Genomic DNA, 114,373 nt, shown 5'->3' with positions numbered 1-114,373 from the left:
AGTGTATCTGCGGGGTTACACGCGCATTTCGGGAGTCCGGAGTGATCCGAACCGCACCACGCTGCGTGCCCGGACGGTTGCGGCGCCCGAGGTGCCGGGTGTGGTCCCCAACGGGAGCGGGCGGCCCGTCGCTCCCGGGCCGCCCGCTGCTCTCGTGTTCCTCGCGCTGTCAGAAGGGCTTGTCGAACTCGCCGTCCTTGGCGCCCGCCACGAACGCGTCCCACTCGCCGGGGGTGAAGACGAGTACGGGTCCGTGCGGATCGTCGCCGTGGCGCAGACAGGTGTAGGTGACCCCGTCGGTGTGGTGGATCTGGGTCATCTCGACACGGCCGCCGACCGAGCTGTCGTCGCCGCTCCAGTGCGCCCCGGAGAAGTCGAGCTGGTCCCGGATGTCGGCCTTGTCGTCGACGGGCCGGGTCCTGACCCCGGACGTGCTCTCGCTCACGATGAGACCGTCCTCACAGTCAACGGTCACTGGCCGTGCCAGCGACCGTCACGAACTCCGGTGAGGAAGCCGTGCCACTGGTTCTCGGTGAAAACCAGTGTCCCGGCCGCGGGGTTCTTCGAGTCCCGCACCCCGACCGCGGTGGCGGTGTAGGCCACCTCCACGCAGTCGTTGCCCCCACCGCTGTAGCTGCTCTTGCGCCATTCCGAACCAGAAAGGCTCGTGAACATCCCCCGACTCCGCTCGACGCTCACGACAACTCCTTTGCCCTAGAGGCGATCAGCGCGACGGATTCCTCCGTGCCGAGCGCCGCCGCCCGTACGTGATCGAATACCGTGCTGTACCAGCGGATTTCCTCTGGCTTCTCCAGGTACAGACCGCTGGTGAGGGTGTCCAGGTAGACCACGGTCGGGTCGATCGGATCCGGGAAGCCCAGGATCACGAACGGCCCGTCCGCTGCCGCGTGGGCACCCACCCCGAAGGGCAGGACCTGAAGCTCGATGTTCGGCTGCGCGGTCATCTCGACCAGGTAGTCGAGCTGCTCGCGCATCACCTCGTCCCCGCCGACCTTGCGGTGCAGCACCGCCTCGTCGATGACCATCCACAGCTTCGGCGGCTGGTCGCGTTCGAGGATGGACTGCCGCGCTCTGCGCGCGGCCACCCGGCGTTCCACGTCGTCGGTGTCGGCCTTGGGCCGCACCGCGCGGAAGACGGATCTGGCGTAGTCCTCGGTCTGCAGCAGGCCGGGCACGAGCTGCGCCTGGTAGCACCGGATCGAGGCGGCTTCGGCCTCCATTCCGGCGAACGCACCGGTCAGCACGTCGCTGTAGTTGTGCCACCAGCCCTTTTGCCTGGCCATTCTGGACAGCTCGACCAATGCGTCCTGGCGATCGCCCTCGACGCCGTAGAGCTGCAGCATGTCGCGGACGTCGCGCGGGTTGACACCCGTGCGCCCGGTCTCGATGCGGCTCACCTTGGCGGCGGAGCACTCCAGGTGCCCCGCGACGTCCTCGCAGGTCAGCCCGGCGGCTTCGCGTAAACGACGCAGTTCGGATGCCAACCGGCGACGCCGCACGGTAGGGCTGTGGCCGGCAGTCACGGTCTCCCTCTCCAGTAATGACGATGCGTGGTCCCGATCGACCTTCATACGGTCAGGATCGTCCAAAACACGCCTCGGCGGGAACTCGCCGAAGTGTGCCCGCGGCGGGGAACGGGTGGCAATCGCTTGTCCTACTGCCGAGCACAGTCTCACCCAATCGTGTCATTCGCAGGATGTACGTTGCATTTCTCCGAGAACGTCTTGCACGCTAAGTGTGCACGGGGTCGCTCTCCGGAGTTGGAGAGATCATCCCCAGCATGGACGAGCGGGAGCAGGTGGGGGTCGTGTGGTTGCCCGGGAAGTCGCTGCTGGACGTGCGTGAGGCACCGAGCGACTGCTCCGTGGAGGGCCGCGACTGCTACCGCGAGGTGGCCACGAAGCTGGCGGAGATGGAGTCGCTGGCGCTGCGGCAGCCCGACGAGCTCGCCGAGAACGCGCTTCTGCGCACGGTCCGTGGTTGGCAGTTCCTGTTGGCGCAGCACCGCAGCACCGGTCGCAGGCGGCCCCGCTGCCGGCTGTGTGGCACGGGCTGGCGGGACGGACGGTGGCCGTGCGCGACATGGTGGATCGCCTACGCGCAGCTGTGCGTAGTTCCCGACACCACCGTCGAGGGACCGTCCCGGCTCGACCCCTCCTCCCCCCAGGCGGGCCGGGACGGTTCCCCGTTGCACGACACCCTGCGGATCCCGCGCCGCTGCACGGCCTAACTGCTTCGTGCACCCTGCAAAACTCGCGCCGTCGGCAAGGGCTGCGAGATGCAAAGAGACCACAGTGGACCGTCCCACCAGGACAGTCCCCCCACTCCCTTCCCTGCCATTCGCGGGCTTATGGACGTGTTCGGAGCTCCGGAGAGGTCCATAAGCCCGCGAATGGCCGGGAAAAGGACGAGGGGGCGGCCGGAGTGTCTCCGGGCGCCCCCTCGTGCGGGAGAGAGATCAGGCGGTCTCGGTGATCGGGCGGTCCACCCAGGACATCAGGTCGCGCAGCTTCTTGCCGGTCTGCTCGATCGGGTGCTCCGCGGACTCCTGGCGGTACTTGGTGAACGTCGGGCGGCCGCCGTCCATCTCCGCGACGAGCTCCTTGGCGAACTCGCCGCTGCGGATCTCCGCGAGGATCTTGCGCATCTCCTCCTTGGCGCGGGCGTCCACCACGCGCGGGCCGCGGCTGTAACCGCCGTACTCCGCGGTGTCGGAGACCGAGTAGAACATCCGCGAGATGCCGCCCTCGTACATCAGGTCGACGATCAGCTTCAGCTCGTGCAGGCACTCGAAGTAGGCGATCTCCGGGGCGTAGCCCGCCTCGGTCAGCACCTCGAAACCGTTCTGCACCAAGGAGGCCACACCACCGCAGAGCACGGCCTGCTCACCGAAGAGGTCGGTCTCGGCCTCCTCGGCGAAGGTGGTCTTGATGACACCGGCGCGGGTGCCGCCGATGGCCTTGGCGTAGGACAGCGCCAGCGCCTGGGCGTCACCGGCCGGGTCCTGCTCGACCGCGATCAGGCAGGGCACGCCCTTGCCGTCGACGAACTGGCGGCGCACCAGGTGACCCGGGCCCTTCGGCGCGACCATCGCCACCGCCACGTTGGCGGGCGGGGTGATCAGGCCGAAGCGGATCGCCAGACCGTGGCCGAAGAACAGCGCGTCGCCGTCCTTCAGGTTCGGCGCGATGTCCGTGGTGTAGAGGTCGCGCTGCTTGTGGTCGGGGATCAGGATCATGATCACGTCGGCCTCGGCGGCGGCCTCGGCGGGCGTGACGACCCGCAGCCCCTCCTCCTCGGCCTTCGGGCGGGACTTCGAGCCCTCGGGCAGGCCGATCCGGACGTCGACGCCGGAGTCGCGCAGGCTCAGCGCGTGGGCGTGGCCCTGGCTGCCGTAGCCGATCACAGCGACCTTGCGGTTCTGGATCACGCTCAGGTCGGCGGCGTCGTCGTAGAACATCTCCACGGACATGGTGCTCGGTGGTCCTTCCATCATGTACGACTCACAACTACGGGCAGGACGAGGAAGATCTCAGCGCACGGCGGCGGCGGTGATGGATCGGGCCCCCCGGCCGATCGCGACCATGCCGGACTGCACCATCTCCCTGATCCCGTACGGCTCCAGCATGCGCAGCAGCGCGTTGAGCTTGTCGGCGGTGCCGGTGGCCTCGACCGTCACCGCTTCTGGCGAGACGTCGACCACCTTGGCCCGGAACAGCTGGACGGTCTCCAGCACCTGGCTGCGCACCGTCGCGTCGGCCCTGACCTTGACCAGCAGCAGCTCGCGCTGCACGGCCGTCGGCGGGTCGAGCTCGACGATCTTGATGACGTTCACCAGCTTGTTGAGCTGCTTGGTCACCTGTTCCAACGGTAGTTCGTCCACGGAGACCACGATCGTCATCCGGGAGACCTCGACGTGCTCGGTCGGGCCGACGGCGAGGGACTCGATGTTGAAGCCCCTGCGGGAGAACAGCCCTGCGACCCTGGCGAGCACACCCGGCTTGTTCTCGACCAGCACGCTCAGTGTGTGCCTGCTCATCACTCATCTTCCTCGAACAGCGGACGGATGCCGCGCGCGGCCATGATGTGGTCGTTGCCGGTGCCCGCGGCGACCATCGGCCACACCTGGGCATCCTTGCCCACCACGAAGTCGATCACGACGGGGCGGTCGTTGATCTCCATCGCCTTGGCGATCACCGCGTCGACGTCCTCTTTGGACTCGCAGCGCAGGCCGACGCAGCCGAGCGCCTCGGCCAGCAGCTTGAAGTCCGGGATGCGGTGCTTGTGCGTGCCCAGGTCGGTGTTGGAGTACCGCTGGTCGTAGAACAGGTTCTGCCACTGCCGGACCATGCCCAGGTTGCCGTTGTTGATCACCGCGACCTTGATCGGGATGCCCTCGATCGCGCAGGTGGCCAGCTCCTGGTTGGTCATCTGGAAGCAGCCGTCACCATCGATCGCCCACACCTGGAGGTCGGGCTGGCCGTACTTGGCGCCCATCGCCGCGGGCACCGCGTAGCCCATCGTGCCGAGGCCGCCGGAGTTCAGCCACGTGCGGGGCTTCTCGTAGCGGATGAACTGCGCCGCCCACATCTGGTGCTGGCCGACGCCCGCCGCGTAGACCGCGTCCGGCCCGACCAGAGCGCCGATCCGCTCGATCACGTACTGCGGGGCCAGGGTGCCGTCGGTGGGCTCCTCGTAGCCGAGCGGGAAGGTCTCGCGCCAGGAGTCCAGCTGCTGCCACCACGACGCGAGGTCGGCGCGGCCGGTCTCGAACTCGGTGCGCACCGCGTCGATCAGCTCGGAGATGACCTCCTTGCAGTCACCCACGATCGGCACGTCGGCGCGGCGGTTCTTGGAGATCTCCGCCGGGTCGATGTCGGCGTGCACGACCTTCGCCTCCGGGGCGAAGGAGTCCAGCTGGCCGGTGACCCGGTCGTCGAAGCGCGCGCCGAGGGTGATCAACAGGTCCGACCGCTGCATCGCGGCGACCGCGGCGACCGTGCCGTGCATGCCGGGCATGCCCAGGTGCAGGTGGTGCGAGTCGGGGAACGCGCCGCGCGCCATCAGCGTGGTGACCACCGGGATGCCGCTGAACTCGGCCAGCTCCAGCAGCTCCGCCGACGCCTGGGCCTTGAGCACGCCGCCGCCGACGTAGAGCACGGGGCGCTGCGCCGCCGCGATCAGCTTGGCGGCCTCGCGGACCTGCTTGCCGTGCGGGCGCACGGTCGGGCGGTAGCCGGGCAGCTTCATCTCCGGCGGCCAGGAGAAGGAGGTGTTGGCCTGCAGCACGTCCTTGGGCAGGTCGACGAGGACCGGCCCCGGACGGCCGGTGGAGGCGATGTGGAACGCCTCGGCGATCGCCCTCGGGATGTCGAGCGGGTCGGTCACCAGGATGTTGTGCTTGGTCACCGGCATGGTGATGCCGCAGATGTCGGCTTCCTGGAAGGCGTCGGTGCCGATCGAGGACCGCGCGACCTGACCGGTGATCGCGACCACCGGGACGGAGTCCATGTAGGCGTCGGCCAGCGGGGTCACGAGGTTGGTCGCCCCGGGGCCCGAGGTCGCCATGCACACGCCGACGCGGCCGGTGGCCTGCGCGTAGCCGGTGGCGGCGTGGCCGGCGCCCTGCTCGTGGCGCACCAGGATGTGGCGCACCTTGGTGGAGTCCAGCAGCGGGTCGTAGGCGGGCAGGATGGCGCCACCCGGGATGCCGAAGACGACCTCGCAGTCGGCAGCTTCGAGGGAGCGGACAAGGGACTGCGCACCGGTGACCCGGATCGGGGCCCCGCTCGGAGGCGCGGGGCGGGGGCGCGCACCCTGGGGATTCTGCGGTGCCTTGGGCACCGCTGCCGGTCGCGATGTGGCGCTGGTCATCGTGTCTGCCTCGTTGGTGTCGAGTTGACTTGGGGCTGTCCGGGCAACAAAAAACCCTCGTCGGCCGTTGGTGGGCCGTACGAGGGTGGCGCGTCGACGAAGACTTCCCTAGGCGTCGACGCGCCTGGGAAGTACGAGGACTCCGATGAACGGAATGTTGCGCAGCAGCACGCGGACGACGCTAGCGCCAACGGCGTAGCAGCGTCAACTCTGCGGGACACCGCTCCCGCATGCTGGACACGACTGGGGGATACGAAGGAGCTCGTCCGCAGGTGGGAGCATGTGTGACGTGGTCTTCCAACTCCCGAGAGTGGCGCTGCTGCCGATCGCACTGCTCGCGCTCTGCATGACGCCGGTCGCCTTCGGCGCGCCGGGGCTCCAGGCGCTCTACCTCATCCCGCTCGCGCTGGTCTGGACGGTGCTGCGGAAGCGGACCGTCGCGGGCTCGGACGGGGTGGTCGTGCGCACCGCCCTGCGCTCACGGCGCATAGAGTGGAGCGAGGTGGCCTCCCTGCACCTGGGACGGCCCGACAAGGTCGGCCTCGTGCTCAACGGCGGCGAGGAGCTGACCCTGCCCGCGGTGCGGCTCGGCGATCTGCCCGCCCTCGCCGAGGCCAGCGGTGGCGTGGTGCCCGATCCCAGCGCGACCGCCGAGCGGACGCCCGACCCCGGCGTAACCTCGACGGACACCGAAGAGACAGACAAGTAGTTCCCGCTCGTAGTTCCCGCTTAAGGAGGGGCCGTGCCCCCGCTGCGTTCCCGAATCACCACCCACGGCCGCAACGCCGCAGGCGCCCGCTCGCTGTGGCGCGCCACCGGCATGACCGACTCGGACTTCGGCAAGCCCATCGTGGCGATCGCCAACTCCTACACCCAGTTCGTGCCGGGCCACGTGCACCTCAAGGACATGGGCGAGCTCGTCGCGGGCGCCGTGCGCGAGGCGGGCGGGGTCGCGCGCGAGTTCCACACGATCGCGGTGGACGACGGCATCGCCATGGGGCACAGCGGGATGCTCTACTCGCTGCCCTCGCGCGAGGTGATCGCCGACGCCGTCGAGTACATGGTGCAGGGCCACCAGGCCGACGCGCTGGTCTGCATCTCCAACTGCGACAAGATCACGCCGGGCATGCTGATGGCCGCGATGCGGCTGAACATCCCCGCCGTCTTCGTCTCCGGCGGACCGATGGAGGCCGGCAAGGCCGTCGTCGTCGAGGGTGTCGCGCACGCGCCGACCGACCTGATCACCGCGATCGCCGCGTCCGCCAGCTCCGCGGTCGACGAGGCCGGACTGTCCGAAGTGGAGCGTTCGGCCTGCCCGACCTGCGGCTCCTGTTCCGGCATGTTCACCGCGAACTCGATGAACTGCCTCACCGAGGCGCTGGGCCTGTCGTTGCCGGGCAACGGTTCCACCCTGGCCACCCACGCGGCGCGGCGTGATCTGTTCCTGCGCGCGGGAACCACGGTCGTCGAGCTCGCGAAGCGGTGGTACGAGCAGGACGACGAGAGCGTGCTGCCGCGCAACATCGCCAACAGGAAGGCGTTCGAGAACGCCATGGCGCTGGACGTGGCGATGGGCGGCTCGACCAACACCGTGCTGCACATCCTGGCCGCGGCGCAGGAGGGGGAGATCGACTTCACCCTCGCCGACATCGACGCGATCAGCCGGCGCGTTCCGTGCCTGTCGAAGGTCTCGCCGAACTCCGACTACCACATGGAGGACGTGCACCGGGCAGGCGGAATCGCGGCGATCCTCGGCGAGCTGGACCGCGCCGGGCTGCTGCACCGCGACGTCCACTCCGTGCACAGCCCCACGCTGGAGCAGTGGCTGTCCACGTGGGACATTCGGGGCGAGTCGCCATCGCCCGAGGCGGTGGAGCTGTTCCACGCCGCGCCGGGCGGCGTGCGCACCACGCAGGCGTTCTCCACCGAGAACCGCTGGTCCTCCTTGGACACTGACGCCGCCGGCGGGTGCATCCGCGACTTCGAGCACGCCTACACCAAGGACGGCGGGCTCGCGGTGCTCTACGGCAACCTCGCCGAGGACGGCGCGGTGATCAAGACCGCGGGCATCGACGAGGAGCTGTGGCACTTCCAGGGCCCCGCGCGGGTGGTGGAGAGCCAGGAGCAGGCCGTCTCGGCGATCCTGAACAAGGAGGTCCAGGCGGGCGAGGTGATCGTGGTCCGCTACGAGGGTCCCTCCGGCGGCCCCGGTATGCAGGAGATGTTGCACCCCACCGCGTTCCTGAAGGGCTCCGGTCTCGGCAAGCTCTGCGCGCTGATCACCGACGGCCGGTTCTCCGGTGGCTCCTCCGGCATCTCGGTCGGCCACATCTCCCCCGAGGCCGCCGACGGCGGGCTGATCGGCCTGGTGCACGACGGCGACCAGATCCTGCTCGACGTCCGCGAGCGCAAGCTCGAACTGCTGGTGGACGCCGAAGTCCTCGCCGAGCGCCGCGCGAAGATGGAGGCGAGCGAGCGGCCCTGGCAGCCCGCGGACCGCCAGCGCGAGGTCTCCACGGCCCTCAAGGCCTACGCGAAGCTCGCCACCTCCGCCTCCACCGGCGCCGTCCGCCGCCTCTAATTCCCGCCATTCGCGGGCTTATGGACCGCTGAGCGCGCTCGAAAAGGTCCATAAGCCCGCGAATGGCCGTGGGTGGGGCGGCGGTAGGTTGCGGGGGTGCTTGGTGATCAACAGCAGCAAGTGAAGAAAGTCCGCGAGGTGCCGACCCGGGAGCGGGCGACCGATCTGGTCTACGCGCCGGACCTGGACGGTCAGGCCGATCCGGGCGAGGTGGTGTGGGCCTGGGTGCCCTTCGAGGAGGACCCGTCGCGCGGCAAGGACCGGCCGCTGCTCGTGGTGGGCCGCGACGGCGCGATGCTGCACGCGATGATGCTCTCCAGCCAGGTGCCGGACGACCACGAGGAGCAGGACTGGCTCGAACTGGGCGTTGGCGCGTGGGACCGCTCCGGGCGAGCGTCCTACCTCCGGCTGGACCGGCTCTTCGAGCTCGGTGAGGACGACATCCGCCGCGAGGGCGCGATCCTGGAGTCCGACCGCTTCACCCGCGTGGCCATCGCGCTGCGCAAGCGCTACGGCTGGCGCTGACGAACGACGAACCCGAGGCACTCCGGTGCCTCGGGTTCTCTCGTGACGGGGTCAGGCGCGGAGCACGAGCTGGGTCAGCAGGGCCGAGCCCACGGCGATGACCAGGCAGCCCACCCCGACGCCGAGCGGCCTGCGGGACCAGAAGAACCCGGTGTCCAGGCCCAGCCGTCCCGGCCCGGTCAGCACCAGCCCCGCGGCCATCGCGCCGAGGACGAGGTCGAACTCGAAGCCCGCCGCCTGCTGGCCGAGGAAGAACCCGCCGCCCCACTTGAGCGCGACCACGTTGATCATGATCGCCAGCAGCCCGGCCGCGGCGAGCGGGGTGAACAGGCCGACCACCACGAGCGCGCCGCCGACGAGCTCGGTCAGGCCGGTGATCCACGCCAGCAGCGTTGTCTGGGTGAACCCCTTGCTCTGCAGGAACTGCGCGAATCCGCTGATGCCGGGTCCACCGAACGCGCCGAAGACCTTCTGCGCGCCGTGCGCGATGAAGGTGCCGCCCAGCGCGAACCGCAGAACCAGCTGCCCGAAGTCCGCACCGGCCGTCCAGGTGAACGGACGGATCTCACCGGACTTGGCGCTGCTGGTGGAGCTGGGACCGAACGCCGACTCTCCGTTAGTGCTCACAGCGCCCAACGCTAAGTGATCGACGCCTCCGGGGCGACCGCTTCCCCTCAAGTGTCGCCCCGGAGTTGTCCCCTAGGGGGTGCGCCAGATCTGGGCCCCGGTCCCGTTGCAGTCGAAGATCTGCAACTGCGTGCCGTTGGCGACCACGCTGTTCGGAACGTCGAGGCAGCGACCGGACATCGGGCTCACCAGGCCGCCGTCCGCCTTCGGCCACCACTGCTGCGCCGAAGTCCCGTTGCACTGCCACAGCTGGATCTTCGTGCCGTTCGCGGTCCCGCTGTTGCTGACGTCCAGACACTTGCCGAGCGCGCGGACCGTTCCGTCCGAAGCGAACGTCCACTGCTGCGCGGTGCCGCCGTCGCAGTCCCAGAGCTGGACCTTGGTCCCGTCGGCAGTAGCGCCCTGGTTGACGTCGACGCACTTCGACGCCAGCCCGGTGATCGGCCCGGTGCGCGGTTGCGCTGGTCCGACGTCGAAGGACGGCGGTGCGTCCGCAGCCGCCGAACCCCACGCGGTGTTCGGGCTCGCACCGAGGGCGTAGTCGAGCGTGCCGCCGTTGCGGACCATGTCCTCACCGACCCATGGCCTGGTTGAGGTCTGGCCGTTGACGCGCAGGCTCTGCACGTACTTGTTGGCCTCGCTCGCCTGCGGTGCGGTGATCTTGATCGTCACGCCGTTGCCCCTGGTGATCGTGATCTCCGGGAACAGCGGGCTGGCCAGCACGAGCTCACTACGGCCCGGCGCTTCGGGGTACATGCCCAACGCCGCCCAGACTCCCCACGACGCCATCTGACCGAGATCGTCGTTGCCGACGTATCCGTCCGGAGCGGGCTTGAAGATGCTCGTCAGTGCGCGGCGCACGATGTCCTGCGTCTTATAAGGCGCTCCGGCATACGCGTAGGCCCACGGTGTGTTCAGCGTCGGCTCGTTGCCCAAGTACGCGTAGGGCTTCTTCGGCCCCGCGTTGAGCTCCGCGAAGAAGGCGTCCAACCGCTGCAGCACCGCCGCGTTGCCGCCCATCGCGTCGAACAGCCCGCGGTGGTTGTAGGGCACCATCCACGAGTACTGCGCTCCATTGCCCTCGACGTACTCGTTCTCCTGCGTCGGCGTGAACGCGGGCCAGGTCCCGTCGCCGTTGCGAGGCTGAATGGTCTTGATGCCGGAGTTGAGCAGACTGCGCCAGTTCTGCGCTCGCCGCAGGAACAGGTCGTGCGTCGCCGTGTCACCGATCCGCGCGGCGAACTGGGAGACAGCGAAGTCGGCACTCGTGTACTCCAACGTCGTCGACGCCGTGCCCCATACGCCGCCAGTGCCCGCGGGGATGTAGCTCTGTCCGTCGTACTGGACGTGTCCAGGGCGCTGACGCGGATCACGGCTGCCAGTGACCATGCGCTGCAACGCGTCTGCTGTGTTGAAGTCCGTGGCACCGAAGGCGTGCATGTTCGCCACGATGATGGACATGGGGTCGCCGTTCATCACGCCCGTGCCGCCGTTGGCCACGGTCCACCGGTCGAAGTAGCCGCCCTGTGTCGCCTGGTTCACTGCGGACTGGGCGATGTCGGAGGCTTCTTTGGGCGCGAGTAGCGCGACAAGCTGCACCTGCGACCTGTAGACGTCCCACCCGGAGAAGGTGGCGTGCTGCACGCGTCCCGGCGGCAGCTTGTGAATGCGACGGTCGAAGCCGATGTACTCGCCGCTCACATCACTGAACACGTTGGGGTGCAACAAGGAGTGGTACAGGTTCGTGTAGAGCCTGCTGCGCTGCGTGTCCGTGCCCCCGGTGACCGAGATCCGGCCGAGCAGTTCGTTCCACGTGGCCCTTGTGCCGTCGCGAACCTGCTCGAACGTGCGGCTGCCCTGCTCGGCGACGAGGTTGGCCTTGGCTCCGTCGAGGCTGACGTAGGAGATGCCGACCCGCGCGGTCACCGTTGCCGCGCCGAAGGAAACCAGCGCCTTGGCGGCCGGAGCGTCTTTAGTGGACTGCACACTCCTACGCGTGCGGTCAACCTTGCCGTCGGTCCCGACCACACCGGCTTGGACGAAGGGCTGGTCGAAGGTGGCGTGGAAGTACAAGCGGTATCGGTTGCCGGTGCCGCAGAACCCACCGCTGTCGGTGAAGCCGCTGAGCGTGTTGGCGCCGATGGTGATGGCACCGCTGGCGGGGTTGAAGCCGCGCGCCGCGTCCGCGGTCAACGATGCGCGTTGCCCTGCTGGATAGGTGAAGCGCGCGATCCCGGAGCGCTGCGTCGCGGCGAGTTCGGTGCGAATGCCGTTGTCGAAGCGCACCGCGTACGAGCCGGGTGCGGCGGTCTCGTTGGCGTGGGAGAACGTGTGGTGCTCCACGGGCTGGTCACCGAGGATCGGCAGGAACGGGATGTTGCCGTGGTCGCTGCACCCCGGCCCGGAGATGTGCGTGAGGCTGAACCCACGGATGCGGTTGTCCTCGTAGTGGTAGCCGCCGTGCTGGTGGGTCACGGTGTCCGGACTCCACTGGAGCATGCCGAACGGCGCGTCCGCGCCGGGGAAGGTGTTGCCCGCGCCGCCACCGTGGCCGAAGTCAGGGCCTCCGGGCTTGGTGCCGACGAACGGGTTGACGTACTGGGCCGGGTCGCTGATCGCCTTGTGCGCTGGCTCGGCGAACACAGGAGCCTGGGCGCCACCGAGCAGCAATGAGCCGACGGCGGCGAGGACAAGGGGCAGACGAGCTGGACGGGCGCCGCGCATGCCGTACTCCTCGGAGCAGAGGTGACAACGTTGTCAGCCCTGACATCCTCCCAACCCCTCCGCACCCCTCTCTAGGCCAAATCCGGTGAAACCGGGCGGCCATTCGCGGGCTTATGGACGTGTTTGAGCGCCAAAAGACGTCCATAAGCCCGCGAATGGCCGGTAGGGGCGCTAGTAGGGGCCGCGGATGAGGTTCTCGGGGGGCTTGCCTGCGGCGTACAGGGAGATCTGGCGGGCGACGATTGCCCAGGCGCGCTCTGAGCGGCCGGTCACGCTTCCCGCGACGTGCGGGGTGAGCACCAGGTTCTTCGCCGTCCACAGTGGATGGCCCGGTGGCAGCGGTTCCGGGTCGGTGACGTCCAACGCCGCGCGGAGGCGCCCGCTGTTGAGCTCCGCCACCAACGCGTCCGTGTCCACCACCGGACCACGGGCCGCGTTGACCAGGATGGCGCCGTCGCGCATGTGCGCCAGGAACTCCGCGTTCACCATGTGGTGCGTCTGGTCGGTCATCGGGACGACCATGATCACCGCGTCGTGCTCACCGAGCAGGCCGGGCAGCTCGTCGACGCCGTGCACCCCGTCCCGCGCGCGGGTGCCGACGAGGGTGGTGTGCGCGTCGAAGGCGTCGAAGCGGCGGCGGAGCTGTTGGCCCAGGTCGCCCGCGCCCACCACGAGCATTCGCTTGTCCTGCATCGTGTCCGTGACGTGAAAGGCCCACTCCCCAGCCCGCCGCGCCTCGTCGAAGGCCGGGAGGTCGCGGTAGATCGACAGCAGGGCGGCGAAGGCCCACTCCGCGGTGCTGCCTCCGTGCGCGCCCCGGCAGTTCGACAGCAGCACGCCCTCCGGGCGATGGCCGATCCACGCCTCGACGCCCGCGGTGAGGAGCTGGACCAGCTTGAGCTTCGGCATCCGCTCCATCAGGTGCACCAGCTTGCCGACCGAGAGGAACGGCGGGACGAAGACGTCGGCCTCGGCGAGCTGGGCGGGGTCGGGGTTCTCGGCGTCCAGCACCACCGCGCGAACTCCATCCACAGTGGACAGAGCTTCGACGCCGTGGTCATCGGGTACGAGCACGGTGAGCGTCACGGACGGCACGTTACCCGCCCCGGTGCCTGCGCCCGTCCGGGAAGTGCGGCACACTTCGTGGCGATGGAAGAGCGCTGGGTGTCCGGCACGGACGGCACGAAGATCAGGGCGTGGCGGAGCGGCTCCGCCGGTCCACCGGTACTGCTGTGCCCCGGACTGGGCACGATGGCCGAGGCGTGGCCCGCGCTGGTGCGGCCGGACGCCACCGTGCGGGTGCACAGCTGGTACCACCGCGGCACCTTCGACTCGCCCCGTCCCGCCGACGAGAGCCGGATCCGGCTGGCGGACCACGTCGACGACGCGATCGCGGTGCTCGACGACGCCGGGGTCCGCCGGTGCGTGGTCGTCGGCTGGTCGCTGGGGGTCACCGTCGCCACCGAGCTGGCCCGCCGCCACCCCGACCGGGTCGCCGGGCTGATGCTGGTCGGTGGGGCTCCCGGCGCGTTCTTCGACGACGTGCTCGGCGTTCTGGGCCTGCCGAAGGCGGTGAGCAGGGCGATCGCGCTCGGCGGGACGCACGCGCTGCGCTGGGCGAGCCCCGTGCTCGACGCCGTGCTGCACCGGCTGCCGGTGACCGAGCTCGGCACGACGTTGCTGCGGCACAGCGGGCTGATGCTGCCGGACAGCGATCCGCAGGCTGTCCGCGCCCTGCTTGAGCGGTTCCTGCGACACGACTGGCACTGGTTCTTCACCCTGGCGCTCGCGCTGGGCGACACCGGCAGGCAGGACATCAGCTCCGTGTCGTGTCCCGTCACGGTGCTCGCCGGGCGCTTCGACCTGCTGGCCGATCCGCGCGAGACGTGGTCGGCGGCCGGGCCGCTGCCCCAGGCGCGGCTGCGCTTACTGCCGTGCAGCCACTTCGTGCCGCTCGAAGCGCCGGACGTGGTGGCCGAGGAGCTGGACCTGCTGGTGGAGCGGGCCGCGGCGGTGCGTGACGCACTCGACTACGCCGACCCGCGCCCACTCACCCCGGGTTCACCGGCGGACGCCTACCCTGGTTGACCGTGACAACCCTCCGCAGGCGTTCCCGAGGCACGGCGCTGGTGGCCGTGGCCTCCGTGTTCGGCGTGCTCGCGGCGGGCTGCGCGACCTTCCCGGAGCAGACGAAGGCGCAGTGGACCGAGCGCCCGCACCTGGAACCGCAAGCCGGGCCCAACCCGCAGGTCCCCGGCGGTGGGGGCGGCGGCGGTCAGCGGCCGGGACAGCAGCCGAGCGCTCCGGTGAAGCCGCCCGAGGGCTGCAAGGACTACAACACCAACGTCGTCGCGACCTGCCTGAGCCCGGTGTCGGCCGTCGCGGTGCTGCCCGACGGCAAGTCCGCGCTGGTCGCGGAGCGGACCACCGGGCGGGTGCTGCGCGTGGAGGAGGGCTCGCAGGACGCGAAGCTCGTCACCACGCTGCCGGTGGACTCCACCGGTGGCGGCGGGCTGACCGGCCTCGCGCTGTCCCCGACGTACCGCGAGGACAACCTGATCTACGCCTACATCACCACCGGCAGCGACAACCGCGTGGTGCGCTTCGCCGCGAAGGACGTGCCGAAGCCCGTGCTGACCGGGATCCCGCGCGGTTCGTCCAACAACGCGGGCGCGCTGATCAGGGACCGCAGCGGGGCACTGCTGGTGGCCACCGGCAACGCGGGTAACGCGGGCGCGGGCGCCGACTCCGGTTCGCTCGCCGGGAAGCTGTTGCGCATCAACCCCTCCGGCAAGCCCGCCGAGGGCAACCCGAACAGTGGTTCGGCGGTCATCGCCTCCGGGCTGTACTCCCCCGGTGGGATCTGCACGTCGCTGACCGGTCTGATCTGGATCACCGACCGGCAGCCCGACCGCGACGTCGTCTTCAAGCTCACCCTCGGCCAGCAGCTCTCCGCGCCCGCGTGGACCTGGCCGGACAAGCCGGGGGTCGGCGGCTGCGCGGCCAAGAGCACCGGGCTGGGCGTCGCGCTGGAGAACGCCACCGGCGTCGCCGACCTCGCCATGGCCCCGACCGGCGCGTTCACCGGCCAGCCCAGGGTCAGCTTCAAGGAGTTCGGCCGGATCCGCGGTGGCGACCTCGGTCCCGAAGAGCAGTGGTGGGTCGGCACGACGAACAAGGACAGCGGCGGCAAGCCGGTCTCCAGCGACGACCGCGCGCTGATCATCCCGCCGGACAGCGGCGGCGGCACCGGCGTCGACTAGGTCGTGTCCTGGGAGTGGTAGCACCACCTCACCACCCCCTGGCGCCCTCACCACGCACGCCCTCTGGTTCGCGTTTTGTAGCCTTAATGCGAAAATGGAGCGCTCTTTCGCGCATCAAGGTGACAAAACGCGAAAATCCCGACCACGCCAGCCAGCTCGCGCAGCACGGCAGCGGCGGCGCGGGCGTCGACTAGTTCTTCAGCGCCAATGCCCCGAGCAACGCGAACAGGACGCACAACGCGCCGTTCTTCACCTTGTTGTCCACCAGGATCGCCACGAACTCCCGCAGGAACGCGCTCGGCCAGAAGTACGCGGCGATGGGCGCGCCGACGACGTGGCCGGTCACTCCGGCACGACGGGTGAACACCGCCGCACGCAGCACGTGGTAGTTGCTGGTGACCACCACGCAGCGGTAGTCGGGCTTGCGGGCGACCATGATCTCCCGGCTGAACCTCAAGTTCTGCAGCGTCGTCCTCGACTCCTCCTCCAACAGGATGCGGTCCTCCGGGACCCCCTTCTCCACCAGGTAGTCCGCCATCGCCCGCGCCTCGGAACGCTCCGCACCGGGTCCCTGCCCACCCGAGACGATGATCGTGGGGACCGCCAGCGAGTCAGCGACCTCACGGGCCCGGTCGAGCCGCCCGGCCAGCTGCGCGGGCACCTCGTCCCCGTTGAGCCCAGCGCCGAGGACCACGACGAAGTCCGCACCGCCCCGGTGCCCGATGCGCGCGTAGAGAACCGAGTACAGCAGGAAACACCCGAAGACGAACGCGAAGTAGCAGAGCACGCCCGCGACCGCGCCGATGGCTGCCCGAACGACCGGAGCGTGGACGGTCACGGCGAATGCCGCGAACCCCATGAAGCCGAGAATTCCCATGCCCAGCAACAGGGAGAGCAGGTTCGCCAGCCGCCAGCCTTCCCTGCGCAGCACCAGCATGCCGTTCAGGATCAGGAAAACCGCGAGCCCGAACGTGAGCACCGGGCTGACGAGCAGCAGCGGGACGACCAGCGCGCCCGCGGTCTCCGGCGAAGCGATGGAGAGCTTCAGCAGCGCGCTGACCCCGAGGAAACCCAGGGCGATCACCAGGTAGACGCCGTTGCGCAGTCGTCGCCGGTCGATCACAACGCCGACCGCGAACGCGACGAACCACACCCCGGAGGCGACGTAGAGGAACGTTGCCAAACCGTCGTACTTGTCCACCCGCTGCCTATCCGAGCACGAGAAGGGTCAGCGGTCCCATCAGCGCGAGGAGCAGGCAGACCACGCCGTTCTTCACCTTGTTGTCCACCAGGATCGCCACGAACTCCCGCAGGATCGCGCTCGGCCAGAAGTACCTCGCGGTGCGGGAACCGACGACCTGGCCGTTCAGCCCGGCCCTGCGGGTGAGCAGCGCCGCACGCAGCACGTGGTAGTTGCTGGTGACCACCACACAGCGGTAGTCGGGCTTGCGGGCAACCATGATCTCCCGGCTGAACCTCAAGTTCTGCAGCGTCGTCCTCGACTCCTCCTCCAACAGGATGCGGTCCTCCGGGACCCCCTTCTCCACCAGGTAGTCCGCCATCGCCCGCGCCTCGGAGCGCTCCTCGTGCACACCGAGCCCACCCGAAGTGATGATCATCGGTTCCCGGCCGCCCGCCACCAGCGAGTCGTAGACCACGCGCGCCCGGTCCAGTCGCCCCCTCAACAGCGCGGAGACCCTGCCTCGGATCAGCCCCGCGCCCAGCACGATGACGAAGTCGAGGTCGCGGCGGTGACCGATGCGGCCGTAGAAGATCGAGTAGAGCAGGAAGCAGGCGAAGACGAAGGAGATGTAGAAGAGCACGCTGGCCACCGAGCCCATCGCGACCTGGAACACCACGTTGCCGCTGCCCTGCGCGACGGACATCAGCAGCAGGAACGCGAAGATGCCGATGCCCAGCAGCAACGAGAGCAGGTTGGCCAGCCGCCTGCCCTCCTTGCGCAGCATGGTGATCCCGTTGAGGACCAGGAAGACCGCGAGCCCGACCACGAGCAGCGGACTGCCCGCGAACAGCAGGATCACCAGCGCGGCTCCCACCTTCGGCCACGCGAGGCCGAGGGCCATGAGTGCGCCGATCCCGAAGAAGCCCAACGAGATCACCAGGTACACGCCGTTGCGCAGTCGTCGCCGGTCCACGAGCACACCGATCAGGAACGCGATGAACCACAGTCCACCGATCCCGAACCACACCGTCATCAGGCCGGTGACCTTGTCCATGCGAGGAAGGTAGTTGATCTGCGGCCGGGGCCGGATTCAGGCCGGTACCACCGATCGGGTCTTCTTCGCCGCCGCGAGGCGCTCCACCATCACGAACAGCAGCAGCACACCGAGCAGCGTCCCGGCGAGCACCCTGGCGAACTCCGTGAACGCGTCGAGCGCGATGACCCGCCCAACGCCGAGAACCGTGCCGCCGAGCAGGTTGACCATGCTCCACATCCCCCACGAGAACAACCCCCCGCTGCCCACCCACGCCAGCACGAGCGGGGTCCAGCCGCTTCGGCCGCGCACCACCAGCTGCACCCCGACGGCTCCCGCCAGCGCACTCAGCCCGTAGACGGCGTTGCTCACTCCGGCAGCGAAGTTCATGTGCGCCAACGCTTCAGCAGGCATCCCGAGGGGGAGGCCGACCATGCGCACCAGGTACACCACGGCGACTCCGACCGCGAGCGCAGAGCCGAGGTTGGCCAGGCCGATCTGCAACCTCCGCGTGCCGGAGGACTTCGCTTGTCCCGCAACGAAAAGAACGGCCCAACGAGTGCGGGCGTAGAACAGGAAGGCGGCTCCGAGCAACACGCCCTGCGCGGTGAATCCCGAGTAGACAACGGTGTAGACCCACGGCTGCACCGGTCCGGTGCCCGTGGAGACCTCACCCCCCAGGGCGGAGATCGGCTGCGCCACCGCGATGACCCCGAGTAGGCCCGTACCGACCCACATGGGGAAGACCACGAGCCATGCGGGCAGCCGCATGCCCCACGACTGGGTGAAAGCCAGCGCGACCACGATCGCGACGATGTCCATGGCGGCCGTCACGGCGTTGAGCACGAGCATGCTCGGCTCGCTCACCACGGCCGAGTCGACGAAGCCGACGCCGTTGCCGGTCAACCACAGGATCTTGAGCGTGAGGTACGGGACGGTGCACAGCGCCGCCGCGCAACCGATCACGAGCCGCGTCACGCGAAGCCGGTCAGGCATGGCTTTGTCCATGTGCTCAAGCATGGTTCGGTACGGCGCAGGACCGATCCCGCCGCGGAGGGGACCGGCTCCCCCTCGCGGGGGAGAAAGCCGGATGCCCCGCGACGGCGGGCGTCACGGGGCATCCGGGGTGTTCGGGAGTTACTGGCAGCGCTCCAGCACGAGCTCGCGCACGCGCTTGGCGTCCGCCTGTCCCTTGGTCGCCTTCATGACCGCGCCGACCACGGCACCGGCAGCCTGGACCTTGCCGCTGCGGATCTTCTCGGCCACGTCCGGCTGCGCCGCGAGGGCCTCGTCCACCGCGGCGAGCAGCGCGGAGTCGTCCGAGACGACCTTGAGGCCGCGGGTGGCGACGACCTCGTCCGGCTCGCCCTCACCGGCGAGCACGCCGTCGACGACCTGGCGGGCCAGCTTGTTGGTCAGCGTGCCCTCGGCCACCAGCGCGATCACCCTGGCCAGCTGGACCGGCGTGATCGGAAGCGCGTCCAGCTCGACGCCGCGGGCGTTGGCCTGCTGCGCGAGGTAGGACACCCACCACGAGCGGGCGGCGTCCGGCTCAGCACCAGCGTCCACAGTGGACACGATCAGGTCCAGCGCGCCCGCGCTGACCAGGTCGCGCAGCTCCAGGTCGGAGAGGTTCCACTCGGCCTGAACGCGCTTGCGGCGCTCCCACGGCAGTTCGGGCAGCGTGGCGCGCAGCTCTTCGACCCACTCGCGGGACGGGGCGACCGGCACCAGGTCCGGCTCCGGGAAGTACCGGTAGTCCTCGGCGGTCTCCTTGCGGCGACCGGCGGAGGTCGTCGCGGTGGACTCGTCGAAGTGCCGGGTCTCCTGGACGATCTCGCCACCGCCGACGAGCACGGCCGCGTGGCGCCGCATCTCGTAGCGCACCGCGCGCTCGACGCTGCGCAGCGAGTTGACGTTCTTGGTCTCGGTGCGCGTGCCGAAGACGTTGGCGCCCTTGGGCATCAGCGACACGTTGGCGTCACACCGCAGCGAGCCCTGGTCCATCCGCACGTCCGAGACGTCCAGCGCGCGCAGAAGGTCGCGCAGCGCGCCCACGTACGCCTTGGCGATCTCCGGGGCGCGCTCACCGGCGCCGACGATCGGCTTGGTGACGATCTCGATCAGCGGCACGCCCGCGCGGTTGTAGTCCAGCAGCGAGTAGTCCGCGCCGTGGATGCGCCCGGTGGAGCCGCCGACGTGCAGCGACTTGCCGGTGTCCTCCTCCATGTGCGCGCGCTCGATCTCCACCCGGAAGACCTCGCCGTCCTCCAGCACCACGTCGAGGTGACCGTTGTAGGCGATCGGCTCGTCGTACTGGGAGGTCTGGAAGTTCTTCGGCTGGTCGGGGTAGAAGTAGTTCTTCCGCGCGAACCGGCACCACTCGGCGATCTCGCAGTTGAGGGCCAGGCCGATCCGGATGGCGGACTCCACGCCCTTGCCGTTGACCACCGGCAGCGAACCGGGCAGGCCGAGGCAGGTCGGGCACACCTGGGTGTTCGGCTCGGCCCCGAAGGTGGTGGGGCAGCCGCAGAACATCTTGGTGTTGGTGTGCAGCTCGACGTGCACTTCGAGACCGAGCACCGGATCGAAGCGCTCCACGACCTCGTCGTAGTCGAGCAGGTCCGAGATGTCAGTCGTCATCGCCGTCGTTCTCCCAGTCGGCAAGCATGTCCCGCTTCAGCAGCTCGATCTGCAGCAGCATCGAGCCGAGCATTTCCTCGTCGTTGATCCCGGACGTGCGGCGCGTGCACCAGGTCATCTGACCGTTGGGATCCATGCACTTGACCACGGTCAGCGCCTCGACCGGGGTCCAGCCCTTCGGCAGCGGGAACAGCTCGACCCCGTTGAGCACCTCTCCGATGGACTTCCGGACGGTCGCGTCCTTGTCCGAGTCGCTCATCGAACCGGCTCAAGTCGTGGCGCCTGGTTCATCAGCGGCCCGCCGCGCGCGACCTCGTAGGCGGCGGCGACCCGGTACATCCGCTCGTCGGCCAGCGCCGGGGCCATGATCTGCAGGCCGACCGGGAGGCCGTCCTCCTCGGCGAGTCCACAGGGGACGCTCATCGCCGCGTTGCCCGCGAGGTTCGACGGGATGGTGCACAGGTCGGCGAGGTACATCGCCATCGGGTCGTCGACCCGCTCACCGATCTTGAACGCGGTGGTCGGCGTCGTCGGCGAGACCAGGACGTCGACCTGCCCGAACGCGGAGTCGAAGTCGCGGGTGATCAGCGTGCGGACCTTCTGCGCCGAGCCGTAGTAGGCGTCGTAGTAGCCGGAGGACAGCGCGTAGGTGCCGATCATGATGCGGCGCTTGACCTCGGGGCCGAACCCCGCCTCGCGGGTCAGCGACATGACCTCCTCGGCGCTGTGCGCGCCGTCGTCGTCCACCCGCAGGCCGTAGCGCATCGCGTCGAAGCGGGCGAGGTTGGACGACGCCTCGCTCGGCGCGATCAGGTAGTAGGCGGGCAGCGCGTAGGTGAAGTTCGGGCAGGAGACCTCGACGATCTCCGCGCCGAGCGCGCGCAGCTGCTCGACGGCGACCTCGAAGGCGCCGATCACGCCGGGCTGGTAGCCCTCACCCCGGAACTCCGGCACCACGCCGACGCGCACGCCGGTCAGGTCGGCCTTCGCACCCTCGCGGGCGGCGGCGACCACGGGCGGCACCGGGGCGTTGATGGAGGTGGAGTCGAGCGGGTCGTGGCCGCCGATGACCTCGTGCAGCAGCGCGGCGTCGAGCACCGTGCGCGCACAGGGGCCGCCCTGGTCCAAAGAGGAGGAGAAGGCGACCAGCCCGTAGCGGGAGACGCCGCCGTAGGTGGGCTTCACGCCGACGGTGCCGGTGACCGCGCCGGGCTGGCGGATCGAGCCACCGGTGTCGGTGCCGATGGACAGCGGGGCCTGGAACGCCGCGAGCGCGGCCGAGCTGCCACCTCCGGAACCACCGGGGATGCGGTGCATGTCCCACGGGTTGCGGGTCGGGCCGTACGCGGAGTTCTCGGTGGAGGAGCCCATCGCGAACTCGTCCATGTTGGTCTTGCCGAGGATGACGACACCGGCCTCGCGCAGACGGCGCGTGACCGTCGCGTCGTAAGGCGGGATCCAGCCTTCGAGGATCTTCGAACCGCAGGTGGTCGGGATGCCCTTGGTGGTGAAGACGTCCTTGAGCGCCAGCGGCACACCGGCCAGCGGCGACGCTGGGGCCTGCCCGGCGTCCAGCGCGGCGTCGACCGCGGCGGCGGCGGCGAGCGCGCCCTCGGTGTCGACGTGCAGGAAGGCGTTGACGTCGGCGTCGGTGGCGGCGATCTGGTCCAGGTGCGCCTGGGTGACCGCGACCGAGGTGGTCTCCCGAGAGTGGATCTTGGCGGCCAGCTCGGCCGCGGTGAGCCTGGTCAGCTCGCTCATCACGCCTCCTCGCCGAGGATCCGGGGCACCCGGAACCGGCCGTCTTCGGACTTGGGGGCGCCGGAGAGCGCCTGCTCCTGGGTCAGCCCCGGCCGGACGACGTCCTCACGGAAGACGTTGGTCAGCGGCACGGCGTGCGAGGTCGGCGGGATCTCCGCGCCGGCGACCTCACCGACGCGCGCCACCGACTGCAGGATGACGTCGAGCTGACCTGCGAAGGTGTCCAACTCGGATTCGGTGACCGAGAGCCTGGCGAGCTTCGCGAGGCTGGCCACCTCCTCGCGGGAAATAGCGGGCACTTCATCGACCCCTTGGTCCGGCGTGGTGCGAGTACGGCGTGACCGTCCGAGTGTATGGCGAGCACCGCACCGGTTCCGAACCGGTTACCAGCTCAGCCGTCGCAGGGCACTGGTAGAACTTCAGGTGTTACAAACATGCTTCCGTCCCGCACAAAGCGGCCTCGGGCGGAGGCGCCCGCCGTGGTCTCTGCCACAATCGGCGGCCGACAGCGGCGCTTGGACGCCGACCCCTGCAGCTCAGGAGGCGTTGGAGCCGGTGTCATTCCTGATCCGGGTACAGCTTCCCGACCGCCCCGGCACGCTCGGCGCCGTGGCGTCGGCCCTCGGCGAGATCGGCGCGGACATCCTCAGCGTGGACGTCGTTGAGCGCTCACCCGGCGTTGCCGTCGACGACCTGGTGGTGGAGCTGCCCTCCGGTCGCCTGCCGGACGTGCTGATCACCGCGGCGGAGTCGGTCGAGGGCGTCGAGGTGGACGCGGTCCGGCCCTACGCCGGCGTGCTGGACACCCACCGCGAGCTGGAGCTCGTCGAGGAGGTGGCCGCCGAGCCCGGCAAGGGCGTCGAGATCTTCGCCGAGGGCGTCCCCAAGATCATCCGCGCCGGGTGGGCCATCGTGGCGCGACTGGGCCCGGACGGCCCGCGGCGCCTCGCGGCCTCCACGGCGGCGCCGGAGACCAAGGCGCTGGACCTGCCCTGGCTGCCGTTGCCGAAGGCCCGCATCCTCGACGGCGAGGAGGACTGGGTCCCGGAGACCTGGCGCGAGCTGGGCACGGAGCTGGCGGCGACGCCGCTGGGCCACCCCGACCGCGTCCTGCTGGTCGGCCGCCCAGGAGGCCCGATGTTCCGGGCCGCCGAGGTCGCCCGCCTCGCCCACCTCGCGGGCATCGTCTCGGTGGTCCTCCCCGACTAGCGCGCGTCCGGCCCGGGAACGGGCACCGACAGGCAGAGCCGACTGAGTGAAGGCGGATGCCCAAGGTGTGCCGGGGAAGACCGGTCCGTCACGCGAAGCGGTCTTCGCCCCGCTCCAGGTACTCGTGGGCGAGCCGGGCGACCCGCTCTACCGCCTGGCCCGGTCGACCGACACCTGGGAGCGCGCTGCACGAGGTCGGCAAGATCGACCAAGACCGGCTCGTCGGTTTCCTGCGCGAGCACGCGGGCGCGGTCACCCGGGTCACGCTCCGCTACGCCACGCAGAAGCTGCCACCGGGACTCCGCGCCGAGCCGCTCAAGCGAGCTTGAACTCCCGGAGCAGCAGCCCTCGGTCGTCGTAGGTCTCGAACTCAGCCTGCCACGGCAGCGTGGCGAGCACGGCCTCCAGCTCCGCGATCCGGGACAGGTCGGCCCGCCCGGCGAACCTGACGAAGGGGTAGGTGTTCTTCGTGCTCATCCGCGCCCAGTCGGTGGTCAGCGCGTACTCGGTGTCCTCGTTCATCTCGGTGCTCCACCCGGCGTCGCGGAACGCCTCGGCGATGCGGTGCGGATTGGGCAGATCCGGGTTGTCCAGCACCAAGCCGAAGACGTTTGACGCGGTGGACATGAGTTCCTTCAGCCAGTCCGGGATGTGTTCCTCGGCGCGCGGGAAGTTGGAGAGGTCGCGCGAGAACTCGTCGTCGAGGATCGACTTGCTGGGTCGCCGGTCGAAGTTGTAGCGGACGGAGTACTTCCCGTCTCCGGAGAGCTCAAAGACGAGGCTGTACCAGGAACCGCGCTCGGGGTCGTACATCCCGCGCCGCAGTTCGCGCATCACCTCGTCGAGCCCGAAGGGGACCTGGACCCGGCGCATCTTCTCGGGATCGCCCTTGTCCACCAGCAGCTGGTAGCCGGACGTGCCCGCGAGCACGAAGCCGTTCAGTTCCGCGAGCTGAAAGCTCTGGGGAACAACGGTCGAGAGCAAGCGGGCGATCTCGGCGAGAAGGTCGTTCTGCTCGGTCGGCGACAGCACTTCGTGTTCCTCCGCATCAGGGCAGGCCGGACTGCTTCCTCGCGGCCTGTCGTGCGCCTTCGTCAGCATCCAGCCCCCCGGGCTATGGCGAGCGCGACCAGCCCGGCCGCCCGCGGTTCAGCGGGAAGGTACAGGGCCAGGAACCACGCGCGCACCGCGACGTCGTTGGCAGCCAGGATCGCTGCGACGCCGACCTGCGCGACCAGTGTCACGAAGCCGCCCGCGTGACGAACGCCTCGGCCTCCTCAGGACCTGTGACGTAAGGGAAAGGCGCGTACATCAGCGACGGGTGCCCGCCCGGCGCGGTCGCCCCGACGCTCGACGAGCGCACGTCCGCAGCGTTCGGTCCGGCACCCTGCTCCATCGCTTCCCGCACGAGGTCGGGGCTTGCTGAACATGTCCAGCACCGTCGTCACACCGAAGGTCACCGCCTGCTTCGGCGAGCCGCTGAGCAGGTGCACGTGCGCGTCGATCAGGCCGGGCAGCACCGTCCCACCCCCGCCGTCGACGTGCTCGTCCCCCGGCTCCAGCTGCTCAGGACCGCCAACCGCCACGATCAGCCCGTCGTGCAGGCGCACCGCCGAGTCGCTGGTCACGCGCTCGCCGTCGAAGATCCGGATGCTCGGCATCGTCGTTGCCACGGGAGCGCCGCCAAGGACTCACGTCGCGTGAGGGTCAACCGTGAAACGATGCGACTGTGCTCCACGACCAGCTGACCTCCTCCCTGATCCACGCCATCGAACACCGCCTCAGCGGTGAGGCCACCTGACCCGCGCAGCGCGAGGACGTCGCCGCTGCGGACGACTACGGGCTGAACGCGGATCTCCTTGGAGGGTGTCTCGCTTGGATCTTGGTGGGGTGTCGAGCATGATCTTCGGTCGTGGATGAGTTGTCGCGGCGGTTGGTGCCCGATGAGCTGTGGGCGCTGGTCGAGCCGTTGATCCCTCCCGCGGGGCAGCGCCCGCAGGGCGGTGGGCGCGCGGTGACCGAGCCCCGTGCGGTGTTCACCGCGATCGTGTTCGTGCTGACCAGCGGGTGTGCCTGGCGGCATCTGCCGCCCTCGTTCGGGGTGGCGGTGCCCACCGCGCACCGGTGGTTCACCACCTGGACCAGGGCCGGGCTGTGGGCGAGGCTGCACCGGGCCGTGCTGGACGAGCTCGGCTCCCAGGGGCTGATCGACTGGTCGAGGGCGGTGCTGGACGCCGCGGCGGTGCGGGCGACAAAGGGGGATCGCTGACCGGGCCGAACCCGGTCGACCGGGGCAAGAACGGCTCGAAGATCCACGCGTTGGCCGACCGCAACGGGCTGCCCCTGGTGGTCGGGGTCTCCGCGGCCAACCTCAACGATCACCTCGCGGCCGAAACCCTGGTGACCGCGATCCCGCGGGTCCGCTCCCGCCGCGGGCCGCGACGGCGCATACCCGCCAAGCTGCACGCGGACACCGCCTACGATGTCCGGGATCTGCGTGCCTGACTGCGCGAGCGCGGCATCGCCGTGCGCATCGCCCGCAAGGGCATCGACTCCTCGGAGAGACTGGGCCGGCACCGCTGGGTCATCGAGCGCACCCTCGCCTGGCTCACCGGTTACCGGCGCCTGACCCTGCGCTACGAACACAAAGCCCTGCACTACCTCGGATTCGTCACCCTCGCAGCGGCCCTGACCTGCTTCAAGAAACTCCCCAAATGAGACACCTTCTTATGGACGTTAGTGGGGGCGCGGAAGCGTCCATAAGCCCGCGAATGGCCGTCGTGACGTGGCGGGTGTTGAGGTTGTGGTGACGTTTACGGCCGTGCTGCCGCCCCGACTCCGTCGGGTTGCCCTCGGGAATTCTCCCGGACTTGGGTGCGGATTTCCTTGGGCATCCATTACCGCTAGCCCGCTCACCTAAAGCGGTGGCGGGCTAGCCGGGGTCGGATCTAAAACGGTGGACCAGGATCCGCGATCGGTTCCGGCTCCCGGACATAAGTGCGTCCCATCGGCGTGGTCCAGATATGGATACCGCCGGGGAGCTGGGTTCGTTTCCACCGGGTGTGATGTTTCATCACGTGATGTCGTCGGCATTTCGCGCCCAGGTCATCCGCGATGGTGTTGGTGCCGTCGAAGGGTTCGCAATGGTCCAGGTCGCAGCGGTGCGCCGGTTGGCGACAGCCGATCGCCACACACGTCACATCCCGCGCCCGCACCAGGTCCGCGAGAGCCGCTGACGGGCGGTAGTTCGTCCGCCCCACATCCACCGCCACCCCAGTGACCGGGTCGGTCAGGATCCGCTTCCACGTGCCACCCGCCGCGATATCCCGCGCCACATCTGCGGGAATCGGGCCATAGCCCGCCAGCATCCCGGGTTCCTGATCCATCCCCATCAACGTCGTGGCGGGGAGGGTGACCAGGACCTTCACCTCACCCTGCGGGGCGCCGGTCTCCTTGCCCATCAGCAGATCGAACGCGACATCCGCCCGGCGCTGGTCCATGGTCCGCTCATCGTCGCCCAGGCCTCGGGCGATGCGGTCGATCCGATCCCACACCAACGCCCCCTGGACGGCGGTGAACTGGAACCGCAACGCACACATCGCGTCATCGAGGTTCAGCTTCTCCACCCGGCGGGTGCGCTTCTTCTCCTCATGCCGCCGCGCCGCCGCTTCCGGGTCCAACTTCGCGATCAACCGTTGGGCGTGCTGCCGGATCCGGCTGTAGTGGTGCGTGCGGGCGTACTCCACCAGTACCGCTTCCACGATCTCCGCCTGCACAGCCGTCAACGGCTCCACCTGGTCCACGATCAACAGGGCCTTGCCCTGATCGATCCGCCCCTCCTCCAACGCCGCGAGCACGGCGGGGCGGGAGGCGAGGTTCTCGGCGTGGTTGATCAGTGTGCTGGCCTTGCGCGAGGAAATCGACAACAGAGCGCCGACCTCATCGCCGAGATACGGGTACTCCGCGAAATCCGTGCTGACCACCAAATCGGCGAGACAGCGTGCCAGGACCGCGTGCGCGTGATTCACCGCGCGGTAGGCGTCCTCGATTGCGTCGAGGGTCTCATCCGGGGTCATATTCCTATTCTATCGCGCCAAAAATGGCGATCATGGCTCTATAGGGTGAAATGGCGTGCTGATTCTATACTCAGGGGGCGTCTCAGTCGGAAAAGTTCGTGGAACAGGTCAGAGTGTGCGGCGGGAGATCGCGGTGGCCATGGGTTCCGGTGCGAGGTGGTCGTTGAGGGTGGCTGCGGACCCCCAGCCATCGGGGCGGGGCAGGAAAGGGGCGTTCCCCGGTCGGCCGGGTTCGGACCGGGTCAGCGCCCCCTCTTCTCACCCCACGCCGACGCCACGTCCAGCACCGCCCGGGACGCGAGCACCAACCGCCCACCCTGCGGACGGGATCACCGGCGCGACCAGTGCCCACCGATCGTCGAGCACCAACCACCGCGACAACTCATCCACATCCGAGAGCCATGCTCGACTCCCCGCCAACAGCCGCACGAGACACACCCGTAAAGCCGCCCCCTTCGGAAGGTTCACTGGCACCAGGGCATGGCAGCTCATCGGGCCGCGAAAGGGGTGTCATTAATGACCAGTGCTGCCGACCGGATGCCATTCCCTCGTATCTGAGCAGCTAGTTTCATGTCCACATCCGACGCACGCTGCGGAACATGGCGGGACTTCATGTCCTTGAAGACCCGAATTGTCTCGTCGTTACCGCCGACCACGGCATGCGCCTCCCCGCCCGGCCCGATCCACCGACCGTGGGACTTCTGGCCGAAGCGCGGTACGACAGGGCGCGTAGCTGTTCGACCCGGTCACGCGTCGGCGTCACAGGTCACGCTCTGCGCCACGCCCGTGCACTTGCGCTGCTCAATGCTGGCCATGTGCCGGTCTCCCCTTGCAGCAGGTGCTCCCCTGAGGAGCCGACACATCAGCCGCACACCGGTGCGGTCATCCTCACCGCTGGGGTGACTGGTGGGACAGCGCTCAGTCCTCGGGTGGGGCCTCGGCGGCGGGGTCACCGATCTGGGCGATCTCCGTCGCCGCTTCCGGACCGTCGGCGAGCAGGACGCGGAAACCGTCCTCGTCCAGCACCGGGACCTTCAGCTGGAGGGCCTTGTCGTGCTTGGAGCCCGGGTTGTCGCCGACCACCACGAAGGCGGTCTTCTTCGACACCCCACTGGCCGCCCGGCCGCCGCGGGCCATGATCGCCTCTTTCGCCTCGTCGCGGGAGAAGGCGCTCAGCGTGCCCGTGACCACGATGGACATGCCCTCCAGGGTCCTGGGCACCGAGTCGTCGCGCTCGTCCTCCATGCGCACCCCGGCCGCGCGCCACTTGTCAACGACCTCGCGGTGCCAGTCCACCTGGAACCACTCGTGGGCGGACTTGGCGATCCTGGGGCCGACGCCGTCCACCGCGGCGAGCTTCTCCTCGTCCGCGGACGCGATCTCCTCCAGCGAGCCGAACTCGCGGGCCAGCGCCTGGGCGGCGGTCGGGCCGACGTGCCGGATGGACAGCGCCACGATGACCTTCCACAGTGGACGGTCCTTGACGGTCTCCAGGTTCTCCAGCAGGTTCTCGGCGTTCTTGGACAGCACGCCCTTGTCCGTGCGGAACAGGTCCACCTGGAGCAGCTTGTCCGCGGTGAGGTCGAAGACGTCGCCCTCGTCGGCGATCACCCCCGAGTCCAGCAGCGCGGTCGCCGCCTTGTAGCCGAGCACCTCGATGTCGAACGCGCCCCGCCCGGCGAGGTGGAACAGCCGCTCGCGGAGCTGGGCGGGGCAACTGCGCTGGTTGGGGCAACGGATGTCCACGTCGCCCTCCTTCTGGTACGCCAGCTCCGTCGCGCACTCCGGGCAGTGCGTCGGCATCACGAACTCGCGCTCGGAACCGTCGCGGGCGTCCACCACTGGGCCGAGCACCTCGGGGATCACGTCACCCGCCTTGCGGATCACTACCCGGTCGCCGATCAGCACGCCCTTGCGGCGGACCTCGTCGGCGTTGTGCAGCGTGGCCATGGCGACCGTGGACCCGGCGACCTTGACCGGCTCCATCACCGCGTAGGGCGTGACCCGGCCGGTGCGGCCCACGTTGACCCGGATGTCGATCAGCTCGGTGGTGGCCTCCTCCGGTGGGTACTTGTAGGCGATCGCCCAGCGCGGCGCGCGCGAGGTGCTGCCGAGCCTGCGCTGCAGCGGGACCTCGTCGACCTTGATCACCACGCCGTCGATCTCGTGCTCGGCGTCGTGGCGGTGCTCGCCCCAGTGGTCGATGTGCGCCAGTATCTCGTCCACTGTGGACAGCACCCTGGTGTGCTTGGACACCGGAAGGCCCCACGCCTTCAGCGCCGCGTAGGACTCCGACTGGCGCGCGGGCTCGAAACCGGTGCGCTTGCCGAGGCCGTGCGAGATCATCCGCAAGGCCCTGCTCCCGGTGACGCGCGGGTCCTTCTGCCGCAGCGAGCCCGCCGCGGCGTTGCGCGGGTTGGCGAACGGCGGTTTCTCCGCATCGACCTGGCTGGCGTTGAGCGCGGCGAAGTCCTCCAGGGTGAAGAACACCTCGCCGCGCACCTCGACCAGGTCGGGGACGGGGAACTCGTCGGTGCCGGTCAGCCGCTCGGGGATGTCGCGCAGGGTGCGCAGGTTGAGCGTGACGTCCTCACCGGTGCGGCCGTCGCCCCTGGTCAGGCCGCGGGTCAGCCTGCCGTTCTCGTAGAGCAGGTTGACCGCGAGGCCGTCGATCTTGAGCTCGCACAGGTAGTGCGCGCCGGAGCCGACCTCCTTCTCCACCCGCTCCACCCACGCGCGCATGTCGTCGTGGCTGAAGGCGTTGTCCAGGCTGAGCATCCGCTCCAGGTGGTCGGCCGCGGTGAACTCGGTGACGAACCCGGTGCCGACCCGCTGCGTCGGCGAGTCGGGGGTGACCAGCGCGGGGTGCTCGGCCTCGATCGCCTGGAGCTCGCGGAACAGCTCGTCGAACTCGCCGTCGGAGATCGTCGGCGTCGTGAAGTAGTACCGGAACTGGTGTTCGGAGACCTCCTGCGCGAGCGCCGCATGACGCTCGCGCACCTCGCCCGGGACGTCTTCCACGCCCTCAGCCTCGACACCGGGTGCGTGCTCGGGAAGCTGGTCTTCGCTGGTCACAAGTGCAGAGTAAACAGGGGGACCGACAGTCCCGCTCAGCCGCCCGCGAGTCGGTCGAGGTCGCGCACCAGCGCCCGGAACTCCAGTAACCCGATCGAGTCGTCCGGCTCGGTCTCGGCGGTCTCGACCCGGCCGAGGCGGTCGGAGGCCAGCCGCTCACCGAGGGTGGCGTCCAGCGGGAGGAAGGTCATCGCGGCCTTGGCGGCGTCGTCCAGCTCGGCCAGCCGGGGGTGGTAGACCTCCACGTCGACCACGCCCGCCGCCTCGTCGACCCTGGCGGCGACCCGGACCTGGCCGAGCGCGAGCCGGTGCGCGCCCAGGTTCACGGTGACCTGGGTCGGGTCCGGCACGGCGGGCACGGCGTCGTGGTACTCCCACAGCGCGCTGGGCTCCGGCGCGGCGGCCAGCCAGGCGTCGGTGTAGGGCCGCAGCGCCGGGTCGCCCTGGGCGCTGACGACCAGCGCGTACACCGAGTCGTGGCCGCGTTCGACGGTGAAGTGCAGGTCCGGGTGCAGCGCGGCGACCGTGTCGCAGAGCAGCGGCTCGACCTTGCGCGGCTCACGCTCGCCGAGCGCCGAGCTGAGCACGGGCAGCAGCTCGTCCCACCGGCGCCAGAACTCGGCGGCCAGCGCGGCGTGGTCCGGCTCCTCGGCCCGGCGACGCAGGAACTTCACCATGAACCCCATTCTTGTCGCGATCATGTTGCCTTGCCGAGGGTGGTTTCGTCATCTGAGGTCAGTGTGCCGAGCGAACGGCGACCGCGAGCAGGGTCGCCGCATGTCCGCCGAGCTTGCGGCCGGACGGCCACACCGCGCGCAGCGAACGGCGCAGGTCGAGCCCGTCCACCGGTACCTCGACGAGGCGGCCGTCGGTCAGGTCGGCCTGGACGGCGAGCACGCTCAGCACGGCCGGACCCGCCCCGCTCATCACCGCGCTGCGCACCGCCGTCGTGGAGCCGAGCTCCAGCAGCGGCCGCACGGGGCCGAGCGCGCGCTCCAGGGTGTCGCGGGTGCCCGAGCCCGGTTCGCGCACGACGAGCGGGGTCGCGGCGAGCTCCTCGGAGGTCAGCGGCCGTCTCCTGCGCGACCACGGGTGTCGCGGGGCCACGACAACGGCGAGGCGGTCGGCGGCGACGCGGCGCGAGCTCAGGCCGGGCGGAACCGTCGGCGACTCGATGAAGCCGATGCCGACCTCGGCCCTTCTGACCAGGTCGGCGACCGTGACGGAGTTGGTGACCTGAAGACCGACGTAGAGATCGGGGACACCGCGGCGCAGCTCGCCGATCCAGCCGGGGGCGAGGTGCTCTGCGACGGTCATGCTCGCCGCGACCCGCAGCTCCGCGTCCTGTTCGCCGCGCAACGCCTCGGCTCCGGTGAGCAGCGCGTCCAGCTCGTCGAGCACGCGCCGCGCCCAGTCGCTGACCACCCGGCCCGCCGGGGTGAGGCTGGAGCCGCTGCGGCTGCGTTCGACCAGCACCAGCCGCAGCCGCCGTTCCAGGGTCGAGATCCGCTTGCTCGCCGAGGGCTGGCTGATCTCCAGCGCGCTCGCCGCACGGCCCAGGCTGCCCAGCTCGCCGACGAGCACGAGCAGCCGCAGCGACTCGACGTCCGGGAGCTGGCTCATAACCCAAGGGTATGACCTCTTGCCGATCTCGGGGCTACCGGCGACGCGCGGGCGGGTGCAGGGTGGCGGGGTGCCCGTCGCCCGCCTCTCGCCAGCCACCCTCTCAGCGGTCCGCGTCACCCTGCCGGGCCTCGGCGTCATCGCCGTGGCGGTCGCGCTCTCTCTTGCGGTGAACCGCCTGGTCCCTGCGGTGAGCCCGTTGACAGGCGCGGTGGTACTCGGCGTGCTCGTCGGCAACCTCCCGGTGCTGCCGGAGTCGGCGAGGCCGGGCCTGAAGTGGGCGACTCGGCGGTTCCTGCGCGCCGGTGTGGTGCTGCTCGGGGTCCAGCTGTCGGTGGCGCAGGTGCTCCAGCTCGGCGGCGGCATGCTGCTGGTGGTGCTGGTGACGGTGCTGACGACGTTCTTCGGCACGGTGCTGCTGGGCCGCCTGCTCGGCCTGCCGCGCGGGCTGACGTTGATGGTGAGCACGGGATTCTCGATCTGTGGCGCGTCCGCCGTCGCCGCCGTGGAGGGCATTGTCGAGCGCGAGGAGTCCGAGGTCGCGACGGCGGTCGGCCTGGTGACGCTGTTCGGCAGCGTCTCGATGCTGGTGCTGCCGCTGCTGGCCGACGGTGTCGAGCTCGGCATGTGGGCGGGCGCGAGCGTGCACGAGGTCGCCCAGGTCGTCGCGGCGGCCTCTCCAGCGGGCGCGGCCGCTGTCGCCGCGGCGGTGGTGGTGAAGCTGAGCCGCGTTGTGCTGCTCGCCCCGCTCGCGGCCGGGCTGAGCATCGCGGAGCGGCGCAGGCGTCCGGCCGCCGAAGGCGGGCGCCCGCCGCTGATCCCGTTGTTCGTGCTGGGTTTCCTCGCGATGGTGGTGGTGCGCAGCACCGAGCTGTTCCCCGAAGCCTGGGTGCCCATGACGAAGGACGTCACCGGACTGCTCCTCGCGGGTGCGCTGTTCGGGCTCGGCTCCGGGGTCCGGGTGCGGTCGCTGGCCAAGACCGGGCCGAAGGCCCTGGTGCTCGGCCTGGGCTCGACGCTGCTGGTGACGCTGGTGGCCTACACCGGGGTGCGGCTGCTCGGCTGAGCCGCCGCACCCCGCGTGGTCAGCGCAGCGAGGTCAGCCCGAAGGTGAGCATCGCGGTCGAGGTGAAGTCGATCGCCGTCTCCGACGTCGCCCAGGACCTGGTGTCGTCAAGGAACTCCGAGCCGGACCCGTCGAAGGCGCTCATGTCCCTGCGGCACGGCCGCATCTCGCCGAACTCGCCGGGCTCACCGAGCAGGCCGGCCTGGTTCGGACCGTTGATCACGGCCCCCACCAGCACCTTCTTCCCGCCGTTGAGGTCGCCTTGGAGGTTGGCGACCTGGTGGTGGACGCACCGCGAGAAGTCCCCAGCTCCGATCAGGAGCGAGACACCCCACGCGTTGGTGCCGAGCGCGAACCCGCGCTGCCGGGTGCCGAAGGCGTCGAAGCGGCGGTCACCGGTGAGCGAGCGGTAGAGCTGCGCGGTCGAGGCGAACCCGAAGCTGCGCGGCGCGGCGTCGAAGCTGGTGATGCTGGCGGCCGTGCCGAACGGGCTCTTCGCCGCACTGTCCACACCGGACTGGAGCTGCTTGCGGATGTGGTCGGTCAGGTCCCGCTCGGTGACCTCCGCGCCCGGCACGGAACCGCCGCGCAGCAGGCGGACCAGCGACGCGTGCGCGAGCGCGCTGGTGTTGTAGAGGTTGAGCGTGTCCGTCTCGCCGCTGGCGATGTAGCTCTTGGCCCACTTGGTCGCGGCGCGCGCCCAGTCCGCCGCACGCGGGTCGCGCAACGCGCGCCCGGCCGCGGCGAGCTCGGCCGCGCCGAGCTCCATGTCGTCCATCCACGAGCTCTCCGGGTAGAAGGCCCTGGGCAGAGCGGTCACGAGCTTGTCTGGATCGACGTTCTCGGTCTGCGCCTGCGCGAGGATCGAGGCGCCCTCATCGAGGTACTTCCTTGCCAGCGCTGGGTTCTTGCGCGCGTTGTACTGCGCCGCCATGGCGAAGGAGGCGGCGACCCGACCGGCCAGGTTGGGGCTGATCGGCGCCCCCGGCGCGCTCGCGCGGAACAGCGGGCGGTGCTTGACGAAGTACTTCTCATCCCCCGGCTTGACGGTGAGGGCGTCGTCGTCCTGGGGCAGCCGCCACACGTCGTGGTCGCCCTTGAACCCCAGGTCGGAGTTGCCCGGCCCGATGCCGACCTGGATGTAGAGGGTCTTGTTCGTGGCGTCCCACGCCTTGTCGAGCCACCTCAGACCGTGGTCGATCTCCGCGTTCAGCGCGGCGTGCGGCTGGCGCAGCTCGCGCTGGAGGTACTGGAGGCTGGCCAGCGAGTAGGAGGTGGCGTGGGTGAACTTGAGGAAGTCACCGGCGTCGAACCACCCGCCCTCGATGTCCACGGGTCCGCCGACCGGCTTGAGCAGCGCGGTCGGCCGGTTCTCGGCGTCGAACTCGGGGGTCTCGTAGACGGTCGCCCGCCGGTCGGCGAGGTGCGACGCCTTGCGGTCGAAGGCGCCGGGCACGACGTCCGCGCCGTCGCGCTGGGTCTGGAAGAACTGGACGGTCTTGTCGACCCACGGCCGGAAGAGGTCCTCTGCCGAGCCGACCGCGAACTCCGGCGACGTGGCTCCGCCGACCTTCACGCGATACCGGCCGGGCAGGTTGAGCGAGGAGAGGTCCAGCGGCCGCACGGACGTGAACCGCCCGTTCCACCCGCCAAGACTGGCGCCCGCCTTGCCGCGCAGCACGATCCGGTCGCGCTGGTCCACCACGGTGAAGGTGGAGACCTTGGCGGCCGGCGCGAGCAGGTAGGCGGTCTTGCTCTCACCGAGCGCGTAGCCGATCCCGTCGACGCGAACGAAGCTGTCCGCCGGTGCGGCGATGGCGGGCGCGGAGCCGAGTCCGACGGCGAGCGCCGCGACAACGGCGGCCACGGTACTGCGGGGACGACGCACGAACCCTCCGTTCCGGGCCGGCGGCGGAAGCCCAATTAGTTAACAACCTTCCCTATTGGTCGCCAATCCTCCCCCGCGCCGCACACCACCGTCAATGCCCGTTGCGCACTCGTAGTGGGCACACGCGCGCGCCCAAAACCCCGCTGCGAGTGCGAAACCACGGTCAGGACGAGATGCAGAGCCCCCGACTTCAAGCCTGCCGGGGCGGGGTGACACCACAACCGCGCCCGCCCCCGCAAGATCGGGAGTTGTCCACATCAGCGCACACCGTCCACAGATCGCGCCCGCCCCCTGAACACCCCCGCAACCCCACCCGATACTCAGGAAAGGGGGCGCACCGCCGTCCTCCGACGACTCCTGCGCGTCACCAGCTCTCCGGGGGCTCCACGAACGCCTTGGCCACGTCGTTGACCAGCGCCAGCGCGCGGCGCGCCCACGCCGGCGTCGCTCCCGCCAGGCCGCAGCCCGGGGTCGGCACCGCGAGGGCTGGCAGCTTCGCGCGGTCGAAGCCGAGCCGGTCGGCCAGGGCGAACGCGGGTTGGGCCGCCTCGCGCAGGGTCACCGGCTTGCCGGGGTCCACTCCCGGCACCACGCCGAGCCACAGCGGGACGCCGTCCTGCCACGCCTCCCCCAGCTCGTCCCAGAGCGCGGCCGGCGCGCCCGCCAACGGCGCGAGGTCGATCGCGATCGCTCCCGCTCCCGCGCGGCGCAGCACCGTCACCGGCGGCCGGTCGGCGCAGCAGTGCACCACGACCGGCTGGCCGCTCGCCTCGGCCGCCGTCGTGATCACGGTGCGCAGCAAGGCTTCCGCCTCCGGCTCGTGCACCTTCGCGACGTTGCCGTAGCCGGAGGGGGTGGGCAGCGAGCCCGCGAGCACGGCGGGCAGCACCGGCTCGTCGAGCTGGACCACGACCTTCGCGCCCGTGCGCGCGGCGACCTCGGTGACGTGCCGGGCCAGGCCCTCCGCCAGCGACTCCGCGAACTCCCGGAGCGCGCCGTGGTCGGTCATCACGCGGTGCCCGCGCTGGAGCTCGACCATCGAGGCCAGCGTCCACGGTCCGGCGGCCTGCACCTTGAACAGCTCGGGGCGGAGGCCGTCGAGGGCCTCCTCGACCGCGTCCAGGTCGCCGCGCAGCTGGTCGACGCAGCGGCGGTGGTCGCGGCCGGGCCGCGCGGTCACCCGGTAGCCGGAGGGGACCACCTCGACGGCGATGTCCACCAGCAGCCCGACCGTGCGGCCGACGAGGTCCGCGCCGACACCGCGGGCGGGAAGTTCCGGCAGGTGCGGCAGCACCGGCAGCTCACCGGCGACCACGCGGGCTGCCTCAAGGGGGTCGACGCCGGGCATCGAGCCGATTCCGGTCGCCGTCGCGGCAGGCCAGGGTGCTTGGGTCACCCCTTCTGCCTATCACCTCGCCGCATCGGGGGCGCGGACAGGTCCCGGCGACCATATGGTCTAGACCTATTGACGACAGTGGTCCAGGCCACTTACCGTCGAAGGACCCGGCCGCCGCCAGCGCTCACTGGGAGGCGACGTCGTGGCCACACCATCCACAAAGGACCGTTTTCGCGCACTGATCGCGGCGCTCATCGCGCTCGTCGCGGTGGCCCAGCCCGCTTCGGCGTCCACAGTGGACATCCGGTTCGCGCCCTACATCGACATCACCATGGAGCGGCCGACGCTGACCGAGGTGGCGCGGGCGACCGGCGTCAAGAACTTCACGCTGGCCTTCGCCCTCGGCAGCCACGCGGGCTGCGACCCCAAGTGGGGCGGCACCATCGACCTCACCGAACCCCGGATCATCAACCAGATCCGCGAACTGAAGGCGATGGGCGGCGACGTCGTCATCGCGACCGGCGGCGCGCTCGGCCCGTACCTGGAGCACGTCTGCGGCAGCGCGGCGGACCTGGCTGGCGCCTACCGCAAGATCCTCGACGCGACCGGGGCGAACCACATCGACGTCGACGTGGAGGCGGCGATCCCGGCCGACCTGGTGAACCAGGCGCTCGCCACGATCCAGCGCGAGCGCGGCACGGCCGTCAGCTACACGCTGAGAGTGCAGGGCCAGGACTACGGCGTGGACCCGTTCTCCGTGCAGATCCTGCAGAGCGCTGCCCGCAACAACGTCGACGTCCTGGTCAACCCGATGCTGATGAACTTCGGCTACACCGGCGACTGGGGTGACGCGATGATCACGGCGTCCCAGTCGGTGCTGCGGCAGATGAAGGAGGTGTGGCCGAGCAGGTCCGACGCGGAGCTGCGGCGCAAGCTCGGCGTGACCCCGATGATCGGCCGCAACGACACCGGCATGACCACCACCCAGGCCCACGCGCGGAAACTGTTGGCCTGGGCCAAGAGCAACGGCATCGGCTTCATCGGGTTCTGGTCCGCGGGCAGGGACAACGGCTCCTGCGCCGGCGGCGGCGTCTCGCCGACGTGCAGCGGCATCGCCCAGTCGCAGTGGGAGTTCACCACGATCTTCAAGGCGTTCTGATCTGGGGGCCGCCCTCGCTCACGCGCCCCGTAGCGGGGGCGGCCCCCGCCCACATTTCTGCGAAGGCACGCAGGTATGCACATAGATAAACTGCCGCGGTGCAGACCGGCAATCCGGACTTCCAGATGCCCACCAACCGCGAGGTCCAGCGCGCCGCGGAGTCCTTCCGACTCCTGGCGGACCCGACCCGGATCAAGATCCTCTGGGCGCTGCTCCAGGGTGAGTCCTCCGTCGCCGACCTCGCCGACCTCGTCGGCGCGACCCCGACGGCGGTGAGCCAGCACCTGGCCAAGCTGCGCTTGGCCCGCCTCGTCGCCGGCAGACGCGAAGGCACCTTCGTCTACTACTCGGCGGCCGACGAGCACGTCCGCCGCCTGCTCGCCGAGGCGCTCGACCAGGTGGGCGCCACCTCCTAACGCCTGTCCTGCAAGCGGTAACACCACCTCACCACCCTCTGGCACTCTCACCCCCGTGCCCCCCATTTCGCGTTTTGTAGGCTTAACGCGAAATGGGAGCGCTCTTTCGCGCAACAAGGTGACAAAACGCGAAAACCCGACCACGCCAGCCAGCTCACGCGCGCACCGGGCACGGGGCGGCGCCACCTCCTGGTCCGGTGAACGAGGTCAGAAAACGTTCGCAGCGGCGCGTCGCAGCAGCTCGACCACCTCGCTGACCAGGGCGGACGGCCTTCGCCGCAGGACGACGTAGACCCGCCGGACCGGCTGGACGTCCACCAGTTCCCGAGCCACCACTCGCGGCGTCACGGCGTGCGCGAGGACGCTCGCGGGCAGCAGCGCGAGGCCGAGCCCCGCACCCAGCAGCGCGATCATGACCTCGTAGTTGTGGGTCTCGTAGGCGACCTTGACGTCGATGCCCACCCGCTGCGCCAAGCGCTCCAAGGTGATCAGGTCGGCGATCCCCGGGCCACCGCAGATCCACTCCTGCCCGGCGAGGTCGGCGAAGCCAACCGGTTCGGCGCGCCCGGCGAGCGGGTGGCCGGAGGGCATGGCCAGCAGCAGCGGGTCGTCGAGCAACCGCAGCCGCCGCAAGCCATCCGCCTTCGGCAGCACCACGCCCGGATAGCGGTGCGTGATCAGCAGGTCCAGCTCGCGGGCGGCGACCAGGCCGTACCCGGCGGGCGGTTCGAGGTCGACCAGCGACAGCTGCACGCCGGGGTGCCTGCTCCGGAACTCCGCGAGCGCCTGCGGCACCAGCAGCTGCCCCGCGGTGGGAAACGCGCCGATCGACAGCCGCTCCGGCTCCGCCCCCAGCAACGTGCGCACCGCCTCGTCCGCCGCCCGCAGCTCGCCGAGCACCCGTTCACCGTGCTCCACAAGGACTCGACCGGCCGGAGTGAGCTTCACCCCACCGGGCCCGCGGTCGAGCAGCCGACAGCCCAGCTCGCGTTCGAGCTTGCTGAGCTGCTGGGAGAGAGCGGACGGCGTGAACGCCATTCGTGTTGCGGCGGCGGCAATCGAACCGGCGTGCGCGACCTCCACGAGGACCCGCAACCGTCCCGGATCGACAGCCATGGCCGTTAGTTCTCCTTAACTCCGCTCAGGAGAGTTAACTTTCCGAGAGCCGGTCGGCCGACGCAAGCTGAGCGCATGCTCCTCACCGTCCCCGAAGCAGCCGCCCGCATCGCGCCCCACATCCGGCGCACTCCGCTGATGCGCGTGACGATCGACGGCCGCCCGCTCGCACTGAAGCTGGAGCACCTCCAGCTCACCGGCTCCTTCAAGCTGCGCGGAGCGACGAACGCGCTGCTCTCCGGGCCGTTGCCGGATCTCGCGGTGACGGCCTCCGGCGGCAACCACGGCATGGGCGTTGCCACAGCGGCACAACGCCTCGGCATCCCGGCGCGCGTGCACGTCCCCGCCACGGCTCCCGAAGCGAAGCTGCGCCGCGTCCGCGACCTCGGCGCAGAGGTGGTCGCGCACGAGGGCGGCTACGCGGACGCGCTGGCGACTGCGCTCACCGAAGCGGAGCAGCCCGGAGTCCGCTTCGTCCACGCCTACAACGACCCCGCGGTCATCGCGGGCCAGAGCACGATCGGCGCGGAGATCATCGAAGACGCCCCGGACGTGGACGCCGTCGCGGTCGCGGTCGGCGGAGGCGGCTTGGTCGCGGGTATCGCGTCGGCCATCGGAGACCGCACCGTGGTCGCGGTGGAGCCGGAGAACTGCAGCTGTTTCAACGCGGCCCTGCGGGCAGGCGGCCCGGTTGACTCCACTGTGGACTCAGTGGCGGCCTCGGCGCTGGGAGCGGTCCGCGCTGGCACCCTGGCCTACGAAGCGCTGCACGACCGCGTGGTGTCCCTCCTGGTCAGCGACGAGGAGATCCTCGCGGCCCGCGACCGGCTGTGGGAGGAGCTGCGGCTCGCGGTCGAACCGGCCGCCGCGGTCCCGTTCGCGGCCTGGCTGGCGGGCCGGATCCCAGGCGAACTCCCCTGCATCGTGCTCTGCGGCGCGAACTCCGAGTGGTCCCCGGCCTAAACCGCCCCCGCACACCCGCACTCCGCCCCCACCGGCTTCACTCGAAGCCCGCCGCGCCTGCCCCCCCGTTCGCGTTTTGTAGGCTTAATGCGCAAAAGAGCGCTCTCATTTCGCATCATGCCTACAAAACGCGCAAACCCCAGCCACGCCAGCGCACACACCGCAGCGCGGCACCGGGTCGAACCGCCACGTCGGTGTCCCGTTTCCCGGGACTACGCCTGTCCTGTCGCGGTGATGGTGGCGGCGCCGAGGACGACGTCCCCGTCCGGCGCGGGGCGGTAGAGGACCACCGTCTGGCCCGGTGCCACTCCCCGCAGCGGCTCGCGGAGGCGGATCGCGAGCGTGTCCTCTTCCACCAGCTCCGCCACCGCCGGGGCGAGGCCGCCGTGCGCCCGAACCTGGACCACGCACTCCGTCGGCCCGGTGAGCGGACGGCCGGAGGGCCAGGTGACGCGGTTGCCGGTGATCTCGCTGACCTCCAGGCGGTCCGCGGAGCCGACCCGGACCGTGCCGGAGACCGGCTCCAGCGCGAGCACGTACCGGGGACGCCCGTCCGGCGCGGGGGCGTCGATGCCGAGGCCGTGGCGCTGGCCGATGGTGAAGCCGTGCACACCCGTGTGCTCACCGAGGACCGCGCCGGTGGCGTCGTCGACCAGCTTGCCCGGCCGCTCCCCCAGCTTGGAGCGGAGGAAACCCCTGGTGTCGCCGTCGGGGATGAAGCAGATGTCGTGGCTGTCCGGCTTCTCCGCCACCGACAGGCCGCGCTCGGACGCCTCGGCGCGCACCGCCGGCTTGGTGGAGCCGCCGAGCGGGAACATCGAGTGCCGCAGCTGGTCCTCGGTCAGCGTGGCCAGCACGTAGGACTGGTCCTTGCCGCCGTCGGCGCTGCGCCGCAGCTCCGGCGCTCCGTCCACAATGGACAAACGGGCGTAGTGGCCGGTGCACACCGCGTCGAAGCCGAGCGCGATCGCCTTGTCCAGCAGCGCCGCGAACTTGATCTTCTCGTTGCAGCGCATGCACGGGTTGGGGGTGCGGCCCGCCGAGTACTCAGCGACGAAGTCCTCGACGACGTCCTCGGTGAACCGCTCGGCGAGGTCCCAGATGTAGAACGGGATGCCCAGCACGTCGGCGGCGCGGCGCGCGTCGTGCGAGTCCTCGATCGTGCAGCAGCCCCGCGAGCCGGTGCGCAGCGTGCCCGGTTTCGCCGACAGCGCCAGGTGCACGCCGGTCACGTCGTGACCCTCCGCCACCGCGCGCGCCGCCGCGACCGCGGAGTCCACCCCGCCGCTCATCGCCGCCAGTACTCGCATCAGTTCACAACCTTCACACCAGACCTGCGCAGACCGGCGACACCCGCGCCCCGCGCTTTCCCGACCACCGGACCGATGGCCGCGGCAACCCTGGCAACGTCCTCGGCCGTCGAGGTATGCCCGAGCGAGAACCGCAGCGACCCGCGCGCGGCGGCCCGATCGGCGCCCATCGCCAGCAGCACGTGGCTGGGCTGCGCGACACCGGCCGTGCACGCCGACCCGGTCGAGCACTCGATTCCCATGGCGTCCAGCAACATCAGCAGGCTGTCGCCCTCACAGCCGGGAAAGGTGAAGTGGGCGGTCCCCGGCAACGAGTCGGCCGGATCGCCGTTGAGCACCGCGTCGGGCACCGCGTCCAGGACGGCGCGCACCAGCTCCGCGCGCAGCTCGTCGAGCCGGACCGCCTCCTCGGGCTGTTCCCGCACCACGTGCCGCACGGCGGCCGCCAGCCCCAGGATCCCCGGCAGCCCAAGGGTTCCCGAGCGGACCTCGCGCTCCTGCCCGCCGCCGTGCTGCACCGGGACGCACGTGGTGTCCCTGGTCAGCAGGAGCGCGCCGAAGCCGTACGGCCCGCCGAGCTTGTGACCGGTCAGGGTCAGCGCGTCAGCCCCGCTGGCGGCGAAGTCCACCGGGAGCATGCCGACCGCCTGCACCGCGTCGGTGTGCAGCGGGATCCCCCGGGCATGCGCCACCTCGGCGAGCTCGCGGATGGGGTTGGTGGTGCCGACCTCGTTGTTCGCCCACATGACGCTCACCAGCGCCACGTCCGAGGGGTCGCGGTCGATCACCTCGGCGAGGACCTCGGGCCGGACCCGGCCCGCCGAGTCCACCGGCACCGTCTCGACCACCGCGCCCTGGTGCTCGGCCAGCCAGTCCGCGCAGTCCAGCACCGCGTGGTGCTCCACCGCCGAGACCAGCACCCGCACCCGGCGCGGGTCGGCGGCGCGGCGGGCCCAGAAGATGCCCTTCACCGCGAGGTTGTCGCCCTCGGTGCCGCCGCTGGTGAAGATCACCTCGGATGGGTGGGCGCCGAGGGCGGCCGCCAGGGACTCGCGGGCCTCCTCGACCGCGCGGCGCGCCCGGCGGCCGGAGGCGTGCAACGACGAGGCGTTGCCGACGAGGGGCAACGCCTCGGTCATCGCCGCCACGGCCTCGGGCAGCATCGGCGTGGTCGCCGCGTGGTCCAGGTACGTCATCGCCCGTCCAGGGTAGACCGCGACCCCGACAGCCCCGTCAGGACCGGGTGATGTTGCGGCTGATGAGAGCGGCTCCGAGCAGCGCGAACCCGGCCATGGCCAGATCGAGCGGGATCACCGCCGCCGTGGGCTGCGCCGCCGAGGCGAAGGTGCCGACGAGCACTCCGCCGACGCCGATCAGCGCCGCCGAGCCGAACATGTCGCACACCTGCGAGGCGGCCCCGTTGAACCCCCGGTCGCCCGGCGCGGACAACGCCAGCACGCGCACGCTGATGCTGGGCATCGCGGTGCCCATCCCGAACCCGGCGACCGCCCACAGCGGGTAGATCAGCCAGGCCGGACCCCACGCCGGGGCGATCAGCACGGCCCCCGCCAGCGCCACGGCCAGCAACAGCAGGCCACGGCGGATCATCACGTCCCGCTCGACGTCGCGTTGCCGCGCCTGCCACGCCGCGGCGGCCGACCAGCCGAGCGAGCCCACGGTCAACGGCACACCCGCCAACGTCGGCGAATAACCGTGCACATTGGCCAGCACCAGCGGGATGTAGGCCTGCACGGCGAAGAACGAGCCGGACAGCAGGCCACGCGAGAGCACGACGACGGGCAGCCCCGGCTTGCCGAGCAGCGTCCCGGGAGGCAGCAGCCTGCGCAGCGAAGGCGCGAGCAGCACGAGCCCGACGAGGCCGAGCGCCAGCGAGGAGAGCTGCGGGTGCTCGGCGGCCCAGGTCAACGCGGACAGGCCCACAGCGGCGCAGACAGCGGCGAGGGGCAATCCTTTGCGCGGCTCGTCGGTCTGCTCGGGGACCACGTCGGGACGCGCCCGCAGCGTCTTGACCACCGGGATCAGCAGCAGCCAGCCGATGAGCACCATCGGCGCCAGCCCCAGGAACACCAGCCGCCACGACAGCAGCTCGGTCGCCAGCCCCGCCAGCCCGGGGCCGATCAACGAGGGCACCACCCACGCCGCCGACAGCGCGCCGAAGGCCGCCGGCCGGTCCCGCTCCGGGTAGACCAGCGCGACCATCACGTACAGGGCGACGATCTGCGTCCCGGCACCGGCTCCCTGGAGCACCCGCCCGAGCAGCAGGAGCCACATGGAGTCCGCGACCCCGGCGACCACGAGCCCGACGAAGAACAGCCCCGGCCCCACGACCAGCGACGGCACCGGGCCCAGCCGGTCGCAGACGCGGCCGGAGAGCACGGTGCCGATGACGCTGGCGGCCAGGAACGAGGTGAACGGCCAGGAGTAGAGGTCCTGCCCGCCCAGGTCCGCGACCAGGGTCGGCAGCGCGGTGCCGACGCTCATCGCCTCGAAGGCGGCCAGGGTGATCAGCAGGATCAGGGCGAGGGTCGGGACACGGCGGTCAGGCGCCCAGAGGGCGCTCCCGGTGGTGGCAGAGGGTGAGGGCACGAGGGACAGCCTGCACCCTCGACCTCGCTGGAGGTCCAGTGCATTTTTCAGCCGCCCAGGAAGAACCTGGTGTAGCGCTGGTCGATCCGCCGCATCGAGAGCAGCACGTAGAAGTCGGCGACGCCGAAGTCCGGGTCGTGGGCGGGCGGGCCGCAGACCCACGCCCCGATCCGCAGGTAGGCCCGCAGCAGCGGCGGCAGCTCGGGCCTGGCGGGCGGGGCGGTCTCGTCGCGGAACCACGGGTTCAACGGCCGCACCCGGTACTCCTCGGGCGCGTAGTGCTTGTCGCGCACGCGGTCCCACACCCCGGCTGCCTCCGCACCGCCGTCGGCGAGGGACACCGAGGCGCAGCCGCCGAGCCACGTGTGCCCGGTCAGCAGCATGTAGCGCGCCAGCCCCGCCCACACCAGGCCGATCACCGCGCCGGAGCGGTGATCGGGGTGCACGCAGGACCTGCCGGTCTCGGCGAGCGAGGAGCGGAGCGGGGCGAGCGCGCCGAGGTCGAACTCGGTCTCGGAGTAGTACCGGGCAGCGCGGGCGGCGGGCAGCACCCGGTAGGTGCCGACGATCTCCCCGCTGCTGTCGTCGCGGACGAGGAGGTGGTCGCAGATCTCGTCGAAGGGATCGATGTCCAGTCCGGTGGCCGAGCTGGGCAGGACGGCGCCCATCTCTCCCGCGAAGACCTGGTGCCGCAGCCGCTGCGCCGCGAGCACGTCGTCACCGTCCTGAGCCACCAGAAGCGAGTACGTGGGCTTGTCGCCAACAGGTTCTGGCGTGCTGAGCAGCACGCTGGGCTGCGCCATACGCAGGGTGTACCCCTCCCGTCCGGCCCGACGCGTACGGCAACGGGGCCCGGGGATGACGGGTGGGTGAACGACTCGTGGGGAGCCCCGGCGGACCGGGACTCCCCACGAGAGAGGCGAAGGATCAGCCCTTGCGCTTGGCGACCTCGTCGGTCAGCTGCGGCGCGACCTTGAACAGGTCACCCACCACGCCGAAGTCGGAGATCTCGAAGATCGGCGCCTCGGAGTCCTTGTTCACCGCGACGATGGTCTTCGAGGTCTGCATGCCCGCGCGGTGCTGGATCGCGCCGGAGATGCCGAGAGCGATGTAGAGCTGCGGCGAGACGGTCTTGCCGGTCTGCCCCACCTGGAACTGGTGCGGGTAGTAGCCGGAGTCCACCGCGGCGCGGGAGGCGCCGACGGCACCGCCCAGCACGTCGGCGAGCTTCTCGACGACCTCGAAGCTCTCCGCGCTGCCGACGCCTCGGCCACCGGAGACGACGACCGACGCCTCGGACAGCTCGGGGCGGTCGCCACCGACGACCGGCTCGCGGCTGACGATCTTGGCGACCTTGGCCGCGTCGGTCGCGGGGACCTCGACGGACTCCTCGGCCGCGGCGCCGTCTGCGGGCTCGGCCTCGATGGCGCCGGGACGCACGCTGATCACCGGGACCCCGGTGGTGGACTGCGACTTCACCGTGAACGCGCCACCGAAGATGGACTGCGTGACGGTGCCGTCGGCTGCCACGTCGACGGCGTCGGTGAGCAGGCCGGAGTCGATGCGCACGGCGAGCCGGCCCGCGACCTCCTTGCCCTCCAGGGTCGCCGAGACCAGCACGGCCGCGGGCGAGGCGGAGGCGACCAGGGACGCCAGCACGCCGACCTTCGGGGTGACGAGCTCCTCGGCCGCGGAGTCGGACTCGGCCACGTAGACCTTGGCCGCGCCGTGCCGCGCCAGCGACTCCTTCAGCTTGGCCGCGGTGCCGGGCGCGCCGACCACGACGGCCGAGGGCTCACCGATCCTGCGGGCGGCCGCGAGCAGCTCGAAGCTGACCTTCTTGATCTCGCCGTCGACGTGGTCGACGAGAACGAGTACCTCGGACATGTTCTCCTCGCTTCCGGGGTCAGACGAGCTTCTGGGTGATCAGGTACTCGGCGATCTTCACGCCGCCGTCACCCTCGTCGGTGACCCGCTGGCCGCCGGAGCGCGGCGGCTTCGGCGCGGCCTCGACGACCTTGGACCGCGCGCTGGCGATGCCGACCTCGGAGGCGTCGATGCCGGCGTCGGCCAGCGTCAGCTTCGCGATCGGCTTCTTCTTCGCGGCCATGATGCCCTTGAAGGACGGGTACTTCGGCTCGCAGATCTTCTCGGTCACGCTGACGACGGCGGGCAGGCTCGCCTGGACGGTGGCCCTGCCCTCGTCGGTCTCGCGCTCGATGGTGACGGTGGTGCCCTCGACCGAGACCTTGCTGGCGTGGGTCAGCTGGGCGAGGCCCAGCAGCTCGGCGAGCATGGCCGGGACGGCACCGGTGCGACCGTCGGTCGCCTCGTTGCCCGCGATGATCAGGTCGACGGAGTCGAGCGTGCCGATCACCTTGGCAAGCGCCTTGGCGGTCTGCACCGCGCAGGACCCGCGCAGCGCCTCGTCGGAGAGGTGCACGGCCTTGTCGGCCTCCATCGACAGGGCCTTGCGGATCGCGTCGGTCGCGCGCTCCGGGCCCATGCAGACGGCGGTGATCTCGCCACCGAGCTCCTGCTTCAGCCGCAGGGCCTCGGTGAGCGCGCGCTCGTTGATCTCGTCGAGGATCGCGTCAGCGGCCTCGCGGTCCAGGGTGTGGTCTCCGTCGGTGAGCTTGCGCTCGGACCAGGTGTCGGGCACCTGCTTGACCAGGACGACGATGTTCATAGGTCCCCTTCGACCTCCTGATAACTCGCGGCGGGCGCGTCGTGGCGGGAAGTGGTGGTGACACTGCCATGCCGCCGTTCACATGGCACAGTGGCCTCGACCACGCCCATGTTACCCATCGGTAATTTGGGTGCAAACGCCAGCAAGCGCCCGACCCACGTGACGGTTCTCACCCGGAAGCGCGCTCGGCGGCGCCGCGCTCGACGCAGAACTCGTTGCCCTCGGGATCGGTCATGACCACCCAGCCCTTGCCGTCCGGGCGCCGCTGGTCGTCGAGCACCTTCGCGCCGATCCCCAGCAGCCACTCGACCTGCTCGTCGCGCGTGCGGTGCCGCGGAACCAGGTCCAGGTGCAGCCGATTCTTCACCGACTTCCCGTCCGGGACGCGGATGAACAGCAACTCGGGAAGCGCGGGGTTCGAAGGGTGCAGCAGCGCCTCGGGGTCACCGGGCTCGTCCTGGGGGTCCAGGGCCCAGCCGGTCACTCGGCTCCAGAATGTGGCCAGCGCATAGGGGTCGGCGCAGTCCACGGTCACGTGCTGGATGCGGACCGGGTCGTCAGATGTGCTCACGCGTGATGCCTAGCACGCGACCGGCGAACTCACCGCCCATTTCGAGCCTTATCGGAGTTAGCCTCACATTCATGTTTAGGCGAGTAGCTGTGGTGACCGACTCCACCGCGTCGCTTCCCCCGGAGCTGGCGCGGCGCCTGGGCATCACCGTGGTGCAACTCCAGCTGCAGATGGGCGAGAAGTCCACCGACGAGGCGAGGGTGCCGACGGCCGACCTGGTCTCCGCCCTGCACGACCGCGTCCAGGTCACGACGGCCCCACCACCGTCCGCCGCGTTCTTCTGGACCTACCAGAACGCGGCGGCGGCCGGCGTGGAGGCGGTGGTGTCGATCCACATCTCCACCGAGCTGTCCCAGACCTGCGCGACCGCTCACGAAGCCGCCGGTCACACCCGCGTGCCGGTGCACGTCGTCGACTCCCGCTCGTGCGGGATGAGCGTGGGCTTCGCGGCGATCGCGGCGGCGGAGGCCGCCATGGCGGGCGCCGGTCCGAGCGAGGTGCTCGACGTCGTCAACCGCCGCGCCACCGGCTCCAGCTCGCTGATCTACGTGGACACCCTGGAGTACCTGCGCCGGGGCGGCCGGATCGGCGCGGCCCAGGCGCTGATCGGCTCAGCCCTGTCGATCAAGCCGCTGCTGGCGATCAACGACGGCCGCATCGAACCGCTGGAGAAGGTGCGCGGCACCGACCGCGCGCTCTCCCGCCTGGCGGCGCTGACGGCCCAGCACGCGGCGGGCCGCCCGGTCGACATCGCGGTCGAGCACTTCGCCTCCCGCGAGCGCGCGGAGAACCTGATCGAACGCCTGCACACCGAGGTCCCCCTTGGCCGCGAGTTCCTGCTCGCCGAGACCAGCGCGATCATCGGCGCCCACGTCGGACCCGGCGCACTGGGCATCACGGTCTCCCCACACTGACTCGATGCAACCCGGCGTGGATCGCGTCCGTAGGCAGTGGGGTGACGAAGAGAGCATTGATCGCCGCGGTGGCGTTGACCGCCGTGTTCACGCCTCAAGCCGGGGCGGTCGCACGGGGCGTGGACGTCGCGGACGGGCAGTACCGGTTCAACGCACGACTCACCTCCGGGCCGACGCAGGTGTGCACTGGAGCTCTGATCGGCGCGAAGTGGGTCGCCACCGCACTGCACTGCATGGCATCCGGTGAGTTCGGCGAGGCGGTCATCGGCGCGACAACCTCCGACGGAGCCGGTGGGCAGCGTCGACGGGTCGTCTCCTACACCGGTTCCGACCAGGCCGACTTCGCCGTCGCGGAGCTGGACCGGCCGGCCGAGGGCATCACGCCGCTCCTGGTCGGCTCGACGGCGCCGAAGCCGGGCGACGTGGTGCGGCTCGTCGGCTGGGGGAAGACCGGGGGCACCGAGGTCGCCAAGCGGCTCCAGACCGGGCAGTTCGTGGTGGACCGCGTCGACGAGTGGGTGCTCGGTGTGCGTGGGTGGGGACCGAACCCGAACACCAGCGCGTGCGCGTCTGACTCCGGCGGCCCGTACTTCGCCGAGCGGCCCGATGGCACCGCCGTGCTCGTCTCGGTGGAGAACTCCGGCCCGCTGTGCCCGCACAGCGAGCTGGAGACCACGTCGCGGGTGGACCCGCACGCGAAGTGGGTCGGACAGCTCATCAACAAGGGGGCTACTGACCGGTAGGGTGCGGGCGTGACGCGCGAGCTTGAGCCCCTGCCGCTGACCGGCGAACGCACCGTCCCGGGCGTGCCCGAGGAAAATTATTGGTTCAGGCGGCACGAGATCGCGTATCTCGCCCTGCTGGAGCACTGCGCGGACGCGCGCGTACTGGAAGCGGGCTGCGGCGAAGGCTACGGCGCGCAAGTCATCGCGGATGTCGCCGAACGCGTCGTCGCGCTCGACTACGACGAGCTGACGTGCGCGCACGTCGCGAAGGCGTACCCCGGCATCGACACGGCGCGCGGCAACCTGGCCAGCTTGCCGCTCGGTACGTCCACAGTGGACGTAGTGGTCAACTTCCAGGTGATCGAACACCTGTGGGACCAGCCGGGTTTCCTGCGCGAGTGCCTGCGCGTGCTGCGCCCAGGCGGACGGCTGCTGATCAGCACCCCGAATCGGATCACGTTCTCCCCTGGTCGCGACACACCGCTGAACCCCTTCCACACCAGGGAACTCGCACCGTCCGAACTGGACTCTCTGCTCTCTGGGGCGGGGTTCGTCACGGAGCGCTTGCTCGGACTGCACCACGGCCCGCGACTGCGCGAGCTGGACGCGGCTCACGGCGGCTCGATCATCGACGCGCAGGTCAAGGTGGTGCTCGGCGACGGTGTCTGGCCACCGGGGCTTTTGCGCGACATCGGCTCGATCACCGCGTCCGACTTCGTGTTGAGCCCCGAGGACCTCGACGCGAGCCTCGACCTCGTCGCCGTGGCGGTGCGGCCATGAAGCTCGGATCGTTCAGCCTCGTCCTGCACAGCCACCTGCCGTGGTTGGCCCACCACGGTTCCTGGCCGGTCGGCGAGGAGTGGCTGCACCAAGCGTGGGCGCACTCGTACCTGCCGTTGATGGACATGGTGCGGCGCTTCGGCGAAGAGGGGCGCCGCGACGTCCTGACGCTTGGCGTGACGCCGGTGTTGGCCGCGCAACTGGACGATCCGTACTGCCTGCGCGAGTTCCACCACTGGCTCGGCAACTGGCAACTGCGCGCACAGCTCGCCGCAGGCCAGTGGCGCAACGCCGATCCGCTGCTGCGTTCGTTGGCCGCCGACGAGCACCGGAGTGCGGGCAAGGCCATCGAGGAGTTCGAGTCGCGTTGGCGGCACGGCTTCTCCCCCGTGCTGCGGCCACTGGTCGACGACGGTGTCATCGAGCTGATCGGCGGCCCTGCGACGCACCCGTTCCAACCGCTGCTGGAGCCACGTGTTCGCGCGTTCGCGCTACACACGGGTCTTGCGGACACAAACCTGCGGTTGGGTCATACGCCTGAAGGCATCTGGGCCCCGGAGTGCGGCTACGCGCCTGGCATGGAAGAGGGCTACGCCGCCGCAGGTGTGCGACGGTTCCTTGTCGACGGTCCAGCACTGCACGGCGACACGGCATTCGGCCGCACAGTAGGCACCTCTGACGTTGTGTGCTTCGGCCGCGACCTTGAAGTCACCTACCGCGTGTGGTCGCCAAAGGCCGGATACCCCGGCGATGCGGTCTATAGGGACTTCCACACCTACGACCACCCGTCTGGCTTGAAGCCCTCCCGCGTGACCGGTAAGCACGTGTCTCCGGAGGACAAGAAGCCCTATGACCCCACGTTGGCCCGCGCGGCAGTGCAGAAGCACGCAGCCGACTTCGTCGATGTCGTAGTGCGGCGTTTGAAGTCCCTACGCGAGCAGCACGGCAGACCAGCGCATGTTGTTGCCGCGTATGACACCGAGCTCTATGGACACTGGTGGCACGAAGGACCGTCGTGGCTTGAAGCAGTGCTGCGAGCGTTGCCCGAGGCAGGCGTCAACGTGACGACTCTTCGTGGTGCCACCGAGTCCGGTCTTGTCAGTGGCCCGGTGGACCTGCCCGCGTCATCGTGGGGCTCCGGCAAGGACTGGCGAGTGTGGGACGGCGAGAAGGTGGCCGACCTGGTGTCCTCCGGCGCGGAGCTGCAACGCAAGCTACTGGCCACGGTGGCACCTGGAACAGTGCGAAGTGCCGTGCAGGACCAGCTCGTGCGCGAGGCGCTGCTCGCGTTGTCCAGCGACTGGGCGTTCATGGTCACCAAGGACTCGGCGGCGGACTACGCACGGCACCGGGCGCACGTGCACACCGAGCGCTTCGAGGAGCTGGCGCGGTTGATCGGCTACGGCGACCTGGCGAAGGCCGAGGGGTTGGCCGCCCGGCTACGCGAGCAGGACGGCCCGTTCGGTCACCTCGACGCGCGGTCGCTCTAGGAGTCCGTATGTGGGGTGACCACACCAGGGTTCGGCAGAACGTACCCAGGCTCGATCTTGGACACGTGACCGTCCGGGTCGGCGCTGCTGGGCTTCAGCTCCCCGCGGACCTTCTTGGCCCTGCTGTCCAGCACCGCGGCGACCACGACACCGACGACGACAAGCCCGAGCAGGATGTAGAACCACATAGCGGCGGCCTCCTTGGTTCTGACGAACCATGGACGTTACCCGCACCGTTGGGCCGTGGCCGCGTTCGAGATTCGCATGTACGGCCACACGGCCGGGACACCGCACCTACCTGTCAGGATGTCTGAATATGCGCGTACTGATGTTGTCCTGGGAGTACCCGCCCGTGGTGGTCGGCGGGCTGGGCAGACACGTCCACGCGCTGGCCAGGCAACTCGCCGCGCAGGGCAACGAGGTGGTGGTGCTGTGCCGCCAGCCGTTCGGCACCGACGCCGAGACCCACCCGACCACCGACCAGACCGCCGACGGCGTCCGGCTGGTGCGGGTGGCCGAGGACCCGCCGCACCTGAGCTTCGAGCAGGACCTCGTCGCGTGGACCCTGGGCATCGGGCACGCGATGACCAGGGCGGGGCTGCGCCTGCTCGCCGACTGGCGGCCCGACGTGGTGCACGCGCACGACTGGCTGGTCACCCACGCCGCGGTGGCGCTCGCCGAGTTCGCCGACGCGCCGCTGATCGCCACGGTGCACGCGACCGAGGCGGGCCGCTACAACGGCTGGCTCTCCCACCCGCTGAACCAGCAGATCCACTCGGTGGAATGGTGGCTGGCCAACAGCGCGGACTCGTTGATCACCTGCTCGGCGGCCATGCGCGACGAGGCCGCCACGCTCTTCGACATCGACCCCGGCACGGTCACCGTGCTGCACAACGGGATCGAGCCGCGGCGGTGGCGCGTGCGGCCCGCCGACATCGAGGAGGCGCGGCGGCGCTACGCCCCAGACGGCAAGCCGTTCCTGCTGTTCTTCGGGCGGCTGGAGTGGGAGAAGGGCGTGCACGACCTGCTCGCGGCGCTGCCGAGGATCCGGCGCAGCCACCCGGGCACTCGCGTGGTCGTCGCGGGCAAGGGCACGGGCTCGGACTGGCTCGTCGAGCAGGCCCGCAAGCACCGCGTCCTGCGCTCGGTCGAGTTCGTCGGGCACCTCACCGATCGGGAGCTGGCAGCGACCCTGTCGGCCGCCGACGCCGTGGTGCTGCCCAGTCGCTACGAGCCGTTCGGCATCGTCGCCCTGGAGGCCGCCGCCGCGGGAGCACCTCTCGTGGCGTCCACCGCGGGCGGGTTGGGTGAGGTTGTACTCAATGGTGTGACCGGATTGTCTTTCCCCCCAGGCGATGTCGATGGTTTGGCCGCGTCCGTGCGTGCCGTGCTGGACGGTCCGGCCGCGGCCAAGCGCCGGGCCAAGGCCGCGAAGGCTCGGCTGACCAGCGACTTCGACTGGGCGAAGATCGCTGCGGGGACCGCGGAGGTCTACGCGGCCGCCCGCAGGGGTCCCGCGAGGGTGCTGGGACGGCCGAAAATCGCTTCAGGTAACGCTTTCGGGCGACACTGAGGTTCGGCGGCGCGGTCGTTGTCGGTGGGTTCGTCGGCGGAGGTGTTTACCTTCGCGGCATGGCTATTTCGTTGGATTACCAGGGAGACGTGCACACCGGCGACAGCACCTACGCGGTGCGCGCCCGGATCGGCGAGGCCGAGCACGTCGAGATCGAGCTGTCCGGAACCGACATCGACGGGGACGCCATCGCCGAGGGGCAGCTGGTGCTGCCCGCGCACGGGCTCGCGCCCTGCGGGCAGCTGCTGTCCGAGGTGATGGAGGCGTTGTCCCGCCTGCACGACCCGCGCAGGAACCGAAAACGCGGCGCACGCGGGGCGTCGGCGGCCAACGCCAACGCCCCGTGGACGTCCGAGCTGGACACCGAGCTGAAGGAGCGCTGGCTCACCGGTGGCGCGGCCCCGACCGCGGGGCCATCGGTGATCGGTGAGCTGGCGGAGCGCTTCGGCCGCAGCCGCTCGTCGATCCGCGCACGGCTGGCCCGGGTCGGCTGCGACCCCGACGTCCCCGGCCGCATTCTGTCCTCTGTGGACGGAGAATCCGGGGGCTAGCTACTCGCAGACGATCCCGTCGGAGTCGGCGTCCCGGTACCAGCCGTATTCGACGTCCTTGCCCCGGTAGTAGGGCCCGTACCCCTTGGCCTTGGCTTCCTTGCAGGTTCCGAACCGCGGATCGGTGCCGGGTTGGGGAACGGCCTTCGGCTTCGTGGTGATCGGCGCGGGCTCGCACACGACGCCATCGGAGTCCGCGTCCCGGTACCAGCCGTACTCGACGTCCTTGCCCTTGTAGTACGGCCCGTACCCCTTGGCCAACGCCTGCTGACAGGTGCTGAACCGCGGGTCGACGGCGGGCGGTGCCGGAGGTGCGGGCGGCACGGTCGTGGTGGTGACGGTGGTCGTCGTCATCGTCGTCGTGATCACCGTGGTCGTGGTCGGCTGCGTCATGAACGTGGAGGTCGCGGACGTGGTCGTCGTTGATGTGGCGGGCACGCCCAGGCTCGTGTCCGACGTGCCACCGCCGCAGGCACTCAGGCCCAACAGCAGCGGCAGCAGCAGGAAGGTGGTGCGTATGGCGGGTTCGGAAGCGCGCATAGGGAGCTCCGGCCGTTCGTCCCCGACTGCGGCCCCGCCATCGGCTGATGACGGAGGGAGGTGACGGTATGTCCGATTCGGCGCGCTGAGGGAGGGTGCACACCTGTCCGCAACGCCCGCGTGACCGCACGGAAACCGAGGTCAGGACTTGTCCAGCGCCCTTTGCACGGCTTCGTCGGCCTTGCGGGACATGTCGGCGATGGCGGCCCGGCGTTCGGCATCGGACTCGTAGTCGGCGACGCGGTTGCGCACCACCCTGGCCGGGGCGCCGACCGCGATGGCGTAGTCCGGGATGTCGCCGCGCACCACCGCGTGCGCGCCGAGGACGCAGCCACGGCCGACACGGGTACCGCGCAGCACGGTGACCTTGGTGCCCAGCCAGGTGTCCGGGCCGATGCGCACCGGGGACTTCACGATGCCCTGGTCCTTGATGGGCTGGTTGATGTCCGCGGTGATGTGGTCGAAGTCGCAGATGTAGACCCAGTCCGCGACCAGCGCGGCCGCGCCGAGCTCGATGTCGAGGTAGCAGTTGACGGTGTTCTGCCTGCCGAAGACCGCCTTGTCGCCGATGCGCAGCGAGCCCTCGTGGCAGCGGATCGCGTTGCCGTCGCCGATGTGCACCCAGCGGCCGATCTCCATCCGGCCGTAGCCGGGCTTGCAGTGGATCTCCACGTTGCGGCCGAGGAAGACCATGCCGCGCAGGACAATGTGCGGGTTGGCCAGCCGGAAGCGCAGCAGCCGCCAGTAGCGGACCAGGTACCAGGGCGTCCACGCCTTGTTGCGGACCACCCAGCGCAGCGAGGCGAGGGTGAGGAACCGGGCCTGCTGCGGGTCCCGCTGCCGTCCCAGGCTCCATCTGGCCCGCAACGGCGCACCCCACATGCTCGTCATCGGCCCGTCCCCGCAATCCGTTGGTTCCGCCGCGCTGTCAGCAGGCAGGATAAGCGGCATGACCTCAGCCGCCGCCCGCACACCACTGGTCATCGACACCGACCCCGGGATCGATGACGCCGTCGCGCTGCTGCTCGCCGCGAACAGCCCTGAGGTGGACCTGGTCGCTGTCACCACGGTCTTCGGCAATGTCGGGCCGGAGGTGACCACGGCCAACGCGCTGCGGGTGCTGCGGCTGATCGGCCGCGAGGACGTCCCGGTCGCGGCCGGGGCCGACCGGCCGCTGGTGCACGCGCTGGTCCACCGCGCCGAGGGCTGGCACGGTCAGGACGGGCTCGGCGGGCAGTCCGGCCTGCTGCCGGAGGCGGTGCGCTCGCCGGAGCCGATCCGTGCGGTGGAGCAGCTGGCCACGGTGCTGCGCGGCGCGGAGCTGCCGGTGACGATCGCGGCGATCGGGCCGCTGACCAACATCGCGCTGCTGCTCGGCTCGTACCCGGAGCTCAAGCCCCGGATCGGTCGGCTGGTGGTGATGGGCGGGGCGTTCTCGGGCGGCAACACGACGGCCACCTCGGAGTTCAACATCTGGAGCGACCCCGAGGCGGCGCGCCGGGTGCTGGTCGAGGAGGACGTGCCGACCACGCTCGTGCCGCTGGACCTGACGCTGCGCTGTGCGCTGGACGGCCCCTGGCTGGCCTCGCTCGCGGCCGGTGGTGGCGCGGGCGAGACGCTGGCCAAGGTCGTCGAGCACTACCGCAACCGGTACCGCGAGTTCTACGGCGAGGACGGGGTGGCGCTGCACGACGCCCTCGCCGTGCTCGAAGCGGCGCGGCCCGGCACGCTGCGCACCACACCGTTGCCGGTGGACGTGCTCTGCGATCTCGGGCCGGCGCGTGGGGCGACCATCGCCGACCGCAGGCTCAACGCCTCCGGCCGGCGGGTCGACGTGGCGCTGGACGCCGACCTGGACGCGGTGCGCGCACTCGTCCTGGACCGGCTGCGTGGTGGGGCCTGAGCTAGGCGGGAACGCCGAGCGGCTCGGACAGGTACGGGAACTCGTCACGGAGTGAGCCCGGTGCCGAGCGCGCGTCCAGGCCCAGCGAGACGGCCTTGTTGAGCACGATGCCGAACATCACCTCGGGCGCGCACTCGGTCAGGCCCCTGCCGTTGCGCTCGGCGAAGCCGAAGACCGCGGAGGTGCCGACGCGGTAGCGCAGGACGTCCGGGAAGATCGTGTCCCGCACGCTTTCCGCGTAGCGCTTCGGGTCCTCCGCCGTGCCCATCGCGGCGACCACCCTGGCGACGAGGTCGCACACGACCGGCCCGTGGACCTCGCGGTCCTGGCTCGGCTGGATGGTGTTGTACTCGCTGGACCGCTCCTCGTCGTCCGGGTTGAAGATCGTGTTGATCAGCGGTTGGGCACAGCGGTTGATCTGCTGCCAGCCGCCCGCGTCCGTCGGCAGCGCGGTCACGCCCCAGAACCCGATGCTGGGCACGGCGAGCACCTCGTCCGGGACTTCGAGCACGATCGCGCACACGTTGGTCCCGGCGAAGAGGTTCGCCGCGGGCGTCGCGGACGCGGGGGTGAGGTCGATCAGGCTTCCTTCGGCGACCGCCTGCTTCACCGCGCCGACCACCGAACCGTTGATGTAGAACGGATCGGCGGCGGCGCCTGCCCACAGGCGGATGCCGTGCCGGGCCTCGATGACCTCTTCGGTCATCCCTTCGGCCAGGACTGAACCCTCGGCGTCGCGGTCCCGCGCGGCCTCACCGTCGAGCCGGCGCAGCACGAGCGACTGCCGGCCTTCGGCGTCCCGATCGCCGAAGGTGACCCGGAACGTCGTGTCCTCGACCGCGTCGGAACCAGTGTCCACTTTGAACTCGTAGAGGCCGTCGGGGTGGAACCCGTCCGCGCCGGACAAGGGGTTGACGTTCATCACGAAGACCGTTCCCGCGGTTCCTCGGAACAGGTACACATCGCTGATGTCCAACCGCGGGTCCTGGCGCGCGAGCGGCGAATCGAAGTGGTGCGACATGAGGACTCCTCGTCGAGCGGCCGAATGTGGAGCGACCCGACGGTAGGAGCGCGGACGCGAGGGCGGACAGGTTCGGTTTGCACACCGTGCGGACACGCTGGTGCGGGAATGCTGCGTCAGTGGGCGCGATCATGAATGCGCAACGCCAGCACCAGGTCGTACCTGGCTGACGGGCCGGACAGCAGAGACCGGCCGAGGAGCTGTTCGACCCGGACGAGCCGCTTGCGCGTCGCGGTCACCGACACGCCGAGCGCACCGGCGGCGGCCTCCGGACGCGCGTCAGCGGCAAGCCACGCGCGCACCGTGGTGAGCAGGCCGCGCGCGTCGTCGCTCAGCAACGGTGCCAACAGCTCCTCCGCCCACCGCCGCACCGCCGGCGCGGCGAGCAGCTCGGTCAGCCCGGCGGCCCCCGACAGGTCGGCCGGGACCAGCAGGCGCAGCGCCAGGTGCAGCTCGGCCCGCGTCTCGATCCGGTCCAGGTCCCGGCCGAGCACCGCCGCGGCGCGACGAACCCGCGCGGCCAGGGTGTTGCGGTGGATCTTCATCTGCCGCGCGGCTCCGCCGTGGAAGTCCAGCCAGGCGCGCAGGGTCGCCGTCAGCTCGCGGCCGTCGGGGTCCTGGGGTCTCTCCGGGATGAACCCCACCAGCGGGGCGAGTGTCCGGCGCGCCCAGGCACGCCCAGCCGGGCCGATCACCGTGGCCAGCTCCGCTCGCCCGCGGAACCGCACGAAGGGTTCCGGGCCGTTCCTGGCCACGGCGAGCGCGTGGAACGCCTGCTCGTATCCGGCCGCGACATCGCCGAGCGGGACGACGTCACCGGCTCCGACGCGGATGTCACCGCGCACTGTCGCGCGCAGGGCCAGCTCTATCGAGTCGTCAACGGCGTCGGGGTCGTCGACAGGCGCGAGCACGATGAGGTGCCGGGTGTAGACGGGGCAGTGGACCACCCAGGCGCGGCCGAGGCACGCCTCATCACACCGCGCCGCCATCTCGGCCCTGGCGTCGAGGGCGCACTCGACCACGTACACGCGCACCAGGTCGGCGAGGTCCGGCCGCAACGCGCCGGCCACCCGCCTGGCCGCACCGAGGTCACCGACCATCAGCAGGTGCAGGACCGCTTCCCTGGCGAGTGTCTCCGCCAGCTCGACCTCCCGCCGCCGCTCCTCAGCCCGCTCCAACCGCCACCGAAGCTGGAGCAGGCGCGCGGCGTCGGCGACCAGTGAACCCGCCAGGGGATCGAGAGTCCCCTGCCGGGCCACGAACAGGATCGGGCCCGGCCTTTCGTCGATCAGGAGCGCGTGCGACATGTGCTCGGCCGTATCGACCTTGGCCGAGTGGCTGCGCCCGTCGGCCACCCGCGCGATGCCGTCGGCCGCCGCGTCCAGCAACGCCGTCGGAGTCCTGGGGAACGCCAGCAACGGAGTTCCCGCGTGGTCGAGCAGCACCACGAACGCGTCCAGGCGGCGCACCAACCACCGCAGCAGGTGGCGCAGGCCCTCCGGCCGAACCGCCTCCCGCTGCATCGACCGCAGATCGTTCTCCGTCGGCACAGCGCACACTGTGCCAGGGCTGTGCCCCTTACGGCAGGTAGTACATCGGGTTGGGGAGCTTCACCAGCCGCTCGGCGTGGCCGCCTTCCAGGTCGCTGAACTGGTCGCCGACGCTGAGCAGCACCGTGTCGCCCTGGGCTTCGAGGTGCGCGCGGGTGCCGGCCTTGTACTGCACCGTGTTGCACGTGAGACCGCAGGGCAGCCACGGCAGCGGCTTGTCCAACGGCTTGAGGAACAGCTCCTTGGGCTCCGGGAAGCCGTTCTTGTGCAAGGACTTCACCGTTCCCGCGCGCAGGTTCTCCTTGCGGCCGGTGAGGAAGTAGACCTTCACCCCATGCTTGCTGGCCCACTGGGTGAGCTCGCGCGTCGGCTCGATCGCGGTGAACTCGCCCGCGTTCACCGCGTTGTCGAACGCGGTCTGGTCGAAGCCGAAGTCGCGGTCGGCCTCGAAGCCGTAGGTCAGCTCCGAGGTGTCGTCGATGTCCAGCACGATGGCCGGGTTCTTCACGCCGTCGAGCAGCTTGCGCTCCAGCCACCTGCGGGCCGAGGCGATCTCGGTCGCCGTCTGCTTCGCCCACTGGCTGGTGGACGAGGCGTGGTGCTTGCCGGAGGGGTCGAGGTAGTCGCCGTAGTACTGCTTGACGTCGTTCTTGACCTGGCCGATGTTGGCGGGCTCCTTGGGCTTCCCCGCCGCGTCGGCGTTGTCCGGTCCGGAAAGGACGGTCGAACCGACGAGCAGCGCCCCGGACAGCGCGGCGGTGGTCGCGAGCATCGTGAAGCCGCGGGTGCGACTGGCCATGGACGGCCTCCAAGCAGGATTTCAGGCGGGCGTTGCGACGCTAGGGCGCACGTTGTCGCAGCTCAACCCGATACGACCGGCTTGGCGGATTCCTCCCGGACGGTCCGGTTAGGAAAAGCTCACACCCGCTCCGCGCGGCACAGGTACGCGGTCGGGGTGTCGCCGACGCGGGTGAGCACCACGGTCGCCTCCTCGGGACCGCTGATCTTCAACCGTTTGCGCAGCGCGTCGGGGTCGATGTCCAGGCCCCGCACCAGGATCTCCAACCGGCCGACCCCGCGCTCCCGCAGCAGCGCGCGCAGGGTCTTCTCGTTGTACTTCCCGTGCTCCAGAACCCGGAACGCCCGCACTCCGCGCGGCGGCGCATCACCGGTGAGGTAGGCGATCCGCGCGTCGAGCTGGCCGAGTCCGTGCCGCGCCGCGTAGTGCCGCACGAGCCCGGCCCGCACCACCGCGCCGTCCGGGTCGATGATCCACTCACCGACCTCGCGCTCGGGGCAGTCGTCGGACTCCGCGTCGGTGACCGTCCACAGCGGCCCCTCCGGCCCGAGCACGGTCGCCCTCCGCCGCACGCCGAAGGTCGCGGGCGCGCCGACCCACGCGCACGCCTCCCGGACCTGACCGGCCAGCGAGACGACCTCGACCTCGTCGGCCCACGGGACGGCATCGAAGTCCAGTCCTGGAGCGCACTTCACCGCCATGTCCCGCCCGCGGTAGACCTCCACCAGGTCGCCGAGCGGTGGCACGAGGTCCTCCGGCCGCCACTTCCGCCGCCCCGTCCCGTCCCGCCGGGCGGGGTCGGCGAGCACCACGGTCCCCCGGCTCACCGGCCGCAGCGCGTCCGCGCGCACCAGGCCGACGGGAGCGCCCGCGACCGCGCAGTTGTGCCGCGCCATCGCGAGCCGGACACCGTCCACATCGGACCCGACACACCGGTCCGCGACCTCGGCGACCGCGACGAGCTCGGCCCCGATGGAGCACGTCACGTCGTGAACATCGCGCCCCTCAAGGCGTTGCGCCCGGTGCCGCGCCACGACGGAAGCGGTCGCCTGCTGCACGGCGTCATCGGTCAGCAACCACGAGTCCGAACCGTCCAGTTTGGACACAGCGCGTCGCCGCAGCACTGCCGTCTCCAGCACCGCGGAGGCGAACCGCTCCCCCACGCTCCGCCGGACCGCGGCGACATCACCCAACCGCGACGCGGGCGTGAGCGGCAGCTCCGCCGCCGCACCTAACGCGTCGCCCCCCGCCGAGGACCGCAGGAACTCCACGTCCTCGACCGTGAACCCGTACCCCACGCCCCGCCCCCTCTCCAGCCGTCCCTTTTCGCGTTTTGGCACCAACTTGTCGAAAAGAGCGCTCCCATTTCACAACAAGGTGACAAAACGCGAGAACTCGACCCCGCCGGGCCGGGTTGTGGGGACGGGGCGGGATCAGTGGGGCTTGGTGCCGGTGATGAGCACGTTGTAGAAGACGTTGCGGGGCGCCAGTTTGGACAGCAGGTTCTCGTCCAGCCAGGTGAGGCGCTGCCACGCGCGGTAGGCGAACATGCCCCAGCCGAAGCCCAGCTTCTCGCGCGGGACCGCCGCCTCGAAGGTGCGCACCGGCCAGCCGAACAACGCCGCCGCCAGCTCCTCGGTCACCGCGCGGACCTCGGTCGCGCCCGCTGCCCTCGCGGTGCGCTCCAGCTCGTGGGGGTCGAAGGTGTGCAGGTCCACCACGGCCTCCAGAGCGGCCGCGCGGGAAGACTCGTCCAGCTCCTCCTGCGGCCTGCGCCAGCCGTTGAGCACCGGCAGCTTGGTCACGTTGGTGGTCACCCACCAGGTGAGCTGGCCGAGCTTGCGCGCGTAGAAGTCGCCGATCTTCGTGGGCTCGCCCGCGAACACGAAGCGCCCGCCGGGCTTGAGCACCCGCAGGATCTCCTTCATCGCCGCCGGGATGTCCGGGATGTGGTGCAGCACCGCGTGCCCGACGACGAGGTCGAAGGTGTCGTCGTCATAGGGCAGCGTCTCCGCGTCGGCGACGCGGCCGTCCACCTCAAGTCCGAGCGACTCGGCGTTGCGCACCGCGACCTCGACCATGCCCGGCGAGAGGTCGGTGACCGAGCCGCGCTTGATCACGCCGCCCTGCATCAGGTTCAGCAGGAAGAAGCCGGTGCCGCAGCCCAGTTCGAGCGCGTGCTCGTACGGCCAGTCGCGCTCGCCTGCGACCGCGCGGAACCGGCCGGTCGCGTAGGAGATGCAGCGCTCGTCGTAGGAGATCGACCACTTCTCGTCGTAGGTGCCCGCTTCCCAGTCGTGGTAGAGGACGTTGGCGAGCTTCGGGTCCTTCCAAGCCGCCTCCACCTCTTCTGCCGAGGCGTGCGGGTTGGGCTTCGGGTCACTTGCCACTGAAGGTCGCCTTCCCCGGGCCGTTCTCGATGAACGAGCGCATGCCGGCCTTCTGGTCCTCCGTGGCGAACAGCGCGGCGAACAGCTGGGTCTCCAACCGAAGGCCGCTGTTCAGGTCACCGTCCAGGCCGATGTCCACCGCCGCCTTGGCCGCCGCGAGCGCGCGAGCGGGGCCGTTCGCGAACTGCTCGGCCCAGCGGCGGGCCGCCAGGTAGACGTCGTCCGGGGCCACGACCTCGTCCAGCATGCCGATGCGCAGCGCCTCGTCGGCCTTGACGAAGCGGCCGGTGTAGATCACGTCCTTGGCCTTGGCCGGGCCGATCAGCCGGGCGAGGCGCTGGGTACCGCCCGCGCCGGGGATCACACCGAGCAGCGTCTCCGGCTGGCCGACCTTGACGTTGTCGCCGCCGATGCGGCGGTCGCAGGTCAGCGCCAGCTCGTAGCCGCCGCCGAGCGCGTAGCCGGTGATCGCCGCGACGGTCGGCTTCGGAATGGCCGCGACCGCGCTGAGCGAGGTGGACAGGCCGCTGCCCCAGTCGAGCATCTCGCCGTAGGACAGGTCGGCCATCTCCTTGATGTCCGCGCCCGCCGCGAAGACCTTCTCGCCGCCGTAGACGATCACCGCGCGGATGTCGGCGCGCTCTGCCGCCTCCTGCGCGGCGGCCCTGATCTCCAGGTGCAGCTGCTGGTTCAAGGCGTTCATCGGCGGACGGTCCAGCCGGATGGTGCCGATCGCGCCGTCGACCTCAAGCCTGACGAACTCGCCCACGCCGAGAACCTCCTCGCTCGTCGCAACCCGATCCCGGGCCGTCAGCGGCAGGCTACCGCGCAGTAGCGGTCACGCACGACGCCAGGCGAAGTACCGGTCGCCGGAGCGCTGGAGCGCCAGGTTCTGGCCGAAGGTCTCCGCCAGGTTCGGCTCGGTGAGCACGTCGTCGAGCAGGCCCTGGGCCACCACGCCGCCCTCGCGCAGCAGCATCGCGTGGGTGAAGCCCGGCGGGATCTCCTCGACGTGGTGGGTCACCAGCACCATCGCGGGCGCGTCCGGGTCCATGGCCAGCGCGGACAACCGCATCACCAGGTCCTCGCGACCGCCGAGGTCCAGGCCCGCGGCAGGCTCGTCGAGCAGCAGCATCTCCGGGTCGGTCATCAGCGCGCGGGCGATCAGCGTGCGCTTGCGCTCGCCCTCCGACAGCGTGCCGAAGGTCCGGTCACCCAGGTGCGCGATGCCCATGGCCTTGAGCAGCTCGTCGGCGCGCTCGGTGTCCATCGCGTCGTAGTCCTCGCGCCACCGGCCCAGCACCGCGTAGCCCGCGCTGACCACCAGGTCCCGCACCTGCTCCTCGGCGGGGACGCGCGCGGCGAGCGCGGCGGAGCAGAAGCCGATCCTCGGCCGCAGCTCGAAGACGTCGGTCCGGCCGATCCGCTCGCCGAGCACGTTGACCTGGCCGGTGGTCGGGTGCATCTCGGCGCCCGCCAGCTTCAGCAGGGTCGTCTTGCCCGCCCCGTTCGGGCCCAGCACCACCCAGCGTTCGTCCAGCTCGACGCGCCAGTCGACCTTCCGGAGCAAGGAGGTGCGCGCCCTTCGGACGCCAACACCGTCCATGCGCACCACTAGGTCCGTCACGTCCACCCCGTCGCCTGCGGTGGCCTGCATCGCTGCGCGCTCGGTCACGGGCCCCATTCTTGCGATCCCGAGATTCGGGCCCGTCACCGCCCCTGGCCCCGGCCCTGATCGTGGATCATTCACCCCGTGACAGCCGACCACGAGCACCCCGTCCTCGCCGGTCGCCCGTTCCCACTCGGGGCCCATCCCGAGGGCGGCGGCGTCCGGTTCGCGGTGGCCTCCTCGATCGCCGACGCGGTCGAGGTCTGCCTCATCGACACAGGTGAGGACGGCCGTCTCACGGAACGCCGGGTCGAGCTGACGGAGCGCACCTTCGGCGTGTGGCACGGGCTGGTGCCCGGCGTCACCCACGGGCAGCGCTACGGCTTCCGGGTGCACGGGCCCTACGACCCGTCGCGCGGACTGCGCTGCAACCCGGCGAAGCTGCTGGTCGATCCCTACGCCAGGCGGATCACCGGCTCGCTCACCGATGTGGACGCGGCCCTCGGCCACGTCGGCGACCACATGGGCTGGACGCCCTCCGCGGTGGACTCGCTCGGCAGCGTGCCGCTGTCCGTGGTCACCGCGCCCGGCGGGGCCGACACCGGTGCCGCCCCGAACGTGCCGTGGGAAGAGACCGTCGTCTACGAGGTGCACGTCAAAGGCTTCACCAAGCTGCACCCGGAGGTGCCGGAGCACCAGCGCGGCACCTACCTCGGCATGGCGCACCCCGCGGTGATCGAGCACCTGCAACGGCTCGGCGTGACCGCCGTGGAGCTGCTGCCCGTGCACTCCTTCGTCGACGAGCCCGCGCTGACCGCGCAGGGCAGGCACAACTACTGGGGCTACTCCACGCTCGGCTTCCTCGCGCCGCACGCCGCCTACGCCAGCGAGCCGGGGCGCGAGGTCGAGGAGTTCCGCACGATGGTCGCCGCGCTGCACGCCGCGGGCATCGAGGTGCTGCTCGACGTGGTGTTCAACCACACCTGCGAGGGCGGGCTCGGCGGTCCGACGCTGAGCTTCCGCGGCCTGGACGCGCCCGCCTACTACCTGCACTCCGCCAACGGCGGCGGCTTCGACCTGACCGGCTGCGGCAACACCCTTGACGCGGGCTCGCCGACGGTGGTCCGGCTGATCACCGACTCGCTGCGGTACTGGGCGGGCGAGCTGGGCGTCGACGGGTTCCGGTTCGACCTGGCAAGCGTGCTCGGGCGGCCGGGCGGCGGCGGCTTCGACCGCAACGCGGGGCTGCTGACCGCGATCACCACCGACCCGGTGCTCTCGCAGCGCAAGCTGATCGCCGAGCCCTGGGACGCCACCGGCGAGGGCTACCGGGTCGGCGACTTCGGCGTTCAGTGGGCGGAGTGGAACGGGCGGTTCCGGGACACCGTGCGCGACTACTGGCGTTCGGCGACCGGAGTGGCGGAGCTGGCGTACCGGCTCTCCGGCTCCTCCGACCTCTACGACCTGAGCGGGCGCAGACCGTGGCAGTCGATCAACTTCGTCACCGCGCACGACGGGTTCACGTTGCGGGACCTGGTGTCCTACGACCACAAGCACAACGAGGCCAACGGCGAGGACGGGCGGGACGGCACCGACGACAACCGCTCGTGGAACTGCGGGGTCGAGGGCGAGACCGACGACGCGGCGGTGCTGGAGCTGCGGGCGAGACAGGCGCGGAACATCTTCGCGACGCTGGTGCTCTCGACCGGGACGCCGATGGTCACGGCGGGCGACGAGATGTGGCGGACGCAGGGCGGCAACAACAACGCCTACTGCCAGGACAACGAGACGTCCTGGGTGCACTGGAGCCCCACGGAGGCATCCGAGGCGATGCTGGCCTTCGCGCGGCGGGTGATCGCGCTGCGCGCCGAGTGCCCGGCGCTGCGGCAGGCGGAGTTCTTCGACGGGCGCGAGACCCCGAGCGGCTCGCCGGACCTGGTGTGGCTGCACGCCGACGGGCGGGAGATGACCGAGACGGACTGGTTCGACGACTCGCGCAGGACGCTGATGATGTGGATCGACGGCCAGGACTGCCGGGTCCGGACGCGCAGGGGCGAGCCGCTGGAGGACCACTCGTGGCTGCTGGTCCTGCACGCCGGGGCGGAGCCCGCGCGGATCAACCTGCCCTCCGACGAGTACGGCCGCTGCTACGAACCGGTGCTCGACACCGGCGAGGCGAACGGCGTCCCCGCCGAGCGGCCACCGATGCCCGCGGGAAGCCCGATGACGGTGCCCGCCCGGACCTTCCTGGTGCTCAAGGTCCGAGCGTGATCCAAGCGGTTTCACTCTGGAGTGAAGCGGCTCATGTCAAGCGCCCGACTTGCGCAATCTTGGGGACACGACCAACAAGATCGTCGGCGGGCTGACCGCCGTGGCCGTCGCCGCCGGCCTCCTGCTCACGACCACCGCCGGTACCGCGGCGGCGGACGGCGACCGCAAGTACATCGGCTCGTACTTCAGCTGGGCGGACTGCGAGGCGGACGCGGTCAGGTACCGCGGCAGCGACGGCGACGCCGACTGCTTCTACAACTCGTTCCGCGACATGTACGACCTGTACGCCTGGAGCTTCTGACCTCGACCCGAATCGGAGCGAGCGGGGCGGAACCCCTGCGTTCCGCCCCCTCCTCCAGAGGTGCCGCCACGTCGAAGCCGCTCAGGCGGTGACGCCACGCTCGTGGCCGATTTCCGCCAACGTCGACAGGATGCCGACACCGCGAACGGGTCACATCAGAGTTCCTGGCCCACCATCCGGAAAGCCTGGTCGCCAGGGTCGCCCTGTGGCAACATCGCGATGTGATCCGCTCGCTGCTCTGGAACAACCTGCCGCTCGACCAGGCCCGGTTGACCAGCTGTGCGTGTACCTGCACGCGGCGCGGCATGTGATCACGGGACTCGACTGACTCGACCCTTCCCCGCACATCCTGGTGTCCCCCACGGGGTTCACCGGTGCCTCGCCGCGTTCCGTTCGTCCACACCAGCTGTGAACCAGGAGCGCGCCCATGACCGTTTCGCTGTCCACCCCCGAGATCCACCCGGCACTCGACCAGCCGCTGCTGCGCGACCTCATCGCCCCGCGTCGTCCACTGTGGACGGCGAGCGAGCTGTTGGGGCTGACCAAGAACGTGGCCTCGGTCTTCGAGGACCAGCTCGCCGGGATCCTGGAGTACGTGCCGGGCCAGCGATGGTGGGCCCGCCTGGCGCTGACCGAGGAGGTGGAGCTGTGGCTGCTCAGCTGGATGCCCGGCCAGGGCACGGAGCCGCACGACCACGGCGGGGCCTCCGGCTCCTTCACCGTCCACCGCGGCGAGCTGCGTGAGGACTACCGCTACCCGACCGGCCCGATCCGCGGCGCCACGCGGCAGCTCGGCACGGGCGTCGGCTTCGGCCCGGGACGCGCGCACCAGGTCCGCAACGTCGGCACCGTGAACGCCGCGAGCGTGCACGCCTACTCGCCGCCGCTGCTGCCCACCAACGAGTACGCCAGCCTTGAGGACTACGTGGCCGTCCCGACCCCGCGGGGGAACACCAAGTGAGCATCGAGAAGTTCCTCGACGAAGCGCGGGCGGAGCTGGACCGGCTGGAGCCGGAGCAGGCGCTGGCGGCGCAGCGGGACGGCGCGATCGTGGTCGACATCCGGCCGCACTCCAACCGCGAGGCGGAGGGCGAGATCCCCGGAGCGCTGCCGATCGAGCGCATCCACCTGGAGTGGCGGCTCGACCCGGCGAGCGAGCACCGCATCCCGGACGTCAGACCGGACTCGCGGGTGATCGTGGTGTGCAACGAGGGCTACGCGTCCAGCCTCGCCGCCAGGGACCTGCACCGCGTCGGCCTGCCCGGCGCCACCGATCTCGTCGGCGGCTTCCGCGCGTGGCGGGCGGCGGGACTCCCCGTCCAGCCCGGTGGCGCCCCGGCCCTCCCCTGACCTCCGGCGCTCGCGCTCGGCGACCACGATTCGGTTCGGGTTGCCGGAGTGCGCGGAGTGCGGTGCGGTAGCGGGATGACCAGCCAATCGTTAAGCACCAGCAGGATGCCGAAGTGGGCACCGCTGATCGGGTTCCTCGTCGCCGCGTACGCCGTCGCCGCCATCGGCGGGTTGTCGTCGTCCGCGGGGGTCTCCGGGTGGTACGCGAGCGCCGACCGCCCCGGTTTCACTCCGCCGAACTGGCTGTTCGGTCCCGTGTGGACAGTGCTGTACGGCGCGATGGCCGTCGCCGCGTGGCTGGCGTGGCTGAAGCGGGCTGACCTGAGGCTGTGGTGGGTGCAGCTGGCGCTGAACTTCGCGTGGTCACCGGTGTTCTTCGCCTGGCAGCAGCTGTGGCTCGGGCTCGTGGTCATCGTGGCGCTGGACGTCACCGTCGCGGTCACCGCGTGGAAGTTCGCCCGTGTCAGCAAGCCCGCGGCGTGGCTGCTCGTCCCCTACCTGGCGTGGATCCTCTACGCCACCGCGCTCAACCTCGGCATCGCGGTGCTCAACTAGTGCCGCACGTAGCAACACCATCTCACCACCCCCGGCGCCCTCACCCACGTGCCCCTCCTTTCGCGTTTTGTCACCTTGATGCGAAATGGGAGCGCTCTTTTGCGCAAGAAGGTGACAAAACGCGAAAACCCTGACCACGCCAGCCAGGCCACGTCGGCGAGTGGACGGGACAGGGGCGCCCCGGCTGGGACGCCCCTGTCGCACAACGGTTTCTCAGCTCGCGAGGATGACCTTGCCGAGCTCGACCGGTGAGGCGAGGAGCTCGTGCTTGGGCAGCACGCGGACCGTGTAGCCGGTGGGACCCGCGTACGGCAGCTCCACCTCGGCGCTGTACTCGCCCGGCGCCTGGAGGTCCATCGGCACCGAGATGACGTCGTGCAGCTCGTCGGAGTCGTCGACGCGGCCGATCACCGCCTGCACCTCGATCTCCGTGCGGTCCAGGCCGCCGAGCTCGACGCGGGCGGTCACCGTCGCCTTCGAGCCCAGCAGCGGGGCCGCGCCGTTGCCGTTGATCGACATCGTGGTCTCCGCGACGCGCACCGAGGACCACGCCGCGTCCAGGCGGGCGCGGTAGGAGGCCAGCTCCTTGGCGCCGTTGTGGGCGTACTCGCCGACCGCCGCCGCCGAGCGGGCCGCCGGGGCGTAGAGCGTCTCCACGTACTCCTTGACCATGCGCGAGGCCTGGACCTGCGGGCCGAGCGAGGCCAGCGTGTGCCGGACCTTGCCCATCCAGCGGGCCGGGACGCCGTCCTCACCCCGGTCGTAGAACATCGGCGCGACCTGGTCGCCGATCAGCTCGTAGAGCGCCGTCGCCTCCAGGTCGTCGCGGCGGTTCGGGTCCGCGACGCCGTCGGCGGTCGGGATCGCCCAGCCGTTGTCGCCGTCGAAGAGCTCGTCCCACCAACCGTCCTTGATGGACAGGTTGAGGCCGCCGTTGAGCGCCGACTTCATCCCCGAGGTGCCGCACGCCTCCAGCGGCCGCAGCGGGTTGTTCAGCCAGACGTCGCAGCCCCAGTACAGGTACTTCGCCATCGACATCCCGTAGTCCGGCAGGAAGACGATGCGGTGCCGCACCTCGGGGTCGTCGGCGAAGCGCACGATCTGCTGGATCAGCGCCTTGCCGCCGTCGTCGGCCGGGTGGGACTTGCCAGCCACCACCAGCTGCACCGGGCGCTCCGGGTCCAGCAGCAGCGCGCGCAGCCGCTCCGGGTCGCGCAGCATCAGCGTGAGCCGCTTGTAGGTCGGCACGCGCCGGGCGAAGCCGATGGTGAGCACGCCCGGGTCGAAGACCGAGTCGGTCCAGCCGAGCTCCAGGTTGGAGGCGCCGCGCTGCACCCAGGAGGCGCGCACGCGGCGGCGGATCTCGGCGACCAGGCGAGCGCGCAGCGCGCCGCGCAGCTCCCACAGACCAGCGTCGGTGACCGGCTCGAAGCCGTGGATGCCGACGCCCTTGCCGATCGCGTCCGGCTCCGACTCACCGAGGACCTTGCTGACCTCGGGGGCCGCCCAGGTCGGACCGTGCACGCCGTTGGTGACCGAGCCGATCGGCACCTCGGTGACGTCGAAGTCCTGCCACAGGGCGCGGAACATCTCGCGGCTGACCCTGCCGTGCAGCTGGGAGACGCCGTTGGCGCGCTGGGCGAGGCGCAGCCCCATGTGCGCCATGTTGAACAGGCCGGGGTTCTCCTCCGCTCCCAGCGCGAGCACGCGGTCGACCGGGACGCCGGGCAGCAGACCGTCGCTGCCCGCGCCGAAGTAGTGCCGCACCAGGTCGACCGGGAAGCGGTCGATGCCGGCGGGGACCGGGGTGTGCGTGGTGAACACGGTGCCCGCGCGCACGGTGGACAGCGACTGGTCGAAGTCCAGCTCGCCCGACGCGACGTACTCCCGGATGCGTTCCAACCCGAGGAAGCCCGCGTGTCCCTCGTTGGTGTGGAAGATGTCCGGCTGGGCGTGGCCGGTCAGCTCGCAGAACACCCGCACCGCGCGCACACCGCCGACACCGGCGAGGATCTCCTGCCGGATGCGGTGGTTCTGGTCGCCGCCGTAGAGCCGGTCGGTGACGCCGCGCAGGTCCTCGTCGTTCTCCTCGACGTCGGAGTCCAGCAGCAGCAGCGGGACGCGACCGACCTGGGCCTTCCAGACACGGGCGCGCAGGACGCGGTCGTCGGGCATGGCCACGTGCACCAGGATCGGCGCGCCGGAGGGCTCGGTCAGCGGCTCCAGCGGCAGGGCGCGCGGGTCCAGCACCGGGTAGTGCTCGATCTGCCAGCCGTCGTGCGACAGCGACTGGCGGAAGTAGCCGGAGCGGTAGAGCAGGCCGACGCCGATCAGCGGCACGCCCAGGTCGGAGGCCGCCTTGAGGTGGTCTCCGGCGAGCACGCCGAGGCCGCCGGAGTAGTTCGGCAGCGCCTCGGTGACGCCGAACTCCATCGAGAAGTAGGCGATCGAGGACGGCATGCCCTCGGTCTCCTCCTGGCGGCGCTGGTACCAGCGGCCGGAGGTCAGGTAGCGGTCGAGGTCGTCGGCGATGGCGCTGGTCCGCACGAGGAAGCCCTCGTCGGTGGCCAGCTGCTGGAGGCGGTCGGGCGAGACCTCGGCGAGCAACCGCAGCGGGTCGCCGTCGAGGCGCTCCCATACCTGGGGATCCACCGAGGCGAAGAGGTCCTGGGTGGGCTGGTGCCACACCCAGCGGAGGTTGGTCGCCAACCGGCCGAGGGCCTCCAACGGCTCCGGCAGGCTGGCACGGACGGTGAACCGGCGCAGTGCTCTCACGCAACGGACTGTAGCCGCGCCCCCTCGGCGCTTGGCAAGATTGCCAGCGAAGACTGCAAATGTTTGCAGGAAACCTCCGCCCCGACAGGACGGGCCGAACGGTTGAACCGGCTTGGGACTACCTCTAGGTAACCCCCATCATGGTGCGTGAACGCGACGATCTTCGGGTATCCCCCATGCAGGCCGACCTGCCCCTGGGGTCGGCCTCTGGATCGAATCAGGCACACTTGCGCCAGGACGGCCACGACAAATCTGAGAGGGCGTTGCCGGTGAGCGGTCGGCTCGGTATCGACGATGTCTCCCCAGTCATCTCCTGCGGGCGCGATCCGGCGAAAGCCGTTGTGGGCGAACACATCCCGATCCAGGCGACCGTGTGGCGCGAGGGCCACGACGCCGTTGCGGCGACTGTCGCCTGGCGCGGGCCCGGCGACAGGACGACCCGGCAGACCCGGATGACCCCGCTCGGCGGCGGGCTCGACGACTTCGCCGCCGCGATCGTGCCGGACGCCGAGGGCATGTGGACCTTCCGCGTGGACGCGTGGTCGGACCCGTGGGCGACCTGGCTGCACGCGGTCGAGGTCAAGGTCGCGGCCGGGCAGGGCGCCGCCGAGCTGGCCAACGACCTGGAGTCCGGGGCCCGGCTGATCGACCGCGTCGCGCGCAGGCCCGACCGGCGCCGCGACCGCGAGCTGCTGGTGATCTCGGCCGAGGCGCTGCGCGACAGCGACCGGCCCGTCGCCGAGCGGATCGCCGTCTCGCTGTCGGAGCCGGTGCGGCGGATCATGCACCAGCACCCCGTGCGCGAGCTGGTCACCAAGGGCAAGCCGCAGCGGATCTGGGTCGACCGCGAGCGCGCCCGGTTCAGCTCCTGGTACGAGTTCTTCCCGCGCTCCACCGGCGGCGTGGACACGGCGGGCGAGCCGGTGCACGGCACCTTCGCCACGGCGACGCGGGCGCTGGACCGCGTCGCGGCCATGGGCTTCGACGTGGTCTACCTGCCGCCGATCCACCCGGTCGGCCGGGTGAACCGCAAGGGGCGCAACAACACCCTGACGCCAGGACCGACCGACGTCGGCTCGCCGTGGGCGATCGGCGCGGCCGAGGGCGGGCACGACGCCGTGCACCCGGACCTCGGCACGATGGAGGACTTCAAGGGGTTCGTCGCGCGGGCCAGCGACCTCGGCATGGAGGTCGCGCTGGACTTCGCGCTCCAGTGCGCGCCGGACCACCCGTGGGTCGCGGCGCACCCGGAGTGGTTCACCGTGCTGCCGGACGGCACGATCGCCTACGCGGAGAACCCGCCCAAGAAGTACCAGGACATCTACCCGCTGAACTTCGACAACGATCCCGAAGGGCTCTACGCGGAGACGCTGCGCGTGGTGTTGCACTGGGTCGAGGCGGGGGTGCGGATCTTCCGGGTCGACAACCCGCACACCAAGCCGCCGGACTTCTGGAACTGGCTGATCTGGAAGGTCAAGGAGACCCATCCGGACGTGCTGTTCCTGTCCGAGGCGTTCACCCGTCCCGCGCGGATGTTCGGCCTGGCCAAGCGCGGGTTCACGCAGTACTACACCTACTTCACCTGGCGCACGCACAAGCAGGAGATCATCGAGTTCGGCAACGAGCTCGTCGCGCACGCCGACGACGCCACGCCGAACCTGTTCGTCAACACCCCGGACATCCTGCACGCGTCGTTGCAGCACGGCGGCCCCGCCATGTTCGCGGTGCGCGCCGCGCTGGCCGCCACGCTGTCGCCGAGCTGGGGCGTGTACTCCGGCTACGAGCTCTTCGAGCACCAGGCGGTGCGCGAGGGCAGCGAGGAGTACCTCGACTCGGAGAAGTACGAGCTGCGGCCGAGGGACTTCGACGCGGCGCTGCGCGAGGGCCGCTCGCTGGAGCCGTGGCTGCGCCGCCTCAACGAGATCCGGCGCGCCCGGCCCGCGCTGAGCCGCCTGCGGACGCTGCGGTTCCACCACGTCGACAACGACGCGCTGATCGCCTACTCCAAGACCGATCCCGCCACCGGCGACGCCGTCGTGGTCGTGGTGAACCTCGACCCGAACAGCGGCCAAGAGGGCACGTTGTGGTTGGACCTGCCCCTGCTGGGTATGGACTGGACGGACCGTTTCATCGGGCGCGACGAGGTCACCGGGGAGACATGGGACTGGGGTCAGGCGAACTTCGTGAGGCTGGAGCCACACCGCGCGGTGGCCCACATCGTGGCGGTGGAACGACGCTAAGGGGCGTTGCGATGAACGGCTCGGCAGGTTCTTCGGTTGGGGACATGAAGCCCGACGCGGCGCTGGGGCTCGACGGCATACCCCACACCGGTGAGGGCGTCACCTCCGACGGGCACCTGATAGAGCCGCAGGCCGAGGACTTCCGGCACGCCCGCCAGGCGCCCGCCGACGCCGACTGGTTCAAGCGCGCGGTGTTCTACGAGGTCCTCGTGCGCGCGTTCGCGGACTCCAGCAGCGACGGCACCGGCGACCTGCGCGGGCTGGCGTCGCGGATGGACTACCTCCAGTGGCTCGGCGTGGACTGCCTGTGGCTGCCGCCGTTCTACGCGTCGCCGCTGCGCGACGGGGGCTACGACATCAGCGACTTCCGCGCGGTGCTCCCGGACTTCGGCACCGTGGACGACTTCGTCTACGTGCTGGACGAGGCGCACCGGCGCGGCATCCGCGTGATCACCGACCTGGTGCTCAACCACACCTCGGACGCACACCCCTGGTTCCAGGCATCGCGCAGCGACCCCGACGGACCCTACGGCGACTTCTACGTCTGGGGCGACGACGACCAGAAGTACTCCGACGCGCGGATCATCTTCGTCGACACCGAGTCGTCGAACTGGACCTACGACCCGGTGCGCGGGCAGTTCTACTGGCACCGGTTCTTCTCCCACCAGCCGGACCTCAACTACGAGAACCCCGAGGTCCAGGAGGCCATGCTGGACGTGCTCCGGTTCTGGCTGGACCTGGGCATCGACGGGTTCCGGCTGGACGCGGTGCCGTACCTCTTCGAGGAGGAGGGCACCAACTGCGAGAACCTGCCGCGCACGCACGAGTTCCTGAAGAAGTGCCGCAAGGTCGTCGACGACGAGTTCCCCGGCCGGGTGCTGCTGGCCGAGGCCAACCAGTGGCCGTCGGACGTGGTCGCCTACTTCGGCGACCCCGAGGTCGGCGGCGACGAGTGCCACATGGCCTTCCACTTCCCGTTGATGCCCCGCCTGTTCATGGCGGTGCGCAGGGAGAACCGCTTCCCCATCTCGGAGATCCTGGCGCAGACGCCGGCCATCCCCTCCGGTTGCCAATGGGGCATCTTCCTGCGCAACCACGACGAGCTCACGTTGGAGATGGTCACCGACGACGAGCGCGACTACATGTACGCGGAGTACGCCAAGGACCCGCGGATGAAGGCCAACATCGGCATCCGCAGACGACTGGCCCCACTGCTGGAGAACGACCGCAACCAGCAGGAGCTGTTCAACGCGATGCTGCTGTCGCTTCCCGGTTCCCCGGTGCTGTACTACGGCGACGAGATCGGCATGGGCGACAACATCTGGCTGGGCGACCGCGACGGCGTGCGCACGCCGATGCAGTGGACCCCCGATCGCAACGCGGGATTCTCCACCTGCGACCCGAACCGGATCTACCTTCCGGTCAACGCCGACCCGGTGTACGGCTACCAGGCGGTCAACGTCGAGGCGCACCTGAACAACAGCTCCTCACTGCTGCACTGGACCCGCAGGATGATCGAGGTGCGCAAGCAGCACCCGGCGTTCGGCCTCGGCACGTTCACCGAGCTCGGCTCGTCCAACCCCAGCCTGCTGGCCTACATCCGCACCTACACCGATGGCGACGGCAACAACGACATCGTCGTCTGCGTGAACAACCTCTCGAGGTTCCCGCAACCGGTGGAACTGCACCTCGGCGAGTACGAGGGCTACGTGCCGGTCGAGCTCACCGGCGGGGTGCGCTTCCCCGCGATCGGCGAGCTGCCGTACCTGCTCACGTTGCCGGGCCACGGTTTCTACTGGTTCCAGCTGACGCCCGCCACCGACGAGGGAGAGGCCCCGTGACCGCGCCGGTCGAGGTGATCACCGAACTCGCCGACGCGCTGCGGGAGTGGCTGCCGACCCAACGCTGGTTCGCGGGCAAGGACAGAGCGGTCCAGCACGTGCGGCCGGTCCAAGCGGTGTCCCTTGTGGACGGTGACCCGGCGTTGGTGCACGCCGTGATCGAGGTCGGGCAGAACGGCAGCGCCGACCGCTACCAGCTGCTGCTGGGGCTGCGCCGGGACGTTCCGGAACACCTCGGCCACGCCTGGATCGGCACCCGCTCGGAGCTGGCCTGCTACGACGCCACCCAGGACACCGAGCTCACCGGCCTGCTGCTCGACCTGATCGCGCGCGGGGAAACCCTCGCGGGGCTGCGCTTCCAGCACGAGCCGGAGGTGGAGCTGGAGACCGCGCTCAAGAGCAGGCCGGTCGGGGCGGAGCAGTCCAACACCTCGCTGGTCTACGGCAACCAGTACATCCTCAAGCTGTTCCGCAAGCTGGTGACGGGCACCAACCCGGACCTCACGCTGCACCGGGCGCTGCGTGCGCAGCGGTGCGAGCACATCGCGGAGCCACTCGGCGCGATCGAGGGCTCGGTTGCCGGCGAAGAGGTCACTTTCGGGATGCTGCAACGCTTCCTGCCCGACGCCGCGGACGGCTGGGCGATGGCGACGGCGAGCGTCCGCGACCTGATGGCCGAGGGCGACCTGCACGCGGACGAGGTCGGCGGCGACTTCGCGGGCGAGGCGCGCAGGCTCGGCCACGCGGTCGCGGAGGTGCACGCCGACCTGGCCGCGGCGCTGGGCACCAGCACCGAGGGCCGGGAGCTGCTCGACTCCACTGTGGACGCGATGCACCAGCGGCTGGACACCGTGCTGGCCTCCGTTCCCGAGCTGGGCGCTCACGAACACCGGCTGCGCGCGGCCTTCGAAGCGGCCCGCGAGCTGACCACACCCATTGCGGTGCAACACATCCACGGCGACCTGCACCTGGGCCAGGTGCTGCGAACGGTGCTGGGGTGGGTGCTGATCGACTTCGAGGGCGAGCCCGCGGCGCCCGCGGCGGAACGCCTCTCGCTGCGCTCCCCACTGCGGGACGTGGCGGGGATGCTGCGCTCCTTCGACTACGCCGCGCACCAGCTGCTGGTCGGCTATCCCGGCGGGTCAAGCGCGGAGGACCAGCTCACGGTGCGCGCGCTGGAATGGGCGCGTCGCAACCGCGACGCGTTCTGCGAGGGCTACGCGGAGAAGGCCGGAGACCCGCGTGAGCACGCGGCGCTGCTGCGGGCCCTGGAGCTGGACAAGGCCGTGTACGAGGTGGCCTACGAGCACGGAAACCGCCCGGAATGGCTGGCGGTGCCGTTGTCCTCCATCGCCCGGATCACCGGCTCGTGACGAGTACTCGGAGCATGACGAGAGTTCTTGTGCCACCGGATAGGCCCACCAGGGGACGAAATGCGCGACGCGACGGCCGTGCCACCCGAGCCGGCGCCTCGACCTGATCCTGCGCTGCCGCGCGCCGCGGTCCGCATGACCTGGCGTGATCGGCGTTTTCGCGTTTTGTCACCTTGTTGCGCACAAGAGCGCTCCCATTTCGCGTCAAGTTCCCACAACGCGACAAGAGGGGAAGGACACGGGTCAGTCGGCGGCCAGCTTGACGCCGAGGCCGATGAAGATCCCGCCGGTCGCGACGTCGATGCGGCGCTTGGCGGAGCGGCGGCGGCGCAGCCAGCCGCCGATCCGCCCGGCGAGCACGCCGACCGTGCCGTCGACCAGGAACTCCAGCACGATCAGGACCGCGCCGAGCACCGCGAACTGCAACCAGACCTGCCCGAGCTCCGGATTGATGAACTGCGGCAGGAAGGCGATGGTGAAGGTGACCATCTTCGGGTTGATCAGGTTGGTGAACAGCCCGTTGAGGAACGCCTTCCGCGCCGACATGCCCGCGCCGGACTCCGGCACGTCGGCGCTCTCGTCGTCGCGGTGCCGGATCATCTGCACACCGAGGTACACCAGGTAGGCCGCGCCGACGACGCGCACCACGGTGAACGCCGTCGGCGCGGCCTGGAACAGCGCGGCAAGCCCCACGGCCGCGAGCGCGACGTGCACCGCCTCGCTCACGGCCACCCCCGCGGTGGCGAACAGTCCCGCGCGCGCGCCGCCCTTGATCCCGCACCCGAGCACGAACAGCATGTCCGGGCCCGGGGTGAGCATGGCGACCATCGTCGTCAGGGTGAACAGCGCGAGAAGATGCGGGTCGATCGGCACGACCCGATGGTGTCACAGCGCTGCCACCGGATCACCTGTTCAGGGTCGGGCGCAGCCCTTCTCGATGAAGCGGAAGTCGTACTCCCTGAAGATCTTGAACCCGGCGGACATCGTGTTCGGCTTCAGGGTCAGGCAGGGGCTGCTGGCACCGCCGGTGAACCACGCCTGCACCTTGTACGTCGTCTTGCAGCTGTTGTGCAGGTGGTACGTCTGCGTCACCCAGCCGACGGGCTCGGCGGTGATGAAGACGCACGAGGGCGCGTTCGCCGCGAGCGCGGTCCCGGCCGTGACCACCGGGGTCGCCACGGCGGCTCCCACGACGGCAGCGGTGACGGCGGCGCGTCGCATCAGGGATGTCATCTTCAAGATCCTCTTTCGGATTGCATCGTGCAGGTTCTGGTCCACCCTCCCCCAACCACCGAGATCAACACCGACATTTCGGTTCTGGCCGATCTCCGGCCTCGCCCTAAACTGACCGGGCACCGGCATCGGCGGCACATCAACGGCGATCACGACTGCTGATTACGACTCCGAGCGAACGGGAAGCCCGTACACGTGACCATGCCCGACGCAACCGCGCCATCCACGGACGAGATCAACCGGCTACTGGGCGGGGCACATCACGACCCCCATTCCGTGCTCGGCGCCCATCCGCACGCCGACGGCACGGTCGTCAGGGTGTTGCGACCGCACGCGGACGAGGTCGTCGTCGTGCTCGGCGAAGCGCGGCACCGGCTCAACAAGGTGCACCCCGGCGGGCTGTTCACCGGCCTCGTGCCCGCGCCGCCCGGTGACTACCAGCTGCACGTGCGCTACGGCGACCACGTCGACCTCGCCGACGACCCGTACCGCTGGCTGCCGACGCTGGGCGAACTGGACCTGCACCTGATCGGCGAGGGTCGCCACGAGCGGCTGTGGGAGGTGCTCGGCGCGCGTGCGCACTCCTACGACACCCCCAGCGGCAAGGTCGCTGGCACGTCTTTCGCGGTGTGGGCGCCCAACGCGCGGGGCGTGCGGGTGTGCGGCGACTTCGACGGCTGGAGCGGTGTGGCGACGCCGATGCGCTCGCTCGGCTCCTCCGGCGTGTGGGAGATCTTCCTGCCGGGTGTGCTCGCGGGCACGAGGTACAAGTTCCGCATCCTCGGCAAGGACGGCACCTGGCACGAGAAGGCCGACCCGATGGCCTTCGCCACCGAGGCTCCGCCGCAGACCGCCTCGGTGGTCGCCGAGTCCAATCACGAGTGGACCGACGCGGACTGGATCGCCACCCGCGAGTCCACCGACTGGGCAGCCGCGCCGATGAGCGTCTACGAGGTGCACCTCGGCTCGTGGCGGCCGGGCCTGGGCTACCGCGAACTCGCCGAGCAGCTGGCCAACTACGTGTCGGAGACCGGTTTCACGCACGTGGAGCTGCTTCCCGTCGCGGAGCACCCCTTCGGCGGCTCGTGGGGCTACCAGGTCACCTCGTACTACGCGCCCACCGCGCGCTTCGGCTCACCCGACGACTTCCGCTACTTCGTCGACCACCTGCACTCGCGCGGCATCGGCGTGATCGTGGACTGGGTGCCCGCGCACTTCCCCAAGGACTCCTGGGCTCTGGCCCGCTTCGACGGCACCCCGCTGTACGAGCACGCCGACCCGCGCCGCGGCGAGCAGCCCGACTGGGGCACGCTCGTGTTCGACTTCGGCCGCAGCGAGGTCCGCAACTTCCTGGTGGCCAACGCGCTGTACTGGCTTGAGGAGTTCCACGTCGACGGCCTGCGCGTGGACGCGGTCGCCTCGATGCTCTACCTGGACTACTCCCGCAACGAGGGCGAGTGGCTGCCGAACGTCCACGGTGGACGGGAGAACCTGGACGCGGTGCGGTTCCTCCAGGAGCTCAACGCGACCGTCTACAAGCGACACCCCGGCACCATGATGATCGCCGAGGAGTCCACGGCGTGGCCAGGGGTGACCCGCCCGACCCACCTCGGCGGCCTCGGCTTCGGTTTCAAGTGGAACATGGGCTGGATGCACGACGCGCTGCATTACTTGGCGCGCGAGCCGATCCACCGCTCCTACCACCACAACGAGATGACCTTCTCGCTGATGTACGCGTGGAGCGAGAACTACGTGCTGCCGCTGTCGCACGACGAGGTGGTGCACGGCAAGGGGTCGCTGTGGGGCAGGATGCCCGGCGACGACTGGAACAAGGCCGCGAACCTGCGCGCGCTGCTGGCCTACATGTGGGCCCACCCCGGCAAGAAGCTGCTGTTCATGGGCGGCGAGTTCGGCCAGGTCCAGGAGTGGGGCGAGTCCCGCTCCCTGGACTGGCACCTGCTCGGCGAGCCGCTGCACAGCGGCGTCGCGGCGCTCGTCGCTGACCTGAACGCCTTCTACCGCGCGGCACCGGCGATGCACGCGAAGGACACCTCGCCGGAGGGCTTCTCCTGGATCGACGCCAACGACTCCGGCGGCAACGTGCTCAGCTTCGTCCGGCTCGCCGACTCGGCCGACCCCGTGGTGTGCGTCGCGAACTTCTCCGGGGCGCCGCACCTGAACTACCGCGTCGGCCTGCCCCAGGGCGGGGTGTGGCGCGAGGCGGTCAACACCGACGCCGAGCACTACGGCGGCTCGGGTGTCGGCAACTTGGGCACGGTGCGCGCGGAGGCCAAGCCGTGGCACGGCCGCACCCACTCCGCGGTGCTGCAACTGCCGCCGTCCGGAGTGCTGCTGCTGACCCCGGACGTGCTCGCGGTCCCGGAGACCCCGGAGCTCGACGCCGCGCCGGAGCTGCTGGAGAGCGGCGAGTAGGCCGCCCGCTCGCGCGAGCGGGCGGCCAGGGGAGGTCAGCCCGCCGCGCAGTCGCGCGCGTTGACCGCCTGGAGGGCGAACCCGGAGACCTTGCCGTCCCGGACCCCGAAGAGGTACCGGTTGGCGGGGTTGCCCGGCGTCGTGACGGTGAGGATGTCCGTGCCGTTCTGCTTGCCCTCCCGCGCGTTCGGATAGGCCAGCTTCACCTGCTCCGGCGTCGCGCCGACACCGATCCCCTCGGGCGTGCGCGCGCCCGGGGCGGTACCCGGAATCGAGTACACGCCGTACTTCTTGGAGATGATGAGCACCGGGCCGGACGAGTAGGCCCACTTGTAGCCACGGCACAGGTCGTGACCGCCGACGGGGTCGCCGACCTTGCCCGTAGCGATCGCGTCGGACAGGCTCATGCCGACCTTCAGGGGGCCGAAGCCGTCGGGGCCGAGCACGGTGTCCGTGCCGGTGCTCACGGTGGCGCTTGCCGACCCACTGGCCGCGGCGAGCGCGATGGCCACGGCGCCCAGTACGGCGGTGGCCGCTCGAACATAAGTAGTGCTCATGGTTGCCCTTTCGACAAAGATCGCCTGCAACCAGTGGATACTCGCGCCTCACCAGCCAGGTTGCACCGCGCGGCAAAGCGACCCGACCTTTCGATCACGGGCGAAGACCACCTGATCCGCTGGACATGGCTGCGCGGGAGGCAGTAATGCGGAAGGCTGCACCAGTGCGCCAGCCCGGTACCACCGCGATCCGCCGCACCCCACGTGGGTTGGGCGGCGTGGTGCTCGCCCTGACACTGCTGGTGAGCTGCACGACCGCGGTTCCCGGTGAGCCCACCGAGCGCACCGGCATCACGACGGACACCGTCGATCCTTCTTTCGTCAGCGGCACCGACGGCAGTGACATCGACCGCCTCGCGGCGACGATCGTCACCGACGTGCAGCAGTACTGGCGGGAGAACTTCGAGCGCACCTTCGGCAAGCAGTGGCAGTCCATCAACGGCTTCTACTCCGTGGACAGCAACGACCAGGAAGGGAAGCCGCCGCCGTGCACCGCGCGCACCGCGGAGCTCGAAGGAAACGCGTTGTACTGCGCGAGCGTGGACTCCGTGGTGTGGGACCGCGCCGCGTTGTTCCCGGTGCTCAACGCGAAGTACTCCGGAACGTCGGTGCTCATGGTGCTGGCACACGAGATCGGCCATGCCGTGCACCACCGCGTGGGTATCGGCGCGGAGGAGCAGCGCAAGCAGCCGGAGCGCTATCCCACGATCCTGACCGAGTCGATGGCCGACTGCTACTCCGGCGCGACGCTGCGGTGGGCGGTCGACGGCCACGCACCGCACCTGCGCGTCACACCGTCCGATGTGGACACAGCACTGGGTGTGCTCATGGTGCTGCGCGATCCGGTGGACGTCACGGGCGTCGACGAGGCTACACACGGCAACGCCTTCGACCGCGCGTCGGCGCTGCGCGACGGTTACACCGGCGGTCCGCGCCGTTGTGCGGACATGACCGTGCAGAACCGCAGGTTCACCGTCAGTGAGAGTGCGGTGAGCCGCTCGCCGAGGAGCTACCAGCAGTCGGTCGACGCGATCACGGCCGGACTGGACCGGTGGTTCGGCGCGCTGGTCCGGCGCAACGGCGGGCAGTGGAGCAAGCCGGACACCGAGTCCGGGACGAGCTGCGGCGGACAGGGACCCGCGTCGTTCTGCGTGGCGGAGCACGCGATCCGGCTTGACGGCCGTGGTGAGCTGCAACGGCTGCACGAACACATCGGTGACTACTCGGTCGGGGCACTGCTGGCGGCCAGGTACGGTTTGGCGGCGATGGCCGCGCTCGGCCGCCGCGTCGATGGTGGCAGCGCCGGTCGGGACGCGCTCTGTCTCGCCGGGGCGTACACCGACGCGGCGTCGCGCGGGGCTGACGGCAGCGCCTCGCTGGCGCCAGGAGACCTGGACGAGGCGGTCCAGGTGCTGCTCGGCTACGACTACGGCTCGCGGAACGTCGCCGGTGCCGGGATCGCCTCCGGGTTCGACCGGATCGAGGCGTTCCGCTCCGGGGTCCTCGGTGGGGCGAAGGCTTGTGGGATCGGGTGATGAAGGAGTGCGCACGTGCTGATGGGGGCGGCTCGACGGACAGCGGTGCGGGTCACCGCGTTGCTGGCGACACTGGTGCTGGCCGCGGGCTGCACAACGGTCATCAGGGGTGAGCCCAAACGCGTCGGCGCCGTCGTTGATCCCGGCAGCGCGGCCGGACTCAAGGTCACCGAGGGCTACAGCGGCCCCCGGCAGGGCGCGGCGGACGCACAGATCACCGTGGAGAACGCCGACGGTGGCGAGATGGACCGGCTGGCCATCAACGCGGTCACCGACATCCAGAAGTACTGGGCGGAGCAGTTCCCCGTCCACTTCGGCAAGCCGTACGAGCCGCTGCGCAAGCTGGCGTCGTGGGACTCCGGCGGCAAGAACATGGTGCTGTGCAAGAGCAACACCGCCGGCGTGGAGAACGCGTTCTTCTGCCCGTCCGAGGACCTGATCGCGTGGGACCGCGGCGGCCTGCTGCCGACGCTGAGCACCAACTTCGGTCAGATGGCCGTGGTCGCGGTGCTCGCGCACGAGGTCGGCCACGCCGTCGGCCACCGCAGTGGCATCACCAAGACGGGCATGCCCACGATCGTCGCCGAACAGCAGGCCGACTGCTTCACCGGCGCGTTCTTCCGGCACACCGCGGAGGGCAAGGCCGAACACTTCGAGCTGTCCACCGGCGAGGGGCTGAGCAAGATCCTCGGCGCGATGTTCGCGCTGCGCGACCAGGTCGGGGCGTCGTTCACCAAGCGCGGCGCGCACGGCAACGCCTTCGACCGGGTCACCGCGTTCCAGCTCGGGTTCGGCCAGGGCCCGAAGCGCTGCGCGACCATGGACGTCAAGGACATCAACGCCCGCGTCACCGAGTACAGCTTCAACACCCAGGACGACAACAAGGGCAACCTGCCCGTCAACGAGCAGACCGTCAAGGCGATCATGGACAGCCTCAAGGCGGTGCACAAGGACACCGGCGCGGCACCACCGGAGGTCAGCTTCGGCGGCTCCTGCGGCGCCACCTCGCCGGCGGCGTACTGCGAGAGCAGCAACACCATCACCCTGGACCTCGCCAAGCTCGCGCAGCTCGGCAAGCCGCCGGCCAAGGCGGAACGGGCCAGGGCGATCGGCGACTTCGCCGCCTTCGGCGAGATCGCCTCGCGCTACGTGATGTCGGTGCAGAAGGCGGTCGGGATGAAGCTGACCGGCGAGGTGGCGGCGCTGCGCACCTCCTGCATGGTCGGCAACTGGGCGGGCAGCCTGCTGCAGCGTCCGGTCGGCGGCCGCAACCCGGTCGGCACGCTGCGGATCTCCCCCGGTGACCTGGACGAGGCGGTCTCGCAGCTGCTGACCGAGAACACGCTGATGGCCGCGGACGTGGACGGCAAGCCGGTGCCGTCGGGCTTCGCCCGCGTCGAGGCGTTCCACCTCGGCTTCACCGACGGGATCTCGGCCTGCACCGAGGACTTCCGCTGACGCTCCCCGCTACGTGAAAGGGGCGCCCCGCTCGGGGCGCCCCTTTCACGTAGCACCGTCAGAACAGCGCGCTGGCGAGGTTGCGGCGCGCGAGCACGACCCGCTGGTCGTCGGCTGGGAAGAGCTCGAACAGGCTGACCAGGTGCTGCCGCACGCGGTTGCGGTCCTCGTCCGAGGTGCGCCGCACCGCGGCGATGAGCCGGGCGAACGCCTCGTCGACCTGCTGCGCGGCCAGCTCGATGTCGGCCGCGGCGAGCTGGGCGTCCACGTCGTCGGGGGCGGCGTCGGCCTTCTCGACCGCGCTGGAGTCGATGTGCTCGGTCCGCGCGGAGAACCGCACCTGTGCGAGGGCGGCCTTGGCCTCCTCGTTGGCGGGCTCGGCTGCGAGGATCTGCTCGTAGGCGGCCTCGGCGGCGGCGAAGTCCCCGTTCTCGAACGCCTCCTCGGCGGCGGTGAACCGGGGGTCCTCGGGCTCCTCGGCCTCGGCGGCGCCACCACCGGCGGCGGCGCGCTCCTCCGCGGCCTTGATGCCGGGGAGGCGGTCGCGCAGGGCCTGGACCAGGGAGGCGATCCACTGGCGCAGCTGCGGCTCGGGCTGGAGCCCCGGGAACCCGTCGAGCACCTGGCCACCGGCGATGGCCACGGTCATCGGCACGGACTGCACACCGAACGCCTGCGCGACGCGCGGGCTGGCGTCCACGTCGACCCTGGCCAGGATCCAGGTGCCGTTGCTCTCCGCGGACAGCCGCTCCAGGACCGGCGACAGCTGCTGGCTCTCCTCGCTCCAGCTCGCGCGCAGGTCGACGACGACCGGCACCTGGAGGGAGCGTTCGAGCACGTCCTGTTGGAAGGTGGCCTCGCTGACCTCGACGACCCACTCGCTGGTGGTCGCGGGCGCGGCGGCGTCACCGGGGGCGGCCGCGGGGCGGCTCGGCTGGCGCGCGGCTGCCTCCGCCCGCGCCTTGACGGCCGAGAGGTCCACCGCACCGGCGAGCGCGGCGGAGAGGGCGGCGTTCTGGCGTCGATCAGGCCTCGTCACGTCTTCCATCCTGACACGGCGGGCCCCCTCACCGCCCCGCCGGGCCACCACACGCGATTCGCGGGCTTATGGACCTCCCGAAGCCCCAGAACACGTCCATAAGCCCGCGAATCGCGCAGACAGGGCAGGCTCCCGGAGCGAGCCCAGCGCCTTCTCCCGCCATTCGCGGGCTTATGGACCTCCCGAAGCCCCAGAAGACGTCCATAAGCCCGCGAATGGCCGGGAAACGAGTGGTTAGGTCACGAGGTGCAGGGCCATGGGGTTGTTCTTGAACGCCTCGTTGCCCGCGGCCAGGGTGCGCGCGATCGGGGTCAGCAGCTCCGCGAAGCGCTGGGTGGCCTCCTCGCCGACCGCCACCCACGGCACGGCGGCGCCGTCGTCGGTCCGCTGCTCGCACCACGCCCGCAGGTCGTCGCCTTCCGGGGTGAGCTCGTCGTCGGCGAGCAGGCCGCGGTCGGTGAGCCGGTCGGCTGCGTCCTGCCACTCCTGCTCCGACCAGCCGCGCCACCCGCGCATCGCCTCGCCGGACATGTCGTGGTCGGCCGCGTAGACCACCAGCGCCTCGCACGGGTCGAGCCCGGCCGCGACCAGGGTCGCGATGTGCCCGTCACCGCGGGACTCGCGCAGGATCGTCGCCGCGTGCCACAGCACCAGGTGCGGCTGTTCCGGCCACGGCAGCGCCGCGTTGGCCGCGGCGAGGGGACGACCGGTGATCGGGGCCGCTGACGCCGCCTCGCGACCGAGCTCGGCGAGCTCGGCGAGCTCCGGTCCGGCCAGCACCTCCTCACCGAGCAGCCGCCGCAGCGCACCATCCACTCCGGACAGCCGGGCCGTCAGGAAGCGCTCGGCGCCTGCGACGGCCCAGGCGTCCGGCAGCGCGCGGCGCACCTTCCCCGGGTGGAAGTTGTAGAAGGTGGAGATCACCAGCTCCGGTGACGCCTCGCCGAAGGGGGCGGCGCGCTGGGCGAAGTAGCCCATCCAGCCGCCCTTGCAGCCGAGCGCGTCCGCGGCGGCCCGCGACTCCGGCGTGAAGTAGGTCAGCACGTGGTAGTTCTCGAACAGCGACCACAGTCTGCGCGCCGCCGCACGGCGCTCGTCGACGGTTCCGATCCTCAGCACGCCCTCGACCATCCCACCCATCGGGACGCCGCGAACAGTGGCGCCGATCACACCTCGCGCAGGTGCTGCTCCACGCGTTCGACCTTCGCGGTGAGCTGACCGGTGTAGCCCGGGCGGATGTCGGCCTTGAGCACGAGGCTCACCCGGGGCCCGTGCTGCTGCACCGCCTCGACCGCGCGACGCACGACATCCATCACCTCGTCCCAGTTCTCGCCCTCGATGGTGGTGAACATGGCACTGGTCTCGTTGGGCAGACCGGATTCGCGCACCACCCGGACCGCGTCCGCGACCGCGGCGCTGACCCCGTCGGACTCGCCGCCGAGCGGGCTCACGCTGAACGACACGAGCATGGTTGGCCTCCCTGTCGAAGAAGATTCTCGGTACGACAATCTGCTACTGACCAGTACAGCGCTGCTAGCGTGGCTTCCCATGACAGGCCGATCTTTGCCGTTCGATCCGATCGAGCGCGCCGCCGAGCTGTGGGCGGAGCGCGTGGGACCGGCGGAGACGATGGCCGCGGTCACGAGCGTGATGCGCGTCCAGCAGATCGTGCAGTCCGCTGTGGACGGCGCGCTGCGCCCGCACAAGCTGACCTTCGCCCGCTACGAGGCACTGGTGCTGCTGACCTTCTCCCGGCACGGCAGTCTGCCGATGCGGGTCATGGGCGAGCGGTTGCAGCTGCACCCGACCAGTGTGACCAACATCGTGGACCGGCTGGAGGCCGACGGGCTCGTCGAGCGCGCCCCGCACCCGACCGACCGGCGCACCACGCTGGTGGCGATCACCGACGACGGCCGGACGCGGATGAAGGCCGCGACAGAGGCGGTCACCGAGGCGAACTTCGGCCTGTCCGGGCTGACCGCGAGGCAAACCGAGCAGCTCACCGAGCTGCTGGCCAAGGTGCGCCGCGCGACCGGCGACTTCGAGAGCTAGGCCGAGTCCCGCCACCCCGGCGTGCGCGCCGCCCCCATGCACGCGTGGGCTGGCTGGCGTGGCCGGGTTCTCGCGTTTTGTCACCTTATTGCGCGAAAGAGCGCTCTCATTTCGCATTAAGACTACAAAACGCGAAATGGGGGGCACGGAGGTGAGGGCTCCGCCTTCGGGGCGGCCTCCTGGACAGGCACTAGGCGGCGACTGGCTGGAGGCGGCCCTTGCGGGCGGCCCAGCGTTCGAAGAGCACGGTGGCGCACGGCGGGATCGAGGCGACCAGCGCCCAGACCAGGGTCCGGTTGTCCCAGCCCAAGGGCTTGCGGACCAGGAACGCGACGAGAACGTAGATCATGAACAGCCCGCCGTGCACCGGGCCGAAGATCTTGACGCCGAGGTCGCTCACGTCGAGCACGTGCTCGAAGAGCATGCCGACGAGCAACCCGAGCCACGAGCACGCCTCCGCGATCGCGATGAGACGGAACCTTTTCGCTGGACTGGACATCGCGGCGCTCCTGGCGTCGGTGACTGGGCACCGGCCAGTGTGCGGCGTGAGCCGGGTCACCGGTGGGGCGGGACGGTCCTAGGACCCCGCCCCACCGGCTGGTTCAGGAGCCGCAGGGCGAGACCGGCAGCGCGCCGGGCCCGGTGCCCCACCCCGTCGTCGGCGCGGTCTCGGTGACGGTGAACGTCAGCAGCTGGCCGCCGGAGAGCTGCTCCCAGTCGACCCAGACCTTGTCGTGCTGGCGGGCGCCGAGCCACGCGGAACCGATGAACTGGTTCTTCGCCGAGTCCACCCCGGGAGCCGCGATCACCAACGGCCGCCCGTTCTCCAGCTGGATGCTGGCCACCGGGAACCTGGGCTTGCTGAGCACGAGCTGACCGGTGCCGTTGACCGCCGGGTACATGCCGAGCGCGCTGAAGACGTACCACGCGGACATGGTCCCGAGGTCGTCGTTGCCGGTGACTCCGTTGGGAGCGTTGGTGAACAGCGTCTGTGCCGCCCTGGTCACGGTCGCGGTCTTCCACGGCTGGCCGATGAGCGTGTACATCCACGGCGCGTGCAGGTCGGGCTCGTTGTTCGGGTTGTAGCGGAACTGGTTGTAGTAGGCGTACGGACCGACGACCCACTCCTTGCGCACGGCCTCGGAGTGGTTGGCGAGCAGCTTGTCGTAGGCGAAGAAGGTGTCCAGCCGCTTGCCCGTCTCCTCCTTGCCGCCCATGGCCTTCACCGCGCCGTTGACGTCCTGCTGCACCAGCCACTGGTACTGCCAGGCCGTACCCTCGTGGAAACCGTGGTCGGAGGTCGGCGTGTACGGCTTGCCCGGGTCGCTGTACCAGGCTCCGCCGAGCACCTTCGGGCGCGGGAAGCCGGTGAAGCCGCGGTCGGCGACGGAGGCGTCCCACACGTTGCGCCAGGACTGACCGCGCTGGCGGAGCGCGGCGGCCTGCTCCTTCGCCCCGAGTTGACCGGCCATGATGGACAGCGAACAGTCCGCGAGCGCGTACTCCATGGTCGCCGAGCCGCCGTGGTGCTGGTCGATGTCCATGCCCTTCTTGGGCTTCTGCTTGTCGTACTCGACGAAGCCGTTGGCGAGGTAGTTCGGGTTGCCCGCACGGCCCTCGAACTGCGACGAAGCCGGAGGGACGCCGTTCGCGTTCTGCAGCAACGCCTTCAGCGCGTCCTGCTCCTTGCCCTTGAACGCGCCGAACCGCCACAGGTCGACCATGTACGGGGTGACGGGGTCACCGGTCATCGTGTTCGTCTCGAAGCTCGCATAAGCCCACCGGGGCAGCCAGCCGCCCTGGTCGTGCACGGCGAGCAGCGACTGCGCGATGTCCTTCGCCCGCGACGGCCAGAACATCGCGATGAGCTGGTTCTGCGTGCGGTAGGTGTCCCACAGCGAGTAGTACTCGTAGTAGGTCCAGCCCCGCGCGGTGTGGATCTTGTCGTCGAACCCGCGGTAGCGGCCGTCGAAGTCGTTGCCGGTCAACGGTTGCAGCAGCACGTGGTAGAGCGCGGTGTAGAAGACCACGAGGTCGTCACGGCTGCCGCCGCCGATCCGGACGCGGGACAGCTCGGCCCGCCACGCCCGCTCGGCACGGGTGCGCAGCTCGTCGAAGCCGAGCGGAGCACCGTCGCGGCGCAGACCCTCCTCAGCCAGGTTCCTGCGAGCCCCCTCGATGTCCACATGGGACACAGCGGTGGTCGCCGTCACGGACTTCCCGGCGAGGGCGCCGAAGTTCAGCCATGCGCCGCGCAGCCCCGCGCCACCGGAGGACTCACGGCTGCCCGGCTGGCCGCCCTGCGGGCTCCACGTGCCGAAGGAGGTGAACGGCTGGTCGAACTTCATGGTGAACCACGTCGTGTACCTGCGACCGCCGCAGAAGCTCAGCGTCTCGATGGAGCCCTCAAGCGTGCGGTCGCCGACGATCCTGACCGAGCCCGCGGTGACGTTGTGCTTGTCGTTGGCCTGTCCCAGGTTCACGAACACGTTGGCGTTACTGGGATCGGCGAAGGTGTAGCGCTCCGCGCCGGTGCGGGTCGACGCGGTCGTCTCGGCGTCGATGCCGCCGTAGCTGGTGAGCCGGGTCTTGTAGTAACCGGCGGTGCCGATCTCGCCGTCGTGGGTGTACTGCGCGCCGTAGCGGTGGTGGTCGAAGGTCGCGGGCACGGTGGTGTCGAAGGCGTGCTGCGGACCCGCGCCGACGGAGCCGGTCGTCGGCAGCACGGAGAGCACGCCGCCCTGCTCCCAGCACCCGGCTCCCGAAACGAACAGGTGACCGAACCCGTGGATTTTCGGGTCGTCGTAGCGCCATCCGGAGTAATGCGACCCGATCGGACTGATCTGCGTCTTGCCGAATGGCATCGAAGCGCCGGGGAAAGTGTTGCCGTCGTCCTTGGAACCGATGAACGTGTTCACAAGACCGACCGGATCGGCTCCGGAGAGCTGAACGCCGCCGGGAGGCCGAGCGGATGCGACCGGTACAAAAGCAGAGGTCAGCGCCACCGTGGCAACGACAGCACCCAACAATCGTCCTGAGCGAGGAAACCGGAACGCGGACATGCGACAGCCTCCTGAGCTGACAACGTTGTCACATTCTCGCTCAACCTAAGCTCCCCCGATGAAATGGTCAACGCCGTCGGCCGGACAAAACTCAGGACACCCGAACGAAGATATGTGCACGCGCATCCGACGGTGGACCAGGCCGGTGGTTCATGCCGTGGATGCCTACCCAGCCGCCCGGTTCGCCCGGAAGCTCCCTACTGTTGGCGGTGCACAACGCGTTTCCAGCGGGGAGTTCCGATGTCGGTGGTGAAGGAGCGGCGCCGGGCGAACCGGCGCAATCGGATACTGGGAGCGAGCCTGGTGATCGTGCTGTTCTACGCCACGCTCGCGTTCCTGTTCTGCAGAGGCAAGTAGGCGCTGGGTGTGCGGCCGGTGAGGCTGCGCACCTCGCGCGAAAGGTGGGCCTGGTCGGCGAAGCCCGCGATGACGGCGAGGTCCGCGAGCCCGGAACGAGGGCCGATGCGCAACGCGCGCTGCAGGCGGAGCACCCGGTGCAGCGCCTTCGGCCCGTAGCCGACCGCCGCGATCACCCGCCGCCGCAGCTGGCGGTCGGTGATCCCGAAGTCCAGCTCCGACAGGGAGCCCACACCGGCGTCCAGACGTGTGACGAGCGCGTCGACCACCGGGTCGAGGCCGCCGAAGGCGGGCAGCCGCGCGGCGAGCGCCCCTTCAAGAGCGCCGCCGACCGCTCCGGCCCCCGCCGCCTCGACCAGCCGGTCCGCCGCCGATGACCCCCAAAGCCGCCTCAGGTCGGTCGTGGTGTCGCGCAGCTCGTGCGGAGCGACGTCGCCGAGCAGCAGCCGGGCGGCCCCGGGGCGCAGCCGGACGCCGACCATGCGGCTGCCCTCCTCCGCGCCCACGTCGCGCCACTCCGTGTCCGGCCCCACGACGCTCAGCCCGTCGGCGGACCAGAGCAGGTCGACGCAGCCGTCCGGGATCACCCGCTGCCGGTGCGGACCGCCGACGACCCGGCTGCCCCACAGGCAGCGGACGTGCCCGGCCAGCTCCGGACGTGGCGCCCACTCGCGATAGTCCGAACCGCTCACTCCGTCACGGTAACCCCGCCCACTGACAGCGAGGTTAACAATTCACCAGATCGCGCGGATAGTGAGTTGAAATTCCCACCAATCATCCGAAAGTTGTACGCGCACAAAAAAAGACGCCCACCCGGGGCGTCGAAGAGAGAAGTAGGTGCGGGTCGGGCCGATCCCGCCGCCATTCTTGACCGGCCCGACCCGCAGCCTGTTCCCGCAGTGCGCAGGGCGCAACGGGGAGCTTCGAGCGAACTCGCACTTACAGATTTACGAAGTGCTTGTTCATGAAAGCGAACCTAGTACACGAACAGGCGTTTGCGGTAGTCCTTGGCGCGAGTTGTAAGCCACTCGAACAGCGTCACACGGTCACCAGGCGTTCACCGAGGACGCGTGTAATCGATTCCGTCCACCTATTGCCACTTATGCCGACCGAAAACGTATAGGTTTAGACCATTCGCGGACCAATAGGCCGAACGGCCCAGAGGGGGCGTGGCGGCGTCCCCCGAGGAGCGCCGCCACGCCCGTGGATCAGGCCGCCGCGATGCTGAACACGTGCAGCGCGCCGTTGCCGACCTGCGTCATCGGCAGCGTCACGCTGCGCACGCGCTTGGCCGGGTCGAGCGCGATCGGCGCCGTGCCGTACAGGTGGACCGCGATGGCGTGCGAGGTCCCGCTGGTGCTGTTGCGGTACGGCATGCGGGCGACGATCCGGTTGCCGAACTCCACCGGATCGGCACCGGAACCACCGCGCGCCCAGTCGGTGAAGCCGAGCTCACCGGTGGTTGTCGTGCCATCTGTGTAGTTCACGGTGACCGTGCCCGAGGTCTTGCCACCCGTGGCGGTGCCCAGGAAGGACAGCTTCGTCGCCCCGGCGGGACCATCGACGTTCACCGTCTGGCCGCTGACGAAGATGTTGTCCAGCTCTCCGGCCGCGGTGGTGGGCCAGGCGTGCGCGACCCCGTCCACGGTGACGAACCGGCCGCCTTCCACCCCGGCCGCCGCGAGCGCCTCCCGGGAGAAGCTGTAGCCAAAGCCGTCCATGTTGCCGAGGGACTGCTTGCTGTCCGGTGACGTGCCCACGTTGTTGAACGTCGCACGCAGGCTGCCGGGCTGCGCGACGAGCACCATGATCGACGAACTGGACAGCACGGTGCCGTCTGGCGCGGTGAAGGTCACCGGAATCCGGTAGGTGCCCTCCGCCGTGCCCTGCGCGACCGAGACCGTGGCCAGCTGGCTGGCCTTGCCGCTCGCGGGCAGGGTCAGCTCACCGGATGACGGGCTGACGCTGAGCCCGACCGGCGGGGAGCCGGTGTGGAAGCGGACCTTCGCTCCCTTTCCGGAGAAGTCCTGCGCGCCGATGCGCGTCTCCCCCTTGCCGCCGGAGGCCACGACGACCCGGGACGGGTCGAGGTAGCCGCGCTGGCCGGACTCGCCATCGCGGAAGGACGGCGGAGCCGAGTCCGACGCCGTTCCCCACGAGCCCTGCGGTGTCGCCGAGAGCGCGAACTCCACGGTGCCACCACGCTCCACAAAGGACTCCGGGAGCCAGGTCCGGTCGGTCTCGACGCCGTTGTACCTCACCCCGGTGACGTACGGGACCTTGGTTCCAGCGCCGGGCGCCTTCACCACGAGCTTCTGCCCGGTCGGCCGCGTGATCACGACCTCGGAGAACAGCGGGCTGTTCAGCACCAGCTCCGCACGCCCGGGGATCACCGGGTACATGCCCATCGCGGCGAAGACGTACCAGGAGGACATCTGCCCGAGGTCGTCGTTGCCCATCAGCCCGTTCTCCTTGGGGCCGAACAGGTCGTTGACCGCGCGCCGGGTGACCTCCTGCGTCTTGTGCGGCGCTCCGGCGAAGTTGTAGAACCACAGCGAGTGCATGATCGGCTCGTTGCCGAGGAACGCGTGCGGCTCCTTCGGTCCGGCGTTGAGCTTCTTGAAGAAGAAGTCCAGCCGCTTCTGGACCTCAGCATCGCCTCCCATGGCGTCGAAGAGACCGCGGGCGTTGTACGGCACCATCCACGTGTACTGCGCCGCGTTGCCCTCGACCCAGCCGTTCGGGCTCGCCGGGTCGAACGGCTCCACGAAGGACCCGTCCGCGTTGCGGTTCTGGATGTACCCGCTCGCCGGGTTGAAGATGTTCTGCCAGTACTGGGCGCGCTTCATGAACTGCGTGTGGACCGTGCCGTCACCGAGCCTGCGTGCGAGGTCGGCGATGGCGAAGTCCGCGCTCGTGTACTCCAGCGTGGTGGCGGGCGGGCCCCACACGCCCTTGGCCCCGTTGGCGATGTACCCCAGCCGCTGGTAGTCCTCCAGACCGGGCCGCTCCTCGTAGCCCTGGGTCGGCTGGGTGGCGCCGCGCAGCATCAGCAGCAGGGCCTTGCGAGCGTCGAAGTCCTTGGCGCCGAAGGCATACGCGCTGGCGACCATGATGTGGTACGGGTCGCCGTTCATCACGCCGGTGTAGCTGTTGGCCACCGTCCAGCGGTCCCAGGAGCCGCCCTGCTCGGCGAAGGCGATCATCGACCTGGTGATGTCCGACGCCTCCTTCGGCGCCAGCAGCGACAACAGCTGCATCTCCGAACGGTAGACGTCCCAGCCGGAGATGTTGGTGTAGACGGCGCGACCGGGCTCGGCCCGGTGGACCCGCCCGTCGAAGCCGATGTAGCGGCCGTCGGCGTCGGAGAAGACGTTGGGCTGCACGAAGACGTGGTACAGCGAGGAGTAGAAGGTCGTGCGCTCCGCGTCGGTCCCGCCCTTGACCCTGATCCGGTTGAGCCGCTCGTTCCACGCGGCCCGCGCCGCGCCCGCGATCTGCTCGAAGGAGCGGTTGCCGTTCTCCGCCGCGACGTTGCCCTTCGCCCCGTCCACCGAGACGAAGGACAGGCCGAGCTTGACGTTCACCGGCTTGCCGTCGTCGGGGAAGGTGACGAAGCCGCCGCTGCCCGGTCCGGACACCGTCGTGTCCGCCGCCCGCTGCGTGGCCGCTGTGCGGCCTTCCGCTTGCGCCACAAGGGACTTCGGCGCGTCGACGGCGCCGATGTCGACCTTGGGCCCGGCCCCGCCGCGCTCGGTGGTGCGGCCCGGCGTGACCGCGCCGTCCTTCCAGGTGCCGACCGAGGCGAACGGCCGGTCGAACTTCGCGTGGAAGTACACCCGGTACTTGTTCATCTTGGCGCCGCAGAACCGGCCGCTGGTCGCCCAGCCGCTGATCTCGTCGGCGCCGAGGGAGATCTCGGCGTCGTCGGTGCCCGCGACCGAGCCGGAGGTGTTGACCAGCAGGGTGGCCTGCCGGTGCGCGGGGAAGGTGAAGCGGCCGGCGCCGCTGCGCTGGGTCACCGTCAGGTCGACCTTCGCGCCGGAGTCCAGCTGGACGCCGTAGTAGCCGGGCGTCGCCTTCTCGTTGACGTGCGAGAAGCCCGAGGCGTAGCGCTGCGGGTCGACCGCGGGCGAGGTGGTGACCTCACCGACGAAGGGCATGAACGGGATGTCCTGGTAGGTCGAACAGCCCGCGCCGGAGAGGTGGGTGAGGCTGAAGCCCTTGATCCGGTTGTCGTCGTAGAAGTACCCGCCGTGCTGGTGCTTCACGGTGTCCGGGCTCCACTGGACCATGCCGAAGGGCACGTCGGCGCCGGGGAAGGTGTTGCCGGCGCCGCCGCCCGTGCCGTGGTCGGGGCCGCCGGGCTTGGTGCCGACGAACGGGTTGACCCAGCGAGCCAGGTCCTCAGGTGCCCCGTCCTCGACCGGCACAGCCGCTGCCGCTGTGGTGGTCGTGATGGTCAGCGGAGCGAGTACCACGGCCAACGCCGTCGCCAGTCCCACCGCGTCGCGCCATCGGCGTCGACCCGCACGTGAGCTCGTCATCAGGCCCCTCCTGCCCTCGACATCGTTGCCAGAAGCCGATGCTGACAACCTTGTCGGTTCTTTGCCGACAAGCAGGCATCGCCGTAAATACCCTTCGGATCGTGCGTGGTTCGCGTCAAGAGCCGTCCGGGCGGTCTGCCTCGACAAGGCCATGAGACTGGGCCGAATGTCGTAACGTCGCAGGCTGGCCACGTTGCGGCCGGGTCAGGCGTCCGCACCGATCAAGATGACCGCCGGCCCCTACTCCGGTCGTGACAACTTCGGCCAGGAGTGTTGACAAGGCGCTGAGGCGGCCTGTTCGATTCGCCCCGATGACAACGTTGTCTGGATCCGGCTCCCGTCGCGTACGACGCGCCACCATGAGCGACGTCGCGCGGCTCGCCGGGGTGAGCATCAAGACGGTCTCGCGGGTGGTCAACGACGAGCCCGGGGTGCACCCGGCCACCGCCGAACGCGTGCTCGCCGCCATCGAGCGGCTCGGTTTCCGGCGCAACCTGTCCGCGCGGAACCTGCGCAGGGGCTCATCGACCGGCACGCTCGGGGTGATCCTGGAGGACGTCGGGAACCCCTTCTACTCGGTGCTCACCCGCGCCGTGGAAGAGGTCGCGCGCAGCCAGGGGCGCCAGGTGCTGACCGGCTCCTCCGACGAGGACCCCGGCAGGGAACGCGAGCTGGCGCTGGAGTTCTGCGCCCGCCGGGTGGACGGCCTGATCGTGGTCCCCGCCGGCATGCAGCACGGCTACCTCGTCCCGGAGATGCAGGCCGGGATGCCGGTGGTGTTCGTGGACCGCCCCGCGGGCGACGTCGTCGCGGACACCGTGCTCGTCGACAACATCGGTGGCACCGCCGAAGCGGTCAAACACCTTGCCGCACAAGGACATCGACGGATCGCGTTCTTCGGTGACGCGCCGGACATCTTCACCGCGAGCGAGCGGCTGCGCGGCTTCCGCGAGGGCTGCGCGCGCTCCGGGGTGCGCTACGGCGAGGACTTGGTCTTCATGGGCCCGCACACCGAGGCGGGGATCGCCGGGCTGCTCGACCGGGCGCTGTCCGGTACGGAACCCGCGACCGCCGTGGTCAGCGGCAACAACCGGATCACCGTGCACATGCTGCGCGTGCTCTACCACCGGCCGACGCGTCCCGCGCTGGTCGGCTTCGACGACTTCGAGCTGGCGGACCTGCTGAACCCACCGATCACGGTGGTCCAGCACGACGCGTCGATGCTCGGGCGGGCAGCGGCCGAGCTGCTGTTCGCGCGCCTCGAAGGTGACAGTTCGCCACCGCGCCGGGTTGTTCTCCCAGCCCGTTTGGTGGCAAGAGGATCAGGGGAGGTAAGTCCGTGACGACGGCTTTGCCCGCGGTGACGCTCGCGGCCAACCAGCCGGACCGGTTCTACCGGGGCGGCGCCGCGATCGCCGACCTGCGTGGTGCCGCGGACGCGGCGGTGTGGGGCCCCGAGGACTGGGTCGCCTCGATCACCACGTTGTTCGGCCAGCCGCGCGCAGGGCTCAGCACGCTGCCCGACGGGAGGTTGCTGCGGGACGCGGTGAGCGCCGACCCGACCGGCTGGGTCGGGGCCGAGCACGCCACGGCCTTCGGCGACGACACCGCCCTGCTGGTGAAGCTGCTCGACGCGGGCCAGCGCCTGCCGGTGCACGTGCACCCGTCCAACTCCTTCGCCAGGAGCCACCTCGGCTGCCGTCACGGCAAGACCGAGGCGTGGGTGATCGTCGGCACCAGCGGCCCGAACCCCACGGTCTACGCGGGTTTCCGCGACGACGTCGACGAGGCCACGGTCGCGACCTGGGTGTCCACTCAGGACTCCGAGGCGATGCTGGCCGCGCTGAACCCGATCCCGGTCAAGCCGGGGGACACCGTGTTCGTGCCCGCCGGTCTGCCGCACGCGATCGGCGAGGGCGTGTTCATCGTCGAGCTCCAGCAGCCGACGGACTTCTCGGTCCTGTTGGAGTGGACGGGTTTCGCCGAGCCCGGCGACCCGAGCGCGCACCTGGCCATCGGCTGGGAGACGGCGCTGCGCTGCGTTGACCGCGACGGCTGGGCCGGCTCCCGGCTGGACGGTCTGGTCATGCGCACCGCGGACCAGCGCTCCCCGGTCGTACCGCTGTTCACCGAGCAGGCAGCGCCGTTCTTCCAGGCCGACCGCATCCACGCGGACTCCGCGGTGGACCTGGACCCGAGCTTCGCGGTGCTGGTCGCGTTGGAGGGCAACGGAACCCTGCGCACCGAGCACGGCGGCACGGTCGCTGTTCGGCGCGGGGACACGCTCGTGGTGCCGCACTCGGCTGGATCGTCGCAAGTGGACGGTGGCCTTGTGCTCGTCCGGTGCCGTCCGCCAGCGCCGGAGACCTGGGAGGCGAGCTGACCATGGCTCTGCTGGAAGCACGCAACATCACCAAGAGCTATGGCTCGGTCGAGGCGCTGCGCGGCGCGTCGTTCTCCATCGACGCCGGTGAGGTCGTCGCGCTGATCGGCGACAACGGTGCCGGGAAGTCCACTTTGGTCAAGTGCCTCGTCGGAGCCGAGCAGCCGACCTCCGGCGAGATCCTGCTGGAGGGCAAGCCGGTCAGCTTCGACTCGCCGACCACCGCGCGCAGGATGGGAATCGAGACGGTCTTCCAGGACCTCGCGGTCGCCCCGGACCTCGACCCGGCGGCGAACCTGTTCCTGGGCAGGGAGATCAAGCGCAAGGGTCTGCTCGGCGCGCTCGGCATGCTGGACAAGGCCGAGATGCGCAAGCAGGCGGCCGAGCGGTTCACCACCTTCGGCGTGACGCTGCAGAGCCTGGACGTGCCGATCGGCTCGCTGTCCGGTGGCCAGCGGCAGAGCGTCGCGGTGGCCCGCGCGGTGGCGTGGGCGAGCAAGGTCGTCTTCATGGACGAGCCGACCGCGGCCCTGGGCGTGGTCCAGCGCGAGCGCGTCCTGGAAGTCATCAAACGCGTACGGGACAACGGGATCGCGGTCGTGCTGATCACCCACAACATGCCCGAGGTCCAGGCCGTCGCCGACCGCGTGGAAGTCCTCCGCCTGGGCAAACGCGTCGCCCGCCTCACCGGCGCCGACACCACCCTGGAGAACCTGGTGGGCGCCATGACCGGCGCCCTCACCCAGGAGGACGCCGCATGACCGCCATTCGCGGGCTCATGGACGCCTCACACCCCGGAAACCGGTCCATTCGCGGGCTTATGGCGCAGGGAGGGACGGCATGAGTAAAGCGTCCACTTTGGATTACGAGTCCACGGTGAACGTGGGGCGGGAGAGCTTCGGCAAGAGGCTGGTCTCGGCGAACACGTTGTGGACCGGGCTGGTCCTCCTCGTGCTCTACGTGGTGTTCAGCATCATGCGGCCGGACGCGTTCCTCACGCTGTTCACCTTCCAGACGCTGCTGATCGAGGCGGCGGTGCTGCTGGTGCTGACCGTCGGCATGACCTTCGTGATCATCACATCCGGCATCGACCTGTCGGTCGGCTCGGTGCTGGTCTTCGCCGGGGTCGTCGGCGCGCAGGTGATGGAGGGCATGAGCCCTGGCGGCGACGCCACCGGCGCGGGCGCGGGCGTGATCCTCGTCGGACTGCTGGCGACGGTGGCCTCCGGCGCGGTGTGGGGCCTGCTCAACGGTGTGCTCATCGCCAAGGCCAACATCCCGCCGCTGATCGTCACCCTCGGCTCCTTCGGCGCGGCGCTCGGCGCGGCCCAGCTGCTCACCGGCGGCTCGGACGTGCGCACGGTGCCCGCGCAGCTGCGGGACTGGCTGGGCTTCGGCCAGACCGGCGGCGTGCCGCACATGGTGATCCTGGCGGCAGTGGTGGCGCTGCACGGCGCGTGGTTGTTGCGCACCACCAGGTTCGGCCGCAACAACTACGCGATCGGCTCCAACGCGGAGGCGGCGCGGCGCGTGGGCATCAACGTGACCGGCCACCTGGCCGCGACCTACGCCTACGTCGGCGCGCTGGCCGGGCTCGCGGGCTTCATGTCGCTGGCCTACTTCGGCACGACGACGATCTCCGGTCACTCCACCGACAACCTCAACGCGATCGCCGCGGTGGTCATCGGCGGCACCAGCCTCTTCGGCGGCGTCGGCACCGTGCTCGGCTCGGTGATCGGCGTGTTCATCCCGGCGGTGCTGACCAAGGGCTTCGTGGTGATCGGGGTGCAGCCGTACTGGCAGCCGATCGCGGTGAGCATCGTGCTGGTGGCGGCGGTCTGGCTGGACCAGGTCAGGCGAAAAGCGCGAAACAGCAGGTAGGACAAGCACAACGAAGTGCACAGAAGGTGGGACTTTCAATGCCGCTGAACAAGAACGTGGTCCGGATCGGCGCCGCCGTCGCCGCAACCCTGGTGCTGGCCGCCTGCGGCGGCGGCAAGATCGGTGAGAGCGGGGGCGGTGGGCAGGCCGCTCCGAACAACAAGAAGCTCACGCTGATCACGGGTGTGAAGGCGGAGCCCTTCTACATCTCGATGCGCTGCGGCGCCGAGGCGGAGGCGAAGAAGTCCGGCTACGAGCTCAACACGCAGGAGCCGGACAAGTTCGAGGCCAGCCTCCAGTCGCCGATCGTCACCGGCGTGCTGGCCACCAAGCCCGCGGGCGTGCTGATCGCGCCGACCGACACCAAGGCCCTCGCCGCGCCGATGAAGCAGCTCACCGGCGCGGGCATCAAGGTCGTCGAGGTGGACACCGCGCTGGAGGACAAGTCGGTCGCGCAGTCCTCGATCTCCTCCAACAACGAGCAGGGCGGCCAGCTCGCCGCGCAGACGCTGGCCAAGCTGGTCGGCTCCGGCACGGGCTCGGTGCTGGTGCTCAACACCAAGGCGGGCACCTCCACCACCGACGCCCGCGCCAAGGGCTTCGAGGCGGAGATCAAGAAGTACCCGAACCTGAAGTACCTCGGCCAGCAGTACACCGACAACGAGCCGTCGGTGGCGGCGCAGCGCGTCTCGGCGACGCTGTCGGCGAACCCGGACCTGGTGGGCGTGTTCGCCACCAACCTCAACACCGGTGAGGGCGCGGCGACCTCGCTGCGCAACGCGAACAAGCAGGGTGCGGTCAAGCTGGTCGGCTTCGACGCCAGCCCGAAGCAGGTCGACGACCTCCGCAACGGCGGCGTCCAGGCCCTGATCGCCCAGGACCCGGCCACGATCGGCGCGAAGGGTGTCCAGCAGGCGATCGCGGCGATCGAGGGCAAGACGGTCACCCGCGACATCGCCACCGACCTCGTCGCCCTCACCAAGGACGACATGCAGTCGAAGTCCCAGTACTTCTACAAGCAGTCCTGCTGACACCTTTCCCCGCCATTCGCGGGCTTATGGACCTCTCGGCAGCTCCGAACACGTCCATAAGCCCGCGAATGGCCGTTCGGGGTGCGGGGTGGACACGGGAAGCAACGCCTCAACTCGCTAACGAGTGACGACCTTTCCTCCGAAAAGGCGATCACGAGCACCGAACGGCTTACTACGCTCGCCACCGTGTACGGACTGCTGGCGGCGGCTGATGACGCAACGGGTGACTTAGTAGCCATCCTGGGGACGGCGACGGCCGCCGTGGCCGTGGCGATCATCGGCTACGCGGTGTGGCGGGTGCGCCGCTCCTCGCTGGACGACGGCGAGCGCTCGCTGCTGGACGGGATGCGGATGACCGCGCAGGCCCAGGACCTCAAGCAGAAGGCGCACCGCAAACAGCGCGAGCTGGCCGAGGACCCGAACACCGACCAGGGCTGGCTCGGGCTGCTCGCGGACAAGGCCGAGGTGACCGCCAAGCAGGTCGACGAGCACCTCCAGCGCCAGCACGCGGCGCTGACCAGGGCCCGCACCAGCTTCTGGGCCTCGACGGCGGCGGGCGCGATCGGCCTGGTGCTGGTGTTCCTCGGCCTGTTCCTGGCCATCGGCGACGCCCCCAACGCCGGGCTGGTCACGGCGTTGGCCGGTGCGGTCCCCTCGCTCTTCGCCGGGCTGCTCTACGTGATCTCCGCGATCGCCGCCCGTGAGGCGGCCGACCAGTTCGAGAACCTGTGCGTCAACGTGCGCCGGACCGAACTGATCCGGGAGACCCTGCGGCTGAGCACCCAGCTCGGCGACCCGTGGATGCGCGAGCGGGTGCACGCGGTGGTGGCGTTGCAGACCGTCTTCCCCGACGCCTCACCCGCCGAGGTGATCCGGCTGCTCGGCGAACACCACGACGAGCCGCCCGTCACTCCCCCGCCGCCGAGGCCGCCATCGTCCGCCGAGGAGCCGGAGACCTCGCTGGAGCTCTCGGACCGCGAACCCGCCGGTTAGCGCAGCGTCACGGTCAACGTGGGGTTGTTCTCGAAGCGCTTCCAGTGGTGGTTGTCGAGCTCATCGGCGGCCCGCAGGCCGACGGTGACCATCGGCAGTCCCTGCCCCGCCGCTTCCTTGACCAGCCCGGTGACGTCGAAGCGGACCGGCCCCGCAGGACACGTGGAGTTGTAGCCCTTCGCCACCGACAGCGTCGCCAGCTTGGCCTGCCACTCCGGCTGCGTGTCCCAGTTCGTGGTCTTGCCGACCGGCCCGGTCCGCCACAGCTCGACCGGCTTCGGCACGCACGACCACGCCCAGTTCTCCATGCCCTCCACGGACGCCGAGACGATCTCCCGGCCCTTGAGGCCGGTGGTGTCGAAGACGAAGAACGACCGCAGCCGGTGCTCGCCCGCGTCGTAGGTGCCGACCTTCGCCGGGCCCGCGGAGTTCCAGTACGGCACCGTCGGGAAACCGGCGTCGACCATCGTCCAGTTCGGCTTCGGCCCGGTGAAGGGCAGCTCCAGCGCGACGGGCCCGCTCAGCCCATCTGGCACGCGCACCTCGACCGCGTCGGCGGTCGCGGCGTAGGCGGCCTTGACGCGCACCGCCTCCTGCTGCGCTCCGCCGCGCGGCACCCTCACCCACGGCGTCCCGGCCGCGAACGGCGCTTGCCCCGCGCCGTCAACGAACTCCAGAACACCGTCACGATCCCGGACCTTGACCCCGGTGGTGGTCAGGCCGAAGCGCAGGGACCTCGCTTCGGCGGCCTCGACCGTGAGCTGCACGCCGTCGGCCTGGACGCGTGCCACCACGTCCACTCCCGGCGATGCCTGCCGGTACCGGGCCGTGTTGCCGTCGAGCTCCGGGGTGGGGAGCCGGCCCGGCCAGCGCAGCTCGGCGCTCCGACCGGCGTCGGCGAGCCGCAGCAACGGCTGGTCGCCACCGGCGGAGAGCCGCAGGTCGAGCGCGACCGCGCCGGGGACCACACCGATGTCGGGCACGGAGCGCAACGCGGTGTCGACCGGAACCCAGCCCGCCGGAGTGCGCACGCGTTCCGGGTGGACTGATCGGGTCGTGGTGAGGGTGCCGCCCGGCTCGGCGACTGTGCGGGAGTGCGAGCCCGTGGCGTCGGCCAGCTCGACCGGTTGCCCGGTCCGCCGCGCCGCCGACAGCGCCGTCCGCTCCTCGGCGCTGGTGTCGGCGACCGCGGGCGACGTCAGCGCGCACGCCAGCCCCACGGTCGCGATCGCCAGGAAACCCTTGCCCCGCGACACAGTCATTCGGTGATTCCATCCGAGTCGGAAATGGGTCCCTACAAAACTTAACGACGGAGCGGCGTCAAGGGTTAGTACCCGATATGGCGGAACCGGCATTGGGCAAACACCCGCACTCACCAGTGCGAATCAATTTCGGCAATCCGGCGGCGAATCTCGCGCGCGTCCCGCGGCGGCAGAACGGCCACCACGGCGTCGAGCACCGGTCTGAGCTCGTACGGGTTCGGGCAACACGGCAGCTCGCACCCCGTCGGACGCCAGATGCGGTGTCCCGGGGTGGCGACGAAGTCCTGCCAGCACTGGAGCGCCTCGGCGGTGGCGCCCGGCCAGAACCGGTCGTTCTCCATGCGGGCTACGGCAATACGACCCCGCACCGACAAACCTGGGACTACGGGAACGGACTCGTGGCGCGGTCGTTCATATCGAAGCCGCGCGGGCGACTTACGCGCCATGGGCCTTTCGAGAGGACGTCATCACCCGATCATCACACACGATCGAGCGATGCCAGTAGTTCATCGGCCGCGACGAAGGGATCGATCTCCGCGGCGACGACCCGCTTCGCCAGCTGCTCCAACGCGGTCCCGCCGCGCACGTCACCGAAGCGCGAGCGCAGCACCTCCAGCGCGATCGCCTCGATCTCGCTCTCCGCCCGCTTGCGGCGGCGCTGCTCCAGCACACCGCGATCGGCCATCCACCCGTGGTGAGCGTCGATCGCCTCGGCGACCAGGTCGATCCCCTCGGCACGCGCCGCGACCGTCTTCACGACCGGCGGCCGCCACATCGCTCCCTGGATCTCCTTGCGCCCCAAGGAGATCATGTGCTTGAGCTCGCGCACAGTCCGGTCTGCGCCGTCACGGTCGGCCTTGTTCACCACAAACACGTCGCCGACCTCCAGGATGCCCGCCTTGGCGGCCTGGATGCCGTCGCCCATGCCCGGGGCGAGCAGCACGACGGTGGTGTCGGCCAGCGAGACCACGTCGATCTCGGACTGCCCGACGCCGACCGTCTCGATCAGCACCACGTCGCAGCCCGCCGCGTCGAGCACGCGCAGCGCCTGCGGCGTCGCCCACGACAGACCGCCGAGGTGACCACGGGTGGCCATGGACCGGATGAAGACCTCGGGGTCCAGCGCGTGGTCCTGCATCCGGACGCGGTCGCCGAGCAACGCCCCGCCGGAGAACGGGGAGGACGGGTCGACGGCGAGCACGCCGACCCGCTTCCCGCGCTTGCGCAGCTCTCCGACCAGCGCGGAGGTGGTCGTCGACTTGCCGACGCCCGGGGAGCCGGTGAGCCCGATGACCTGGGCGCGGCCGGTGTGCGGGGCGAGCGCGGCGGCGACCTCGCGCAGGTGCGGACTGGCGTCCTCGACGAGCGAGATCAGCCGCGCGACCGCCCGCGCCTGGCCCTCGCGAGCGCGAGAGACCAGGTCGCCGACGTCGACGGGGCGGGGCACCGGCTACGGGCCTACGCCTTGGGCACGCGGACGATGAGCGCGTCACCCTGGCCGCCGCCACCGCACAGCGCGGCGGCGCCGACGCCACCGCCGCGGCGCTTGAGCTCCAGGGCCAGGTGCAGCAGGATCCGCGCGCCGGACATGCCGATCGGGTGGCCGAGCGCGATGGCGCCGCCGTTGACGTTGACCTTGTCCTCGGCGACGCCGAGCTCGCGGGCGGAGACGACGCCGACGGCGGCGAACGCCTCGTTGATCTCGATGAGGTCGAGGTCGGCGGGCGCGATGCCCTCCTTCGCGCAAGCGGCCTTGATCGCGTTCGACGGCTGCTCGTGCAGGCTCGCGTCCGGCCCGGCGACGACGCCGTGCGCGCCGATCTCGGCGATCCAGCTCAGGCCCAGCTCCTCGGCCTTCGCCTTGCTCATCACCACGACAGCGGCGGCGCCGTCGGAGATCTGCGACGCCGAGCCCGCCGTGATGGTGCCGTCCGCGGCGAAGGCGGGGCGCAGCTTGGCCAGGGTCTCCACGGTGGTGTCCCCGCGCACGCCCTCGTCGGAGCTGACAACGACCGGGTCGCCCTTGCGCTGCGGAACCGACACCGGGGCGATCTCCTCGGCGAAGATCCCCTTCTCGGCAGCGGCGGCGGCGCGCTGGTGCGAGCGCGCGGCGAACTCGTCCTGCTCGGCGCGGGTCAGGTTGTAGCGGGCGTTGTGCTTCTCGGTGGAAGCGCCCATGGCGACCTGGTCGAAGGCGCAGAACAGGCCGTCGAGCGACATGTGGTCGGCCATGGTCACGTCGCCGAACTTGTAGCCCGACCGCGACTTCGGCAGCAGGTGCGGGGCCTGGGTCATCGACTCCTGGCCGCCCGCGACGACGACGTCGAACTCACCGGCGCGGATCAGCTGGTCCGCGAGCGCGATGGCGTCGATGCCGGACAGGCACACCTTGTTGACGGTCAGCGCGGGCACGTTCATCGGGATGCCACCGGCGACGGCGGCCTGGCGGGCCGGGATCTGCCCGGCGCCCGCGGTGAGCACCTGGCCCATGATCACGTACTGCACCTGCTCGGGCGCGACACCCGCGCGCTCCAGCGCCGCCTTGATCGCGATGCCGCCGAGCTGCGCGCCGGAGAAGTCCTTCAGCGATCCCAGAAGCCGGCCCATCGGGGTGCGGGCGCCCGCCACGATCACGGAACTAGTCACTTCGAACCTCCAGCAGCGGCGACACCTGTGGCGCCATCGGGACAGTGCGGGGACTTGTGGTCCGAGCGGACCATACCGCCAGTACCCGATACAGAAGTTTGTGAGCCGATGCACAGGTGCCACCACTCGATGGGCCCTACTCTCCACCCATGCACTCGGAGCTGCAGTCGTTCGTCACGGCCATCGACCACGTCGGCGTCGCCGTGCCCGACCTGGACACCGCCATCGCCTTCTACCGGGACACCTTCGGCCTGGAGCTGGCGCACGAGGAGACCAACGCCGAGCAGGGCGTGCGCGAGGCGATGATGCGCGCGCCGGGCGACACGGGTGTCGGCACCGCCGTGCAGCTGCTGGCCCCGCTGAACGCGGAGTCGACCATCGCGAAGTTCCTCGACAAGCGAGGGCCGGGCCTGCAGCAGCTGGCCTACCGCGTCACGGACATCGACGCCGCCTGCGCCGCGCTGAAGGCGAAGGGCGTGCGCCTGGTCTACGACGCCCCCAAGCGCGGCACCTCCGACAGCCGGGTCAACTTCGTGCACCCGAAGGACGGCGGCGGCGTCCTCATCGAGCTCGTCCAGCCCGCCCCCGGCCACTGACACTCGCCCCACAGCACCATCCGGTTGTCAGCCACTCGGCGGCATCTGCATCGAGAACCTCACTGACGCGCCACGCCGGTCAGCCGCATCCCTGCCCACATCCGCGCGCCCCCTATTTCGCGTTTTGTAGCCTTGATGCGAAATGGGAGCGCTCTTTTGCGCAATAAGGTGACAAAACGCGAAAACCCCGACCACGCCCGCTAGCGACGGGGCACCAGGACGATCACGTGGGCGGCGTTGCGTTCCACGGCCGCACGGGAGTACAGCAGGGGGAAGGACTCGCCCTTGCTCCACAACCGCGCCAGGTCGCGGTAGTGCGGACTCGCCGGGTCGCCGGACTGGCCCGGCGTGTTCACCGCCCGGGACTCGTCCCAGTCGCCCACGTCGAGCACCATCCGGAACGACGCCCCTGAGTTCTGCGTGAAGCTCGCGGAGTACGACGCCGAGTCCACCGTGTCCGCCGAGCCACCACGCGGGAACGGGCCGACGTTCAGCCGCGCCTGCTCCGACGGCGTGGAGATGCCCGACAGCGGGTGGGTGAACTGCGTGCGGTGCAACGCTCCCCACTGCCACTTCTCCGGCGCGGGGCCGAGGCGGCGGGACACGTCCGCCCACGCCGCCGCCAACGTCGTCTCCACGATTTTGTCGCGCCTGGCGACCGCGTCTTCGCCGAGCCACCGCCGCGGGTTCTCGATCACGTCGACGACCACCTGCGGGTCGGGAGCCTGGCCGAGCTGGGCGAGGGCCGGGGCGATCGCCGCGACCAGTGCGCCGCCGAGGTGCTTGTCGCGCCACACCTCGAACAGCGCGCCCGGCCCGGAGGACGCGCCGAGCACGTGGTCCCACCCGCGCAGGGTCCGCAACGCCTGCGCCGCAACGGGATCGGCCGGGGTCAGGTCGGCGAGTGCGCCGATGGCGCGACGGGCCTCCAACGACAGCTGGTCGTTCTGGAGCTTCACGGAGTCCGCGACGGTCAACCGCGTGGACGCGCCGAGCACTTCGTGGATGCGCTGCGAACGGAACGGGGGCGCCCACTCGTAGCCGACGCCGTGGGGGAAGTTCGCGGGCAGGTTCATCTCGTTGGCCGTCGCCACGAAGCCCTGGGCCGGGTTCACCGCGCGCGGCAGCTGTTCGCCGTCGAGGAAGCCGCCCCACTCGTAGCGGCCGTCGCCGGGGACCGGGAGGAGGCCGTCGAAGCCGGCGCGCTTGGGCGCGAGCCCTCCAGGCAACCAGGCGATGTCGCCCTTGGTGTCCGCGTAGATCTGGTTCTCCGGCGGGCCGCCCCAGGTGCGCATGACGTCGCGGAACTGCTGGACGTTCTTGGCGCCCAAGTACTTCAGGCTGCCCAGGTACGGCGAGGTGCCTGGCTCGAACCACACGCTGCGCAGCGAGTACGACTGGTGCCGCTCCTCGTCGGTGTGCAGGACCGCGCCGTGGCGGGTGAACTTCAGCTCTACCTCGCGCGCGGCCTCGCCCTTGACGACGATCCGTTCCTTCACCGTGCGGACCTGTTCCCAGGAGCCGTTGAAGCGGTACCGGTTGTGGTCAGCCGGATCGAGCTGCTCGACGTAGAGGTCCTCCTGGTCGATCGAGAAGATCGTCAACCCGAACGCCGCCGTGCCGTTGTGGCCGATGGAGATGCCCGGCAGGACCGGCTCACCCGCGCCGATCACGTCGATGCCCGGCGCGGACAGGTGCGCGATGTAGCGGCCGGAGGGCGCGGGGATCGCGCGGTGCGGGTCGTTGGCCAGGATCGGCCTGCCGGTAGCGGTCCGGCTCGGGCCGACGACCCAGTTGTTGCTGCCCTCGCGCCGCCGCGCGTCCACGGTCACCTGGTCGCCGGAGAACGTCACCGCCTGGGTGCCCTTGAGGTAGACGTCGATCAGCTGCCCCGCGTTCTCCGCGACGGCGCACGGGTCGAGACCGTCGGGGACCACGGGCGTCCGCGCCGGCTCCAGCGCGGCGCGCACGCGGTCGGAGTTGACGTCACCGGTGAAGCAGGTGCTCATCGACCGCAGCACCTCGCTGAAGAGGTTGACCACCAGGCCGTGGCTGCGGATCCGGACGACGTCCTCCGGCTCCCACCTCGACGGCTGGTAGCCGAGCTTGCGGAACTCCTCGGGCAGCGCGCCCGGGTTCTGGCCGAGCCAGTCCACGTACGCGTTGATGCCGTTGACGAACTGGGTGACGACGCGCTTGGCCCGCGGTCCGTACGAGGCCCACTCGCGGTCCATGTCGCCCCGGTAGAGCAGCAGCCGCGCCGCGCGATCCTGTTCCGCCCACCTCGGGCCCAGCGACTCGGCGAGGCGGCCGAGGCCGCGCTTGCGCCACAGGTCGATCTGGAACAGGCGGTCGCGCGCCGCGTTGAAGCCCTGCGCGAGGTAGAGGTCATCGGTGTTCAGCGCATAGATGTGCGGGACGCCCCACTTGTCGACGACCATCCGCACCGGGAGGTCGAGTCCCGCGACGGGGAAGGTGACCGGGGCGGCGGCGGACGCGGCCGGGGAGAGCAGCCCCGCCGTGATCATCGCCGCCAGCAGCAACCGCAGAGCTCGTTTCACGACATCGCCCCCAGCGAATCGGACAAAACACCTGGGGACTTGGTACCCGCGCGGCCACGGCGGACGAAGGGCAGAACAGGGATTCGAGGACGGCGGGCTACATCCCCCGCAGGGCCTTGGCGATGAAGGCGACCTCGCGCTCCATCCGGTTACCGCGCTCCGACCAGTCGGGAGTGTGCCGCGCGACCGAGTGCCGGTAGCTCACCGCGAGCCCGAGCAGCTCCGCCGCGCTGTCCACATCGGCCGAACCCGGCGCGTCCGGCCGGGCGGCGACCAGAACGGCGCGGATCTCCTGGACCATCCGGTCGAAGCGGCCGCGCATCGCCTCGCGCACCGCCTCGTGGGTGTCGGACTCGCGCCACAGCAGGTGGCTCAGCAACGGGGTGGAGTCCAGCCGGGCGTCGAGCACCGCGACCAGGCGGCGCAGGCTCTGCTCGACATCGCCGGGCACCACGACCGCCGTCACGTCGACCGGGTCCTCCGGCAGCCGCCGCACCAACGCCGCCAGCAGGTCGGGCTTGCGGCGGAAGTAGTAGTGCACCAGCCCCTTGGGAACTCCGGCCAGCTCGGCGATCCGGGAAGTGGGGGTGGCGTCGAAGCCGAGCTCGGCGAACAGCTCCTCCGCCGCGTCGAGAATCCGTTCCCTTGCCGACATCCACCGTCCTCACGACGAGAAAGGGCGCGGGCGGCCGACTCCGCCCGCGCCACCGTAGCGGTCGGATCAGTGCGATCCGGCCAGTCCCTGATGTGCGGAGCTCGCCGCGGGCAGTGCGGCGGCACCGACGGCGATCGCCAGGACGCCCACGACCCACGACGTCCAGGCCGCGCCCGTCATGTCCGCGTACCCCATGGCCCACGGGGCGATGAACACCAGCGCCCCGAGCACCATGTGCGTCCACTCGCTTGCCACCGAACCGGGCATCGCGAGCGACCAGAGGCCGGCAAGACCCAGCAGTGCGCCGAAGACGACCATCGTCCACATCGCCCGGCTCGTCGTCTCGGACCACGTGGGGGTCAGCATCAGCAGCACACCGAGTACGACGGCTGCCCAGTCCTGCCAGCGTGTCCACGCTTTGGCCATCACGCCACCTCCGTCCGCGTAGGACCTGCGGCGCCCGCACGCCCTGCACGGTGGGCGCCCATCTCGATGATCCGCCTTGGTTGGCCGCCCGGTCAAGATGTCGCCCTGTCGCGGTCGGCGCATGAGCGCCCCGCATTCGGGGGATTCCGGAGTGCGGTGCCTCACAGCCGCCGCGCTGGATCGATTACTCGCCAGTAACCTCCGGCCCACCTGCGGGTATGAACGCCGTTGATGTGTCGCCCACCACATGGAGGTCTCCCGTGCAGAAGATCCTCGACGCGATCCTCGCCGACGAGCTCGACGCGCTGGCGTCCCTTCCGGTGCCGGACAGCTACCGGGGCGTCACGGTGCGCGCGAGCGAGCAGGACATGTTCGCCGGGCTGCCGAGCAAGGAGAAGGACCCCCGCCGCTCGCTGCACGTCGACGAGGTGCGGACGCCGGAGCTCGGTCCGGGCGAGGCCCTGGTCGCGGTGATGGCGAGCGCGATCAACTACAACACCGTCTGGACATCGATCTTCGAGCCGATGTCCACCTTCGGCTTCCTGGAGCGCTACGGGCGCACCTCCGAGCTCGCCGCGCGGCACGACCGGCCGTACCACGTGGTCGGCTCCGACCTGGCCGGCGTCGTGCTGCGCACCGGCCCCGGGGTCAACGCCTGGAAGCCCGGGGACGAGGTCGTCGCGCACTGCCTCAACGTCGAGCTGGAGCACCCCGACGGGCACAGCGACACCATGCTCGACCCGGAGCAGCGGATCTGGGGCTTCGAGACCAACTTCGGCGGCCTCGCCGAGCTGGCGCTGGTCAAGAGCAACCAGCTGATGCCGAAGCCGAAGCACCTCAGCTGGGAGGAGGCGGCCAGCCCCGGTCTGGTCAACTCCACCGCCTACCGGCAGCTCGTCTCGCGCAACGGCGCGGACATGAAGCAGGGCGACGTCGTGCTGATCTGGGGAGCCTCCGGGGGCTTGGGCTCCTACGCGACGCAGTTCGCGCTCAACGGCGGCGCGACGCCGGTGTGCGTGGTCTCCAGCCCGGAGAAGGCGGAGATCTGCCGGAAGATGGGCGCGGAGCTGGTGATCGACCGCGCCGCCGAGGGCTACAAGTTCTGGAAGAACGACGAGGAGCAGGACCCGCGCGAGTGGAAGCGCTTCGGCGCCAAGATCCGCGAGCTGACCGGTGGCGACGACCCCGACATCGTCTTCGAGCACCCGGGCAGGGAGACCTTCGGCGCCAGCGTCTACGTCGCCAAGCGCGGTGGCACGATCGTGACCTGCGCATCCACCTCCGGCTTCAACCACAGCTACGACAACCGCTACCTGTGGATGCACCTGAAGAAGATCGTCGGCTCGCACTTCGCGAACTACCGCGAGGCGTGGGAGGCCAACCGGTTGGTCGCCAAGGGCGCGGTGCACCCGACGGTGTCCAAGGTCTACTCGATGGAGCAGACCGGCCAGGCCGCTTACGACGTGCACCGCAACGTCCACCAGGGCAAGGTCGGCGTGCTGTGCCTGGCGCCTGAGGAGGGCCTCGGCGTCCGGGACGCGGAGTTCCGCGCGGCCCACATCGACGCCATCAACCGTTTCCGGGGCGTGTGAACGCTTTCCCCTCGACTGGTCACAGTGGACAGTCGTCGGGAACCTCCTGGTTTTTCCGCGCACGCACCGGTGGGGGTCTGAAGTTTTCTCCCGACTACGGGTAGCGTGATGTCATGGGCCTTGCCGATGACCGCGAGCTCGTGCCGCTGGGGTCAGGCTTCGACATCGTGAAGCGCGGAGGGTACAACCGCGCCCAGGTGGAGGAGCACCTCGAACGGCTCGACTCGGACCTTCGCATCCTCGCAGCGGATCGCGACGCAGCCGTCTCCCAGGCGGCGGATCTGGCGCGCCAGCTGGAGAAGGCGCGTTCGGAGATCGAGGACCTCAAGGGTCAGGTCGACCGGCTCTCCAAGCCGCCGACAACCCTTGAGGGCCTCAGTGAGCGGTTGCAGCGGATGCTGCGCCTGGCTCAGGACGAGGCGGGTGAGACGAGGGCGCGCGCCCAGGCCGAGGGTCGGGAGATCAAGGCCAAGGCGGAGAAGGACGCCGCCGGTCTGCGCCTGCGCTACGAGCAGCTGATCACCGAGCTGGACAACCGGCGCGCGGAGATGGAGGCCGAGCACCAGAACGTGCTCGACACCGCGCGCGCCGAGGCCAAGCGGATCACCGACGAGGCCGAGCAGGCGCGCCAGGAGGCCGACGCGGTCTCCCTGGCCAAGCGCAAGCAGGTCGAGGAGGACTTCGAGATCGCGATGGCCTCGCGCCGCGCCGAGGCCATGCACGCGCTCGCCGAGACGGAGGCGGCCAGCAAGGCCGCGGCCGACCGCAGGGTCCGCGAGGCCACCGAGGAGGCGAACAAGCGGGTCCTGGACGCCACAGAGGACGCCACCCGGCGCGTCGGCGAGGCGACGGTCGAGGCGAAGCGCCTGGTCCGCGAGGCCACCGACGAGAGCAGCCGCAGGCTCTTCGAGGCGACCGAGGAGGCCAAGCGCCGCCGCACCGAGGCGGTCGACGACGCCGCCAAGCGGATCAGGGAGGCCACCGAGGAGTCGGCGCGGCGCGTCCGCGAGGCGACCGCGGAGGCGCAGCGCCTGGTGCGCGAGGCGACCGAGGAGTCGACCCGCCGCGTGGAGTACGCGACCTCACGGGTGCAGGAGCTGCGCACGCTGCGCATCCAGGTCGCCGACCAGCTCAAGTCGATGGAGGCCAGGCTCGCCACGCTGCGCACGGAGCTCAAGACGCGGCTGGAGAAGGCCCGCGGCGAGCTGAAGACGCAGCTGGAGGCCGCCCGCACGGAGCTGGTCTCGCGCCTGGAGACGATGCGCACGGACCTGGACACCGAGCTCGGCGATGCGACCGGCAAGAGCGACACGGAGCTGGGTTCGGTGCTCAGCGGGGTCGGCGGCGAGCTGGACGCGGTGCACACGGCCTTCGCCGACGCCAAGCCGATCCTGGACCAGGCCGAGGACGAGCAGGACGTGCTGAACAAGCCCGCCCTGCCGCCGCACCCGGCCCCCGGGCAGCCCGGCTCGCAGCAGGCCAAGCCCCAACAGGCCAAGCCCCAGCAAGCCCCGTCCCAGCAGGCCCCGGCACAGCAGGCACAGCCCCAGCAGAACCCGGCCAAGCCGAACCAGGCCCAGCAGACCCAGGCGCGGCCGAACCAGCCCCAGCAGCAGGGGCAGACGCAGGCGGTCAAGCAGCAGGGACCGCAGCAGGCTCAGCAGCAGGGCCAGCAGAACAAGCCCGCGCAGGGCGTGCCGCCGTCGAAGGCGAAGCCGACCGGCTCGGCGCCACCGCTGGACCCGCCGACACAGCAGTTCAAGCGGCCGATGCCCGCGATGGAGGCGCCGACCAACCGGATGCAGGGCCAGCAGCAGGGGCAGCAGCGCCCGCCCCAGCAGCAGACGCAGGTCATGCCGAACCAGCAGCAGAACAAGCAGCAGCCGCCGAAGTCCTCGGGCAAGCCGCCGCAACGGCAGCGCTGAGCGAAGCGGAACGACCGGTGCCGGGCGCCTCACGCGCCCGGCACCGTCATGTGCGGACTAGTCGCTGTCCTGCACGTGGCTACACCACCTCACCACCCCCGGCGCCCTCACCCACGTGCCCCCCATTTCGCGTTTTGTCACCTTGATGCGAAATGAGAGCGCTCTTTTGCGCAATTAGGTGACAAAACGCGAAAACCCCGACCACGCCAGCTGGCCCACGCGCGCACGGGGGTGCGGGGGCGGCGGCGACTTGGGGCATCGGGACGCGGATTAGGTCAGCCAGTCCAGGACGATCTTGGCGAACTCGCGGGGCCGCTCGATCGGTGTCAGGTGACCGGAGGCGGGCAGCACCGCGAGCGAGGCGTCGGGCAGTGCGTCCACCATGTCCCGCGCGGCGCTCGGCGGCGTGAGCGAGTCCTGCTCCCCCACTACGACCAACGTGGGCACGGCCAATCCGCGCAACAGCTCCGTGGAGTCCGGCCGAGCGGCCATAGCCCGTTGCGCCCAAGCGATCCCCTCCGCCGACTGCGCGTCGATCAAGGCTCGCGCGGCCCGCACGGCGTCCGGCCGGTCGGCGTGGGTGCTCGCGCCGATCAGGCCGTCGAGCACGGCGTCGGCCACCCAACCGGTGCCCTCGGCCTCGACGCGCTCGGCCATGGCGAAGCGCCCGGCGCGCTGCTGTGCGGTGTCGGCGACCGCCTTGGTGTCGACCAGGATCAGCTTCTCGACGAGCCCGGGGGCCTGGCGCAGCAGCGACATCGCCACGTAGCCGCCCATGGAGATGCCTCCGAGGACCACCCGCTCCAGCCCCATCGAGTCCAGCAGCGCGAGCACGTCGGCGGCCACGACGTCGAGGCTGGGCACGGGCGCGGTGCCGAGCGGACGCGCACCCAGGCCGCGCTGGTCCGGGGTGATCACCGTGAAGTGTGCTTCCAGCGGCGCGCGCACCGCGTCCCACATGCGCGAGTCCAGCGGAAACGCGTGCAGCAGCACCAGCGCGGGTCGATATTCGGTGTCGTTGACACTCATGGCTACCTATCCTGCCTCGGGTGAATGAGACACCACTGTTCGTGTTGACCGGAATCTCGGCGAGCGGCAAGTCGACCATCGGCAGGCTGCTCGCGGACTCCTTCCCCCGCAGCGCGTTCGTCGAGGGTGATCTCGTCCGAGAGATGGTGCGTTCCGGGCGGGTGGACATGAGCCCTGAGCCCTCGGAGGACGCGCTCGACCAGCTGCGGCTGCGGTACCGGCAGGCCGCGACGCTGGCGATGTCGTTCCAGGACGCCGGGTTCGCCACGGTCGCGGAGGACGTGATCATCGGCCATGTGCTGAAGGACTACCTGGACGCGTTGCGGGGGCGGCAGGTGCACCTGGTGGTGCTGGCGCCGACTCCGGAGGTGGTCCACCAGCGCGAGGCCGCCAGGAACAAGTCCGGCTACGACATCTGGGCGGTGACGGCGCTCAACAAGATCCTGCACGAGCAGACGCCTCGACTGGGACTGTGGTTGGACACCTCGAACCAGACTCCGGCGGAGACGGTCGAGGAGATCCTCCGCCGCCGCGAAGAGAGCCTGCTCGCGTGATCACGACAGCGAGACTCCTGCTCCGGCGGCCCGCCGCCGAGGACCTGCCCGCGATGCTGGAGATCCACTCCGATCCGGAGACGAACCGGTTCAACCCGCTCGGTCCGGCGGACGAGGAGCGCGCCACCCGTGATCTCAAGGCGTGGATGGCGCACTGGGTGGAGCACGGTTTCGGCTACTGCGCGATCGTGGAGCGGGAGTCGGGGCTGGTGGTGGGCTTCGGCGGTCTGCGGACGCACGTCTTCGACGGGACGGCCGCGCTGAACCTGTACTACCGCTTCCGTCCCTCGGCGTGGGGGAAGGGCTACGCCCCGGAGATGGCGCGTGCCGCGGTGGACTGGGCGCGGGAGAGCCGTCCCGACGAGCCTGTGTTGATCATGACCAAGCACGACAACGTTCCGGCGATCCGGGTCGCGGAGAAGATCGGCTTCGTGCTGCTCGGGGAGACGGAGCTGGAAGGCGCTCCCGCTGTGGTCTTTCGGGACGTGGTCTAAGAGAGCGTTTAATCCTGAAATGCCTTGAAAAGTGGGGTTTGACGACGTCGGCAGGGCCCAGTCGACGGTGGCATCGGGATGGGAACGCCACTTATAGCTTGACACGCGTCCGATCCATACTGATCTGCGCTTGTTCGCCCTGTCTCATCCCAGGATGTCCGCATTATCTGATCCGCAGCCGG

The 114,373-nt window shown here is 70.3% G+C and carries 103 protein-coding genes and 2 pseudogenes; 43 read left to right on the top strand and 62 right to left on the bottom strand.

Annotated elements, in window-relative coordinates:
* Positions 1–169: 169 nt before the first annotated feature.
* From ACFFQA_RS29005 to ACFFQA_RS28995, 3 genes are read right to left on the bottom strand one after another with little or no spacing between them, the layout of a single operon-like run.
* Positions 170–445 carry a DUF397 domain-containing protein gene (locus ACFFQA_RS29005; protein ID WP_377859125.1) on the bottom strand — a complete coding sequence of 92 codons (276 nt, stop codon included), beginning with the start codon at positions 443–445 and terminating at the stop codon, positions 170–172.
* Between the two features lie 26 nt (positions 446–471).
* Complete coding sequence (locus tag ACFFQA_RS29000) at positions 472–675, bottom strand: DUF397 domain-containing protein (RefSeq protein ID WP_377859892.1); 204 nt, start codon at positions 673–675, stop codon at positions 472–474.
* A gap of 20 nt (positions 676–695) precedes the next feature.
* On the bottom strand, positions 696–1,544 hold the full coding sequence (locus tag ACFFQA_RS28995) for a helix-turn-helix domain-containing protein (RefSeq protein WP_086819731.1): 849 nt from the start codon (positions 1,542–1,544) through the stop codon (positions 696–698).
* A 257-nt stretch (positions 1,545–1,801) separates the two neighbouring features.
* Here ACFFQA_RS28995 and ACFFQA_RS28990 point away from each other — a divergent pair, with 257 nt between their 5' ends.
* A complete protein-coding gene (locus tag ACFFQA_RS28990; protein WP_377859122.1) occupies positions 1,802–2,251 on the top strand; it encodes a hypothetical protein in 450 nt (149 codons plus the stop codon).
* Between the two features lie 228 nt (positions 2,252–2,479).
* Here the strand turns inward: ACFFQA_RS28990 and ilvC are convergent, their stop codons facing one another.
* The 3 genes from ilvC to ACFFQA_RS28975 are packed head-to-tail and all read right to left on the bottom strand — an operon-like array spanning position 2,480 to position 5,895.
* A complete protein-coding gene (gene ilvC, locus ACFFQA_RS28985; protein ID WP_377859120.1) occupies positions 2,480–3,493 on the bottom strand; it encodes a ketol-acid reductoisomerase in 1,014 nt (337 codons plus the stop codon).
* A gap of 60 nt (positions 3,494–3,553) precedes the next feature.
* Positions 3,554–4,060: an acetolactate synthase small subunit gene (gene ilvN, locus ACFFQA_RS28980; RefSeq protein ID WP_030429086.1), complete on the bottom strand. Its 507-nt coding sequence runs from the start codon at positions 4,058–4,060 to the stop codon at positions 3,554–3,556.
* The gene (locus ACFFQA_RS28975) at positions 4,060–5,895 is read right to left on the bottom strand and encodes an acetolactate synthase large subunit (protein ID WP_377859116.1); all 1,836 of its coding nucleotides are present in this window, start codon (positions 5,893–5,895) and stop codon (positions 4,060–4,062) included. The genes ilvN and ACFFQA_RS28975 overlap by 1 nt, the downstream gene beginning before the upstream one ends.
* Positions 5,896–6,184: 289 nt before the next feature.
* Here ACFFQA_RS28975 and ACFFQA_RS28970 point away from each other — a divergent pair, with 289 nt between their 5' ends.
* The 3 genes from ACFFQA_RS28970 (at position 6,185) to ACFFQA_RS28960 (ending at position 9,001) form a co-directional block, all read left to right on the top strand.
* Entirely contained in the window at positions 6,185–6,604 is a 420-nt protein-coding gene (locus tag ACFFQA_RS28970) for a PH domain-containing protein (protein WP_377859113.1), read from the top strand.
* 33 nt (positions 6,605–6,637) lie between these two features.
* Positions 6,638–8,476, top strand: a complete 1,839-nt coding sequence (gene ilvD / locus ACFFQA_RS28965; RefSeq protein WP_377859110.1) for a dihydroxy-acid dehydratase — start codon at positions 6,638–6,640, stop codon at positions 8,474–8,476.
* Positions 8,477–8,596: 120 nt separating this feature from the next.
* Positions 8,597–9,001, top strand: coding sequence for a type II toxin-antitoxin system PemK/MazF family toxin (locus ACFFQA_RS28960; RefSeq protein WP_377859107.1), 405 nt, complete (start codon positions 8,597–8,599; stop codon positions 8,999–9,001).
* A gap of 51 nt (positions 9,002–9,052) precedes the next feature.
* Here ACFFQA_RS28960 and ACFFQA_RS28955 read toward each other — a convergent pair whose 3' ends face one another.
* The 3 genes from ACFFQA_RS28955 to ACFFQA_RS28945 form a co-directional block, all read right to left on the bottom strand.
* The gene (locus ACFFQA_RS28955) at positions 9,053–9,628 is read right to left on the bottom strand and encodes a DoxX family protein (RefSeq protein WP_377859104.1); all 576 of its coding nucleotides are present in this window, start codon (positions 9,626–9,628) and stop codon (positions 9,053–9,055) included.
* Positions 9,629–9,700: 72 nt separating this feature from the next.
* On the bottom strand, positions 9,701–12,352 hold the full coding sequence (locus ACFFQA_RS28950; protein WP_377859103.1) for a GH92 family glycosyl hydrolase: 2,652 nt from the start codon (positions 12,350–12,352) through the stop codon (positions 9,701–9,703).
* A 171-nt stretch (positions 12,353–12,523) separates the two neighbouring features.
* Positions 12,524–13,447, bottom strand: a complete 924-nt coding sequence (locus ACFFQA_RS28945) for a 2-hydroxyacid dehydrogenase (RefSeq protein WP_377859100.1) — start codon at positions 13,445–13,447, stop codon at positions 12,524–12,526.
* A 54-nt stretch (positions 13,448–13,501) separates the two neighbouring features.
* On the opposite strand from ACFFQA_RS28945, the gene ACFFQA_RS28940 reads away from it, so the two are divergent.
* Positions 13,502–14,440: an alpha/beta fold hydrolase gene (locus ACFFQA_RS28940; protein ID WP_377859097.1), complete on the top strand. Its 939-nt coding sequence runs from the start codon at positions 13,502–13,504 to the stop codon at positions 14,438–14,440.
* Positions 14,441–14,442: 2 nt separating this feature from the next.
* On the top strand, positions 14,443–15,615 hold the full coding sequence (locus ACFFQA_RS28935; RefSeq protein ID WP_377859094.1) for a PQQ-dependent sugar dehydrogenase: 1,173 nt from the start codon (positions 14,443–14,445) through the stop codon (positions 15,613–15,615).
* A gap of 190 nt (positions 15,616–15,805) precedes the next feature.
* On the opposite strand, the gene ACFFQA_RS28930 is transcribed toward ACFFQA_RS28935, so the two are convergent.
* The 7 genes from ACFFQA_RS28930 to gatC all read right to left on the bottom strand — a co-directional run bounded on the left by ACFFQA_RS28930 (position 15,806) and on the right by gatC (position 22,534).
* Positions 15,806–16,816 (bottom strand): YdcF family protein, encoded by a 1,011-nt coding sequence (locus ACFFQA_RS28930; protein ID WP_377859091.1) that lies wholly within the window; start codon positions 16,814–16,816, stop codon positions 15,806–15,808.
* 7 nt (positions 16,817–16,823) lie between these two features.
* Complete coding sequence (locus ACFFQA_RS28925) at positions 16,824–17,852, bottom strand: YdcF family protein (RefSeq protein WP_377859088.1); 1,029 nt, start codon at positions 17,850–17,852, stop codon at positions 16,824–16,826.
* A gap of 36 nt (positions 17,853–17,888) precedes the next feature.
* Positions 17,889–18,827 carry a hypothetical protein gene (locus ACFFQA_RS28920; protein ID WP_377859085.1) on the bottom strand — a complete coding sequence of 313 codons (939 nt, stop codon included), beginning with the start codon at positions 18,825–18,827 and terminating at the stop codon, positions 17,889–17,891.
* Positions 18,828–18,968: 141 nt separating this feature from the next.
* Complete coding sequence (gene gatB / locus ACFFQA_RS28915) at positions 18,969–20,474, bottom strand: Asp-tRNA(Asn)/Glu-tRNA(Gln) amidotransferase subunit GatB (RefSeq protein ID WP_377859082.1); 1,506 nt, start codon at positions 20,472–20,474, stop codon at positions 18,969–18,971.
* Complete coding sequence (locus ACFFQA_RS28910) at positions 20,464–20,733, bottom strand: hypothetical protein (protein ID WP_377859079.1); 270 nt, start codon at positions 20,731–20,733, stop codon at positions 20,464–20,466. The genes gatB and ACFFQA_RS28910 overlap by 11 nt, the downstream gene beginning before the upstream one ends.
* Complete coding sequence (gene gatA / locus ACFFQA_RS28905; protein WP_377859076.1) at positions 20,730–22,235, bottom strand: Asp-tRNA(Asn)/Glu-tRNA(Gln) amidotransferase subunit GatA; 1,506 nt, start codon at positions 22,233–22,235, stop codon at positions 20,730–20,732. The genes ACFFQA_RS28910 and gatA overlap by 4 nt, the downstream gene beginning before the upstream one ends.
* Positions 22,235–22,534, bottom strand: coding sequence for an Asp-tRNA(Asn)/Glu-tRNA(Gln) amidotransferase subunit GatC (gatC, locus tag ACFFQA_RS28900; RefSeq protein WP_377859073.1), 300 nt, complete (start codon positions 22,532–22,534; stop codon positions 22,235–22,237). The genes gatA and gatC overlap by 1 nt, the downstream gene beginning before the upstream one ends.
* Before the next feature lie 256 nt (positions 22,535–22,790).
* On the opposite strand from gatC, the gene ACFFQA_RS28895 reads away from it, so the two are divergent.
* Positions 22,791–23,444, top strand: coding sequence for an ACT domain-containing protein (locus tag ACFFQA_RS28895; protein ID WP_377859071.1), 654 nt, complete (start codon positions 22,791–22,793; stop codon positions 23,442–23,444).
* Positions 23,445–23,500: 56 nt separating this feature from the next.
* A complete protein-coding gene (locus ACFFQA_RS28890) occupies positions 23,501–23,773 on the top strand; it encodes a DNA alkylation repair protein (protein WP_377859068.1) in 273 nt (90 codons plus the stop codon).
* Here the strand turns inward: ACFFQA_RS28890 and ACFFQA_RS28885 are convergent.
* Positions 23,760–24,476: a hypothetical protein gene (locus ACFFQA_RS28885; RefSeq protein WP_377859065.1), complete on the bottom strand. Its 717-nt coding sequence runs from the start codon at positions 24,474–24,476 to the stop codon at positions 23,760–23,762. The genes ACFFQA_RS28890 and ACFFQA_RS28885 overlap by 14 nt on opposite strands.
* A gap of 245 nt (positions 24,477–24,721) precedes the next feature.
* Positions 24,722–25,117 carry an amidohydrolase family protein gene (locus ACFFQA_RS28880; RefSeq protein ID WP_377859062.1) on the bottom strand — a complete coding sequence of 132 codons (396 nt, stop codon included), beginning with the start codon at positions 25,115–25,117 and terminating at the stop codon, positions 24,722–24,724.
* Between the two features lie 248 nt (positions 25,118–25,365).
* Between ACFFQA_RS28880 and ACFFQA_RS28875 the strand changes: the two are divergent.
* A pseudogene (locus ACFFQA_RS28875) lies at positions 25,366–26,162 on the top strand (IS5 family transposase).
* 230 nt (positions 26,163–26,392) lie between these two features.
* On the opposite strand, the gene ACFFQA_RS28870 reads toward ACFFQA_RS28875, so the two are convergent.
* The 5 genes and pseudogenes from ACFFQA_RS28870 to ACFFQA_RS28850 all read right to left on the bottom strand — a co-directional run bounded on the left by ACFFQA_RS28870 (position 26,393) and on the right by ACFFQA_RS28850 (position 32,218).
* Positions 26,393–27,520: an HNH endonuclease signature motif containing protein gene (locus ACFFQA_RS28870; protein WP_377859060.1), complete on the bottom strand. Its 1,128-nt coding sequence runs from the start codon at positions 27,518–27,520 to the stop codon at positions 26,393–26,395.
* A gap of 488 nt (positions 27,521–28,008) precedes the next feature.
* Positions 28,009–28,221 (bottom strand): annotated as a pseudogene (locus ACFFQA_RS28865) (DddA-like double-stranded DNA deaminase toxin); the annotation flags it as partial.
* Between the two features lie 217 nt (positions 28,222–28,438).
* Positions 28,439–30,595 carry an NAD-dependent DNA ligase LigA gene (ligA, locus tag ACFFQA_RS28860; protein WP_377859057.1) on the bottom strand — a complete coding sequence of 719 codons (2,157 nt, stop codon included), beginning with the start codon at positions 30,593–30,595 and terminating at the stop codon, positions 28,439–28,441.
* Positions 30,596–30,630: 35 nt separating this feature from the next.
* A complete protein-coding gene (locus ACFFQA_RS28855; RefSeq protein WP_377859054.1) occupies positions 30,631–31,272 on the bottom strand; it encodes a hypothetical protein in 642 nt (213 codons plus the stop codon).
* Positions 31,273–31,330: 58 nt separating this feature from the next.
* Complete coding sequence (locus ACFFQA_RS28850) at positions 31,331–32,218, bottom strand: LysR family transcriptional regulator (protein ID WP_377859050.1); 888 nt, start codon at positions 32,216–32,218, stop codon at positions 31,331–31,333.
* Positions 32,219–32,288: 70 nt separating this feature from the next.
* Here ACFFQA_RS28850 and ACFFQA_RS28845 point away from each other — a divergent pair, with 70 nt between their 5' ends.
* Positions 32,289–33,284 (top strand): YeiH family protein, encoded by a 996-nt coding sequence (locus tag ACFFQA_RS28845; RefSeq protein WP_377859047.1) that lies wholly within the window; start codon positions 32,289–32,291, stop codon positions 33,282–33,284.
* Positions 33,285–33,303: 19 nt separating this feature from the next.
* On the opposite strand, the gene ACFFQA_RS28840 is transcribed toward ACFFQA_RS28845, so the two are convergent.
* Together ACFFQA_RS28840 and ACFFQA_RS28835 are read right to left on the bottom strand one after the other, a co-directional pair.
* Positions 33,304–35,172: a glycoside hydrolase family 9 protein gene (locus tag ACFFQA_RS28840; protein WP_377859045.1), complete on the bottom strand. Its 1,869-nt coding sequence runs from the start codon at positions 35,170–35,172 to the stop codon at positions 33,304–33,306.
* A gap of 364 nt (positions 35,173–35,536) precedes the next feature.
* Positions 35,537–36,568: a uroporphyrinogen decarboxylase/cobalamine-independent methonine synthase family protein gene (locus ACFFQA_RS28835; protein ID WP_377859042.1), complete on the bottom strand. Its 1,032-nt coding sequence runs from the start codon at positions 36,566–36,568 to the stop codon at positions 35,537–35,539.
* Between the two features lie 142 nt (positions 36,569–36,710).
* On the opposite strand from ACFFQA_RS28835, the gene ACFFQA_RS28830 reads away from it, so the two are divergent.
* Both ACFFQA_RS28830 and ACFFQA_RS28825 read left to right on the top strand, forming a co-directional pair.
* Positions 36,711–37,667: a chitinase gene (locus tag ACFFQA_RS28830; RefSeq protein WP_377859039.1), complete on the top strand. Its 957-nt coding sequence runs from the start codon at positions 36,711–36,713 to the stop codon at positions 37,665–37,667.
* 125 nt (positions 37,668–37,792) lie between these two features.
* Entirely contained in the window at positions 37,793–38,083 is a 291-nt protein-coding gene (locus ACFFQA_RS28825; protein ID WP_377859890.1) for an ArsR/SmtB family transcription factor, read from the top strand.
* 207 nt (positions 38,084–38,290) lie between these two features.
* On the opposite strand, the gene ACFFQA_RS28820 is transcribed toward ACFFQA_RS28825, so the two are convergent.
* Positions 38,291–39,199, bottom strand: a complete 909-nt coding sequence (locus tag ACFFQA_RS28820) for a LysR family transcriptional regulator (RefSeq protein ID WP_377859036.1) — start codon at positions 39,197–39,199, stop codon at positions 38,291–38,293.
* 75 nt (positions 39,200–39,274) lie between these two features.
* Between ACFFQA_RS28820 and ACFFQA_RS28815 the strand changes: the two genes are divergently transcribed.
* Complete coding sequence (locus tag ACFFQA_RS28815; protein ID WP_377859033.1) at positions 39,275–40,162, top strand: serine/threonine dehydratase; 888 nt, start codon at positions 39,275–39,277, stop codon at positions 40,160–40,162.
* A gap of 212 nt (positions 40,163–40,374) precedes the next feature.
* On the opposite strand, the gene mnmA is transcribed toward ACFFQA_RS28815, so the two are convergent.
* From mnmA to ACFFQA_RS28780, 7 genes are all read right to left on the bottom strand, one after another.
* Entirely contained in the window at positions 40,375–41,472 is a 1,098-nt protein-coding gene (mnmA, locus tag ACFFQA_RS28810; protein WP_377859030.1) for a tRNA 2-thiouridine(34) synthase MnmA, read from the bottom strand.
* Positions 41,472–42,668: a cysteine desulfurase family protein gene (locus tag ACFFQA_RS28805; RefSeq protein WP_377859027.1), complete on the bottom strand. Its 1,197-nt coding sequence runs from the start codon at positions 42,666–42,668 to the stop codon at positions 41,472–41,474. Before ACFFQA_RS28805 ends, mnmA begins: the two co-directional genes overlap by 1 nt.
* Positions 42,669–42,705: 37 nt before the next feature.
* Positions 42,706–44,079 (bottom strand): MFS transporter, encoded by a 1,374-nt coding sequence (locus ACFFQA_RS28800; RefSeq protein WP_377859024.1) that lies wholly within the window; start codon positions 44,077–44,079, stop codon positions 42,706–42,708.
* A gap of 47 nt (positions 44,080–44,126) precedes the next feature.
* A complete protein-coding gene (locus tag ACFFQA_RS28795) occupies positions 44,127–44,882 on the bottom strand; it encodes a GNAT family N-acetyltransferase (RefSeq protein WP_377859021.1) in 756 nt (251 codons plus the stop codon).
* Between the two features lie 124 nt (positions 44,883–45,006).
* Positions 45,007–45,966, bottom strand: coding sequence for an electron transfer flavoprotein subunit alpha/FixB family protein (locus ACFFQA_RS28790; protein ID WP_377859018.1), 960 nt, complete (start codon positions 45,964–45,966; stop codon positions 45,007–45,009).
* Between the two features lie 19 nt (positions 45,967–45,985).
* On the bottom strand, positions 45,986–46,768 hold the full coding sequence (locus ACFFQA_RS28785; RefSeq protein WP_377859015.1) for an electron transfer flavoprotein subunit beta/FixA family protein: 783 nt from the start codon (positions 46,766–46,768) through the stop codon (positions 45,986–45,988).
* Between the two features lie 169 nt (positions 46,769–46,937).
* Entirely contained in the window at positions 46,938–47,339 is a 402-nt protein-coding gene (locus ACFFQA_RS28780; protein WP_377859013.1) for a VOC family protein, read from the bottom strand.
* 71 nt (positions 47,340–47,410) lie between these two features.
* On the opposite strand from ACFFQA_RS28780, the gene ACFFQA_RS28775 reads away from it, so the two are divergent.
* From ACFFQA_RS28775 to ACFFQA_RS28760, 4 genes are read left to right on the top strand one after another with little or no spacing between them, the layout of a single operon-like run.
* Positions 47,411–48,253: a DegV family protein gene (locus ACFFQA_RS28775; protein ID WP_377859010.1), complete on the top strand. Its 843-nt coding sequence runs from the start codon at positions 47,411–47,413 to the stop codon at positions 48,251–48,253.
* 41 nt (positions 48,254–48,294) lie between these two features.
* A complete protein-coding gene (locus ACFFQA_RS28770) occupies positions 48,295–48,996 on the top strand; it encodes a S1 family peptidase (RefSeq protein WP_377859007.1) in 702 nt (233 codons plus the stop codon).
* Between the two features lie 9 nt (positions 48,997–49,005).
* Entirely contained in the window at positions 49,006–49,758 is a 753-nt protein-coding gene (locus tag ACFFQA_RS28765) for a methyltransferase domain-containing protein (protein WP_377859006.1), read from the top strand.
* Positions 49,755–51,248 (top strand): 1,4-alpha-glucan branching protein domain-containing protein, encoded by a 1,494-nt coding sequence (locus ACFFQA_RS28760; protein ID WP_377859004.1) that lies wholly within the window; start codon positions 49,755–49,757, stop codon positions 51,246–51,248. Before ACFFQA_RS28765 ends, ACFFQA_RS28760 begins: the two co-directional genes overlap by 4 nt.
* On the opposite strand, the gene ACFFQA_RS28755 is transcribed toward ACFFQA_RS28760, so the two are convergent.
* Positions 51,245–51,436, bottom strand: coding sequence for a hypothetical protein (locus ACFFQA_RS28755; RefSeq protein WP_377859002.1), 192 nt, complete (start codon positions 51,434–51,436; stop codon positions 51,245–51,247). The two genes, ACFFQA_RS28760 and ACFFQA_RS28755, sit on opposite strands and share 4 nt — an antisense overlap.
* Positions 51,437–51,564: 128 nt before the next feature.
* On the opposite strand from ACFFQA_RS28755, the gene ACFFQA_RS28750 reads away from it, so the two are divergent.
* Both ACFFQA_RS28750 and ACFFQA_RS28745 read left to right on the top strand, forming a co-directional pair.
* Positions 51,565–52,821 carry a glycosyltransferase family 4 protein gene (locus ACFFQA_RS28750; RefSeq protein WP_377859000.1) on the top strand — a complete coding sequence of 419 codons (1,257 nt, stop codon included), beginning with the start codon at positions 51,565–51,567 and terminating at the stop codon, positions 52,819–52,821.
* Between the two features lie 59 nt (positions 52,822–52,880).
* Entirely contained in the window at positions 52,881–53,372 is a 492-nt protein-coding gene (locus ACFFQA_RS28745; protein ID WP_377858998.1) for a hypothetical protein, read from the top strand.
* Here ACFFQA_RS28745 and ACFFQA_RS28740 read toward each other — a convergent pair whose 3' ends face one another.
* Both ACFFQA_RS28740 and ACFFQA_RS28735 read right to left on the bottom strand, forming a co-directional pair.
* A complete protein-coding gene (locus ACFFQA_RS28740) occupies positions 53,373–53,912 on the bottom strand; it encodes an excalibur calcium-binding domain-containing protein (protein ID WP_377858995.1) in 540 nt (179 codons plus the stop codon).
* A gap of 141 nt (positions 53,913–54,053) precedes the next feature.
* Positions 54,054–54,803, bottom strand: coding sequence for an acyltransferase (locus ACFFQA_RS28735; protein WP_377858992.1), 750 nt, complete (start codon positions 54,801–54,803; stop codon positions 54,054–54,056).
* Between the two features lie 58 nt (positions 54,804–54,861).
* Between ACFFQA_RS28735 and ACFFQA_RS28730 the strand changes: the two genes are divergently transcribed.
* Positions 54,862–55,815, top strand: a complete 954-nt coding sequence (locus ACFFQA_RS28730; RefSeq protein ID WP_377858989.1) for a nucleoside hydrolase — start codon at positions 54,862–54,864, stop codon at positions 55,813–55,815.
* 1 nt (position 55,816) lies between these two features.
* Here ACFFQA_RS28730 and ACFFQA_RS28725 read toward each other — a convergent pair whose 3' ends face one another.
* From ACFFQA_RS28725 to ACFFQA_RS28695, 7 genes are all read right to left on the bottom strand, one after another.
* Positions 55,817–56,836, bottom strand: a complete 1,020-nt coding sequence (locus ACFFQA_RS28725) for a DUF4331 family protein (RefSeq protein WP_377858986.1) — start codon at positions 56,834–56,836, stop codon at positions 55,817–55,819.
* Between the two features lie 116 nt (positions 56,837–56,952).
* A complete protein-coding gene (locus ACFFQA_RS28720) occupies positions 56,953–58,386 on the bottom strand; it encodes a helix-turn-helix domain-containing protein (protein WP_377858984.1) in 1,434 nt (477 codons plus the stop codon).
* A gap of 28 nt (positions 58,387–58,414) precedes the next feature.
* Complete coding sequence (locus ACFFQA_RS28715; RefSeq protein ID WP_377858981.1) at positions 58,415–59,185, bottom strand: HAD family acid phosphatase; 771 nt, start codon at positions 59,183–59,185, stop codon at positions 58,415–58,417.
* A 119-nt stretch (positions 59,186–59,304) separates the two neighbouring features.
* Complete coding sequence (locus ACFFQA_RS28710; RefSeq protein ID WP_377858980.1) at positions 59,305–60,483, bottom strand: THUMP-like domain-containing protein; 1,179 nt, start codon at positions 60,481–60,483, stop codon at positions 59,305–59,307.
* Positions 60,484–60,618: 135 nt separating this feature from the next.
* Positions 60,619–61,575 carry a class I SAM-dependent methyltransferase gene (locus ACFFQA_RS28705; protein WP_377858977.1) on the bottom strand — a complete coding sequence of 319 codons (957 nt, stop codon included), beginning with the start codon at positions 61,573–61,575 and terminating at the stop codon, positions 60,619–60,621.
* Entirely contained in the window at positions 61,565–62,344 is a 780-nt protein-coding gene (locus ACFFQA_RS28700) for an enoyl-CoA hydratase/isomerase family protein (protein WP_377858975.1), read from the bottom strand. Before ACFFQA_RS28700 ends, ACFFQA_RS28705 begins: the two co-directional genes overlap by 11 nt.
* Positions 62,345–62,413: 69 nt before the next feature.
* Complete coding sequence (locus ACFFQA_RS28695; RefSeq protein ID WP_377859888.1) at positions 62,414–63,232, bottom strand: ABC transporter ATP-binding protein; 819 nt, start codon at positions 63,230–63,232, stop codon at positions 62,414–62,416.
* A 96-nt stretch (positions 63,233–63,328) separates the two neighbouring features.
* Here ACFFQA_RS28695 and glgX point away from each other — a divergent pair, with 96 nt between their 5' ends.
* The 5 genes from glgX to ACFFQA_RS28670 all read left to right on the top strand — a co-directional run bounded on the left by glgX (position 63,329) and on the right by ACFFQA_RS28670 (position 67,661).
* Positions 63,329–65,455: a glycogen debranching protein GlgX gene (gene glgX, locus ACFFQA_RS28690; RefSeq protein WP_377858972.1), complete on the top strand. Its 2,127-nt coding sequence runs from the start codon at positions 63,329–63,331 to the stop codon at positions 65,453–65,455.
* A 49-nt stretch (positions 65,456–65,504) separates the two neighbouring features.
* Positions 65,505–65,756, top strand: a complete 252-nt coding sequence (locus ACFFQA_RS28685) for a hypothetical protein (RefSeq protein ID WP_377858969.1) — start codon at positions 65,505–65,507, stop codon at positions 65,754–65,756.
* Between the two features lie 427 nt (positions 65,757–66,183).
* A complete protein-coding gene (locus tag ACFFQA_RS28680) occupies positions 66,184–66,717 on the top strand; it encodes a cysteine dioxygenase (protein WP_377858967.1) in 534 nt (177 codons plus the stop codon).
* Positions 66,714–67,106, top strand: coding sequence for a rhodanese-like domain-containing protein (locus ACFFQA_RS28675; protein WP_377858964.1), 393 nt, complete (start codon positions 66,714–66,716; stop codon positions 67,104–67,106). Before ACFFQA_RS28680 ends, ACFFQA_RS28675 begins: the two co-directional genes overlap by 4 nt.
* A 105-nt stretch (positions 67,107–67,211) precedes the next feature.
* Complete coding sequence (locus ACFFQA_RS28670; RefSeq protein WP_377858961.1) at positions 67,212–67,661, top strand: TspO/MBR family protein; 450 nt, start codon at positions 67,212–67,214, stop codon at positions 67,659–67,661.
* 213 nt (positions 67,662–67,874) lie between these two features.
* On the opposite strand, the gene glgP is transcribed toward ACFFQA_RS28670, so the two are convergent.
* The gene (glgP, locus tag ACFFQA_RS28665) at positions 67,875–70,436 is read right to left on the bottom strand and encodes an alpha-glucan family phosphorylase (protein WP_377858958.1); all 2,562 of its coding nucleotides are present in this window, start codon (positions 70,434–70,436) and stop codon (positions 67,875–67,877) included.
* Positions 70,437–70,705: 269 nt separating this feature from the next.
* On the opposite strand from glgP, the gene ACFFQA_RS28660 reads away from it, so the two are divergent.
* Genes ACFFQA_RS28660 through ACFFQA_RS28650 form a run of 3 tightly spaced genes read left to right on the top strand, consistent with a single transcriptional unit; the run spans position 70,706 to position 75,890 of the window.
* The gene (locus tag ACFFQA_RS28660) at positions 70,706–72,676 is read left to right on the top strand and encodes an alpha-1,4-glucan--maltose-1-phosphate maltosyltransferase (RefSeq protein WP_377858955.1); all 1,971 of its coding nucleotides are present in this window, start codon (positions 70,706–70,708) and stop codon (positions 72,674–72,676) included.
* A gap of 44 nt (positions 72,677–72,720) precedes the next feature.
* A complete protein-coding gene (treS, locus tag ACFFQA_RS28655) occupies positions 72,721–74,517 on the top strand; it encodes a maltose alpha-D-glucosyltransferase (RefSeq protein ID WP_377858952.1) in 1,797 nt (598 codons plus the stop codon).
* On the top strand, positions 74,514–75,890 hold the full coding sequence (locus ACFFQA_RS28650; RefSeq protein ID WP_377858949.1) for a maltokinase N-terminal cap-like domain-containing protein: 1,377 nt from the start codon (positions 74,514–74,516) through the stop codon (positions 75,888–75,890). Before treS ends, ACFFQA_RS28650 begins: the two co-directional genes overlap by 4 nt.
* A 243-nt stretch (positions 75,891–76,133) precedes the next feature.
* Here ACFFQA_RS28650 and ACFFQA_RS28645 read toward each other — a convergent pair whose 3' ends face one another.
* Positions 76,134–76,763: a LysE family translocator gene (locus ACFFQA_RS28645; RefSeq protein WP_377858946.1), complete on the bottom strand. Its 630-nt coding sequence runs from the start codon at positions 76,761–76,763 to the stop codon at positions 76,134–76,136.
* A gap of 39 nt (positions 76,764–76,802) precedes the next feature.
* Positions 76,803–77,123 (bottom strand): alpha-amylase inhibitor, encoded by a 321-nt coding sequence (locus ACFFQA_RS28640; protein WP_377858943.1) that lies wholly within the window; start codon positions 77,121–77,123, stop codon positions 76,803–76,805.
* Between the two features lie 201 nt (positions 77,124–77,324).
* Between ACFFQA_RS28640 and glgB the strand changes: the two genes are divergently transcribed.
* Positions 77,325–79,556, top strand: coding sequence for a 1,4-alpha-glucan branching protein GlgB (glgB, locus tag ACFFQA_RS28635; protein WP_377859886.1), 2,232 nt, complete (start codon positions 77,325–77,327; stop codon positions 79,554–79,556).
* A 35-nt stretch (positions 79,557–79,591) separates the two neighbouring features.
* On the opposite strand, the gene ACFFQA_RS28630 is transcribed toward glgB, so the two are convergent.
* Entirely contained in the window at positions 79,592–80,113 is a 522-nt protein-coding gene (locus tag ACFFQA_RS28630; RefSeq protein ID WP_377858940.1) for a hypothetical protein, read from the bottom strand.
* 146 nt (positions 80,114–80,259) lie between these two features.
* Here ACFFQA_RS28630 and ACFFQA_RS28625 point away from each other — a divergent pair, with 146 nt between their 5' ends.
* Together ACFFQA_RS28625 and ACFFQA_RS28620 are read left to right on the top strand one after the other, a co-directional pair.
* A complete protein-coding gene (locus ACFFQA_RS28625) occupies positions 80,260–81,648 on the top strand; it encodes a neutral zinc metallopeptidase (RefSeq protein ID WP_377858937.1) in 1,389 nt (462 codons plus the stop codon).
* 21 nt (positions 81,649–81,669) lie between these two features.
* Complete coding sequence (locus ACFFQA_RS28620; RefSeq protein WP_377859884.1) at positions 81,670–83,106, top strand: neutral zinc metallopeptidase; 1,437 nt, start codon at positions 81,670–81,672, stop codon at positions 83,104–83,106.
* A 58-nt stretch (positions 83,107–83,164) separates the two neighbouring features.
* Here ACFFQA_RS28620 and ACFFQA_RS28615 read toward each other — a convergent pair whose 3' ends face one another.
* The 3 genes from ACFFQA_RS28615 to ACFFQA_RS28605 all read right to left on the bottom strand — a co-directional run bounded on the left by ACFFQA_RS28615 (position 83,165) and on the right by ACFFQA_RS28605 (position 85,614).
* Positions 83,165–84,145, bottom strand: a complete 981-nt coding sequence (locus tag ACFFQA_RS28615) for a tetratricopeptide repeat protein (RefSeq protein ID WP_377858935.1) — start codon at positions 84,143–84,145, stop codon at positions 83,165–83,167.
* Between the two features lie 234 nt (positions 84,146–84,379).
* Positions 84,380–85,264, bottom strand: coding sequence for an SCO6745 family protein (locus ACFFQA_RS28610; protein ID WP_377858932.1), 885 nt, complete (start codon positions 85,262–85,264; stop codon positions 84,380–84,382).
* Between the two features lie 47 nt (positions 85,265–85,311).
* The gene (locus ACFFQA_RS28605; protein WP_377858929.1) at positions 85,312–85,614 is read right to left on the bottom strand and encodes an MTH1187 family thiamine-binding protein; all 303 of its coding nucleotides are present in this window, start codon (positions 85,612–85,614) and stop codon (positions 85,312–85,314) included.
* 79 nt (positions 85,615–85,693) lie between these two features.
* Here ACFFQA_RS28605 and ACFFQA_RS28600 point away from each other — a divergent pair, with 79 nt between their 5' ends.
* Entirely contained in the window at positions 85,694–86,197 is a 504-nt protein-coding gene (locus ACFFQA_RS28600) for a MarR family winged helix-turn-helix transcriptional regulator (RefSeq protein WP_377858925.1), read from the top strand.
* A gap of 190 nt (positions 86,198–86,387) precedes the next feature.
* On the opposite strand, the gene ACFFQA_RS28595 is transcribed toward ACFFQA_RS28600, so the two are convergent.
* The 4 genes from ACFFQA_RS28595 to ACFFQA_RS28580 all read right to left on the bottom strand — a co-directional run bounded on the left by ACFFQA_RS28595 (position 86,388) and on the right by ACFFQA_RS28580 (position 94,163).
* The gene (locus ACFFQA_RS28595) at positions 86,388–86,696 is read right to left on the bottom strand and encodes a DUF3817 domain-containing protein (protein ID WP_377858922.1); all 309 of its coding nucleotides are present in this window, start codon (positions 86,694–86,696) and stop codon (positions 86,388–86,390) included.
* A gap of 103 nt (positions 86,697–86,799) precedes the next feature.
* On the bottom strand, positions 86,800–89,259 hold the full coding sequence (locus ACFFQA_RS28590; RefSeq protein ID WP_377858920.1) for a GH92 family glycosyl hydrolase: 2,460 nt from the start codon (positions 89,257–89,259) through the stop codon (positions 86,800–86,802).
* A gap of 317 nt (positions 89,260–89,576) precedes the next feature.
* Positions 89,577–90,308, bottom strand: a complete 732-nt coding sequence (locus ACFFQA_RS28585) for an AraC family transcriptional regulator (protein WP_377858917.1) — start codon at positions 90,306–90,308, stop codon at positions 89,577–89,579.
* A 516-nt stretch (positions 90,309–90,824) separates the two neighbouring features.
* Positions 90,825–94,163 (bottom strand): GH92 family glycosyl hydrolase, encoded by a 3,339-nt coding sequence (locus tag ACFFQA_RS28580; protein ID WP_377858915.1) that lies wholly within the window; start codon positions 94,161–94,163, stop codon positions 90,825–90,827.
* A gap of 359 nt (positions 94,164–94,522) precedes the next feature.
* Between ACFFQA_RS28580 and ACFFQA_RS28575 the strand changes: the two genes are divergently transcribed.
* The 6 genes from ACFFQA_RS28575 to ACFFQA_RS28550 all read left to right on the top strand — a co-directional run bounded on the left by ACFFQA_RS28575 (position 94,523) and on the right by ACFFQA_RS28550 (position 100,451).
* The gene (locus ACFFQA_RS28575) at positions 94,523–95,506 is read left to right on the top strand and encodes a LacI family DNA-binding transcriptional regulator (RefSeq protein WP_377858913.1); all 984 of its coding nucleotides are present in this window, start codon (positions 94,523–94,525) and stop codon (positions 95,504–95,506) included.
* Positions 95,503–96,546, top strand: coding sequence for a class I mannose-6-phosphate isomerase (locus ACFFQA_RS28570; protein ID WP_377858910.1), 1,044 nt, complete (start codon positions 95,503–95,505; stop codon positions 96,544–96,546). The genes ACFFQA_RS28575 and ACFFQA_RS28570 overlap by 4 nt, the downstream gene beginning before the upstream one ends.
* A 2-nt stretch (positions 96,547–96,548) precedes the next feature.
* Positions 96,549–97,307: an ATP-binding cassette domain-containing protein gene (locus ACFFQA_RS28565; RefSeq protein WP_377858908.1), complete on the top strand. Its 759-nt coding sequence runs from the start codon at positions 96,549–96,551 to the stop codon at positions 97,305–97,307.
* 79 nt (positions 97,308–97,386) lie between these two features.
* A complete protein-coding gene (locus ACFFQA_RS28560; RefSeq protein ID WP_377858905.1) occupies positions 97,387–98,427 on the top strand; it encodes an ABC transporter permease in 1,041 nt (346 codons plus the stop codon).
* 38 nt (positions 98,428–98,465) lie between these two features.
* Positions 98,466–99,458: an ABC transporter substrate-binding protein gene (locus ACFFQA_RS28555; protein ID WP_377858902.1), complete on the top strand. Its 993-nt coding sequence runs from the start codon at positions 98,466–98,468 to the stop codon at positions 99,456–99,458.
* Positions 99,459–99,644: 186 nt separating this feature from the next.
* Positions 99,645–100,451, top strand: a complete 807-nt coding sequence (locus ACFFQA_RS28550) for a TRADD-N-associated membrane domain-containing protein (protein WP_377858900.1) — start codon at positions 99,645–99,647, stop codon at positions 100,449–100,451.
* On the opposite strand, the gene ACFFQA_RS28545 is transcribed toward ACFFQA_RS28550, so the two are convergent.
* The 4 genes from ACFFQA_RS28545 to ACFFQA_RS28530 all read right to left on the bottom strand — a co-directional run bounded on the left by ACFFQA_RS28545 (position 100,448) and on the right by ACFFQA_RS28530 (position 104,359).
* Complete coding sequence (locus ACFFQA_RS28545; protein ID WP_377858897.1) at positions 100,448–101,713, bottom strand: DNRLRE domain-containing protein; 1,266 nt, start codon at positions 101,711–101,713, stop codon at positions 100,448–100,450. The genes ACFFQA_RS28550 and ACFFQA_RS28545 overlap by 4 nt on opposite strands.
* A 110-nt stretch (positions 101,714–101,823) precedes the next feature.
* Positions 101,824–102,054 (bottom strand): hypothetical protein, encoded by a 231-nt coding sequence (locus ACFFQA_RS28540; protein WP_377858894.1) that lies wholly within the window; start codon positions 102,052–102,054, stop codon positions 101,824–101,826.
* A gap of 137 nt (positions 102,055–102,191) precedes the next feature.
* Positions 102,192–103,160 (bottom strand): methylmalonyl Co-A mutase-associated GTPase MeaB, encoded by a 969-nt coding sequence (meaB, locus tag ACFFQA_RS28535; protein WP_377858891.1) that lies wholly within the window; start codon positions 103,158–103,160, stop codon positions 102,192–102,194.
* Positions 103,161–103,171: 11 nt separating this feature from the next.
* The gene (locus ACFFQA_RS28530) at positions 103,172–104,359 is read right to left on the bottom strand and encodes an acetyl-CoA C-acetyltransferase (RefSeq protein WP_377858888.1); all 1,188 of its coding nucleotides are present in this window, start codon (positions 104,357–104,359) and stop codon (positions 103,172–103,174) included.
* Positions 104,360–104,508: 149 nt separating this feature from the next.
* Here ACFFQA_RS28530 and mce point away from each other — a divergent pair, with 149 nt between their 5' ends.
* On the top strand, positions 104,509–104,955 hold the full coding sequence (gene mce, locus ACFFQA_RS28525) for a methylmalonyl-CoA epimerase (RefSeq protein WP_377858887.1): 447 nt from the start codon (positions 104,509–104,511) through the stop codon (positions 104,953–104,955).
* Between the two features lie 200 nt (positions 104,956–105,155).
* Here mce and ACFFQA_RS28520 read toward each other — a convergent pair whose 3' ends face one another.
* The 3 genes from ACFFQA_RS28520 to ACFFQA_RS28510 form a co-directional block, all read right to left on the bottom strand.
* The gene (locus ACFFQA_RS28520; RefSeq protein ID WP_377858885.1) at positions 105,156–107,516 is read right to left on the bottom strand and encodes a penicillin acylase family protein; all 2,361 of its coding nucleotides are present in this window, start codon (positions 107,514–107,516) and stop codon (positions 105,156–105,158) included.
* Between the two features lie 97 nt (positions 107,517–107,613).
* Positions 107,614–108,171 carry a TetR/AcrR family transcriptional regulator gene (locus tag ACFFQA_RS28515; RefSeq protein WP_377858883.1) on the bottom strand — a complete coding sequence of 186 codons (558 nt, stop codon included), beginning with the start codon at positions 108,169–108,171 and terminating at the stop codon, positions 107,614–107,616.
* Between the two features lie 66 nt (positions 108,172–108,237).
* Complete coding sequence (locus ACFFQA_RS28510; RefSeq protein WP_377858880.1) at positions 108,238–108,597, bottom strand: SPW repeat domain-containing protein; 360 nt, start codon at positions 108,595–108,597, stop codon at positions 108,238–108,240.
* A gap of 260 nt (positions 108,598–108,857) precedes the next feature.
* Between ACFFQA_RS28510 and ccrA the strand changes: the two genes are divergently transcribed.
* Together ccrA and ACFFQA_RS28500 are read left to right on the top strand one after the other, a co-directional pair.
* On the top strand, positions 108,858–110,189 hold the full coding sequence (gene ccrA, locus ACFFQA_RS28505) for a crotonyl-CoA carboxylase/reductase (RefSeq protein WP_377858877.1): 1,332 nt from the start codon (positions 108,858–108,860) through the stop codon (positions 110,187–110,189).
* A 113-nt stretch (positions 110,190–110,302) separates the two neighbouring features.
* A complete protein-coding gene (locus ACFFQA_RS28500; RefSeq protein ID WP_377858874.1) occupies positions 110,303–112,114 on the top strand; it encodes a coiled-coil domain-containing protein in 1,812 nt (603 codons plus the stop codon).
* Positions 112,115–112,384: 270 nt separating this feature from the next.
* On the opposite strand, the gene ACFFQA_RS28495 is transcribed toward ACFFQA_RS28500, so the two are convergent.
* Positions 112,385–113,143, bottom strand: coding sequence for an alpha/beta fold hydrolase (locus ACFFQA_RS28495; RefSeq protein WP_377858872.1), 759 nt, complete (start codon positions 113,141–113,143; stop codon positions 112,385–112,387).
* A 20-nt stretch (positions 113,144–113,163) separates the two neighbouring features.
* Between ACFFQA_RS28495 and ACFFQA_RS28490 the strand changes: the two genes are divergently transcribed.
* Positions 113,164–113,697, top strand: coding sequence for an AAA family ATPase (locus tag ACFFQA_RS28490; RefSeq protein WP_377858869.1), 534 nt, complete (start codon positions 113,164–113,166; stop codon positions 113,695–113,697).
* A complete protein-coding gene (locus tag ACFFQA_RS28485) occupies positions 113,694–114,191 on the top strand; it encodes a GNAT family N-acetyltransferase (RefSeq protein ID WP_377858866.1) in 498 nt (165 codons plus the stop codon). Before ACFFQA_RS28490 ends, ACFFQA_RS28485 begins: the two co-directional genes overlap by 4 nt.
* Positions 114,192–114,373 lie beyond the last annotated feature (182 nt).

Origin of the sequence: Allokutzneria oryzae (assembly GCF_042429765.1) — a bacterium.
In the GTDB taxonomy this organism is placed as follows: Bacteria; Actinomycetota; Actinomycetes; order Mycobacteriales; family Pseudonocardiaceae; genus Allokutzneria; species Allokutzneria oryzae.
This window is presented reverse-complemented; position numbering and strand designations above follow the sequence as displayed.

Excerpts from the sequence above, each read along its gene's own strand:
- ACFFQA_RS29000 (WP_377859892.1), bottom strand. The coding sequence starts at position 675 with ATGTTCACGAGCCTTTCTGGTTCGGAATGGCGCAAGAGCAGCTACAGC.
- ACFFQA_RS28990 (WP_377859122.1), top strand. The coding sequence starts at position 1,802 with ATGGACGAGCGGGAGCAGGTGGGGGTCGTGTGGTTGCCCGGGAAGTCG.
- ilvC (WP_377859120.1), bottom strand. The coding sequence starts at position 3,493 with ATGTCCGTGGAGATGTTCTACGACGACGCCGCCGACCTGAGCGTGATC.
- ilvN (WP_030429086.1), bottom strand. The coding sequence starts at position 4,060 with ATGAGCAGGCACACACTGAGCGTGCTGGTCGAGAACAAGCCGGGTGTG.
- ACFFQA_RS28975 (WP_377859116.1), bottom strand. The coding sequence starts at position 5,895 with ATGACCAGCGCCACATCGCGACCGGCAGCGGTGCCCAAGGCACCGCAG.
- ACFFQA_RS28950 (WP_377859103.1), bottom strand. The coding sequence starts at position 12,352 with ATGCGCGGCGCCCGTCCAGCTCGTCTGCCCCTTGTCCTCGCCGCCGTC.
- ACFFQA_RS28940 (WP_377859097.1), top strand. The coding sequence starts at position 13,502 with ATGGAAGAGCGCTGGGTGTCCGGCACGGACGGCACGAAGATCAGGGCG.
- ACFFQA_RS28925 (WP_377859088.1), bottom strand. The coding sequence starts at position 17,852 with ATGGACAAGGTCACCGGCCTGATGACGGTGTGGTTCGGGATCGGTGGA.
- ACFFQA_RS28920 (WP_377859085.1), bottom strand. The coding sequence starts at position 18,827 with ATGCCTGACCGGCTTCGCGTGACGCGGCTCGTGATCGGTTGCGCGGCG.
- gatB (WP_377859082.1), bottom strand. The coding sequence starts at position 20,474 with ATGACGACTGACATCTCGGACCTGCTCGACTACGACGAGGTCGTGGAG.
- ACFFQA_RS28910 (WP_377859079.1), bottom strand. The coding sequence starts at position 20,733 with ATGAGCGACTCGGACAAGGACGCGACCGTCCGGAAGTCCATCGGAGAG.
- gatA (WP_377859076.1), bottom strand. The coding sequence starts at position 22,235 with ATGAGCGAGCTGACCAGGCTCACCGCGGCCGAGCTGGCCGCCAAGATC.
- ACFFQA_RS28890 (WP_377859068.1), top strand. The coding sequence starts at position 23,501 with ATGCCCAAGGTGTGCCGGGGAAGACCGGTCCGTCACGCGAAGCGGTCT.
- ACFFQA_RS28870 (WP_377859060.1), bottom strand. The coding sequence starts at position 27,520 with ATGACCCCGGATGAGACCCTCGACGCAATCGAGGACGCCTACCGCGCG.
- ACFFQA_RS28855 (WP_377859054.1), bottom strand. The coding sequence starts at position 31,272 with ATGGTGAAGTTCCTGCGTCGCCGGGCCGAGGAGCCGGACCACGCCGCG.
- ACFFQA_RS28850 (WP_377859050.1), bottom strand. The coding sequence starts at position 32,218 with ATGAGCCAGCTCCCGGACGTCGAGTCGCTGCGGCTGCTCGTGCTCGTC.
- ACFFQA_RS28825 (WP_377859890.1), top strand. The coding sequence starts at position 37,793 with ATGCCCACCAACCGCGAGGTCCAGCGCGCCGCGGAGTCCTTCCGACTC.
- ACFFQA_RS28820 (WP_377859036.1), bottom strand. The coding sequence starts at position 39,199 with ATGGCTGTCGATCCGGGACGGTTGCGGGTCCTCGTGGAGGTCGCGCAC.
- ACFFQA_RS28815 (WP_377859033.1), top strand. The coding sequence starts at position 39,275 with ATGCTCCTCACCGTCCCCGAAGCAGCCGCCCGCATCGCGCCCCACATC.
- mnmA (WP_377859030.1), bottom strand. The coding sequence starts at position 41,472 with ATGCGAGTACTGGCGGCGATGAGCGGCGGGGTGGACTCCGCGGTCGCG.
- ACFFQA_RS28805 (WP_377859027.1), bottom strand. The coding sequence starts at position 42,668 with ATGACGTACCTGGACCACGCGGCGACCACGCCGATGCTGCCCGAGGCC.
- ACFFQA_RS28795 (WP_377859021.1), bottom strand. The coding sequence starts at position 44,882 with ATGGCGCAGCCCAGCGTGCTGCTCAGCACGCCAGAACCTGTTGGCGAC.
- ACFFQA_RS28790 (WP_377859018.1), bottom strand. The coding sequence starts at position 45,966 with ATGTCCGAGGTACTCGTTCTCGTCGACCACGTCGACGGCGAGATCAAG.
- ACFFQA_RS28785 (WP_377859015.1), bottom strand. The coding sequence starts at position 46,768 with ATGAACATCGTCGTCCTGGTCAAGCAGGTGCCCGACACCTGGTCCGAG.
- ACFFQA_RS28775 (WP_377859010.1), top strand. The coding sequence starts at position 47,411 with ATGTTTAGGCGAGTAGCTGTGGTGACCGACTCCACCGCGTCGCTTCCC.
- ACFFQA_RS28760 (WP_377859004.1), top strand. The coding sequence starts at position 49,755 with ATGAAGCTCGGATCGTTCAGCCTCGTCCTGCACAGCCACCTGCCGTGG.
- ACFFQA_RS28755 (WP_377859002.1), bottom strand. The coding sequence starts at position 51,436 with ATGTGGTTCTACATCCTGCTCGGGCTTGTCGTCGTCGGTGTCGTGGTC.
- ACFFQA_RS28750 (WP_377859000.1), top strand. The coding sequence starts at position 51,565 with ATGCGCGTACTGATGTTGTCCTGGGAGTACCCGCCCGTGGTGGTCGGC.
- ACFFQA_RS28745 (WP_377858998.1), top strand. The coding sequence starts at position 52,881 with ATGGCTATTTCGTTGGATTACCAGGGAGACGTGCACACCGGCGACAGC.
- ACFFQA_RS28740 (WP_377858995.1), bottom strand. The coding sequence starts at position 53,912 with ATGCGCGCTTCCGAACCCGCCATACGCACCACCTTCCTGCTGCTGCCG.
- ACFFQA_RS28735 (WP_377858992.1), bottom strand. The coding sequence starts at position 54,803 with ATGACGAGCATGTGGGGTGCGCCGTTGCGGGCCAGATGGAGCCTGGGA.
- ACFFQA_RS28730 (WP_377858989.1), top strand. The coding sequence starts at position 54,862 with ATGACCTCAGCCGCCGCCCGCACACCACTGGTCATCGACACCGACCCC.
- ACFFQA_RS28725 (WP_377858986.1), bottom strand. The coding sequence starts at position 56,836 with ATGTCGCACCACTTCGATTCGCCGCTCGCGCGCCAGGACCCGCGGTTG.
- ACFFQA_RS28715 (WP_377858981.1), bottom strand. The coding sequence starts at position 59,185 with ATGGCCAGTCGCACCCGCGGCTTCACGATGCTCGCGACCACCGCCGCG.
- ACFFQA_RS28695 (WP_377859888.1), bottom strand. The coding sequence starts at position 63,232 with ATGCAGGCCACCGCAGGCGACGGGGTGGACGTGACGGACCTAGTGGTG.
- ACFFQA_RS28680 (WP_377858967.1), top strand. The coding sequence starts at position 66,184 with ATGACCGTTTCGCTGTCCACCCCCGAGATCCACCCGGCACTCGACCAG.
- ACFFQA_RS28670 (WP_377858961.1), top strand. The coding sequence starts at position 67,212 with ATGCCGAAGTGGGCACCGCTGATCGGGTTCCTCGTCGCCGCGTACGCC.
- treS (WP_377858952.1), top strand. The coding sequence starts at position 72,721 with ATGAAGCCCGACGCGGCGCTGGGGCTCGACGGCATACCCCACACCGGT.
- ACFFQA_RS28640 (WP_377858943.1), bottom strand. The coding sequence starts at position 77,123 with ATGACATCCCTGATGCGACGCGCCGCCGTCACCGCTGCCGTCGTGGGA.
- glgB (WP_377859886.1), top strand. The coding sequence starts at position 77,325 with ATGCCCGACGCAACCGCGCCATCCACGGACGAGATCAACCGGCTACTG.
- ACFFQA_RS28630 (WP_377858940.1), bottom strand. The coding sequence starts at position 80,113 with ATGAGCACTACTTATGTTCGAGCGGCCACCGCCGTACTGGGCGCCGTG.
- ACFFQA_RS28625 (WP_377858937.1), top strand. The coding sequence starts at position 80,260 with ATGCGGAAGGCTGCACCAGTGCGCCAGCCCGGTACCACCGCGATCCGC.
- ACFFQA_RS28620 (WP_377859884.1), top strand. The coding sequence starts at position 81,670 with ATGGGGGCGGCTCGACGGACAGCGGTGCGGGTCACCGCGTTGCTGGCG.
- ACFFQA_RS28605 (WP_377858929.1), bottom strand. The coding sequence starts at position 85,614 with ATGCTCGTGTCGTTCAGCGTGAGCCCGCTCGGCGGCGAGTCCGACGGG.
- ACFFQA_RS28600 (WP_377858925.1), top strand. The coding sequence starts at position 85,694 with ATGACAGGCCGATCTTTGCCGTTCGATCCGATCGAGCGCGCCGCCGAG.
- ACFFQA_RS28595 (WP_377858922.1), bottom strand. The coding sequence starts at position 86,696 with ATGTCCAGTCCAGCGAAAAGGTTCCGTCTCATCGCGATCGCGGAGGCG.
- ACFFQA_RS28590 (WP_377858920.1), bottom strand. The coding sequence starts at position 89,259 with ATGTCCGCGTTCCGGTTTCCTCGCTCAGGACGATTGTTGGGTGCTGTC.
- ACFFQA_RS28580 (WP_377858915.1), bottom strand. The coding sequence starts at position 94,163 with ATGACGAGCTCACGTGCGGGTCGACGCCGATGGCGCGACGCGGTGGGA.
- ACFFQA_RS28575 (WP_377858913.1), top strand. The coding sequence starts at position 94,523 with ATGAGCGACGTCGCGCGGCTCGCCGGGGTGAGCATCAAGACGGTCTCG.
- ACFFQA_RS28565 (WP_377858908.1), top strand. The coding sequence starts at position 96,549 with ATGGCTCTGCTGGAAGCACGCAACATCACCAAGAGCTATGGCTCGGTC.
- ACFFQA_RS28560 (WP_377858905.1), top strand. The coding sequence starts at position 97,387 with ATGAGTAAAGCGTCCACTTTGGATTACGAGTCCACGGTGAACGTGGGG.
- ACFFQA_RS28555 (WP_377858902.1), top strand. The coding sequence starts at position 98,466 with ATGCCGCTGAACAAGAACGTGGTCCGGATCGGCGCCGCCGTCGCCGCA.
- ACFFQA_RS28545 (WP_377858897.1), bottom strand. The coding sequence starts at position 101,713 with ATGACTGTGTCGCGGGGCAAGGGTTTCCTGGCGATCGCGACCGTGGGG.
- ACFFQA_RS28540 (WP_377858894.1), bottom strand. The coding sequence starts at position 102,054 with ATGGAGAACGACCGGTTCTGGCCGGGCGCCACCGCCGAGGCGCTCCAG.
- mce (WP_377858887.1), top strand. The coding sequence starts at position 104,509 with ATGCACTCGGAGCTGCAGTCGTTCGTCACGGCCATCGACCACGTCGGC.
- ACFFQA_RS28515 (WP_377858883.1), bottom strand. The coding sequence starts at position 108,171 with ATGTCGGCAAGGGAACGGATTCTCGACGCGGCGGAGGAGCTGTTCGCC.
- ACFFQA_RS28510 (WP_377858880.1), bottom strand. The coding sequence starts at position 108,597 with ATGGCCAAAGCGTGGACACGCTGGCAGGACTGGGCAGCCGTCGTACTC.
- ACFFQA_RS28500 (WP_377858874.1), top strand. The coding sequence starts at position 110,303 with ATGGGCCTTGCCGATGACCGCGAGCTCGTGCCGCTGGGGTCAGGCTTC.
- ACFFQA_RS28495 (WP_377858872.1), bottom strand. The coding sequence starts at position 113,143 with ATGAGTGTCAACGACACCGAATATCGACCCGCGCTGGTGCTGCTGCAC.